Here is a 110,912-nt window from a genome sequence, read left to right as displayed (position 1 = left end):
GAGACCAAGCTGGTGGAGAACTACGCCGCGGCGCTCGAGGAGATCTCCCGCCTCAAGCCGTCCGCCGCCAAGGGCCGCTACATCAAGAAGGCCACCATCACCACCACGATGGGCCCTGGCATCCCGCTGGACGCCAACCGCACCCGCAACCTCCTCGTCGAGGACGAGGCCGTCTGATCTCTGCGATCGGCGCCTCATAGCGTGTGACCACTGTCGTCAGGCCCCGCTCTCCCGCAAGGAGGGCGGGGCCTGACGCATGCTGTGCCGCCCTTCCGGGCCCGTGTTGCCCCGGAGGCGCGGCCGGCCCGCAGGGCGCGCTCCAGCGGCCGGGAGCGCCGCCCGCGCCCCCTCTCGGCCGATTTGCCTGACGCAGGGCTCTCCCGTACCGTATGCGGAAGCCAAAGACCGCTGGTTGTCTCTGCGCGTCCGGTCCCGGACGTGTAGTGGCCGAAGGATCCGCTAGCTGCGGACGGCCTGCGCAGGTGTGTATGGATGAACTCCCGGACGGACTTCCGCTCTGGTTGAGTACGCCCCGTGCGCCTGCGCCGGGGCGTTTGTTTTGCCCAGCCCCTTCTGCGCGGTCCTCATCACCCGGAAGGAGGCCGAGGCTCATGGCGACGTCTGACAAGATCGCAGCCGTTGAGGAGATCACTGAGAAGCTCCGTGGTTCCAACGCAGCTGTTGTGACTTCTTACACCGGACTGACTGTGGCACAGCTCAAGGAGCTGCGTCGTTCTCTCGGCGAGAACGCTCAGTACCGTGTGGTGAAGAACACGCTGACCAAGATCGCGGCCAAGGAGGCCGGGATTCAGCTGGACGAGCACCTCAAGGGCTCGACCGCTGTTGCCTTCGTGACCGGTGACCCGGTCACGGCGGCGAAGGGTCTTCGTGACTTCGCCAAGGAAAACCCCTCTCTCGTCATCAAGGGCGGTGTCCTTGAAGGCAAGGCGCTGTCCGCCGACGAGATCAAGAAGCTTGCGGACCTCGAGTCCCGTGAGGTTCTGCTCGCCAAGCTGGCGGGTGGCATGAAGGCGTCCATGGCCAAGGCCGCGGCGACCTTCCAGGCCCCGCTCACGAAGTTCGCCCGCACCGCGGACGCGCTTCGCAGCAAGGTCGAGCAGGGCGGTGCCGGTACGCCGGCTCCCGCCGAGGCTGCCGAGTAATCACTCGGACGCTCAGCGGGCCCGTAGTACGCCCGCCAAACATGTACATCCGGCACCAGCCGAATTAGTGGAAGGACCGCCACCATGGCGAAGCTCAGCCAGGAAGACCTGCTCGCGCAGTTCGAGGAGATGACCCTCATCGAGCTCTCCGAGTTCGTGAAGCTCTTCGAGGAGAAGTTCGACGTCGAGGCTGCCGCCCCGGTCGCCGTTGCCGCCGCCGGTGCCCCGGGTGCCCCGGCCGCCGCCGAGGCCGAGGAGCAGGACGAGTTCGACGTCATCCTCACCGGTGCGGGCGACAAGAAGATCCAGGTCATCAAGGTCGTGCGTGAGCTGACCTCCCTGGGCCTGAAGGAGGCCAAGGACCTCGTCGACGGCACCCCGAAGCCCGTCCTCGAGAAGGTCGCCAAGGACGCCGCCGAGAAGGCCGCCGAGTCCCTCAAGGGCGCCGGCGCCTCCGTCGAGGTCAAGTGACTTCACCGGGTCTCCGGACTCGCGTCCTGAGCGCCTGAGGCGTCAGGGACACCAGCCAAGGGCGATCACCCATGCGGGTGGTCGCCCTTCGGCGTGCTCGCCACGGCTGCATTGTCTCGTGCCTGCGTGCGAGTATGGTGATCATCGTTGCCCGGACGTGCCCCCATGTGACGATCTTCCAGAGGTGGGGGGCCTTGACGAACCGGACGCGGCGCGCAATTCTCGGGACGCGACGCAGAAGCGATCCAGGGTTCGAGGCATGGATCGCGGACGAAGAGGGAAGCATCGGTGTGCGCCACTGGCGCAGGGCTTTCGGCAGGCGCATGGCATTGAGAAGAACAAACGAGGGCTTCCTCCGGTGCGGAGGGCGTGACCTCCCGGAGGGAGAAGATCGGTATCACGGTGCTGAACCGGTCTCCGGAAACTCGCTCTGGACATCAGTGTGCCAAGTGGCTACACTGACCCTTTGCGCTGCCTGTTAGCTGCTCCCTGCCCGTCACCAGGGGCATACCCGAGCCCGAGCAAAGCTGAATGATCTGCCCTGACCTGGGCTTTCCCTCAGTCTGCTCGATTCGGGACCGGTACGCGCGTAGTGAGTCCGAGCCCTCGGAAGGACCCCCTCTTGGCCGCCTCGCGCAACGCCTCGACTGCCAATACGAACAACGGCGACAGCACCGCCCCGCTGCGCATCTCTTTTGCGAAGATCAAGGAGCCCCTCGGGGTTCCGAACCTCCTTGCGCTGCAGACCGAAAGCTTCGACTGGCTGCTCGGCAATGCCGCATGGAAGGGTCGCGTCGAGGCTGCGCTGGAGAGTGGGCAGGAAGTCCCCACCAAGTCCGGTCTGGAAGAGATCTTCGAAGAGATCTCCCCGATCGAGGACTTCTCCGGGTCGATGTCGCTGACGTTCCGCGACCACCGCTTCGAGCCCCCGAAGAACTCCATCGACGAGTGCAAGGAGCGCGACTTCACGTACGCGGCTCCGCTCTTCGTCACCGCTGAGTTCACCAACAACGAGACCGGCGAGATCAAGTCCCAGACGGTCTTCATGGGCGACTTCCCGCTCATGACGAACAAGGGCACCTTCTGCATCAACGGCACCGAGCGTGTCGTCGTCTCGCAGCTGGTGCGCTCGCCGGGCGTGTACTTCGACAGCTCCATCGACAAGACGTCCGACAAGGACATCTTCTCCGCCAAGATCATCCCGTCCCGGGGTGCCTGGCTGGAGATGGAGATCGACAAGCGCGACATGGTCGGTGTCCGTATCGACCGTAAGCGCAAGCAGTCCGTGACCGTCCTGCTCAAGGCTCTCGGTTGGACGACCGAGCAGATCCTCGAGGAGTTCGGCGAGTACGAGTCCATGCGCGCCACCCTGGAGAAGGACCACACCCAGGGTCAGGACGACGCGCTGCTCGACATCTACCGCAAGCTGCGTCCGGGCGAGCCGCCGACCCGTGAGGCCGCGCAGACGCTGCTCGAGAACCTGTACTTCAACCCCAAGCGCTACGACCTCGCGAAGGTCGGCCGCTACAAGGTCAACAAGAAGCTCGGTGGCGACGAGCCGCTCGACGCCGGTGTGCTGACCACCGATGACGTCATCGCGACGATCAAGTACCTGGTCAAGCTGCACGCCGGCGAGACCGAGACGATCGGCGAGAACGGCAACTCCATCGTTGTCGAGACCGACGACATCGACCACTTCGGCAACCGTCGTCTGCGCAACGTCGGCGAGCTCATCCAGAACCAGGTCCGCACGGGTCTGGCTCGTATGGAGCGCGTCGTGCGTGAGCGCATGACCACCCAGGACGTCGAGGCGATCACGCCGCAGACCCTGATCAACATCCGGCCGGTCGTCGCCTCCATCAAGGAGTTCTTCGGCACCAGCCAGCTGTCCCAGTTCATGGACCAGACCAACCCGCTGTCGGGTCTGACCCACAAGCGTCGTCTGTCGGCGCTGGGCCCGGGTGGTCTCTCCCGTGAGCGGGCCGGCCTGGACGTCCGTGACGTGCACCCCTCGCACTACGGCCGTATGTGCCCGATTGAGACCCCTGAAGGTCCCAACATCGGTCTGATCGGCTCGCTGGCCTCCTACGGCCGGGTCAACGTCTTCGGCTTCATCGAGACGCCGTACCGCAAGGTCGTCGACGGCCAGGTCACGGAGGAGGTGGACTACCTCACCGCTGATGAGGAGGACCGCTTCCTGATCGCCCAGGCGAACGCGAAGCTCTCCGACGACATGCGCTTCTCCGAGCAGCGTGTCCTGGTCCGCCGCCGCGGCGGCGAGGTCGACCTCGTCCCCGCCGACGAGGTGGACTTCATGGACGTCTCGCCGCGCCAGATGGTGTCGGCCGCGACCGCCATGATCCCGTTCCTCGAGCACGACGACGCCAACCGTGCGCTCATGGGATCGAACATGATGCGCCAGGCCGTTCCGCTGATCAAGGCGGAGTCGCCGCTGGTCGGCACCGGCATGGAGTACCGCTGTGCGGTCGACGCCGGTGACGTCATCAAGGCGGAGAAGGACGGTGTGGTCCAGGAGGTCTCCGCGGACTACATCACCGTCGCCAACGACGACGGCACGTACACCACGTACCGCGTCGCCAAGTTCACCCGCTCCAACCAGGGCACCTCCTTCAACCAGAAGGTCGTCGTGGACGAGGGCGCGCGGGTCATCGAGGGCCAGGTCCTCGCCGACGGTCCGTCCACGGACGAAGGCGAGATGGCGCTCGGCAAGAACCTGCTCGTGGCGTTCATGCCGTGGGAGGGCCACAACTACGAGGACGCGATCATCCTGTCGCAGCGCCTCGTGCAGGACGACGTCCTCTCCTCGATCCACATCGAGGAGCACGAGGTCGACGCCCGTGACACCAAGCTGGGCCCCGAGGAGATCACCCGGGACATCCCGAACGTCTCCGAAGAGGTCCTCTCCGACCTCGACGAGCGCGGCATCATCCGTATCGGTGCCGAGGTCGTCGCCGGCGACATCCTCGTCGGCAAGGTCACGCCCAAGGGTGAGACCGAGCTGACCCCCGAGGAGCGCCTGCTCCGCGCGATCTTCGGTGAGAAGGCGCGCGAGGTGCGCGACACCTCGCTGAAGGTGCCGCACGGTGAGATCGGCAAGGTCATCGGCGTCCGCGTCTTCGACCGCGAAGAGGGCGACGAGCTGCCCCCGGGCGTGAACCAGCTGGTCCGCGTCTACGTCGCCCAGAAGCGCAAGATCACCGACGGTGACAAGCTCGCCGGCCGTCACGGCAACAAGGGCGTCATCTCGAAGATCCTGCCGGTCGAGGACATGCCGTTCCTGGAGGACGGCACCCCGGTCGACATCATCCTCAACCCCCTGGGTGTCCCGTCCCGAATGAACCCGGGACAGGTCCTGGAGATCCACCTCGGCTGGCTCGCCAGCCAGGGCTGGAAGGTCGAGGGCTCCGAGGACTGGCAGCAGCGTCTGCAGGCGATCGGCGCCGACGACGTCGCTCCCCGCACCAACGTCGCGACCCCGGTCTTCGACGGTGCGCGCGAGGACGAGCTGGCGGGTCTCTTCGACTCCACGCTCCCCAACCGCGACGGCGAGCGGATGGTCAAGGGCTCCGGCAAGGCGCAGCTGTTCGACGGCCGCTCCGGTGAGCCGTTCCCGGACCCGATCTCGGTCGGGTACATGTACATCCTCAAGCTGCACCACCTGGTCGACGACAAGCTCCACGCGCGTTCGACCGGTCCGTACTCGATGATCACCCAGCAGCCGCTGGGTGGTAAGGCTCAGTTCGGTGGCCAGCGGTTCGGTGAGATGGAGGTGTGGGCGCTGGAGGCTTACGGCGCCGCATACGCCCTCCAGGAACTGTTGACGATCAAGTCCGACGACGTGACCGGCCGCGTGAAGGTCTACGAGGCCATCGTCAAGGGCGAGAACATCCCCGAGCCCGGCATTCCCGAGTCCTTCAAGGTGCTCATCAAGGAAATGCAGTCCCTGTGCCTCAACGTGGAGGTGCTGTCCTCGGACGGCATGTCCATCGAGATGCGCGACACCGACGAGGACGTCTTCCGCGCTGCGGAGGAGCTCGGCATCGACCTGTCCCGGCGCGAGCCGAGCAGCGTCGAAGAGGTCTGACGGGAGTCCGGCCGGGGAGTCAGCGATGGCTCCCCCGGCCGGCCCCAGGACCCCCGTTTCAGACCCCAAGACTTACAACCCTGAGAGGGATTGACGCATAGTGCTCGACGTCAACTTCTTCGATGAGCTCCGGATCGGTCTGGCCACCGCTGACGACATCCGTCAGTGGAGCCACGGCGAGGTCAAGAAGCCCGAGACCATCAACTACCGCACCCTCAAGCCCGAAAAGGACGGACTCTTCTGCGAGAAGATCTTCGGTCCTACCCGGGACTGGGAGTGCTACTGCGGTAAGTACAAGCGCGTCCGCTTCAAGGGCATCATCTGCGAGCGCTGCGGCGTCGAGGTCACTCGCGCCAAGGTGCGCCGTGAGCGGATGGGCCACATCGAGCTTGCCGCTCCCGTGACCCACATCTGGTACTTCAAGGGCGTGCCGAGCCGGCTGGGCTACCTGCTGGACCTCGCGCCCAAGGACCTTGAGAAGGTCATCTACTTCGCCGCCTACATGATCACGTGGGTGGACGAGGAGCGCCGTACGCGCGACCTGCCCTCGCTGGAGGCGCATGTCTCCGTCGAGCGTCAGCAGATCGAGCAGCGCCGCGACTCCGACCTGGAGGCCCGCGCCAAGAAGCTCGAGACCGACCTGGCCGAGCTGGAGGCCGAGGGCGCCAAGGCGGACGTCCGCCGCAAGGTGCGCGAGGGGGCCGAGCGTGAGATGAAGCAGCTGCGTGACCGTGCGCAGCGCGAGATCGACCGTCTCGACGAGGTGTGGAACCGCTTCAAGAACCTCAAGGTCCAGGACCTGGAGGGCGACGAGCTGCTCTACCGTGAGCTGCGTGACCGCTTCGGCACGTACTTCGACGGCTCCATGGGTGCCGCTGCCCTGCAGAAGCGCCTGGAGACCTTCGATCTCGACGAGGAGGCCGAGCGCCTCCGCGAGATCATCCGTACCGGCAAGGGCCAGAAGAAGACCCGTGCGCTCAAGCGCCTCAAGGTCGTCTCCGCGTTCCTGCAGACCCGCAACAGCCCCAAGGGCATGGTGCTGGACTGCATCCCGGTGATCCCGCCGGACCTGCGTCCGATGGTGCAGCTGGACGGTGGCCGCTTCGCGACCTCCGACCTGAACGACCTGTACCGCCGTGTGATCAACCGCAACAACCGCCTCAAGCGTCTCCTTGACCTCGGTGCCCCCGAGATCATCGTGAACAACGAGAAGCGGATGCTGCAGGAGGCCGTCGACGCGCTGTTCGACAACGGCCGCCGCGGTCGCCCGGTCACCGGTCCCGGTAACCGCCCGCTGAAGTCCCTCAGCGACATGCTGAAGGGCAAGCAGGGCCGCTTCCGTCAGAACCTGCTCGGTAAGCGAGTCGACTACTCGGCGCGTTCCGTCATCGTCGTCGGCCCGCAGCTCAAGCTGCACCAGTGCGGTCTGCCCAAGGCCATGGCGCTGGAGCTCTTCAAGCCGTTCGTGATGAAGCGCCTGGTGGACCTCAACCACGCGCAGAACATCAAGAGCGCGAAGCGCATGGTCGAGCGCGGCCGCACGGTCGTCTACGACGTGCTCGAAGAGGTCATCGCCGAGCACCCGGTGCTGCTGAACCGTGCACCCACGCTGCACCGTCTGGGCATCCAGGCCTTCGAGCCGCAGCTGGTCGAGGGCAAGGCCATTCAGATTCACCCGCTCGTCTGCACCGCGTTCAACGCGGACTTCGACGGTGACCAGATGGCCGTCCACCTCCCGCTGTCCGCGGAGGCCCAGGCCGAGGCCCGCATCCTGATGCTGTCCTCGAACAACATCCTCAAGCCGGCCGACGGCCGTCCGGTCACCATGCCGACCCAGGACATGGTGCTCGGCCTCTTCTTCCTCACCACGGATGAGGAGGAGCGCAAGGTCATCGGTGAGGGCCGGGCGTTCGGTTCCGCCGCCGAGGCGATCATGGCGTTCGACGCCAAGGAGCTCTCGCTCCAGGCGAAGGTCGACATCCGCTTCCCGATCGGCACCGTCCCGCCCCGCGGCTGGACCCCGCCGGTTCCGGAGGAGGGCGAGCCCGAGTGGCAGCAGGGTGACAGCTTCCGGCTGCGGACGACCCTGGGCCGCGCGCTCTTCAACGAGCTGCTGCCCGAGGACTACCCGTTCGTCGACTACTCGGTGGGCAAGAAGCAGCTCTCCGCGATCGTCAACGACCTGGCCGAGCGCTACCCGAAGGTCATCGTCGCGGCGACCCTGGACAACCTGAAGGCGGCCGGTTTCCACTGGGCCACCCGCTCGGGTGTCACCGTCGCCGTCTCCGACATCGTCGTGCCGGAGGCCAAGAAGGCCATCGTCGCGGGCTACGAGGCCCAGGACGAGAAGGTCCAGAAGCAGTACGAGCGCGGTCTGATCACCAAGGACGAGCGCACTCAGGAACTGATCAACATCTGGACCAAGGCGACCAATGAGGTCGCCGAGGCGATGAACGAGAACTTCCCCAAGACGAACCCCATCTTCATGATGGTTGACTCGGGTGCCCGAGGAAACATGATGCAGATGCGGCAGATCGCCGGTATGCGTGGTCTGGTGTCGAACGCGAAGAACGAGACCATCCCGCGTCCGATCAAGGCGTCGTTCCGCGAGGGCCTGTCCGTGCTGGAGTACTTCATCTCCACGCACGGTGCCCGTAAGGGTCTGGCGGACACCGCCCTTCGTACCGCCGACTCCGGTTACCTCACCCGTCGTCTGGTCGACGTCTCCCAGGACGTCATCATTCGCGAGGAGGACTGCGGCACGGAGCGTGGCCTCAAGCTGCGGATCGCCTCGAAGGACGCCGCCGGTGTCCTGCGCAAGGCGGACGACGTCGAGTCCAGCGTCTACGCACGCATGCTGGCCGAGGACGTCGTCGTCGACGGCAAGGTCGTCGCCCCGGCGAACGTCGACCTCGGTGACGTGCTCATCGACGCGCTGGTCAACGCGGGCGTCGAGGAGGTCAAGACCCGCTCGGTCCTGACCTGTGAGTCCGCGGTCGGCACCTGTGCCTTCTGCTACGGCCGTTCGCTGGCCACCGGCAAGCTGGTCGACATCGGTGAGGCGGTCGGCATCATCGCCGCCCAGTCCATCGGTGAGCCCGGCACCCAGCTGACGATGCGTACCTTCCACACCGGTGGTGTGGCCGGTGACGACATCACCCTGGGTCTGCCGCGTGTCGTCGAGCTCTTCGAGGCCCGTACGCCCAAGGGTGTCGCCCCGATCTCGGAGGCGGCCGGCCGCGTCCGGATCGAGGAGACCGAGAAGACCAAGAAGGTCGTCGTCACCCCGGACGACGGCAGCGACGAGATGGCCTACGGCGTCTCCAAGCGTGCCCGTCTCCTGGTGGGCGAGGGCGACCACGTCACGGTCGGCCAGCCGATGACCGTGGGTGCCGTGAACCCGCACGACGTGCTGCGGATCCTCGGCCAGCGTGCCGTCCAGGTCCACCTGGTCGGCGAGGTCCAGAAGGTCTACAACAGCCAGGGCGTGGCGATCCACGACAAGCACATCGAGATCATCATCCGGCAGATGCTGCGCCGCGTGACGATCATCGAGTCCGGCGACGCGGAGCTGCTGCCGGGCGAGCTGGTGGAGCGCACGAAGTTCGAGGGCGAGAACCGTCGGGTCGTGGCGGAAGGCGGCCACCCGGCCTCCGGCCGTCCGCAGCTGATGGGTATCACCAAGGCTTCGCTGGCCACCGAGTCGTGGCTGTCGGCGGCCTCCTTCCAGGAGACGACCAGGGTCCTGACCGACGCGGCGATCAACGCCAAGTCGGACTCCCTGATCGGCCTCAAGGAGAACGTCATCATCGGTAAGCTCATCCCGGCCGGTACGGGCCTGTCCCGCTACCGCAACATCCGGGTCGAGCCCACCGAGGAAGCCAAGGCCGCGATGTACTCGGCCGTCGGTTACGACGACATCGACTACTCGCCCTTCGGCACCGGCTCCGGCCAGGCGGTCCCGCTGGAGGACTACGACTACGGTCCGTACAACCAGTAAGACCGGCCCGTACGACAGCAACAGGGCGGCCATCCCTTCGGGGGTGGCCGCCTTGCGGCGTTGGTGCGGCACTCGCGCCGGGCGGTCCCGCCGAGTTGGGGGCCGCGCAGGGGAACTTGTCCTCCCATCCCTGCGTCTGTGATGAGAAGATGGGGACAACTGTCGAGCGGGGGGAGGTTCGCGAAGTGGCATTCCAACCGTGGCAGGGCGGTCAGCCGGCGCAGCCGTCGAATCAGGTGCCTGCCATGCGCGCCTCGCACGCCGATCGTGAGCGGACGGTCGATGTGCTCAAGGCGGGGTTCGCCGAGGGGCGGCTGCAGCAGCCGGAGTACGAACAGCGGCTCACACGGGCCTACAAGGCGCAGACGCACGCCGAACTGCAGATGCTGGTGGCGGATCTGCCGCAGGGGCCGGTGCCGCAGGCACAGTTCGTGCCGCAGCGGCCGATGGTGCCGGCGACCTTCATGCCGATGCAGATGCCGGTGCCGGTGACGACGAACAGCTCGGCGACGGGTGCACTGGTCTGCGGGATCATGACGCCGGTGACGTGGGGCCTGACGGCGATTCCGGCGGTGATCCTGGGGCACAAGGCGCGGGCCGAGATCCGCCGGTCCGGCGAGCGCGGGGACGGCCAGGCCCTCACGGGTCTCATTCTGGGCTGGCTGGCGATCGGTGGCTGGGCGCTGTTCCTGCTGGTGTTCATACTCTCCGCGGCGGTCAACCTCTAGGGGGCGGCCGGCGGCGGTTCGCGCTGCCGCCGGGGGAGGGCCGGCGCGGGGGCGTGGCGCCTTCTTCCGTACGGCCGTGGATCGCACTACGGTGACCGCAACGCCGTGAGGAGTCCGGCGTGTCCTTCGCGTGTGCATTTGTTTTGACCGCAGCCAATGCGGTAGGTACGCTCTGACCTTGTGCCTGGGGTGTCCCTGGGCTGCCGTGCGCCAAATCTCCGCTGGGCGGACCTGCCGGGCCGAAAGGCTTCGGAGGGACTCCGGTCGGAGAGCCACCAGCACGGAAGCCGGGTTTTGACACCGCAATCTGCCGCCTCACTCGTTCCAGCGAGGGACCGGACTGCAGTATTCGACACACCCGACCGCGTGGGTCGGGGAATGTTCCAGGTTAGCTTTACCGAGACTGGCACACAGAAACCGGAGAAACGGTGCCTACGATCCAGCAGCTGGTCCGCAAGGGCCGGCAGGACAAGGTCGAGAAGAACAAGACGCCCGCGCTCGAGGGTTCCCCCCAGCGCCGTGGCGTCTGCACGCGTGTTTTCACGACCACCCCGAAGAAGCCGAACTCGGCCCTGCGTAAGGTCGCGCGTGTGCGTCTGACCAGCGGGATCGAGGTCACCGCTTACATTCCGGGTGAGGGCCACAACCTGCAGGAGCACTCGATCGTGCTCGTGCGTGGTGGTCGTGTGAAGGACCTGCCGGGTGTTCGGTACAAGATCATCCGCGGCTCCCTCGACACGCAGGGCGTCAAGAACCGCAAGCAGGCTCGCAGCCGCTACGGCGCCAAGAAGGAGAAGTAAGAATGCCTCGTAAGGGCCCCGCCCCGAAGCGCCCGGTCATCATCGACCCGGTCTACGGTTCTCCTCTGGTGACCTCCCTCATCAACAAGGTTCTGCTGAACGGCAAGCGCTCCACCGCTGAGCGCATCGTTTACGGCGCCATGGAGGGTCTGCGCGAGAAGACCGGTAACGACCCGGTCATCACGCTCAAGCGCGCGCTCGAGAACATCAAGCCGACCCTTGAGGTCAAGTCCCGCCGTGTCGGTGGCGCGACCTACCAGGTCCCGGTCGAGGTCAAGCCCGGCCGCGCCGCCACCCTCTCGCTGCGCTGGCTCGTGGGCTACTCCCGCGCCCGCCGCGAGAAGACCATGACCGAGCGCCTCATGAACGAACTGCTCGACGCCTCCAACGGCCTCGGCGCTTCGGTCAAGAAGCGTGAGGACACGCACAAGATGGCCGAGTCCAACAAGGCCTTCGCGCACTACCGCTGGTAGTCGCAACCCACATCGAGACCGAGAGAAGATTGAGCCACTATGGCCACCACTTCGCTTGACCTGGCCAAGGTCCGCAACATCGGGATCATGGCCCACATCGACGCGGGCAAGACGACCACCACCGAGCGGATCCTGTTCTACACCGGTGTTTCGTACAAGATCGGTGAGGTCCACGACGGCGCTGCCACGATGGACTGGATGGAGCAGGAGCAGGAGCGCGGCATCACCATCACGTCTGCCGCGACGACCTGCCACTGGCCGCTGGAAGACGTCGACAACACCATCAACATCATCGACACCCCGGGCCACGTCGACTTCACGGTCGAGGTGGAGCGCTCGCTGCGCGTCCTGGACGGTGCGGTGACGGTGTTCGACGGCGTTGCCGGTGTCGAGCCCCAGTCCGAGACCGTCTGGCGTCAGGCGGACCGCTACGGCGTTCCGCGTATCTGCTTCGTCAACAAGCTCGACCGTACGGGCGCCGAGTTCCACCGCTGCGTCGACATGATCGTGGACCGCCTGGGCGCGACCCCGATCGTGATGCAGCTGCCGATCGGCACCGAGGCGGACTTCAAGGGCGTCGTCGACCTCGTCAGCATGAAGGCCCTGGTCTGGTCGGCCGAGGCCGCCAAGGGCGAGATGTACGACACCGTCGACATCCCGGACACGCACATCGAGGCTGCCGACGAGTGGCGCGGCAAGCTGCTCGAGGCCGTTGCCGAGAACGATGAAGAGATCATGGAGCTGTACCTGGAGGGCCAGGAGCCCACCGTGGAGCAGCTCTACGCGGCGATCCGCCGGATCACCATCGCCTCCGGCAAGGCCGAGAACACCACCGTCACCCCGGTGTTCTGCGGTACCGCGTTCAAGAACAAGGGTGTGCAGCCCCTGCTCGACGCGGTCGTGCGCTACCTCCCTTCCCCGCTGGACGTCGAGGCCATTGAGGGCCACGCGGTCAGCGACCCGGAAGAGGTCATCAAGCGCAAGCCGTCCGAGGACGAGCCGCTGTCCGCTCTTGCGTTCAAGATTGCGAGCGACCCCCACCTGGGCAAGCTCACCTTCATCCGGGTGTACTCGGGCCGCCTCGAGGCCGGCTCGCAGGTGCAGAACTCGGTGAAGGGCAAGAAGGAGCGCATCGGCAAGATCTACCGGATGCACGCGAACAAGCGTGAGGAGATCGAGTCGGTGGGTGCCGGTGACATCGTCGCCGTCATGGGTCTGAAGCAGACCACCACCGGTGAGACCCTCTGCGACGCGTCGAACCCGGTCATCCTGGAGTCGATGGAGTTCCCGGCCCCGGTCATCCAGGTCGCCATTGAGCCCAAGTCCAAGGGCGACCAGGAGAAGCTGGGTGTCGCCATCCAGCGACTCGCCGAAGAGGACCCCTCGTTCCAGGTTCACACCGACGAGGAGACCGGCCAGACCATCATCGCGGGTATGGGCGAGCTCCACCTCGACGTGCTGGTCGACCGTATGAAGCGTGAGTTCCGGGTCGAGGCCAACGTCGGCAAGCCGCAGGTCGCCTACCGCGAGACCCTGCGCAAGCCGGTCGAGCGTCTCGACTACACGCACAAGAAGCAGACTGGTGGTTCCGGCCAGTTCGCGAAGGTGCAGATCGCGATCGCTCCGCTCGAGGGCGACGGGTACGAGTTCGAGAACAAGGTCACCGGTGGCCGTATCCCGCGGGAGTACATCCCGTCCGTGGACGCGGGCTGCCAGGAGGCCATGGAGTTCGGTGTTCTCGCCGGCTACCCGCTGACCGGCGTCAAGGTCACGCTCCTCGACGGTGCCTTCCACGAGGTCGACTCCTCGGAGATGGCCTTCAAGATCGCTGGTTCGATGGCCTTCAAGGAGGCCGCGCGCAAGGCCTCCCCGGCCCTGCTCGAGCCGATGATGAAGGTCGAGGTCACCACGCCCGAGGACTACATGGGCGATGTGATCGGCGACATCAACTCCCGCCGTGGACAGATCCAGTCCATGGAGGAGCGCAGTGGCGCCAAGCTCGTCACGGGCCTGGTCCCCCTGTCGGAGATGTTCGGCTACGTCGGCGACCTCCGCAGCAAGACCTCGGGTCGCGCAAGCTACTCGATGCAGTTCGACTCCTACGCCGAGGTTCCCCGGAACGTCGCCGAGGAGATCATCGCGAAGGCCAAGGGCGAATAGTTCCGTCTCCCGAGAGTCGGAACACGCTTTAGGCTTGACACCGTCTGCCGGGGTAATCCCCGCAATCCGTGAGGAATGCCCCGGCAGCCGGCATCCCAGCAAAGATCACCTGGCGCCGATGAGTAAGGCGTACAGAACCACTTCAGGAGGAACCAGTGGCGAAGGCGAAGTTCGAGCGGACTAAGCCGCACGTCAACATCGGCACCATCGGTCACATTGACCACGGTAAGACGACCCTCACGGCCGCCATTACCAAGGTGCTGCACGACGCGTACCCGGACCTGAACGAGGCCTCGGCCTTCGACCAGATCGACAAGGCTCCTGAGGAGCGCCAGCGCGGTATCACGATCTCGATCGCGCACGTCGAGTACCAGACGGAGAACCGTCACTACGCCCACGTCGACTGCCCCGGTCACGCGGACTACATCAAGAACATGATCACGGGTGCGGCGCAGATGGACGGCGCCATCCTCGTGGTCGCCGCGACCGACGGCCCGATGCCGCAGACCAAGGAGCACGTGCTCCTGGCCCGCCAGGTCGGCGTTCCGTACATCGTTGTCGCCCTGAACAAGGCCGACATGGTGGACGACGAGGAGATCCTGGAGCTCGTCGAGCTCGAGGTCCGTGAGCTCCTCTCCGAGTACGAGTTCCCCGGCGACGACGTTCCGGTCGTCAAGGTCTCGGCGCTCAAGGCGCTCGAGGGCGACAAGGAGTGGGGCGACTCCGTCCTCAAGCTCATGAACGCCGTCGACGAGTCGATCCCGCAGCCCGAGCGCGACGTCGACAAGCCGTTCCTGATGCCGATCGAGGACGTCTTCACGATCACCGGCCGTGGCACCGTTGTCACCGGTCGTATCGAGCGTGGTGTCCTCAAGGTCAACGAGACCGTCGACATCATCGGCATCAAGACCGAGAAGACCACCACCACGGTCACCGGTATCGAGATGTTCCGGAAGCTCCTCGACGAGGGCCAGGCCGGTGAGAACGTCGGTCTGCTCCTCCGCGGCATCAAGCGCGAGGACGTCGAGCGCGGCCAGGTCATCATCAAGCCGGGCTCGGTCACGCCGCACACCTCCTTCGAGGCCCAGGCGTACATCCTGTCGAAGGACGAGGGTGGCCGTCACACCCCGTTCTTCAACAACTACCGCCCGCAGTTCTACTTCCGTACCACGGACGTGACCGGCGTCGTGACCCTCCCCGAGGGCACCGAGATGGTCATGCCGGGCGACAACACCGAGATGTCGGTCGAGCTGATCCAGCCGGTCGCCATGGAGGAGGGCCTGAAGTTCGCCATCCGTGAGGGTGGCCGGACCGTCGGCGCCGGCCAGGTCACCAAGATCACGAAGTAATTTCGCTGATCCGGTCGATCCGGTCGTAGCTCCCCGGAGCTCACAAGGAGCCCCGTCCACCGTCAGGTGGGCGGGGCTCCTTGACAGTTGGGCCCCGATTGGCCTTACGCGTCCCAGGTGTGGCACACTGTCCAGGTTGCTCGGTTGAGTGCCGATGCTGCGCGCCTCCCGCCGGGAGGACCGGAAGCGAGTCCCAGGTATTCGTCGTCCCTTCTCAGGGCCGGAAATACGGGAATCTTCCGGGAAGCGTCAGCGGGGTGCCTCGGCCAGGCACCCGGTGGGTGTTCTTCCCCTGCCTTCTCCTTCTTGAAGGATCCCCTTTACGGGGATTTACGAGAAGGGGTGCGACACGCCCGACCGCGTGGGTCGGAGAAGAACGGCGCTTCTGCTGAGGCGCAGCGCACCGGGTCCCAGAGCGTTACGAGAGACAGGACTACGAAGTAGCCATGGCGGGACAGAAGATCCGCATCCGGCTCAAGGCCTACGACCACGAGGTCATCGACTCCTCGGCGAAGAAGATCGTCGAGACGGTGACCCGCACTGGTGCGTCGGTCGCGGGCCCGGTGCCGCTGCCCACTGAAAAGAACGTGTACTGCGTCATCAAGTCGCCGCACAAGTACAAGGACTCGCGCGAGCACTTCGAGATGCGCACGCACAAGCGCCTGATCGACATCCTCGACCCGACGCCCAAGACCGTTGACTCGCTGATGCGCCTGGACCTTCCGGCCGGCGTTGACATCGAGATCAAGCTCTGAGAGGCGCGGAAGAGATGGCTAAGCAGATCAAGGGCATCCTGGGCGAGAAGCTCGGCATGACCCAGGTCTGGGACGAGAACAACCGTGTCGTCCCGGTCACTGTGGTCAAGGCCGGCCCCTGTGTCGTTACCCAGGTGCGCACCAATGACCAGGACGGCTACGACTCCGTCCAGATCGCCTTCGGCGAGATCGACCCGCGCAAGGTGAACAAGCCCCTCAAGGGCCACTTCGCGAAGGCCGACGTCACCCCCCGTCGTCACCTCGTCGAGGTCCGTACCACCGACGCCGGTGAGTACACCCTCGGCCAGGAGCTGACCGCTGAGACCTTCGAGTCCGGCGTCAAGGTGGATGTGACCGGCAAGAGCAAGGGCAAGGGCTTCGCCGGTGTCATGAAGCGTCACGGCTTCCATGGCGGCAAGGCCTCCCACGGTGCCCACCGTGTGCACCGTAAGCCTGGCTCCATCGGTGGCTGTGCCACCCCGGGCCGCGTGTTCAAGGGCATGCGGATGGCCGGCCGTATGGGCAATGAGCGGGTCACCACCCAGAACCTGACCGTCCACGCCGTTGACGCGGAGAAGGGTCTGCTGCTCATCAAGGGCGCAGTTCCTGGTCCGAACGGCGGCCTCGTCCTGGTCCGTACCGCGGCCAAGGGGGCCTGAGGTAACCGATGAGCACCATTGACATCCTTTCGCCGGCAGGCGACAAGGCCGGTACCGTCGAGCTCCCCACGGAGATCTTCGACGCCAAGGTCAGCGTTCCGCTGATCCACCAGGTCGTTGTCGCACAGCTGGCCGCGGCCCGTCAGGGCACGCACAAGACCAAGACTCGCGGCGAGGTCCGCGGCGGTGGCAAGAAGCCGTACCGCCAGAAGGGCACCGGCCGGGCGCGTCAGGGTTCGACCCGTGCGCCGCAGTTCGCCGGCGGTGGCATCGTCCACGGCCCCGTGCCGCGTGACTACAGCCAGCGGACCCCGAAGAAGATGAAGGTCGCCGCCCTGCGCGGTGCCCTCACCGACCGGGCCCGCAACAGCCGCATCCACGTCGTTTCCGGCGTGGTCGAGGGCGACATCTCCACCAAGGCCGCCAAGACTCTCCTCGGCAAGGTCAGCGAGCGCAAGAACGTGCTCCTGGTCGCCGAGCGCAGCGACGAGGCCGCGTGGCTGTCCGCCCGCAACCTGCCCCAGGTTCACATCCTGGAGCCGGGCCAGCTGAACACGTACGACGTGCTCGTCTCCGACGACGTGGTCTTCACCAAGGCCGCTTTCGAGTCCTTCGTGTCTGGCCCCAAGGCCGCTGAGACCGAAGGGAGCGACGCCTGATGAGTGAGGCCGTCGTCACCAGCAAGACCTTCTCGGACCCGCGTGACGTTCTCGTCAAGCCGGTTGTCTCGGAGAAGAGCTACGCGCTGCTGGACGAGAACAAGTACACGTTCATCGTCGCGCCCGGCGCGAACAAGACCCAGATCAAGCAGGCCGTCGAGGCGGTCTTCTCGGTCAAGGTCACCGGGGTCAACACGATCAACCGGCAGGGCAAGCGCAAGCGCACCCGCACCGGTTACGGCAAGCGCGCGAACACCAAGCGCGCCATCGTGACCCTCGCCGAGGGCGACCGTATCGACATCTTCGGCGGCCCGGTCTCCTAACGGAGTCCGAGTCGTCCGGAATCGGACGAGGACTGAGAAATGGGTATCCGCAAGTACAAGCCGACGACCCCGGGCCGTCGTGGCTCCAGCGTCGCCGACTTTGTCGAGATCACGCGGTCCACGCCGGAGAAGTCGCTGGTCCGCCCGCTGCACAGCAAGGGCGGCCGTAACAACGCCGGTCGTGTGACCGTTCGCCACCAGGGCGGTGGCCACAAGCGCGCCTACCGAGTGATCGACTTCCGTCGTCACGACAAGGACGGCGTGCCGGCCAAGGTCGCGCACATCGAGTACGACCCGAACCGCACCGCGCGCATCGCGCTGCTGCACTACGCAGACGGCGAGAAGCGCTACATCATCGCGCCCCGTGGCCTGGCCCAGGGTGCTCGGATTGAGAACGGCCCTGGCGCCGACATCAAGCCGGGCAACAACCTGCCGCTGCGTCACATCCCCGTGGGTACGACGATCCACGCGATCGAGCTCCGTCCGGGCGGCGGTGCGAAGTTCGCCCGCTCTGCCGGTGCCTCCGTGCAGCTGCTGGCGAAGGAGGGCCGCATGGCTCACCTTCGTATGCCGTCCGGTGAGATCCGCCTGGTCGACGTGCGCTGCCGCGCCACTGTCGGCGAGGTCGGCAACGCCGAGCAGTCGAACATCAACTGGGGTAAGGCCGGCCGTATGCGCTGGAAGGGCGTCCGCCCGACCGTGCGTGGTGTCGTGATGAACCCCGTCGACCACCCGCACGGTGGTGGTGAGGGCAAGACCTCCGGTGGTCGCCACCCGGTCTCGCCGTGGGGTCAGAAGGAGGGTCGTACTCGTTCGCCGAAGAAGGCGAGCAACAAGTACATCGTCCGCCGCCGCAAGACGAACAAGAAGCGCTAGGAGCGGGTTTAGATGCCGCGCAGTCTCAAGAAGGGGCCCTTCGTCGACGACCACCTTTCCAAGAAGGTGGATGTTCAGAACGATGCCGGCACCAAGAACGTCATCAAGACCTGGTCCCGCCGCTCCATGATCGTCCCGGCCATGCTCGGCCACACGATCGCGGTGCACGACGGCCGCAAGCACGTCCCGGTGTTCGTCACCGAGTCGATGGTCGGCCACAAGCTCGGCGAGTTTGCGCCGACCCGCACCTTCCGCGGCCACGAGAAGGACGACCGCAAGTCGCGTCGTCGCTGATCGACCGGAGTGCGAAGACTATGACTGACACCGAAGGGACAACCATGGAAGCCAGGGCCCAGGCGCGGTACATCCGCGTCACGCCCATGAAGGCCCGCCGCGTGGTGGACCTTATCCGTGGCATGGATGCCACGGAGGCTCAGGCGGTCCTGCGTTTCGCCCCGCAGGCCGCGAGCGTGCCGGTTGGCAAGGTGCTGGACAGCGCCATTGCCAACGCTGCACACAACTACGACCACACCGACGCCGGCAGCCTCGTCATTTCCGAGGCCTATGTCGACGAGGGCCCGACCCTGAAGCGGTTCCGTCCGCGTGCTCAGGGCCGTGCCTACCGGATCCGCAAGCGGACCAGCCACATCACCGTGGTCGTCAGCAGCAAGGAAGGAACCCGGTAATGGGCCAGAAGGTAAACCCGCACGGGTTCCGCCTCGGCGTGACGACGGACTTCAAGTCCCGCTGGTACGCCGACAAGCTGTACAAGGACTACGTCAAGGAAGACGTCGCCATTCGTCGCATGATGACGAAGGGCATGGAGCGCGCCGGTATCTCCAAGGTGGAGATCGAGCGCACCCGTGAGCGCGTCCGCGTTGACATCCACACCGCTCGTCCGGGCATCGTCATCGGCCGCCGCGGCGCCGAGGCCGACCGCATCCGCGGCGAGCTGGAGAAGCTGACCGGCAAGCAGGTCCAGCTGAACATCCTCGAGGTCAAGAACCCCGAGACCGATGCTCAGCTCGTGGCCCAGGCCGTCGCCGAGCAGCTCTCGTCCCGCGTCTCCTTCCGTCGCGCCATGCGTAAGAGCATGCAGTCGACGATGAAGGCCGGCGCCAAGGGCATCAAGATCCAGTGCGGTGGCCGTCTCGGCGGCGCCGAGATGTCCCGCTCGGAGTTCTACCGCGAGGGCCGTGTGCCCCTGCACACGCTCCGCGCGAACGTCGACTACGGCTTCTTCGAGGCCAAGACCACCTTCGGCCGCATCGGCGTGAAGGTCTGGATCTACAAGGGCGACGTCAAGAACATCGCCGAGGTGCGTGCCGAGAACGCTGCCGCCCGTGCGGGTAACCGCCCGGCCCGCGGTGGCGGCAACGACCGCCCGCGCCGCGGTGGCGAGCGTGGCGGCCGCGGTGGCCGCAAGCCGCAGCAGCAGACCGCCGCTGCCGAGGCCCCCAAGGCCGAGGCCGCTGCCGCTGCTCCGGCGGAGACCCCCGGAACGGAGGCCTGACCGACATGCTGATCCCTCGCAGGGTCAAGCACCGCAAGCAGCACCACCCGAAGCGCAGTGGTATGGCCAAGGGTGGCACCGAGCTGGCCTTCGGTGAGTACGGAATCCAGGCCGTGACCCCGGCCTACGTGACGAACCGGCAGATCGAGTCCGCTCGTATTGCCATGACCCGTCACATCAAGCGTGGCGGCAAGGTGTGGATCAACATCTACCCCGACCGTCCGCTGACGAAGAAGCCGGCCGAAACCCGCATGGGTTCCGGTAAGGGTTCTCCGGAGTGGTGGGTCGCGAACGTCAAGCCCGGTCGGGTGATGTTCGAGCTGTCCTTCCCGAACGAAAAGGTTGCCAAGGAGGCGCTGACCCGCGCCGCCCACAAGCTTCCGATGAAGTGCCGCATCGTGCGGCGCGAGGCAGGTGAGTCGTGATGGCGGCCGGTACCAAGGCGACCGAGCTGCGCGAGCTGAATGACGAGGACCTCGTCGGCAAGCTTCGTGAGGCCAAGGAGGAGCTGTTCAACCTCCGCTTCCAGGCGGCGACCGGACAGCTTGAGAACCACGGTCGGCTCAAGTCCGTCCGTAAGGACATCGCCCGGATCTACACCCTGATGCGTGAGCGCGAGCTGGGCATCGAGACGGTGGAGAGCGCCTGATGAGCGAGAAGAATGTGACTGAGACGAACGAGCGCGGTTTCCGCAAGACCCGTGAGGGCCTCGTCGTCAGCGACAAGATGGACAAGACCGTCGTCGTCGCTGTCGAGGACCGCGTCAAGCACGCGCTGTACGGCAAGGTCATCCGCCGTACGAACAAGCTCAAGGCGCACGACGAGCAGAACGCTGCCGGCGTCGGCGACCGCGTCCTCCTGATGGAGACCCGGCCGCTGTCCGCCACCAAGCGCTGGCGCATCGTCGAGATCCTCGAGAAGGCCAAGTAATCCCTCCTAGGGGGACCCCCTAGGAACAGTTCCGCCAGGCTCGGCAGGGGCTTCGTCTCGTACGAGGCGGCCCCTGCCGGGAACCGGCAGACACACAGGAGATAGACGTGATCCAGCAGGAGTCGCGACTTCGGGTCGCCGACAACACTGGTGCGAAGGAAATCCTTTGCATCCGTGTTCTCGGTGGTTCCGGTCGCCGCTACGCGGGCATCGGTGACGTCATCGTCGCCACCGTGAAGGATGCGATCCCCGGTGGCAACGTGAAGAAGGGTGACGTCATCAAGGCGGTCATCGTTCGGACCGTCAAGGAGCGCCGCCGTCCGGACGGCTCGTACATCCGCTTCGACGAGAACGCGGCCGTCATCCTCAAGAACGATGGCGACCCCCGCGGCACCCGCATCTTCGGCCCCGTGGGCCGGGAGCTGCGCGAGAAGAAGTTCATGAAGATCATCTCGCTCGCGCCGGAGGTGCTGTAACCGATGAAGATCAAGAAGGGCGACCTGGTCCAGGTCATCACCGGTAAGGACAAGGGCAAGCAGGGCAAGGTCATCCAGGCCTTCCCCCGCGAGGACCGTGTCCTGGTCGAGGGTGTCAACCGGGTCAAGAAGCACACCAAGGCCGGACAGACCGCTCGTGGTTCGAAGACCGGCGGCATCGTGACGACCGAGGCCCCTGTCCACGTCAGCAATGTTCAGCTGGTCGTGGAGAAGGACGGTAACAAGGTCGTCACCCGCGTCGGATACCGCTTCGACGACGAGGGCAACAAGATCCGCGTTGCCAAGCGGACCGGTGAGGACATCTGATGACTGCCACCACCAACGCGCCGCGTCTGAAGACGCGCTACCGCGAAGAGATCGCCGGGAAGCTGAAGGACGAGTTCTCCTACGAGAACGTCATGCAGATCCCCGGTCTGACCAAGATCGTGGTCAACATGGGTGTGGGCGACGCCGCCCGCGACTCCAAGCTGATCGAGGGTGCCATCAAGGACCTCACCACGATCACCGGCCAGAAGCCGGCCGTCACCAAGGCCCGTAAGTCCATCGCGCAGTTCAAGCTGCGTGAGGGCCAGCCGATCGGTGCCCACGTCACCCTCCGCGGTGACCGCATGTGGGAGTTCCTGGACCGCCTGCTGTCGCTCGCGCTGCCGCGCATCCGCGACTTCCGTGGTCTGTCCCCGAAGCAGTTCGACGGTCGGGGCAACTACACCTTCGGTCTCACCGAGCAGGTCATGTTCCACGAGATCGACCAGGACAAGATCGACCGTACCCGGGGTATGGACATCACCGTGGTCACCACGGCGACCAACGACGATGAGGGCCGCGCTCTCCTTCGTCACCTCGGCTTCCCGTTCAAGGAGGCGTGAGCGAGATGGCGAAGAAGGCTCTGATTGCCAAGGCTGCTCGCAAGCCGAAGTTCGGTGTGCGCGCGTACACCCGCTGCCAGCGCTGCGGCCGTCCGCACTCCGTCTACCGCAAGTTCGGCCTGTGCCGCGTGTGCCTTCGTGAGATGGCTCACCGTGGCGAGCTGCCGGGCGTGACCAAGAGCTCCTGGTAATCCCTTCATTGGGACGACCAGGGCTCTCGGTAAGCATTCGGTCGGCGGGCGTCCACTCCTCCTTTCCCGTAGGGTAGAGGGGTTTGGGCGCACCGCCGCCCGAGACCGACCGCGGGCCGTGCCCGCATAAAGTCGCTTACTACGCCGTAGGTCCCCGCGCCGCACCCGTCCCGACTCTGATCGGGGAGAGGGATGGCGCACATAGGAAACCCCGGCGAGAGAGGCCGAAGGCCAATTCATGACCATGACTGATCCCATCGCAGACATGCTGACCCGTCTGCGTAACGCGAACTCGGCGTACCACGACACCGTCGTGATGCCGCACAGCAAGATCAAGTCGCACATCGCGGAAATCCTCCAGCAGGAGGGTTACATCACCGGCTGGCGCGTCGAGGACGCCGAGGTTGGCAAGAACCTCGTCCTCGAGCTGAAGTTCGGCCCGAACCGCGAGCGCTCGATCGCCGGCATCAAGCGGATTTCGAAGCCGGGCCTGCGGGTCTACGCAAAGTCCACCAACCTGCCGAAGGTCCTCGGCGGCCTGGGCGTGGCGATCATCTCCACGTCCCACGGTCTCCTGACCGGTCAGCAGGCCAGCAAGAAGGGCGTGGGTGGGGAAGTCCTCGCCTACGTCTGGTAACCAGGGAACGGAGGAATAGCTAATGTCGCGTATTGGCAAGCTGCCCATCCAGGTTCCCGCTGGTGTGGACGTCACCATCGATGGCCGTACGGTCGCGGTGAAGGGCCCCAAGGGTTCCCTCGCGCACACCGTCGCGGCTCCCATCGAGGTCGCCAAGGGTGAGGACGGCGTTATCACCGTCTCGCGCCCGAACGACGAGCGTCAGAACAAGGCCCTGCACGGCCTGTCCCGCACGCTGGTGGCGAACATGATCACCGGCGTGACCCAGGGCTACAGCAAGGCGCTCGAGATCAGCGGTGTCGGTTACCGCGTCCAGGCGAAGGGCTCCAACCTGGAGTTCTCGCTGGGCTACAGCCACCCGATCCTGGTCGAGGCCCCCGAGGGCATCTCCTTCAAGGTCGAGTCGCCCACGAAGCTCAGCGTCGAGGGCATCGACAAGCAGAAGGTCGGCGAGGTGGCGGCGAACATCCGCAAGCTGCGCAAGCCTGACCCGTACAAGGCCAAGGGCGTCAAGTACGCCGGCGAGGTCATCCGCCGCAAGGTCGGAAAGGCTGGTAAGTAAGCCATGGCATACGGTGTGAAGATCGCTAAGGGTGACGCCTACAAGCGCGCCGCCGCTAAGCGTCGCCACATCCGCATCCGTAAGCGGATTTCGGGTACGCCGGAGCGTCCGCGTCTGGTGGTGACGCGGACCAACCGTGGCATCACGGCGCAGGTCATCGACGACATCGCGGGCCACACGCTGGCCTCCGCGTCGACCCTGGACGCTTCGATTCGTGGTGGCGAGGGCGACAAGAGCGCTCAGGCCAAGCAGGTCGGCTCCCTGGTCGCTGAGCGTGCCAAGGCCGCCGGTGTCGAGGCCGTCGTGTTCGACCGTGGTGGCAAGCAGTACGCCGGGCGGATTGCCGCTCTGGCCGACGCCGCCCGCGAAGCCGGGCTGAAGTTCTAAGCCCCGGTTCCGGAGCTAGCGGACGTAACAGAGAGAGGTAAATCCAATGGCTGGACCCCAGCGCCGCGGGAGCGGTGCCGGTGGCGGCGAGCGGCGGGACCGGAAGGGTCGCGACGGTGGCGCTGCCGCCGAGAAGACCGCATACGTTGAGCGCGTTGTCGCGATCAACCGTGTCGCCAAGGTTGTCAAGGGTGGCCGTCGCTTCAGCTTCACCGCGCTGGTCGTGGTGGGCGACGGTGACGGCACCGTAGGTGTCGGTTACGGCAAGGCCAAGGAAGTTCCGGCTGCCATCGCCAAGGGCGTGGAAGAGGCCAAGAAGAACTTCTTCAAGGTCCCCCGTATCCAGGGCACCATCCCTCACCCCATCCAGGGCGAGAAGGCTGCGGGCGTCGTCCTGCTCAAGCCGGCTTCCCCCGGTACCGGTGTGATCGCCGGTGGCCCCGTGCGTGCCGTTCTGGAGTGCGCGGGCATCCACGACGTACTGAGCAAGTCGCTCGGTTCGTCGAACCCGATCAACATCGTGCACGCCACGGTGACCGCGCTTCAGGGCCTGCAGCGCCCCGAGGAGATCGCGGCCCGTCGTGGCCTGCCGCTGGAGGACGTTGCTCCCGCCGCTCTGCTGCGGGCGCGTGCCGGGGTGACCGCGTAATGGCGCACCTCAAGATCACGCAGACGAAGTCCTACATCGGTAGCAAGCAGAACCACCGCGACACCCTTCGTTCGCTGGGCCTCAAGCGGCTCAACGACGTGGTTGTCAAGGAGGACCGCCCCGAGTTCCGCGGCATGGTGCACACCGTCCGCCACCTCGTGACGGTTGAGGAGGTCGACTGACATGGCGGAGACCAACCCGCTGAAGGTCCACAACCTCCGGCCCGCCCCGGGCGCCAAGACCGCCAAGACCCGTGTGGGTCGTGGTGAGGCGTCCAAGGGTAAGACCGCTGGTCGTGGTACCAAGGGCACGAAGGCCCGTTACCAGGTTCCGGAGCGCTTCGAGGGCGGGCAGATGCCCCTCCACATGCGCCTCCCGAAGCTGAAGGGCTTCAAGAACCCCGCCCACAAGCAGTTCCAGGTCGTGAACCTGGCCAAGCTGGCCGAGCTCTACCCGCAGGGTGGCGAGGTCACGGTGGCCGATCTGGTCGCCAAGGGCGCGGTGCGCAAGAACGAGCTCGTCAAGGTCCTGGGCCAGGGCGAGGTCTCCGTGGCGCTGCAGGTTTCGGTTGACGCCGTTTCCGGCTCCGCCAAGGAGAAGATCGCCGCTGCCGGCGGCACCGTCACCGAGCTCATCTGAGTTCGTTGGTTCAACTGACCGGGGATGCCCAGCGATTGGGGCATCCCCGGTTGGTCGTTCCAAGGGGGTATGGTCGCCGGTAAGGTGGCGTGCAGTGTTGTTTTGTCCGGGACCAGAGCTCGGACGTTCGCCGCACAGGCCGTGCCTGTGCGGTTTTGGCCGCTAACTATTCGTCGATCCTCAAGACCGTCACCTCTCGCACAGGCGGGAGGCGCAGGAGGCACCGTGCTCACCGCGTTCGCCCGAGCGTTCAAGACGCCCGACCTGCGCAAGAAGCTGCTGTTCACATTGGGCATCATCGTGCTCTACCGGATCGGCGCGCATGTCCCGGTCCCCGGGGTGAATTACGCGAACGTCGAGACCTGCATGAAGCAGGCCGGCGGTAACAGCGGGTTGTTCGCCCTGGTGAACATGTTCAGCGGTGGTGCGCTGCTGCAGATCACGATCTTCGCGCTGGGGATCATGCCGTACATCACGGCGAGCATCATCCTCCAGCTGCTGACCGTGGTGATTCCCCGGCTGGAGTCCCTCAAGAAAGAGGGGCAGTCCGGTCAGGCGAAAATTACCCAGTACACGCGCTATCTGACCGTGGCGCTCGCCATCCTGCAGGGCACCGGCCTGGTGGCCACCGCCCGCAGCGGTGCGCTCTTCCAGAGCTGCCCGGTCGCCAGCGAGATCGTGCCCAGCGACTCGATCTTCACCACCATCACGATGGTCATCACGATGACCGCCGGCACCGCCCTGATCATGTGGCTCGGCGAGCTGGTCACCGACCGCGGTATCGGCAACGGCATGTCGATCCTGATGTTCATCTCGATCGCCGCCGGATTCCCGGGCGCGCTGTGGCAGATCAAGCTCACCGGCAAGCTGGCCGACGGCTGGATCGAGTTCTTCGCCGTGATCGCGGTGGGCCTGGCGATGGTCGCCCTGGTGGTCTTCGTCGAGCAGGCTCAGCGGCGGATCCCGGTGCAGTACGCGAAGCGGATGATCGGCCGCCGGTCCTACGGCGGTACGTCCACTTACATCCCGCTCAAGGTGAACCAGGCAGGTGTGATTCCTGTCATCTTCGCGTCATCGCTGCTCTACATTCCAGCCCTCCTTGCACAGTTCAGCGGGTCGAAGGCGGCATGGGCGACGTGGATCGCCACCAACTTCACCAAGGGAAATCACCCGGTTTACATCGTTACGTACTTCCTGCTGATCGTGTTCTTCGCCTTCTTCTACGTGGCCATCAGCTTCAACCCCGAAGAAGTTGCCGACAACATGAAGAAGTATGGTGGCTTCATCCCGGGTATCCGGGCTGGTCGCCCGACGGCCGAGTACCTCAGCTACGTGCTCAACCGGATCACGTGGCCGGGCTCGCTGTACCTGGGGCTGATCGCGCTCGTACCAACAGTGGCGTTGGTGCTCTTCAACGCGAACCAGAACTTCCCGTTCGGCGGGACAAGCATCCTCATCATCGTGGGTGTGGGCCTGGAGACCGTGAAGCAGATCGAGAGCCAGCTTCAGCAGCGCAACTACGAAGGGTTCCTCCGCTGATGCGAATCGTCCTCGTCGGACCCCCGGGGGCCGGCAAGGGTACGCAGGCTGCGTACCTTGCCAAGAACCTCGCGATCCCGCACATCTCCACGGGGGACCTGTTCCGCGCCAACATCAGCCAGGGGACGCCCCTCGGCCGCGAGGCGAAGTCATACATGGACGCCGGCAATCTGGTGCCCGACTCGGTCACCATCGCGATGGCCGAGGACCGTATGGAGCAGCCCGACGCAGCCAACGGCTTCCTGCTGGACGGCTTCCCCCGCAACCTGGGCCAGGCCAAGGCGCTGGACGAGTACCTCAAGGACAAGAACCTCAAGCTGGACGCCGTCCTGGACCTGGAGGTCCCCGAGGACGAGGTCGTCAAGCGGATCGCCGGCCGGCGCATCTGCCGCAACGACAGCAGCCACGTCTTCCACGCCGAGTACAACAAGCCGGAGGTCGAGGGCGTCTGTGACGTCTGCGGCGGCGAGCTGTACCAGCGGGACGACGACCGTGAGGAGACCGTCCGCAAGCGCCTGGAGGTCTACCACACGGAGACCGAGCCGATCATCGACTACTACAAGGCGCAGGACCTGGTGGTCACGCTCCTGGCGATGGGCAAGGTCGACGAGGTCACCAAGCGCGCGATGGCGGCCCTGCCGTCCCGGGACGCTTAGCAGCAAACGGCTTGCCTACGGCCGCGGTGCCCGCAACGGGTACCGCGGCCGTATCGTGTACGGGGCGGTTGTGACGACCGCCGGAGAAGCGTTGTAGTCGGTTCAGGAAGGCGCCAGCCCTCATGGTGGAGATCAAGACCCCCGAGCAGATCGCGAAGATGCGCGAGGCGGGGCTGGTGGTCGCCGCCATTCACGCGGCGACCCGGAAGGTCGCGGTGCCGGGCGCCACGACCAAGGACCTGGACGACGCGGCACGCAAGGTGCTCGCCGAACACGGTGCGAAGTCGAACTTCCTCGGATACGGCGGCTTCCCCGCGACGATCTGCACCTCGGTCAACGACGTCGTGGTCCACGGCATCCCCGACACCGAGACGGTGCTGCAGAACGGCGACATCATCTCCATCGACTGCGGCGCGATCATCGACGGCTGGCACGGCGACGCGGCGTACACCGCCTTCGTCGGGTCCGGTCACTCGGCGGAGCTGGTCGAGCTGAGCCGCGTCACCGAGGAGTCGATGTGGGCGGGCGTCGCGGCGGTCGCCAAGGGCAACCGCCTGGTGGACATCTCCAAGGCGATCGAGGGCTACATCCGCCGCCAGCCCCGCCCGGCGAGCGGTAAGTACGGCATCGTCGAGGACTACGGCGGCCACGGCATCGGCTCGCAGATGCACATGGACCCGCATCTGCTGAACTACGTCGACCGCAAGCGCGGCCGCGGCCCGAAGCTGGTGCCCGGTTTCTGCATCGCGATCGAGCCGATGGTGAACCTCGGCACGGCCAAGACCCATGTGCTCGACGACGACTGGACGGTCAAGTCGAACGACGGCAGCTGGTCCTCGCACTGGGAGCACTCGGTCGCGCTGACCGAGGAGGGCCCGCTGGTGCTGACCGCTCCGGACGGCGGCAAGGCCAAGCTGGCCGAGCTGGGGATCACGGCGGCGCCCGATCCGCTGGCGTGAGCCGGGCCGCCCGGGCGTAAGGATCACGCCTGATGGGCAATAATCCTGGATTCGTCTTTTCCTGGACGCTGGCGTAGACTGACGCGTCGGCTCTCGTGCATCCGTATGCCCTCTTGGTTGAGGGTGTGGTGCGGGATAGTCGATCAAGGTAGCCGATTCGAAGGGCGAAGCGTGGCCAAGAAGCAAGGTGCCATCGAGATCGAGGGCACCGTGATCGAGTCCCTCCCGAACGCCATGTTCAAGGTGGAGCTCCAGAACGGTCACAAGGTCCTCGCGCACATCAGCGGCAAGATGCGGATGCACTACATCCGTATCCTCCCGGATGACCGGGTCGTGGTGGAGCTTTCTCCGTACGACCTGACGCGTGGCCGGATCGTCTACCGCTACAAGTAGATCTTGTCGCCGCCCCGCTCCCGTGGGGTGACGGCACTGACCCGGAGAACCTCACATCCCATGAAGGTCAAGCCGAGCGTCAAGAAGATCTGCGACAAGTGCAAGGTGATCCGCCGCCACGGCCGGGTCATGGTCATCTGCGACAACCTGCGCCACAAGCAGCGCCAGGGCTGACGCACGCCGACCACCTGCATTTCGCAGTTTTCGCGCGACGCAAGCACATACGTACATACGCAGTCACCCGACCCCCGCATCACTCGCGTGGGGACGACACCCCCGGCTCGGAGGCCGGGGACCCGGCTCGTAATTCTTCAGAGTCTTACGGGAACGGTGCTGCGGAAGACCTCCGAATAGCCATCAGGAGCCACATCAATGGCACGCCTCGCAGGCGTTGATCTCCCGCGCGAAAAGCGTGTGGAGGTCGCCCTCACCTACGTCTTCGGTATCGGGCGGACGCTGTCGCAGCAGACTCTCGCCGCCACCGGCGTGAACCCGAACACCCGTGTTCGCGACCTGGCCGAGGAAGACCTCGTCAAGATCCGCGAGTACGTGGACAACAACCTCAAGACCGAGGGTGACCTCCGTCGCGAGATCCAGGCCGACATCCGCCGCAAGGTCGAGATCGGCTGCTACCAGGGTCTGCGTCACCGTCGCGGTCTGCCGGTGCACGGTCAGCGCACCAGCACGAACGCCCGTACCCGCAAGGGCCCGCGTCGCGCGATCGCCGGCAAGAAGAAGCCGGGCAAGAAGTAGTCCTCAGCAGGACGCTTACCAGCGGTCTTCGCTTGTAGGACCGACCACCTCCACGGGAGTAATGAATGCCTCCGAAGGGCCGTACGGCCGGCGCCAAGAAGGTGCGCCGCAAGGAGAAGAAGAACGTTGCCCACGGGCACGCTCACATCAAGAGCACGTTCAACAACACGATCGTTTCGATCACGGACCCCACGGGCAACGTGATCTCTTGGGCCTCTGCCGGCCACGTCGGCTTCAAGGGCTCGCGCAAGTCCACCCCCTTCGCCGCGCAGATGGCCGCCGAGTCGGCCGCCCGCCGCGCGCAGGAGCACGGCATGCGCAAGGTCGACGTCTTCGTCAAGGGTCCCGGCTCCGGCCGTGAGACCGCGATCCGCTCCCTCCAGGCCACCGGCCTCGAGGTGGGTTCGATCCAGGACGTCACCCCCACTCCTCACAACGGATGCCGCCCGCCCAAGCGTCGCCGCGTCTGACCACCTGAAGTAGGAGACAACTAGACAATGGCGCGTTACACCGGGGCCGACTGCAAGCGTTGCCGTCGGGAGAAGCAGAAGCTCTTCCTCAAGGGGAGCAAGTGCGAGAGCGCGAAGTGCCCGATCGAGATCCGTCCTTACCCCCCGGGTGAGCACGGTCGCGGGCGCACCAAGGACAGCGAGTACCTGCTCCAGCTTCGTGAGAAGCAGAAGTGCAGCCGTATCTACGGTGTCCTTGAGAAGCAGTTCGTGAACTACTACAAGGAAGCGAACCAGAAGACCGGCAAGACCGGTGAGAACCTTCTGCGCATCCTTGAGACCCGCCTCGACAACGTGGTCTACCGGGCCGGCTTTGCCAAGTCCCGCGACCACGCCCGTCAGCTGGTCCGTCACGGACACATCAACGTGAACGGCCGCAAGACCGACATCCCGTCGGCTCGTGTGTCCGTGAACGACATCGTCGAGGTCCGCGAGGGCTCTCGGAACCTGACCCCCTTCGAGGTGGCCAAGGCCGAGGCCGGCGAGAAGACGGTTCCGGCCTGGCTGGAAGCGATTCCGTCGAACCTGCGGATTCTCGTGCACAGCATGCCCGAGCGCCAGGTGATCGACACCCAGGTGCAGGAGCAGCTGATCGTTGAGCTCTACTCCAAGTAAGAGCTGACCGGTGGGGGCGGTACGGAGCCGATGGCGCCGTGCCGCCCGTACCCTTGTCAGTACAGCGGGCGTCAAATAGCGGGCGTCCACGACTGAAGGATCGAACACCATGCTGATTGCTCAGCGTCCCTCGTTGACCGAAGAGGTCGTCGACGAATACCGCTCCCGGTTCGTGATCGAGCCGCTGGAGCCGGGCTTCGGCTACACCCTCGGCAACTCCCTGCGTCGGACCCTCCTGTCCTCGATCCCGGGTGCGGCGGTCACGTCCATCCGCATCGACGGTGTCCTGCACGAGTTCACCACCGTGCCGGGCGTCAAGGAGGACGTCACCGACCTCATCCTCAACATCAAGCAGCTGGTCGTCTCCTCCGAGCACGACGAGCCGGTCGTGATGTACCTGCGCAAGCAGGGTCCCGGCCTGGTCACCGCGGCGGACATCGCCCCGCCGGCCGGTGTCGAGGTGCACAACCCGGACCTGGTCCTCGCCACCCTCAACGGCAAGGGCAAGCTGGAGATGGAGCTGACCGTCGAGCGCGGTCGCGGCTATGTCTCCGCCGTGCAGAACAAGCAGGTGGGCCAGGAGATCGGCCGTATCCCGGTCGACTCCATCTACTCGCCGGTGCTCAAGGTCACCTACAAGGTCGAGGCGACCCGTGTCGAGCAGCGCACCGACTTCGACAAGCTGATCGTCGACGTCGAGACCAAGCAGGCCATGCGCCCGCGTGACGCCATGGCGTCCGCCGGTAAGACCCTGGTCGAGCTGTTCGGTCTGGCGCGCGAGCTCAACATCGACGCCGAGGGCATCGACATGGGCCCGTCCCCGACGGACGCCGCCCTGGCCGCCGACCTGGCGCTGCCGATCGAGGAGCTGGAGCTCACGGTCCGCTCGTACAACTGCCTCAAGCGTGAGGGCATCCACTCCGTGGGTGAGCTCGTGGCGCGCTCCGAGGCCGACCTGCTCGACATCCGCAACTTCGGTGCGAAGTCGATCGACGAGGTCAAGGCGAAGCTGGCCGGCATGGGCCTGGCGCTGAAGGACTCGCCTCCCGGGTTCGACCCGACCGCCGCCGCCGACGCCTTCGGCGCGGACGACGACGCGGACGCCGGGTTCGTCGAGACCGAGCAGTACTAAGAGCTCGGGCCGGACGGCCTGATTTCGGCTGCGGGCCGGCTGTGGCCGGTCGCGCAGTTCCCCGCGCCCTTTATACAGGGCGCGGGGGTCCCGTCCCTCTCCTCGCGGGAGGGGCTGGTTGTTGCCGGTGAGCAACCGCTCACCGGGTCCTGACCTCGGTACCTGATACGGCCGGGGCAGATACCAAGGAGAAAGAAAATGCCGAAGCCCGCCAAGGGTGCCCGTCTGGGCGGCAGCGCTGCGCACGAGCGCCTCATGCTGCGCAACCTGGCCACCGCGCTCTTCGAGCACGGCCGCATCACGACGACCGAGGCCAAGGCCCGTCGTCTGCGTCCGTACGCGGAGCGTCTGGTGACCAAGGCGAAGAAGGGCGACCTTCACAACCGCCGTCAGGTCATGCAGCTGATCTCGGACAAGAGCGTCGTGCACACGCTCTTCACGGAGATCGCCCCGCGGTTCGAGAACCGCCCGGGTGGCTACACCCGTATCACCAAGATCGGTAACCGTCGTGGCGACAACGCTCCCATGGCCGTCATCGAGCTGGTGGAGGCGCTGACCGTGGCCCAGCAGGCCACCGGTGAGGCCGAGGCCGCGACCAAGCGTGCGGCCAAGGACGCGGAGGCGGCCCCGGCTGCCGAGGCGACCGAGGAGTCGAAGGACGCCTGAGTCCTGACTGACGCGTGAGCGGGTTCGCCCTTCGGGGCGGGCCCGCTTTCGCGTTCGGGTGCGGGCGGCACCGCGCGGGGTTGAGAGGATTGCTGGTGTGAGTGACGAAGTGAAGCCGGGCCTGGTCCGGGTGCGGATGGACCTTTCCTACGACGGAAAGGACTTCTCCGGGTGGGCGAAGCAGGCCGGCGGGCGGCGGACCGTCCAGGGGGAGATCGAGGACGCGCTGCGGACGGTGACGCGCTCCGGGGAGACGTATGAGCTCACCGTGGCGGGCCGTACGGACGCGGGCGTGCATGCGCGGGGGCAGGTGGCGCATGTGGATCTGCCCGCGGAGCTGTGGGCCGAGCACCAGGACAAGCTGCTGCGGCGGCTGGCCGGGCGGCTGCCGAAGGACGTGCGGGTGTGGCGGCTCACCGAGGCGCCGTACGGGTTCAATGCGCGGTTCTCGGCGATCTGGCGGCGCTATGCGTACCGGGTGACCGATCACCACGGCGGGGTGGATCCGCTGCTGCGCGGCCATGTGCTGTGGCACGACTGGGAGCTGGACGTCGAGGCGATGAACGAGGCCTCCCGGCCGCTGCTGGGTGAGCACGACTTCGCGGCGTACTGCAAGCGTCGGGAGGGCGCGACGACGATCCGTACGCTCCAGGAGCTGAGCTGGGTGCGGGGCGCGGACGGGATCATCACGGCGACCGTGCGGGCGGATGCCTTCTGCCACAACATGGTGCGGTCGCTGGTCGGGGCGATGCTGTTCGTCGGGGACGGGCACCGGCCGGTGGAGTGGCCCGGCAAGGTGCTGGCCGCCGGGGTACGGGACTCCGCCGTGCATGTCGTCCGGCCCCACGGTCTGACGCTGGAGGAGGTCGGCTATCCGGCCGACGATCTGCTGATGGCGCGTAACCAGGAGGCGCGGAACAAGCGGACGCTGCCGGCGGCCGGCTGCTGCTGAGCGGCGGCCCGGGCCGCCCGGTGGTGGCGCCGTCGGAAAGGCGGCGCCACCGGGGGCGTCAGGACTGGCCGGCCTTCTTCTGCGCGTCCTTGAGCTGCTGCTCGGCGGCCTTCGCGGCCTGGTCCTTGCCGCGCTGGGTGATCTGGCTGAACGCGTAGGCGCCGCCGTCCCGGGCGATCTGCTGGGCCTTGGTCTCGGTGCCGGTGACGTCCTTGCCGTTGAGGTAGCCGGCGATCGTGAAGTAGGCGTAGCGGCCGGTGGCGTTGGTCGCCATCCGGCACTTGGTTCCCTGGCAGAAGTCCGAGGGGACCCCGCCGCCGGGCAGCGGCATGAGGTTGGCCTTGTTCTCGTTCATGACCTTGGCGGCCTTGGCGGGCGAGTCGAAGACCGCGACGCCGATGGTGACCGCGACGCCGCCCTTGGAGTACGTGGCACGCAGCAGCTGCCGGCAGCCGTTGTGGGACAGCGAGGAGACCAGCGGGCCCTGGGCGCCGGCGGTGCAGTCCTTGGTGGTGGCGGTCTTGGTGCGCGGGTAGCTGTGCTCGCCGACGACCATGCTCTTCTGCGCGAAGAGGGTGGCGGGGGTCAGCGGCGCCTTGTCCTTCTTGGGGTCGGAGATGTAGTCCCGCGGGTTGGGCGGGGGCGGGACGGAGACGTCCGGGAAGGACGGCTTGTCGTCCGGCACCGCGGCCTCGTCGGAGGCGGTGGGCGCCGCCGTCGGCTTGCCGCCCTTCGAGCCACCGCTCGACATGACGGCGGCGGTGACGATGCCGGCCACCGCGAGGGCGGCCAGCGCGCCGCCGCCGATCCACAGCCGGCGTTTGCGGCGGGTCTGTGCCTCACTCTCCTCGGCGAGTGCGCCCCAGTCCGGCGTCGACGACGAAGAACCCCCGGGGCCGTCGAACGGCCCGCCTTGCCCAAAGCTCATGCCGCGCATCCTAATGGGGTTGGTAGAAGGCTTGGAGGCCGGTCACAATCCCGCTCATGGGACATCTTGAGGCCGGACATCTGGAGTACTACCTCCCGGACGGGAGGGTCCTGCTGGGGGATGTGTCCTTCCGGGTGGGGGAGGGCGCGTCGGTCGCGCTGGTGGGAGCCAACGGCGCCGGCAAGACGACGCTGCTGCGGCTGATCGCGGGGGAGCTGCAGCCGCACGGCGGGGCGGTGACGGTCAGCGGCGGGCTGGGGGTGATGCCGCAGTTCGTGGGCTCCGTACGGGATGAGCGCACGGTGCGTGACCTGCTGGTTTCCGTGGCGCAGCCGCGGATCAGGGAGGCGGCCGCCGCGGTGGACGCCGCCGAGCTGGCGATCATGACCGCCGAGGACGACGACGAGGCCGCGCAGATGGCCTACGCCCAGGCACTCAGCGACTGGGCCGAGGCGCGCGGCTACGAGGCCGAGACCGCATGGGACATCTGCACGACGGCGGCGCTGGGGATGCCGTACGAGAAGGCGCAGTGGCGGCAGGTGCGGACGCTCTCGGGCGGTGAGCAGAAGCGGCTCGTGCTGGAGGCACTGCTGCGCGGGCCCGACGAGGTGCTGCTGCTCGACGAGCCGGACAACTACCTCGACGTCCCCGGGAAGCGGTGGCTGGAGCAGCAGCTGCGGGAGACGCGGAAGACGGTGCTGTTCGTCTCGCACGACCGGGAGCTGCTGGCCCGCGCCGCGGAGAAGATCGTCAGCGTGGAGCCGGGGCCGGCGGGCTCCGACGTCTGGGTGCACGGTGGCGGGTTCGGCACGTACCACGAGGCCCGGCGCGAGCGCTTCGCCCGCTTCGAGGAGCTGCGGCGGCGCTGGGACGAGAAGCATGTGCAGCTCAAGCAGCTCGTGAACATGCTCAAGAACAAGGCCGCCTTCAACGACGGCCTCGCCTCCCGCTATCAGGCCGCGCAGACCCGGCTGCGGAAGTTCGAGGAGGCCGGGCCGCCGCAGGAGCCGCCGCGGGAGCAGGAGATCACGATGCGGCTGCGCGGCGGCCGCACCGGTGTCCGCGCCCTCACGGCGAAGGACCTGGAGCTGACCGGCCTGATGAAGCCGTTCTCGCTGGAGGTCTTCTACGGCGAGCGGGTCGCGGTCCTGGGGTCCAACGGCTCGGGCAAGTCGCACTTCCTGCGGCTGCTCGCCGGGGACGACGTACGGCACACGGGGGAGTGGAAGCTCGGCGCGCGCGTCGTGCCCGGTCACTTCGCGCAGACCCATGCGCACCCCGAGCTGGAGGGCCGCACCCTGTTGGACATCCTCTGGAAGGAACATGCCAAGGACCGGGGCGGCGCCATGTCCGTCCTGCGCCGCTACGAGCTGGAGAAGCAGGCCGAGCAGCGCTTCGACCGGCTCTCCGGCGGCCAGCAGGCACGCTTCCAGATCCTGCTGCTGGAGCTGTCCGGTACGACCGCCCTGCTGCTCGACGAGCCGACCGACAACCTGGACCTGGAGTCGGCGGAGGCGCTGCAGGAGGGGCTGGAGGCGTACGAGGGGACGGTGGTCGCGGTCACCCACGACCGGTGGTTTGCCCGGTCCTTCGACCGGTTCCTGGTGTTCGGGTCGGACGGGCTGGTGCGGGAGACGGCGGAGCCGGTGTGGGACGAGCGGCGGGTGGAGCGGTCGCGGTAGGCGCGGCGGGCCGGGCGGTGCGCCGGCGGTGCGGGTGAGTACCGTGAGACGGGTGATACTCACGGTCACCGTGACAGCGTCGGCGGACCGGGACCGCACGCCGGTTCGGGGGGCGTTTTGACCCCACCGGGGCCGGGCCGGTATTCTGCCTGTTCGTTATGCGTATTGGCTTGCTCTATCTCACGTGAGGGGGCCCTTACGCGGTCCACCGGGCCGATGACCAGCGACGGACGATCGGGTTGCGTCACCCGTAGTGCCGCTCCTGCTGGTGTGATCGGCAGCGGTGACCAGTACAGGACCCGTCCCCGCGGCCTCAGGCCCTGGGGATACCCCACCTCTGAAGAAGCGAAGGCTAACCGTGCGTACGTTCAGCCCCAAGCCCGGCGATGTCCAGCGCCAGTGGCACATCATTGACGCGCAGGACGTTGTCCTGGGCCGTCTGGCCACCCAGGCCGCGTCCCTCCTGCGGGGTAAGCACAAGCCCGTCTACGCGCCGCACGTTGACATGGGTGACTTCGTCATCATCGTCAACGCCGACAAGGTGCACCTGTCCGGCAACAAGCGGACCCAGAAGATGGCCTACCGCCACTCGGGCTTCCCGGGCGGTCTGCGCTCCGTCCGCTACGACGAGCTGCTCGACAAGAACCCCGAGAAGGCCGTCGAGAAGGCCATCAAGGGCATGCTCCCCAAGAACACCCTCGGCCGTCAGATGCTCTCGAAGCTGAAGGTCTACGCGGGCGCTGAGCACCCGCACGCTGCGCAGCAGCCGGTCCCGTTCGAGATCACCCAGGTCGCGCAGTAAGTCCGGCCACCCCCTAAGACGACAGAGAATTCTGAGGAGCATCGTGGCCGAGACCACTCCCGAGACCGTCATCGAGAACGACGACGCCGTCGAGGAATACACCACTGAGACCGAGGTCGTGGAGTCGGAGTACACCTCCGAGTCCCTCGCCTCCCGCTTCGGCGACCCGCAGCCGGCCGCCGGCCTGGGCCGTCGCAAGAACGCCATCGCCCGCGTCCGGATCGTCCCGGGCACCGGCCAGTGGAAGATCAACGGTCGCACCCTTGAGGGTTACTTCCCCAACAAGGTGCACCAGCAGGAAGTCAACGAGCCCTTCAAGGTGCTCGAGCTCGACAACCGCTACGACGTTGTCGCCCGCATCTCCGGCGGCGGCATCTCCGGCCAGGCCGGTGCGCTGCGCCTGGGCGTGGCCCGTGCGCTGAACGAGGCGGACGTGGACAACAACCGCGGCGCGCTGAAGAAGGCCGGATTCCTCAAGCGTGACGACCGTGCGGTCGAGCGCAAGAAGGCCGGTCTGAAGAAGGCCCGCAAGGCGCCGCAGTACAGCAAGCGCTAATCGCGCGCGCTGCACCATGCAGCATCTTGGCGAACGCCCCGGTGGCACCTCCGTGCTGCCGGGGCGTTCGGCTATCCGGGACCAGGGGCGTATACCTGGACTTAATGCTCTGGTCCAAGCTCATCTACTCGGAGGACACCAGTGGGACGACTCTTCGGCACGGACGGTGTGCGCGGCGTCGCCAATGCGGATCTGACGGCGGAGCTGGCGCTCGGTCTGTCGGTCGCTGCGGCGCATGTGCTCGCGGAAGCCGGCACATTCGAAGGTCACCGGCCGGTGGCGGTGGTCGGACGCGATCCACGCGCGTCCGGTGAGTTCCTGGAGGCCGCGGTCGTCGCGGGCCTGGCCAGCGCCGGCGTGGACGTGCTGCGGGTGGGGGTGCTCCCGACCCCGGCGGTCGCGTATCTGACCGGCTCGCTCGGCGCGGACCTCGGCGTGATGCTCTCCGCCAGCCACAACCCGATGCCCGACAACGGCATCAAGTTCTTCGCCCGCGGCGGCCACAAGCTCGCCGACGAGCTGGAGGACCGTATCGAGCAGACCTACCGCGCCCACAGCTCCGGCGAGCCCTGGGAGCGGCCGACCGGTGCCGGCGTGGGCCGGGTCACGGTCTATGACGAGGGCTTCGACAACTATGTCGCGCACCTCGTCGGCGTGCTGCCCAACCGTCTGGACGGGCTGAAGATCGTCATCGATGGCGCACACGGCGCGGCGGCGCGGGTCTCGCCCGAGGCGTTCGCGCGGGCCGGCGCCGATGTCATCACGATCGGCACCGACCCCGACGGCCTGAACATCAACGACGGCTGCGGCTCCACCCACCTGCAGCTGCTGCGTGCCGCCGTCGTCGAGCACGGCGCCGACCTGGGTGTCGCCCACGACGGCGACGCGGACCGCTGCCTGGCCGTGGACCGCGACGGCAACGAGGTCGACGGCGACCAGATCCTGGCCGTCCTGGCGCTCGGCATGCGCGAGGCGGGCACGCTGCGCAAGAACACCGTCGTCGCCACCGTCATGTCCAACCTGGGCTTCAAGCTGGCCATGGAGCGCGAGGGCATCGACCTCGTCCAGTCCGCGGTCGGCGACCGGTACGTCCTGGAGGAGATGAAGGCGCACGGCTTCGCGCTGGGCGGCGAGCAGTCCGGGCACGTCATCGTGCTGGACCACGCCACCACCGGCGACGGCACGCTGACCGGTCTGATGCTGGCCGCGCGGCTCGCCGCGACCGGCCGGCCGCTGGCCGAGCTGGTGGGCGTCATGGAGCGGCTGCCGCAGATCCTGATCAACGTCCCCGACGTCGACAAGTCCCGGGTGGCCACCTCGCCCGAGGTGACCGCGGCGGTCGCCGAGGCGGAGCGGGAGCTGGGCGCCACCGGGCGGGTGCTGCTGCGGCCGTCCGGTACGGAGCCGCTGGTGCGCGTGATGGTGGAGGCGGCGGACATCGAGCAGGCCCGTGCGGTGGCCGAGCGGCTGGCGGACGCGGTCAAGTCGGCGCTGGGATGAGTGCCGTACGCGGTGGCCGCGGCCGCCGTTGACGCACCGCGGGTTCCGCGGAGTTCTCCGGCCTCGCCCCGGGGTGGCAGCTGCCGCTCCGGGGCGAGGCCGTTCCGTACCGCTAGCGGGCCACCGGCTGGGCGCCGTGCCGGGCCCACAGGAGCTTCTGGGTGACCAGGGTGAGGGTGCCGGCGATCACGATGCCCGCCAGGTTCAGGACGAGCTGGGTGGAGGAGCCCCAGGTCTGCGGGTAGTCGCCGTAGGCGAAGGCGACCGCGGCGTTGGCGGCGGCGGGGACGGTCGTGACGGAGATGGCCACGCCCACCAGGGCGCCGGACTTCGCCGAGGTCAGCGAGAGGGTGCCGGCGACACCGGCGAGGAAGGCCACCACGAACGACATCCAGTCCGGCTGCCAGATGAACGACGTATTGGGGCGCGGGCCCCCGGCCTTCTGCTCGGTGAACAGCCCCACCGCGTCCATGAAGTAACTGAAGCCGCAGGTCAGCACCATGGCCAGGGCGAAGCCGCCGATCAGCGCCACCAGCGAGCGCCAGGCCAGTCGCGGAGCGCGCCGGACCAGGGCCGTGGAGATCCCCGCCAGCGGGCCGAACTCGGGGCCGACCGCCATCGCGCCGACGATCAGGATGGCGTTGTCCAGGACCACACCGCAGGCCGCGATCATCGTGGCGAGGGTCAGGAAGGCGAGGTAGGTGGCCGAGAGCGTGGACTCCTCGTGGGTGGCGTCGGTCAGCGACTCCCACAGGACGGCGTCCGCGCCCTCGCCGGGTGCCTCGTCCGCCGCCCGGTCGGCCCGCCGGGACAGCGACAGATCGATGTGCTCCAGGGCGATCGAACCGGTCCTGTCGAGGCCCGTCTCCCGCAGCCGGGCCAGCAGTCCGTCACCGGCCTCCCGCGCGACATCGCACATCACCACATCGCCCCGCGGATCACGGGCCGCCCCGCTCAGCACGACGAGATGGGCCGTCCCGACGGTCTCCTCCAGCAGCTGGAGCACCTCGTCCGTACGGTCAGCAGGGACGATCAGGCGCAGATGCAGCACGGCGTTCGCCTTCCCTAGAGCTTGCGCAACGACAGCCGTTGCACCTTGTGGTCCGGCCCCTTGCGCAGCACCAGGTTGGCGCGGCCGCGGGTCGGGGCGACGTTCTGCTGCAGATTGGGCTTGTTGACGGTGCGCCAGATCATGCGCGCATAGTCGAGGGCCTCGTCCTCGGAGACCTGGGTGTACTTGCGGAAGTACGAGAACGGGTTCTGGAAGGCGGTCTCGCGCAGCTTGCGGAAGCGGCCCAGGTACCACTTCTCGATGTCCTCGGTGCGGGCGTCGACGTAGACGGAGAAATCGAAGAAGTCCGCGAGCCCGAGGCGGGTGCGGCCGTCCTTGCCGGGCAGCGCCGGCTGGAGGACGTTGAGGCCCTCGACGATGAGGATGTCCGGGCGCTGCACGGTCAGCTGCTCGCCCGGCACGATGTCGTAGATCAGGTGGGAGTAGACCGGTGCGGTGACCTCGGCCCTGCCGGACTTCACATCCGCGACGAAGCGGGTCAGCGCCCGCCGGTCGTAGGACTCCGGGAAGCCCTTGCGGGACATCAGACCGCGCCGGTGCAGCTCGGCGTTGGGGAAGAGGAACCCGTCGGTGGTGACCAGCTCGACGCGCGGATGCTCGGGCCATCGGGCCAGCAGCGCCTGCAGCAGCCGGGCGGTGGTGGACTTCCCCACCGCCACGCTGCCCGCGACCCCGATGACGAACGGGGTGCCGGGCTGGGGGCCGCTGCCCACGTCGCCGAGGAAGGTGTTCAGCGCACCGCGCAGATTGCTGCTGGCGCCGACATAGAGGTTGAGGAGCCGGGACAGCGGGAGATAGACATCGCGCACCTCGTCGAGGTCGATGACATCGCCCAGGCCACGCAGCTGTTCGACCTCGTCGGCCGTCAGGGGCAGCGGGGTCTTCTCCCGCAGGGCGCTCCACTGTGCGCGCGTCAGATCGACGTACGGGGAGCTGTCGGCGCGGCGTCGTTGCTGCGGATCGGTCGTCAGGGGCACGCGCCCATTGTGCGCAGCCGCCACACACCGTTCATCTCGGGGTGCCGGCCGGCGCGGTCTTGTGGACGTCGGGCCCGGCTCGGGTGCTTCTCAGCCTGGTCGTCTGTACCCGGCGGATATTGCCCGGTACCGTCGGTGACGGGGAGAGGCCCGGCTCCGGGCCTCTGGACGAATCAGGGGGTGCGTGTGCGCGCGCGTAAGGCCGGTCTGCTGGGACAGCGGCCGTGGGGGAGGACCGCCGGAGCGAACGGCGGCCGGGGAACGGACACCGCGTCGGACTGCTTCGCAGCCAGGGTCCACGCCGAGCTGGCGGAGGACCTCCCGGACGAGGATCTGGGCGAGGACCTCGCCGACGTCCTGGAACGCTACGAGCCGGGCACCGGCCCCGGCGCGGACGCGGAGGCGGACGAGGAGTTCCTGGAGACGGTGCGGGAGGCGCAGGAGCGGATACAGCGGGGGTATTGAGGGGGCGGTGGATTCCGGCCCGAACTCCGTTTCTGATGAGCCATGTTGGCGACAGCGCTTTGTCGTGCCATCGCCGGGTTCGGCGGTGGTCGGATCCCGGTATGTTCCGGGAAATGACGTGCGGGGAGCTGGCGGATTTTGTCCATCGGGCATCTGGCCGGGGGCGCCTTTCACTAGCCTGGCCTGCTCAGATGCCCGGGAGCTGTGCCGTGCCGCGCCGTGCTGCGTGTGTGTCGGAACCCGAGGCCACGTCGGTTCCTCGGTGCGCAGTGTGAAGGACAGTTTCGGATGACTCGGGCCCGTGCCATCAGCTTCTTCCTGACGACCGCCGGTGTGGGGGTGCTGGCGGCGGTGGTGCGGGTGTTGCTGCGGCCCTCCGCGGCGCTGCCGCGGTGGGATCTGCTGGCTTGTCTCGCGCTGACGGTGGTCGGGCTGGTGGGTGCGCTCGTGTGCCTGCGGCGGGGGCCTTTCCCGCAAGGGGGGCGGGCTGAGACGCGTGGCCACTGGTGGCCCGATCGGATCGGTGGGTGGATTGCCACCGGTATGTGTGCCGGGATCGTGCCCGTGGGGCTGTTCTTCTATGCAGCCCTTTCGTTCTCCCCGGAGGCCGATCGGATCACCGAGGCCAAAGGCCGCATCCAGGCGATTGCTGTCCAGAAAGTGCTCTCCTCGGAGTATGTCCGGAAAAAGCATTCTGGTCACTACAAGGTGGTCGCCCGGCTCTCCGTACCGTTCGATGCTGGAACCAGGTCCGAAAAGGCTGAGTTCACCTCGAAACACTGGTTGGAGAGCGGCGACAAGGTCTGGGCTCTCTATGCTCCATCGTCTGCCAACCTTGGCTTTGTTGTGGATACCGACCGGGAAGCCTTGGAGGAGAAGCTGGGCGGTACCGGGCATCCGCTCATGTTGATGGGCGTGGGTGTCCTCACGGTCTGCTGTTCACTCTTCGGTCTCCTCGGAGAGTTCTTCAGCAGGACCTCACGCAGCCTTAGGGGTCCGCTCAAGAAGGGCCTTTGTCGATCGCTGCCCGTCACAGTGAAGAGCGTCGGTGTGGTGGTGGACGAAACCACTGACAGCAAGGGGGGCACGACCAAGCAGCCCAAACCCCGGCTGAAACTCGAAGGGCGCGAGGGGGGGCACCTGCACGTTCTGCTCGACCCGGTGGTCGATCCCTCGCACCTTTCCCGGGAGATCAAGGGTCTTCAAGCGAAGCTCTACTGGGTCAGATTCGCTGCCGTCCGACCCGGGCCGAAGAGAGTGCGCGCGATGCTGGTGCTGGACGGGCAGCGGTGTGTTCAGGGTGTCCTCAGGGTTGCCGGAGAATCGGAGTGCCCCGAGGGTGACCCCGTACCGGCCGCCGAATCCCTCCCCGAGGGGGACGGTCTGCGGGCGATTCGTACGTATCCGGCCTGGGATCCGGAGCTGCACTCCGAGGGGCTGTGGTGGCTTGTGGCGGGGGTTGTCGCGCTCGGGGCCGTCGCCTTCGGTGTCGGACGCTGGGCGACATTCATTCTGTGCGTCGCCGCATACGGCTTCCTGTTCATCGCGCGCATGGTGATGAAGGACAGCCGTACGCGGTATCTGAAGGGCTTCCTTCCGGACCCCGGGTAGCGGCAAGCACGGTGGGTGGCCTGCTCGTTCGTGGAGGGTGGGCGGTGCGGGACGAGCTGGGTGCGTGGTCGTACGTGGTGCCGTTGGGCGTGGCGCGTACGCTGCCTGCATGTGCGGAATCGTGGGATATGTGGGCGGGCAGAGCGCCCTTGATGTCGTCCTGGCCGGGCTGAAGCGGCTGGAGTACCGCGGGTATGACTCCGCGGGGGTGGCCGTGCTGGCGGACGGTGGTCTGGCGGCGGCCAAGAAGGCCGGGAAGCTCGCCAACCTGGAGAAGGAGCTGGCGGACCGTCCGTTGCCGGCCGGTTCGACGGGTATCGGGCACACCCGGTGGGCCACTCACGGCGGGCCCACCGACGAGAACGCCCACCCGCATCTGGACAACGCCGGCCGGGTCTCGGTCGTGCACAACGGCATCATCGAGAACTTCGCCGGGCTGCGCGCCGAACTCACCGACCGCGGGCATGAGTTGGCGTCCGAGACGGACACCGAGGTCGTGGCGCATCTGCTCGCCGAGGCCTATTCGTCCTGCGGGGAGCTGGCCGAGTCGATGCGGCAGGTGTGCCGGCGGCTGGAGGGCGCGTTCACGCTGGTCGCGGTGCATGCCGATGAGCCGGACGTGGTCGTCGGAGCGCGCCGTAACTCGCCGCTGGTGGTCGGTGTCGGGGACGGCGAGGCCTTCCTGGCCTCGGATGTGGCGGCGTTCATCGCGCACACCCGCGAGGCGATCGAGCTGGGCCAGGACCAGGTCGTGGAGCTGCGCCGGGACGGTGTGACGGTCACCGACTTCGACGGGGTGCCCGCCGAGGTGCGGGAGTACCACGTCGACTGGGACGCCTCGGCCGCCGAGAAGGGCGGCTACGACTACTTCATGCTGAAGGAGATCGCCGAGCAGCCGAAGGCCGTCGCGGACACGCTGCTGGGGCGGATCGACGGGTCGGGCGTGCTGTCGCTGGACGAGGTGCGGATCCCGCCGGAGGTGCTGCGCGAGGTCGACAAGGTCGTCATCGTGGCGTGCGGGACGGCGTACCACGCGGGGATGATCGCCAAGTACGCGATCGAGCACTGGACCCGGATCCCGTGCGAGACGGAGCTGGCGAGTGAGTTCCGCTACCGCGATCCGATCCTGGACCGGCACACGCTGGTCATCGCGATCAGCCAGTCCGGCGAGACGATGGACACCCTGATGGCGCTGCGGCATGCGCGGGAGCAGGGCGCGAAGGTGCTCGCCATCTGCAACACGAACGGGTCGACCATCCCGCGGGAGTCGGACGCGGTGCTGTACACGCACGCCGGGCCCGAGGTGGCGGTCGCCTCCACGAAGGCGTTTCTGACCCAGCTGGTGGCCTGCTATCTGGTGGCGCTGTACGTCGCGCAGGTGCGGGGCACGAAGTGGGGCGACGAGATCCGGGACGTGGTGCGCGAACTGGCGGCCATCGGCACCCAGGTCGAGCAGGTGCTGGGCACGATGGAGCCGGTACGGGAGCTGGCGCGCTCCCTCGCCGACAAGAACACGGTGCTCTTCCTCGGGCGGCATGTGGGCTATCCGGTGGCGCTGGAGGGTGCGCTGAAGCTCAAGGAGCTCGCGTACATGCACGCGGAGGGCTTCGCGGCCGGGGAGCTCAAGCACGGGCCGATCGCGTTGATCGAGGACGATCTGCCGGTGGTGGTGGTCGTGCCGTCGCCGCGGGGGCGGTCCGTGCTGCACGACAAGATCGTGTCGAACATCCAGGAGATCCGGGCCCGGGGGGCGCGCACGATCGTGATCGCGGAGGAGGGGGACGAGACGGTGGTGCCGTACGCGGATCACCTCGTACGGATCCCGCGGACGCCGGTGCTGCTGCAGCCGCTGGTGTCCACGGTCCCGCTGCAGGTCTTCGCCTGCGAGCTGGCCACCGCTCGCGGCAACGAGGTCGACCAGCCGCGCAACCTCGCCAAGTCGGTGACGGTGGAATGATCATCGGGGTCGGGATCGATGTCGCCGAGATCGACCGCTTCGGCGAGGCGCTGAAGCGTACGCCGGAGCTGGCGCGGCGGCTGTTCATCGAGGAGGAGCTGATGCTGCCGAGTGGTGAACGGCGCGGTATCGCCTCCTTGGCGGCGCGGTTCGCCGCCAAGGAGGCGCTGGCCAAGGCGCTCGGGGCGCCGGGCGGGCTGCACTGGACCGATGCCGAGGTGTATGTCGAGGACAGCGGGCAGCCGCGGCTGCGGGTGCAGGGGACGGTCGAGGCGCGGGCGGTGGAGCTCGGGGTGCGGTCGTGGCATGTGTCGATGAGTCATGACGCGGGGGTGGCTTCTGCTGTGGTGATTGCGGAGGGGTGAGGGCGCCCCCTTGCGGCGCTCGCCGCCGTGGGGCGGGGGGCCTCGCCGTGCGGCGCGCCCCGGGTGTGTTCGTGGTGCGGCGCGCGCCTCGTGGTGCGGCGTGCGCCCCGAATCGTTGGGGTGCGGGGACGGGCCTCCGGAGGCGGTGTCAGGACTGCTTCGCTTTACGTCCTGACACCGCCTCCTCCGGCCCGTCCCCTTCCGTGTGTTCGGCGGTGTCGGGCCGTGGGGGGCCGGGGGAGGGAATGCGGGGGTGCTGCTTCGGGGGGCGGGGAGGTAGGTGGTCGCCGTCCCCTCCTCGGCTCGCCCCCCAACTCTCCCCCAGGGGCTGTGCCGGTCCCTCGGATCACGGACTGGCCTGCCCGGTGGGGGGAAATGCGGGTCGGCCGGTGGGTGAGGGGTGAGACTGGGCGGTATGAGGACTGCTTACAGCGTGGAGACCGTGCGGGGCGCGGAGCGGGAGCTCATGGGGCGGTTGCCCGAAGGGGCTCTGATGCAGCGAGCGGCGGCCGGACTGGCCGTGGCCTGTGGGGAGTTGCTGGGGCGGGTGTACGGCAGCCGGGTGGTGCTGCTGGTGGGCAGCGGTGACAACGGCGGGGACGCGCTGTACGCCGGTGCACGGCTGGCCCGGAGAGGGGCCGGGGTGGTGGCCGTGCTGCTGTCGCCCGAACGGGCCCATCAGGGCGGGCTGGCCGCGCTGCGGGCGGCCGGGGGGCGGGTTTCGGACGATGCGCTGCGGGACATCGGACGGGCCGATCTGGTCGTGGACGGCATCGTCGGGATCGGGGGGCGGGGCGGGCTGCGCCCGGAGGCCGCGCAACTCGCCCGGGCCGCATGGGAGTCGGCGCGGGTGGTGGCGGTCGATCTGCCCAGCGGTGTGGACGCGGACAGCGGTGAGGTGCACGGGGACGCCGTACGGGCCGATGCGACGGTGACGTTCGGCGCGTACAAGCCGGGGCTGCTGATCGATCCGGCGCGGGAGCGGGCGGGCGCGCTGCGGCTGGTGGACATCGGGCTCACGCTGCCGGAGGACGCCGAGATGGAGGCGCTGCAGCATGCGGACGTGGCGGATCTGCTGCCGCGTCCGGTGCCCGAGAGCGACAAGTACCGGCGGGGCGTGGTCGGGGTGGTCGCCGGCTCCGCGCGGTATCCGGGGGCGGCGGTGCTCGCGGTGGCGGGCGCGTTGCGGGGCGGCGCGGGGGCCGTGCGGTATGTCGGGCCGGCCGCCGAGGCGGTGCTGGCGCACTTCCCGGAGACGCTGGTGCATCCCGGGCCGCCGGACAAGGCGGGCCGGGTGCAGGCGTGGGTGATCGGGCCCGGCATCGGGGAGGAGGCGGACGCGCTGGAGGAGGTGCTGGCGGCGGAGGTGCCGGTGCTGGTGGACGCGGACGGTCTGCGGTTCCTGTCGCCGCAGCGAACCCGGGAGCGGACGGCCGAGACGTTGCTGACGCCGCATGCGGGGGAGGCCGCCGCGCTGCTCGGACGCGGGCGCGAGGAGGTCGAGGCGGCACGGCTGGCCTCCGTACGGGAGTTGGCGGCGCAATACGGTGCCACGGTGCTGCTCAAGGGCTCGACGACGCTGGTGGCGGAGGCGGACGGTCCGGTACGGGTCAACCCCACCGGGACCAGCTGGCTGGCGACGGCCGGGAGCGGGGACGTGCTGTCGGGGGTGACCGGGTCGCTGCTCGCCGCGGGACTCCCGGCGCGGGACGCGGGTTCCGTCGGCGCGTATCTGCACGGGCTGGCGGCCCGCCGCGCGGCCGGGCCGGCCGGCGCGCCGATCCTGGCCTCGGAGGTCGCCGCCCATCTGGACGCCGCCTGGCGTGATGTGACGGACTGACAGCTGCCGGTGCGGCCGTTACGCCCCGCGGGGGAACGGTGCGGGCACCAGGGCGAACCTGGTGCCCGGTGGGCTTGTACGACCGCGCGGTCACGGCATGCGTGAGGGCATGAAACGCACCTTTTCCGCGCTGCTGGTCTGCGCCTCGCTCCTCGTTGTCGCCGGGCCGCCCGCGGTGGCCGTGGCGCCGTCGCCCGCGGTGGCCGTGACGCCCCCGTCCGCCGCGTACCGACTGCCCGACCTGGTTCCCGGGATCCCGCGCGCGGGGCGGGAGGCAGCCGGGTCGCGGCACATCGAGTACGTGCCGCGGTCCGAGGCGGCGCACGCCGGCACCAGGGCGCTGCGGTGCAGCGCCTCCACCGGGCCCTACCAGCGGCAGGCGGAGCGCTATCTGGGGCGGCAGGTGGACGGGCGGCAGAGCACGGGGGACTGCCGGGCGATCCGGCGGTTCCAGCAGGCGCACCGCATCGCGCCGGCGACCGGATTCGCGGGACCGGTCACCGGGGCGACGGTGCGGCTGATGCGGGCCAAGAAGGACCCCAACCGGGCCGGTCACTGCCCGGACCTTCCCCAGCGGACCGCGTGTGTCGATCTGAACCGGCAGCTGATGTGGGTGCAGCAGAGCGGACGGGTGATCCTCGAACCGGTGGTGATCCGGTCGGGAGCGCCGACGATGGAGACCCGCACCGGTTCGTACCGGATCTATCTGCGGCACCGGCGCCACATCTCGAACCTGTACGGCACGCGGATGCCGTACGCCCAGTTCTTCGACCGCGGGGAGGCGCTGCACGGCGTCTACGAGGACATCTTCTCGGGGCCCGGCTCGCACGGCTGCGTCAACCTCACCATGACGGACGCGCGGAGGGCGTGGGAAGTGCTGCGGAAGGGCGACACCGTGTACGTCTGGGGGCGGAAGCCCGGCGTGTGAGCGCGGTTTCCCCGCCCGTCCCCCGGGGCCCCGCGGCGTCGCCTGCGACACTGAGGGGGATGAACGAGACAGCAAAGCGCGCCCGCGCCGCCATCGACCTCGCCGCCGTGCGGTCGAACGTGCGTGCACTGCGGGACCGCGCACCCCGGGCAGAGCTGATGGCCGTGGTCAAGTCCGACGGCTACGGACACGGGGCGGTGCGCTGTGCGCGCGCCGCTCGTGAGGCCGGTGCGGGCTGGCTGGGCACGGCGCTGCCCGAGGAGGCGTTCGCGCTGCGTGCGGCGGGCGACACCGGGCGGCTGCTGTGCTGGCTGTGGACGCCGGGCGGCCCCTGGCGCCGGGCCGTCGAGCAGGACATCGACGTCGCGGTGAGCGGGATGTGGGCGCTGCGCGAGGTGACCGGCGCGGCGCGGGAGTGCGGCCGGACCGCCCGGGTCCAGCTCAAGATCGACACCGGGCTCGGCCGCAACGGCTGCGCGCCCGCCGACTGGGCGGAACTGACCGCCGCGGCCCGTGCCGCCGAGGCCGAGGGCGCGGTGGCCGTCACCGGCGTCTGGTCGCACTTCGCCTGCGCCGACGAGCCCGGGCACCCCTCGATCGCCGCCCAGCTGGCCGTCTTCCAGGAGGCGTTGAAGACCGCCGGGGCGGCCGGGCTGCGCCCCGAGGTGCGGCACATCGCCAACACCCCGGCGCTGCTGACCCTCCCCGAGGCGCACTTCGACCTGGTCCGCACCGGAATCGGCATCTACGGCATCTCGCCCAGCCCCGAGGTCGGCACCTCCCAGGACTTCGGGCTGCGGCCCGCGATGACGCTGGAGGCCTCGCTCGCGTCGGTCAAGCGTGTCCCGGGCGGCCACGGCGTGTCGTACGGGCACCACTACACGACCCCCGGCGAGACCAGCCTGGCGCTGGTCCCCCTCGGCTATGCGGACGGCATCCCGCGGCACGCCTCCGGCACCGGCCCGGTGCTGGTCGCCGGCAAGTGGCGGACGGTCGCCGGGCGGATCGCGATGGACCAGTTCGTGGTCGACCTGGGCGGCGACAGCGCCGAGCCGGGCGATCCGGCGGTGCTGTTCGGCCCGGGGGACCGCGGTGAGCCGACCGCGGAGGACTGGGCCCGGGTGGCCGGAACCATCGGCTACGAGATCGTCACACGGATCGGAAGCCGGGTCCCGCGCGTCTATGTGGACAGCGGCATACGGAACGAAGCCGGAGGAGACAGCGCGCTCACGGGGGGTACGGCATGACCGAGGGACAGGAGGCCGCCGCGCAGGCGGTCGAGACGGCCGTCGAGGCGGCCGGCAACTGGGCACGGGCGGGCCGGCACGCCGGCGTGGCCGGTGCCGCGATCGGTGTGGTCGCGGCGGGCGCCGCGGCCGGGGTGGCGATAGAGCGGATGACGGTCGGCCGCGGGATGCGCCGCCGCGCCCGGCTCGCGCTGGACGCCGCCGGCCCGTACGGCACGCTGCGCGGCACACCGGGCGCGGCGATCGCCGAGGACGGCACCGAGCTGTACTACGAGGTCGACGAGCCGGGCGTGGAGTCGGCCAGGCCGGAGAAGGACGACCACCAGGGCAAGGCCAGGAACGGCAAGGGCGCCAAGGCCGACCGGTCCGCCAAGCCCGTCCGCGGGAAGGAGGCGCGGGCCGCGCAGGAGGCCCAGAGCGGTCTGCGCAAGCGGCTGACGGCGGCGCTGGGGCGGCGCTCCGCGGCTCCCACGGTCGTCTTCAGCCACGGCTACTGCCTCAGCCAGGACTCCTGGCACTTCCAGCGCTCCGCACTGCGCGGCACGGTGCGCACCGTCCACTGGGACCAGCGCAGCCACGGCCGCTCCTCGCGCGGCCACGGCCAGATCGACGGCACGGAACCGGTCACCATCGACCTGCTGGGCCGGGACCTGAAGGCGGTACTGGACGCCGCGGTCCCCGAGGGGCCGATCGTGCTGGTCGGGCACTCCATGGGCGGCATGACGGTGATGGCGCTGGCCGACCAGTTCCCCGAGTACGTCGCGGAGCGGGTGGTCGGGGTGGCCCTGATCGGCACGTCCGCGGGCCGGCTCAGCGAGGTCGCCTTCGGGCTGCCGTCCATGGGCGTCAAGGCCTTCCACTGGCTCGCGCCGGGCGTGCTGAAGGCGCTGGGCTGGCAGAGCGAGATCGTCGAGCGCGGACGGCGGGCCACCGCCGATCTGTTCGCGGGGCTGATCAAGCGGTACTCGTTCGGGACGCCGGAGAAGGTGGACCCGGGCATCGCGCGCTTCGGCGAGCGGCTGATCGAGGCGACCCCGATCGATGTGGTCGCCGAGTTCTTCCCGGCGTTCGCGGTGCATGACAAGACCGAGGCGCTGGTCGCGTACGACGCGGTGCCCGCGCTGGTGCTCGCCGGGGAGAGCGATCTGATCACCCCGGCCGACCACAGCCGGGCGATCGTCGAGGTGCTGCCCGACGCGGAGCTGGTGTGCGTCCCCGGCGCCGGGCATCTGGTGATGCTGGAGCGGCCCGAGCTGGTCAATGAGCACCTGGTGTCCCTGGTGGAACGGGCCGGCGCGGCGGCCCGCAGCTCCCGGCACGCCCGCGCCTGAGCCCCGGCCCGGTCTGCCGGGGCTTGGCCCGGCAGACCGAGGGGTGGCGGCGGGGCTACGGGCGGGACGTACCATTTGCGGCATGAGCACCACCGGCGCGATGGCGCACATTACCGTCAAGTCCCCCGAACAGATGCAGGAGTTGGGCCGCCGTCTGGCCCCGCTGCTGCGCCCCGGTGACCTGGTACTGCTCACCGGTGAGCTGGGAGCCGGCAAGACGACGCTGACCCGCGGCCTGGGCGAGGGCCTGGGCGTGCGCGGCGCCGTGACCTCTCCCACCTTTGTCATCGCCCGGGTGCACCCCTCGCTGGCCGGCGGCCCCCCGCTGGTGCACGTCGACGCGTACCGGCTCGGCGGCGGGCTGGACGAGATGGAGGACCTGGACCTCGATGTCTCGCTGCCGGAGTCGGTGGTGGTCGTGGAGTGGGGCGACGGCAAGGTCGAGGAGCTGTCCGAGGACCGGCTGCATGTGGTCATCGGGCGCGCCGTGGGGGCGGACGCGCCGGGCGGCCCGGAGGCGGCCCTGGAGGCCGGGGTGGACGATGTGCGCGAGGTGACGGTCACCGGTCTCGGCGCGCGCTGGGCCGACGCCGGTCTGCCCGCGCTGGAGACCTGCTGACGACGGGGCGGGCGGCCGCGGCGGCCGTTTCGCCCGGTCATGGATCCGGCCGGACGTCCGTAGTTTCCGACAAGCCGTCGGTAAGATGTTGCGTACCGGGTGCCGGGCGTGGTGACATGGGTGGAGACCCCAGTTAGGTGAGCCTAAGTAGCGAGCCTAGCTTCTGTCGCTTGCCCCAGGAGCCCCGGGAGGCGTCCATGTCGGCCCACCAGCCCGCCCCCACGCCCGACGGGCGTGAGAGCACCCCCTTCGCGGCGGCCGGGCGCGATGCGCGCGAGACGCCGACCATGAATGAGCTGCTGGCGGCGGGCGCCGCGGCCAGCGCGGTCTCCACGCCCCCCGACGCCGCCGAAGAAGCCCGTCAGGGCAGGCCGGCGGACGAGCCGGAGGCGGAGGAGGAGTCCGAGCCCGGGACGGCGTCCACCGGGGGCCGCGACGCGGCGTAGCCCGTAGGGGCGAAAGGCGGACGGTCCGGGAGCCGCGTGGTCAGGAGACCACGACGACCTTGGTGCCCTGCAGCGCGAAGTCCCACATCGCCTTGCCGTCGTCCCGCGACTCACGGATACCGCCGGTCTTCTTCGACGGGTCCGGTGTGGGCCGGGAGCCGTCGACGGCCGCGCTGAAGCCGATCGTGACGTTGCCGACGGTGGCGAACCGCACCACATGCTCGATCGCTATCCCGTCCGAGCCCGTGACGCTGACCGACCGCGAGCCGACCGCGTAGGTCCCCGGCGGCGGGCTGACCGTGCTCGGCGCGACCGTGAACGTACGCCGCACCTTCTCCTGCGCGCCGACCAGCCAGACCCGCTTGGCGTCGAGCGAGTAGACGATCCGCTGGCCCTTGCCGGACGCCGGGGGGACCGGGGCCGGAGCGGGGGCCTTCTCCTTCTTGCCGGACCGGTCCGGCTGCTTCTTGGGGGTGCTGTGGTGGCTGTCCTTACGGGCCTCGGTGAGGGTGTCCGGGGCGGACGCCGCGGCCTGGTAGCCGAGCACTCCGACCGCGACCACGGCCGCCGTGGTCAGCGCGGTGACGATCGTGCTGCTCTTAGCGGGCACCGCTGTGCCACCTTTCCTCCCTCTCCCTGCCACCGGCGGGGAGTCCCGGGCCAGGGCGCCGGGCTGCTTGCTGCTGGGCTACGGGGGCGACGGTAGCACCGGGAACCGGAACCACCCGCCGAGCCGTAGTCTTAAGGACGTGCTGCTGCTAGCTCTTGACACCGCCACCCCCGCCGTCACCGTCGCGCTCCATGACGGCACCCGCGTCCTCGCCGAGTCCCGCCAGGTGGATGCGCGCCGGCACGGCGAGCTGCTGCTGCCCGCCGTCGACCGGGTGCTGGCCGAGGCCGGCCACAAGCTCGACGAGGTCAGCGACATCGTGGTCGGCGTGGGCCCGGGACCGTACACGGGGCTGCGCGTCGGCCTGGTGACCGCCGCCACCTTCGGCGCCGCGCTCGGCGTACCCGTCCACGGTCTGTGCACCCTGGACGGCCTCGCCCACGCCTCCGGGCTGACCGAGCCCTTCATCGTGGCCACCGACGCCCGCCGCAAAGAGGTCTACTGGGCGCGCTACGGCGATGCCCGCACGAGGCTGACCGAACCCGCCGTCGACCGCCCCGCGGACCTCGCCGACCAGGTGGCCGGAGTCCCGGCCGTGGGCGCGGGCGCGCTGCTCTACGACACGGTCTTCACCGGCGTACGGCGCGAGGCGCCCGAGCACCAGTCCGCCGCCGCGCTGGCCGAGCTGGCCGCCGGGAAGCTCGCGGCGGGCGAGGAGCTGCTGCCGCCGCAGCCGCTGTATCTGCGGCGTCCGGACGCCCAGGTGCCCGCCAACTACAAGGTGGTCACTCCCCGGTGAGTTCCCGCCCGTCGCCCGACCAGCAGACCTCGGCGCCTCCCCCAGACGCTGTCCGGGGGGACCCCCGGCGCGGCGACGTCGCCCGGCCCGAGGCTGTGCTGCGCGAGATGCGCTGGTGGGACATACCGCCGGTGCTGGAGCTGGAGCGGGAGCTGTTCCCCGAGGACGCCTGGTCGCCGGGCATGTTCTGGTCCGAGCTGGCGCATGCGCGCGGGCCGTACGCCACCCGCCGCTACCTGGTCGCCGAGCAGGACGGCCGGCTGGTGGGCTACGGCGGGCTGGCCGCCGTCGACGGCACCGGCGACATCCAGACCATCGCCACCGCCCGCGACCAGTGGGGCACCGGCCTCGGCGCCCGGCTGCTGACCGAACTCCTCGGCGCCGCAACGGACTTCGAATGCCATGAGGTGCTGCTGGAGGTCCGGGTCGACAACCTCCGCGCCCAGCGCCTCTACGAGCGCTTCGGCTTCGAGCCGATCGGCTTCCGCCGCGGCTACTACCAGCCCGGCAATGTCGACGCCCTCGTGATGCGCCGCACCACCCAGACCTCCTCCGAAGCACCCTCCGTACAAGGAACTTGAGAACCATGGCTGACTCACGCGGCGGACCGCTCGTCCTCGGCATCGAGACCTCCTGCGACGAGACCGGTGTCGGCATCGTCCGCGGCCACACCCTCCTCGCCGACGCGGTCGCCTCCAGCGTCGACGAGCACGCCCGCTTCGGCGGCGTGGTGCCGGAGGTGGCCTCGCGCGCCCACCTGGAGGCGATGGTCCCCACCATCCAGCGCGCCCTGAAGGACGCCGGGGTCGCGGCCTCCGACCTGGACGGGATCGCGGTCACCGCGGGACCGGGCCTGGCCGGTGCGCTGCTGGTCGGCGTCTCGGCCGCCAAGGCGTACGCCTACGCCCTCGGCAAGCCGCTCTACGGCGTCAACCACCTCGCCTCGCACATCTGCGTCGACCAGCTGGAACACGGCGCGCTCCCGGAGCCGACCATGGCCCTGCTGGTGAGCGGCGGCCATTCGTCGCTCCTCCTGGCCCCGGACATCACCTCCGACGTACGGCCGCTGGGCTCGACCATCGACGACGCGGCCGGTGAGGCGTTCGACAAGATCGCGCGGGTGCTGAACCTCGGCTTCCCGGGCGGCCCGGTCATCGACCGCTACGCCCGCGAGGGCAACCCCGACGCGATCCGCTTCCCGCGCGGTCTGACCGGCCCGCGTGACCCGGTCTACGACTTCTCCTTCTCCGGTCTGAAGACCGCCGTGGCCCGCTGGATCGAGGCCAAGCGGGCGGCCGGTGAGGAGGTGCCGGTGGCGGACGTCTCGGCGTCCTTCCAGGAGGCCGTGGTGGATGTGCTGACCCGTAAGGCCGTCCGGGCCTGCAAGGACAACGGTGTGGACCACCTGATGATCGGCGGCGGGGTCGCGGCCAACTCCCGGCTGCGGGCGATGGCCGAGCGCCGCTGCGAGGACGCCGGCATCACCCTGCGGGTGCCGCGGCCCAAGCTGTGCACCGACAACGGTGCGATGGTCGCCGCCCTGGGCGCGGAAATGGTGGCCCGCAACCGGCCGGCCTCCGCCTGGGACCTCTCCGCGGACTCGTCGCTCCCGGTCACCGAGCCCCATGTGCCCGGCGAGTTCCCCGAGGACGCACCCGCGGGCCACACCCACCACCACGACCATGACCACGTCCACGAGATGAGCAAGCACAACCTCTACTCGTGAGGCCCGGCGAGGGCTCGTTTTGTACTTCTGCGAGTCCTCGCCGCCACCCCCGGCCCGACGCCCGGCCCGAGGTCTTACCCTGACGTGCAGTACCGAGCGCGTACGTGGGGAGGCGGCAGGCCGTGGACTGGTTCTGGTGGGTCTTCATCTTCTTCATGGCGGGCGGCTTCGCGAAGGTCGCCGACACCGCCCGCACCGCGCTGCGCACCCGGCACGAACGCAAGATGGAACGCCTGGAGACCGCCCGCCAGGAACGGCAGGAGCTGGCCGCCGCCCAGAAGCCGCCGGAACCGGTGTGCGGCTGCACCCACCACCTCGCCAAGCATGACAAAAAGGGCAAGTGTCATGAGCGGGTCGAGGTAGCGGTCGCCTGGGACGCCGACCACAAGCCGCTGGAGTACGAAGCGGGTCAGTGCACCTGCCAGCAGTACATCGGCCCGCAGCCGCTCTCCCAGATCTACGCCGAGGACCTCACCGACCTGGCGTGAGCGGGTCCGTGGCCGGGTGCCCCAGCAGCATGCTGGGGGCGCCGTCGACCCGGGTGAGGAAGATCGTGCAGGACTTGCGTCCGCCGCCGAGCTTCAGCTTCTTGCGCAGCTCCTCGGGCTCGACCGCGGAGCCCCGCTTCTTGATCACCGCGATACCGACCTCGCGCTCCCGCAGCAGCGCCTTGAGCCTCTTGACGTGGAACGGCAGCACATCGGTGATCGCGTAGGCGGTCGCGTACGGCGTCGCGGTCAGCCGGTCCGCGGTGATGTAGGCGATCGTCGGATCGATCAGCCGCCCGCCGACCTGCCGGGCGACATCCGCGACAAGATGGGCCCGGATCACCGCCCCGTCCGGCTCGTACAGCCAGTCACCGACCGGGCCGACCGGCGCGTGCGGCGCGTCGTCGTCGCCGGCGGACGGGTCCGGCAGCCCGGTGCCGAGCAGGGAGTCCCCGGCGGGAAGCAGGGTGGCGCGGCGGCCACCGGGCACCGGCCGGGGCGCGCCGCCCTCACCCGTACCGAACCACACCACGGCCTCCTTGACGTCGCCCCCGTCCGAGATCCACTCCGTCTCGGCATCCTCGGGCAGCGCCTCGTGCGGCACCCCCGGCGCGATCTTCAACGCCGCGACCGGTGCCTTGCGGGCCGCCTCGACGGCCCAGGACAACGGAGGCGCGTACGCCTCGGGGTCGAAAATCCGGCCGCCCCGAGCCTTGCTGCGCCGCGCCGGATCCACGAACACCGCGTCATACCCGGCGGTGTCCACCTCCGTCACATCCGCGCAGCGCACCTCGATCAGCTCCGCGAGCCCCAGCGCCTCGGCGTTGGCCCGGGCCGCCGCACACGCCAACGGGTCACGGTCGACGGCCAGTACCCGGATCCCGGCCCGCGCCAGGGCGAGCGCGTCACCGCCGATACCGCAGCACAGGTCGGCCAGCGTACGGACGCCCAGCGCGGCGAGGCGGGTGGCGCGGTGGGTGGCGACCGTGGCGCGGGTCGACTGCTCGACGCCGTTCGGCGTGAAGTACATCCGCCAGGCGTCCGCCCCGAACTTCGCCACCGCCCGCTGCCGGAGCCGCGCCTGCCCGAGCGCCGCGGAAACGAGCTCCGCGGGGTGCTCCCGCCGCAGCCGGGTGGCTGCCGCCAGCTCATCCGCCGGGTCGTGGTCCCGCAATTCGGCCAGCAGGGCCTGGCCCTCCGGGGTGAGGAGGCGGTGGAAGGTGTCGAGGTCGTTCACGACCTCATTGTCTCCCCACGTTTTCGGCTTTCCCGCCGTGGGGGCTTGGCCCCGTTTCGGGTCCGCTGCGCGGGGCGTGGGCGCGGGTGACACTTGCGGGTGCCCCGCCGTTGCGCCTGCGGCGGGCTGGGTGGGTGTCGGGTGCGGTGACGGACCTCCGGGGCCTGGTGTGTGGACTGCTTCGCTTTACGTCCACACACCAGGCCCCTCCGGCCCGTCCCCTCCCGTTGGGGGAGTGTGTACAGGTGGGTGGGGGTGGGCGTCCGTAGGCGGCACTTTCGCTCCTGCTTCGCGAGGAGCACATGACCAGCGGCGGGCACCCCCACCAAGGTTTTTCCCACCCCTCCACGGGAGGGGACGGGCCGGAGCGGGTGGGGTGCCGGACGTAAAGCGAAGCAGTCCGGCACCCCACCCGCGGAGGCCCGTCACCGCACCCCGACAGCCCCGCGCAGCGGACCCGCCCGCCGCCAGGCGCAACGGCGAGCAACACCCACGGCGGGAAAGCCAAAAACGTGGGAGGTCACCTGACGGGCTCACGCCGGCGCTGCGCATGGTCGCTGATCCGCAACAGCAGTGCCACCATCACCCAGTTCGCGACCAGCGAGGAGCCCCCCTTGGCGAGGAACGGGAGGGCCTTGCCGGTCAGGGGGATCAGGCCGGTGACGCCGCCGGAGACGACGAAGACCTGGAGCAGCAGCGCCCCGGACAGCCCGACGGCGAGCAGCTTGCCGAAGGGGTCGCGGGCGCTCAGCCCGACCCGCAGACCGCGCTGTGCCAGCAGCACGTACAGCATGATCACGGCCATCACGCCGGCCAGTCCGAGCTCCTCGCCGACGGTGGTGAGGATGAAGTCGCTGTTGCCGGCGAAGCCGATCAGCTCGGGGTGGCCCTGGCCCAGGCCGCTGCCGCTGATGCCGCCGCTGCCGAAGCTGAGCAGCGCCTGGCCGAGCTGGTTGGACATGTGCTCCGCCTGGCCGGCCTTGGTGAAGGCCCGCATGGGGTCCAGCCAGGCGGTGACCCGGCCGTGGACATGCGGTTCGAGGGAGCCGACCACGGCCGCGCCGACAGTGGCCATCAGCAGACCGCACACCACCCAACTGGTGCGGTCGGTGGCCATGTAGAGCATGATCACGAAGACGCCGAAGAAGATCAGCGAGGTGCCGAGGTCCCGTTCGAAGATCAGCACCAGCAGGCTGATCGCCCAGATCGTGAAGATCGGGGCGAGCTGCCGCCCCGGGGGCAGCTGGATGCCCAGGGCGCGGCGGCCGGCCAGTGCCAGCGCATCGCGGTTGACGGTGAGATAGCCCGCGAAGAACACCGAGATCATGATCTTCACGAACTCACCGGGCTGCAGCGACAGGGGCCCCAGCAGGATCCAGCGCTTGGCGCCGTACATATCGGCGCCGAAGAAGGCCGGTGCCATCAGCAGCACCAGCGCGATCACCATCGTCAGATAGATGTAGCGCTGCAGGATGCGGTGGTCGCGCAGTATCAGGAGGATGGCGATGCAGACCGCCACACCGATCGCCGTCCACACCAGCTGGCCGTTGGCCGCCGCGGCGGTCTTCAGCCGGGGCGTCTGCGCGTAGGTGATGTCCAGGCGGTGCAGCAGCACCAGCCCGATCCCGGTCAGCAGGGTCGCCACCGGCAGGATCAGCGGATCGGCCCGGGGCGCGAAGCGGCGCAGGACCAGATGCGGGAGCAGCGCCATGAGCAGCATGCTGACGGTGAAGACGGCCAGCCCGTCGGGCAGTCGGCCGCTCATCGACAGACCGGTGTAGGTGTAGCCGAAGACCGCGATCAGGACGACGAGGGCGAGCAGCCGTGCCTCGGTTCTCCGCCGGTCCGGTGCCTGGGCCAGGGCGGCAAACGTCATGGTGCGTTCGACGTCGCTCTCCGGGACCCTGGCCCTCCGGGGAACTCGGGTCGCTGCACACACGGGATTCCTCCGCCATCGGTCGTCGAGGCCGCCGGCCGGCCGGGAACGGGCCCGGTTCGTCGGCCCGGCAGTCGGGGAGGTAGACGAGGCAGCCGGTGGCGTGGTTGCGAGTTCAGGGGAAGGTGTGTCCGATTTGGCGGGAACCTGCCCGCTGGATGCCTCGTCACCCGCCCCGCCCCCGCGGTGGATGACCATGATCGCCGAATGCGGGCGGCCGCGGAACCCCGGCTCCGTGCGGCCTGCCGCCCCGGTTCCGTACGGCCGGTCAACCGCGGCGGGGGAAGAGCCCCCCGCCGCGCTGGCACTCCGCTTGACCGAGTGCTAACCGCGTCATAGTCTCAGCGTTGGCACTCTCCAGTGGGGAGTGCCAACACAGCGACGGGCAGGTCCGGCACCCGCGACGACGGATCCACCTGGTCGCCACCTCAGACAGTTAACCCCGTGAGATCTCCGAAGGGGGAGGTCGGATCGTGACGACCACCAGCTCCAAGGTTGCCATCAAGCCGCTTGAGGACCGCATTGTGGTCCAGCCGCTCGACGCCGAGCAGACCACGGCCTCGGGCCTGGTCATTCCGGACACCGCCAAGGAGAAGCCCCAGGAGGGCGTCGTCCTGGCCGTGGGCCCGGGCCGGGTCGAGGACGGCAAGCGCGTCGAGCTCGACGTGAAGGTCGGCGACGTCGTGCTCTACAGCAAGTACGGCGGCACCGAGGTGAAGTACAACAACGAGGACTACCTCGTTCTCTCGGCTCGCGACGTTCTCGCGATCGTCGAGAAGTAAGTCACCCAGTTTTGCCGTGATCTGCGCCCCTGGTTCCCGCGTCTAAACAACCCGGGGCAGGGGCGCAGTTCGTTTGAGCGACAGCGGTCCCCACGCCGTGGCCGAGGATCGCAATGAGAGGACTTGAAGCAACCGATGGCGAAGATCCTGAAGTTCGACGAGGACGCCCGTCGCGCCCTTGAGCGCGGCGTCAACAAGCTTGCCGACACCGTCAAGGTGACGATCGGCCCCAAGGGCCGCAACGTCGTCATCGACAAGAAGTTCGGCGCGCCGACGATCACCAACGACGGTGTCACCATCGCGCGTGAGGTCGAGGTCGACGACCCGTACGAGAACCTTGGCGCCCAGCTCGTCAAGGAGGTGGCGACCAAGACCAACGACATCGCGGGTGACGGCACCACCACCGCCACCGTGCTGGCCCAGGCGCTGGTCCGCGAGGGCCTGCGCAACGTCGCCGCCGGCGCCTCCCCCGCCGCCCTGAAGAAGGGCATCGACGCCGCCGTCAAGGCCGTGTCCGACGAGCTCCTCGCGACCGCCCGTCCGATCGATGACAAGTCCGACATCGCCGCCGTGGCCGGCCTGTCCGCGCAGGACAAGCAGGTCGGCGAGCTCATCGCCGAGGCGATGGACAAGGTCGGCAAGGACGGTGTCATCACCGTCGAGGAGTCCAACACCTTCGGTCTGGAGCTGGACTTCACCGAGGGCATGGCCTTCGACAAGGGCTACCTCTCGCCGTACATGGTCACCGACCAGGAGCGTATGGAGGCCGTCCTCGAGGACCCGTACATCCTGATCCACCAGGGCAAGATCGCCTCGATCCAGGACCTGCTGCCGCTGCTGGAGAAGGTCATCCAGGCCGGTGCCTCCAAGCCGCTGCTGATCATCGCCGAGGACGTCGAGGGCGAGGCCCTGTCGACCCTGGTCGTGAACAAGATCCGTGGCACCTTCAACGCCGTGGCCGTCAAGGCCCCCGGCTTCGGTGACCGCCGCAAGGCGATGCTCGGCGACATGGCCACCCTCACCGGTGCCACCGTCATCGCCGAGGAGGTCGGCCTCAAGCTCGACCAGGCCGGTCTGGACGTGCTCGGCACCGCCCGCCGCGTGACCGTCACCAAGGACGACACCACCATCGTCGACGGTGGCGGCAAGGCCGAGGACGTCACCGGCCGGGTGGCCCAGATCAAGGCCGAGATCGAGTCCACCGACTCGGACTGGGACCGCGAGAAGCTCCAGGAGCGCCTCGCCAAGCTCGCCGGTGGCGTCTGCGTCATCCGCGTGGGTGCGGCCACCGAGGTCGAGCTCAAGGAGAAGAAGCACCGTCTGGAGGACGCCATCTCCGCGACCCGCGCCGCGGTCGAGGAGGGCATCGTCTCCGGTGGTGGCTCCGCGCTGGTCCACGCCGGCAAGGTGCTGGAGGGCTCCCTCGGCAAGGAGGGTGACGAGGCCACCGGTGTCGCCGTCGTCCGCCGCGCCGTCGTCGAGCCGCTGCGCTGGATCGCGGAGAACGCCGGCCTCGAGGGCTACGTCATCACCGCGAAGGTCGCCGAGCAGGACAAGGGCAACGGCTTCAACGCCGCCACCGGCGAGTACGGCGACCTGGTCAAGGCCGGCGTCATCGACCCGGTCAAGGTCACCCGCTCCGCCCTGGAGAACGCCGCGTCGATCGCTTCGCTGCTCCTGACGACCGAGACCCTGGTCGTCGAGAAGCCCGCGGAGGAGGAGCCGGAGGCCGGTCACGGTCACGGCCACTCGCACTGACGTGAGCCGCCGCGCTCGCTGATGTGAGCCGTCGCCCCGGCTGACGCGCTTCATCGGCCTGCTTCACCTGAGACCCGGTTCCCGCTGCGGCGGGGGCCGGGTCTTCGGGTTTTCCGGCGGGGTGGCGAGTGCGGTACCCACCCGCGCGGGGTGCGGGCTCCCCGGCTCACGCCGAGTGGTGCAGATCCTCCGGCCGTACGGGGGTGAGGAACGGGCGGCCCCGGCCGTAGCGTTCGAGTTCGTCGAGGGCGTGGTCGGCCAGGCGGTGGAGTTCGGTGCCCAGTGACCCCGCCACGTGCGGGGTCAGCAGCACGTTCGGCAGGTCGTACAACGGCGAGCCGGGGGGCGGGAGTTCGGGCTCGGTGACGTCGAGGACGGCGTGCAGCCGGCCGGTCGTCAGCTCGGGGAGCAGGGCCGTCTCGTCGACCAGCGAGCCGCGGGCGGTGTTGATCAAGGTCGCGCCGTCGGGCATCAGGCCCAGTTCGCGGGCGCCGAGCAGATGGCGGGTGGCGGGCAGCTGTGGGGCGTGCACGGTGACGATGTCGCTCTCGGCGCAGAGGGCGTCGAGGGAGACCGGGGCCACGCCGAGCCGGGCGGCCTCGGCGGCGTCCACGTACGGGTCGTACAGCAGGACGCGCAGGTCGAACGGGCGCAGCAGCTCGATGACGCGACGGCCGATGCGGGAGGCGCCGATGACGCCGACGGTGCGGCGGTAGTTGCCGGCCCCGTCGAGTTCGCGCGGCCAGTCGTGGGGTGCCCGCAGGCCGCGGTAGCGGTGGGCGGAGTGCAGGACGCGCTTGTTGGCGAAGAGGACCGCGGCGAGGGTGTATTCGGCGACCGGGAGGGCGTTGGCGGCGGCGGCCGAGGTGACGGCGATACCGCGGTCCCAGCAGGCGTCCGTGAGGTGGTGCTTGACCGATCCGGCGGCGTGGACGACGGCCCGCAGCCGGGGGGCCGCGGCCAGGACCCGGTCGGTGAGGGGCGGTGCGCCCCAGCAGGTGAGCAGCACCTCGGCGTCGGCGAGGGCGGCGGCGACCCCGGGGGCGGGGTCGGCCAGATCGTGGGCGACGAGGCGGGGGTCGGTACGGGCGAGGGCCGCGAGGCGGGTGTGGTGGCGGCCGTCCAGGAGCCGCTCGGCGACGCCCGGGCCCATCGACAGCAGCAAGCGGGGCCGGACCGGCGGCACTTCCCCGGGCCCGGGGGGACGGTCAGAGGTGGGGTGCATCGTGCTGAACGGTCCTCCTTCGCGGGGGCGCGCCGGCGCTCGTCGCTTCCTGTCCCTTTCCGTCCCTTCCCGTCGCTCCCCGTCATGGGGCGTCGTTGCGTGTCGTGGCGCGCCCTGTGCCGGTCCGCCGGGGCGGGACTGTGGGTGCACCGCCCTTCCCCGCACCCCACAGCCCCGGCCCGCACGCCACGGCCATGGCACCACCACGGCACCGCACCCGGCAAGAGGCGAAGTGACCCGGCGTCAGCGGGGCCCGTACTTCCGGCCGGTACGGGACGTCAGACCGCTCAGCACGCCACGGGGCGCCAGCTTCACGGCGCCCATCAGCGCCTTGTACCGCGGATCGGGAATGGAGAGCGACTTCCCCCGCGTCAGGTCCTTCATCGCGGCGTCGACCAGCTTGTCCGCGTCCAGCCACATCCACCCGGGGATGTTGTCCGTCCCCATCCCGGCGCGCTGGTGGAACTCGGTCCGTACGAACCCCGGGCACAGCGCCATCAACCGCACGCCGCTCCCCGCCAGATCGCGCGCCGCGCCCTGGGTGAACTGCACGACCCACGCCTTGCTCGCGCCGTAGGTGCCGCGCGGCACGAACGCCGCCACCGACGCCACATTGACCACCGCGCCCCGGCGCCGGTCCCGCATCCCGCGCACCCCGGCCGTGGTCAGCCGCAGCACCGCCTCACAGTGCACCTTGAGCATCGTCAGCTCGTCGGCCATGGGGACTTCGAGGTACTCGCCCTTGTTGCCGAAGCCGGCGTTGTTCACCAGCATGTCCACCGGGTGCTTGGTGTCCGAGAGCCGGGCCTCGACGGCGGCGATGCCCTCCTCGGTGGCCAGATCGGCGCTCAGCACCTCCGCCTCGATGCCGTGCCGGTCGTGCAACTCGGTGGCCTGCTCGTGCAGTCGCTTCTCGTCGCGCGCCACCAGCACCACGCTGTGGCCGTCACTCGCGAGCCGCCGGGCGAACGCCGCCCCGATGCCCGCCGTCGCTCCCGTGATCAATGCAGTCGTCATACGGGCACGCTATCCGCCCGGGGCACGACGCCCGAGCCCCAACCCCCGGCGGCGCGGCCGCCCCACGGACCACCGGCGGCACACCCTGCCCCCACCGCCCCGGGAGCCCGACCCGCCCGTCCGGAAAGGCGGCTCAACCCCCCGCCCGCTCGGCATGCTTCAACGCCTTCCGCCGCGCCTCCTCCGGAAGCGCCGCGCCCGCCTCCAGCAGCCGCGGCAGCAGCTCCCGCCGGGTGGTCAGGGCCCGGAACATCAGCCCGATCGTCACCTCGTGGTCCGGGCGGTGCACCACCTCGACGGCGTCCCCGGCGCGGATCTCGCCCGGCTCGATCACCCGCAGATACGCACCGGGCACCCCGGCCTGGGTGAACCGCCTGATCCAGCCGCGCTCGCCGATCCACCCGTGGAACGTCCGGCAGGGGATCCGCGGTGAGCTCACTTCCAGCAGCAGCTGCGGGCCGACCCGCCAGCGCTCGCCGATATGGGCGCCGGTGACCTCCACACCCGACGTGGTGAGGTTCTCGCCGAAGGTCCCGTTGGCCAGCTCGCGGCCCAGCTCCCGCTGCCAGTCGTCCAGATCCTCCCGTGCGTAGGCGTAGACGGCCTGGTCGTCGCCGCCGTGATGGCGCAGGTCGACCACCGCGTCGCCGGTCAGTCCGCTGCCTCCGACGCCCTTGGGCCCCGGGGCGGTGACCGTCACCGGGCCGTCCACGGGCCGTTTGTCGATGCCGGTACCGCCCTCGGCATCGGTGTGCCGGGACGGGGCGGGCCGGCCGAGATTCACGCTCAGCAGCTTCATGTGGTGCTCCGTTGCTCGATCGGGCGCGGTCCGGGCCCGCTACGTCGGCGTCTACCCAGCTCATGCGTCCCATTGATCTACGCCGGCCATGCGTCCCAAAAGCAACGTCTCCATTTTTCACGATCGACCCAAGAACCGCTTATGCTCGAAACATGATCGAGGCCCGTCATCTCCGTGTGCTGCGCGCCGTGGCCAGGACCGGCTCGTTCTCCGCCGCCGCGCGCGAACTGGGCTGCACCCAGCCGGCCGTCAGCCAGCAGATGAAGGCGCTGGAACAGTCCGCCGGCACCCCGTTGCTGGTCCGCGCGGGCCGCGAGATGCGGCTGACCCAGGCGGGCGAGGCGCTCGTACGGCACGCCGTCGGCATCCTGGCCGGGCTCACCGCCGCCGAGGAGGAGATCGCCGCCATCGCGGGCCTGCGCGCGGGACGGGTGCGGCTGGTCTCCTTCCCTTCCGGCAGCTCGACGCTGGTGCCGACCGCCCTGGCGACGATGCGCGCCGCGCATCCGGGCACCCGGGTCTCGCTGGTCGAGGCCGAGCCGCCGCGCTCGATCGAGATGCTGCGCAACGGTGACTGCGAGATCGCGCTGGCCTTCCGCTATCCGGAGGTGCGCGGTGCGGACCCGGAGGCCGGGGCGGAGTGGGACGACCTGGTGGTGCGCCCGATCCTCGCGGACCGGCTGGTCGGGCTGGTGCCGGACGGTCACCGGCTGGCGAAGGCGGGTGCCGCGCGCTTCGCCGAACTGGCCGACGAACCGTGGATCGCGGGCTGTCCCCGCTGCCGCCGGCATCTCGTGGAGGTCTGTGAGAGCGCGGGCTTCACCCCGCGTATCGACTTCGCGACGGACGACTATCCGGCGGTCATCGGCCTGGTCGGCGCCGGCCTGGGGGTCGCCGCGCTGCCCGAGCTCACGCTGGCGTCGGTGCGCCCCAAGGGAGCCACGGCCGTACGTCTGGAGCCTGCCGTGCACCGCGAGATCGTCGCGCTCACACTGCCGGACCTGGCGCGGGTCCCCGCCGTCGAGGCGACGCTCAACCAGCTGGTGGACGCGGCCAGGCGCTGAGCCGCACCGAAGCGGCCGGGAACTACGGCCGCACCGAGGCGGCCGGGGGCAACGGCCGCACCGAACCCCTCGCTCACGGCGGCAACGACCCGCCGGAGCCCTGCAGGCGGGCAGCCGTGCCGCCATGCAGGAACGTTTCTTCAGGAGCGATCCGCCCCCGAAGGTCAGGCGCCGGAGATCCCCGCGTGACCGGTCATGGAGGAGGCGGGGACCAGCCGGTGCCGGGCCCGGCCCATGAGTTCCTCGCGCTCGTCCTCCGTCAGGCCGCCCCACACCCCGTAGGGCTCACGGACGGCCAGCGCATGCGCCGCGCACTCGGCCCGTACAGGGCAGCGCATGCAGACCTCCTTCGCCGATGTCTCACGCGCGCTGCGGGCCGCTCCGCGCTCGCCTTCGGGATGGAAGAACAGCGAGCTGTCCACGCCGCGGCAGGCGGCCAGCAGCTGCCAGTCCCAGAGGTCTGCGTTCGGGCCCGGGAGGCGGGAGAAATCTGCCATTGCTTGTCCCCTCGAAGCGATGCTGATTCGGGCTCGGTGCTCACGACGGTACATCTACTGTCGAAGTAGATGTAAATATGACTCATTGCGAATCTAGTCATAGTCACCACGAAAATGGAAGAAAGAGAGCCAAATAGGGCATAGGGTGCACGCGCGGATGCCGGTCGCCCGATGAGTCGTCTGCGTATCCGGCTCCTCACGGAGCGTGCTGAACTCGGTCGCCGAAGCCGTAACTCTTTCGAGTGACCGTCGTTGAGAGTGCGGAGGCGGTTGGCAGAGGTAGGCCACGGGCAAATGTCCGAGGCCGTCAATCGCTCAGGTGACGATACGTACCAGCCTGGAGGCTCAAGGTGACGCGCATCAGCTGCGGAGGGCGGTCATGACATCCGTCCTCGTCTGCGACGACTCCCCGCTTGCCCGAGAGGCGCTCCGTCGGGCGGTTGCGACCGTGCCCGGCGTCGAGCGTGTGACGACCGCGGCCAACGGCGAGGAAGTCCTCCGCCGCTGGGGTGCCGATCGTTCGGATCTGATTTTGATGGACGTACGGATGCCCGGTCTCGGCGGTGTCGAGACCGTGCGCCGGCTGCTGTCCGCAGACCCGGGCGCCCGGATCATCATGCTCACGGTGGCCGAGGACCTGGACGGTGTCGCGCTCGCGGTCGCCGCCGGTGCCCGCGGCTATCTGCACAAGGACGCCTCGCGCGCCGAGCTGCGGGCGACGGTGACCCAGGCGCTCGCCGATCCGACGTGGCGGCTCGCCCCGCGCCGGCTGCGGTCCGCCGAGATGGGTGCCGCGCCGACGCTGACCGCGCGCGAGATCCAGGTGCTGGAGGGCATGAGCCACGGCCGTTCGAACGCCGAGATCGGCCGTGAGCTTTTTCTCTCCGAGGACACGGTCAAGACGCATGCCCGGCGCCTTTTCAAGAAACTCGGCGCCTCGGACCGGGCGCATGCGGTGGCCCTGGGCTTCCGCTGGGGACTGGTCCGCTAAGGCGTTGTGACGTGCAGCGATGCGGGGGAGTGAAGATCCCCGCCCGCCCTGTGGCGGGCGGGGCGGCATGGCGCCCCGCAGCCGTCGGCGTACGACGGCGGTCCGATTCGCCGCGCGGTGCCGCATCCTTGGAGGTATGGAGTTCCTCGGGGACGGGCCGGTCGGGCACGAGGGGAGGGCGCAGGAGATGACAACAGCTGGCGCACCTACCGCTCATAACGCTTCGGTGCACAAGTGCGGACCTGATGCCGCGGATCGCGCGGCGCCAAGGCACCATGGTCCGATGCGCGATGACGGGAAGCAGGAAATCGGCGATCTCGTCGCACGCGCCGTCGAGGGGGACCAGCGGGCCACCCATGATCTTCTGGCCCATGTGCACCCCCTCGCCCTGCGCTACTGCCGTACCCGGCTGTCGCGGCTGCCGGGTGATGCCCGGCACTTCGTCGAGGATCTGGCGCAGGAAGTGTGTGTCGCGGTGCTCTGTGCGCTGCCGCGCTACCGCGACACCGGCAAGCCCTTCGAGGCGTTCGTCTTCGCCATCGCGGGGCACAAGGTCGCCGATCTGCAGCGGGCCGCGATGCGGCATCCGGGCAGCACGGCCGTGCCGTCCGACGAGATGCCCGAGCAGCCCGACGACTCCCTCGGCCCCGAGGAGCGGGCGCTGCTGAGCAGCGACGCCGAGTGGGCCAAGAAGCTGCTGGCGAACCTTCCGGAAAATCAGCGGGAACTCGTTCTGCTGCGGGTCGCCGTCGGGCTGACGGCCGAGGAGACCGGGCAGATGCTGGGGATGTCGCCCGGTGCGGTGCGGGTCGCCCAGCACCGTGCGCTGAGCAGGCTGCGGGCGCTGGCCGAGCAGTAGCGGTTGCCGGTGGGGAACGGCCGGATGTCGCCGTAGAAATACACAAGTGACGAGGCCCTCATCGCTCGTGGAATGGGACACCTCATTAGGCCGTTAGCATGGGAGTCCGCGCTGAGGCAAGAGCATTGGGGAAGGTGTCATGAGTGACAACGTCGACGGTATGCCCGCCAAATTCGCCATGCTCGGGCTGACATACGACGACGTGCTGCTGCTGCCCGGTGCGTCGGAGGTGCTGCCCAACGCGGTGAGCACCGCGTCCCGGGTCTCGCGCAACGTCACGGTGAACATCCCGCTGCTGTCCGCGGCCATGGACAAGGTCACCGAGGCGCGGATGGCCATCGCCATGGCGCGGCAGGGCGGTGCGGGCGTGCTCCACCGCAATCTGTCCATCGAGGACCAGGCCAACCAGGTCGACCTGGTCAAGCGCTCCGAGTCCGGCATGGTCACCGACCCGATCACGGTCCGCCCGGACGCCTCCCTCGCCGACGCCGATGCGCTGTGTGCCAAGTTCCGCATCAGCGGTGTGCCGGTGACGGACGCCGCGGGCAAGCTGCTGGGCATCGTGACCAACCGCGACATGGCCTTCGAGATGGACCGCAGCCGTCAGGTCCGCGAGGTCATGACCCCGATGCCGCTGGTCACCGGCAAGGTCGGCATCTCCGGCGAGGACGCCATCGAGCTGCTGCGCCGCCACAAGATCGAGAAGCTTCCGCTGGTCGACGACGCGGGCGTCCTCAAGGGCCTGATCACCGTCAAGGACTTCGTCAAGGCGGAGAAGTACCCCAACGCCGCCAAGGACGCCGAGGGCCGGCTGGTCGTCGGTGCCGCGGTGGGCGTCGGCGGCGAGGCCTACGAGCGGGCGCAGGCGCTGGTCGAGGCCGGTGCCGACTTCCTCGTCATCGACAGCGCGCACGGCCACAGCCGCGGCATCCTCGACATGATCGCCAAGGTCAAGTCCAACATCAGCGTCGATGTCGTCGGCGGCAATGTCGCCACCCGCGACGGCGCCCAGGCGCTGATCGACGCGGGCGCCGACGGCATCAAGGTCGGTGTCGGCCCCGGCTCCATCTGCACCACCCGTGTCGTCGCCGGTGTCGGCGTGCCGCAGGTCACCGCGATCTACGAGGCGGCGCGGGCCGCGAACGCCGCGGGCGTACCGCTGATCGGTGACGGCGGTCTGCAGTTCTCCGGTGACATCGCCAAGGCCATCGCGGCCGGTGCGGACACGGTCATGCTGGGCTCGCTGCTGGCCGGCTGCGAGGAGTCGCCCGGCGAGATGGTCTTCATCAACGGCAAGCAGTTCAAGTCGTACCGCGGTATGGGTTCGCTGGGCGCGATGCAGTCCCGCGGCCAGGCCCGGTCCTTCTCCAAGGACCGCTACTTCCAGGACAACGTGCTCTCCGAGGACAAGCTGGTCCCCGAGGGCATCGAGGGCCAGGTGCCCTACCGCGGCCCGCTCGCCTCGGTCGCCCACCAGCTCGTCGGCGGCCTGCGCGCCTCCATGGGCTACGTCGGCTCCGCCGACATCCCCGAGCTCAAGGAGAAGGGCCGCTTCGTCCGGATCACCGCGGCGGGTCTCAAGGAGAGCCACCCGCACGACGTCCAGATGGTCACCGAGGCGCCCAACTACTCTCGTCGCTGAGGAGGGGGCGCGGCGCGCCCCTCCCCACGGCGCTACCACGGCCCTACCGTGAAGCCCGCGGCCTCCCCGGCCGCGGGCTTCGGTGTGTCGGGGATACTGGAACGGCAGACGTAGAGGGAAAGGCCACACACGTGACTGAGATCGAGATCGGGCGCGGCAAGCGCGGCCGCCGGGCATATTCATTCGACGACATCGCCGTCGTACCCAGTCGCCGCACCCGCGACCCGAAGGAGGTCTCGATCGCCTGGCAGATCGACGCCTACCGCTTCGAGCTGCCGTTCCTGGCCGCTCCCATGGACTCGGTGGTCTCGCCGCAGACCGCGATCCGCATCGGTGAGCTGGGCGGCCTGGGCGTCCTCAACCTGGAGGGTCTCTGGACCCGGTACGAGGACCCGGAACCGCTGCTCGCCGAGATCGCCGAGCTGGACGGCGCCACGGCCACCAAGCGGCTGCAGGAGATCTACGCCGCGCCGATCAAGGAAGAGCTGATCGGCCAGCGCATCAAGGAGGTGCGCGACGCGGGCGTCGTCACCGCCGCCGCGCTGTCGCCGCAGCGTACGGCGCAGTTCTCCAAGGCCGTCGTCGACGCCGGCGTGGACATCTTCGTGATCCGCGGCACCACCGTCTCCGCCGAGCACGTCTCCTCCGCGGCCGAGCCGCTGAACCTCAAGCAGTTCATCTACGAGCTGGATGTCCCGGTCATCGTCGGCGGCTGCGCCACGTACACCGCGGCGCTCCACCTGATGCGTACCGGCGCCGCCGGTGTGCTGGTGGGCTTCGGCGGCGGCGCCGCGCACACCACGCGGAACGTCCTCGGCATCCAGGTCCCGATGGCGACCGCGGTCGCCGATGTCGCCGCCGCGCGCCGCGACTACATGGACGAGTCCGGCGGCCGCTACGTCCACGTCATCGCCGACGGCGCTGTGGGCTGGTCCGGTGACCTCCCGAAGGCGATCGCCTGCGGCGCCGACGCCGTGATGATCGGCTCCCCGCTGGCCCGCGCCACCGACGCGCCGGGCCGTGGCCACCACTGGGGCATGGAGGCGGTGCACGAGGACGTGCCGCGCGGCAAGCGGATGGACCTCGGGGCGGTCGGCACGACGGAGGAGGTGCTGTTGGGGCCGTCCACGACCCCCGACGGTTCGATGAACTTCTTCGGTGCGTTGCGCAGGGCGATGGCGACGACCGGGTACTCCGAGCTGAAGGAATTCCAGCGGGTTGAGGTGACGGTCGCCCCTCGGCGCTGACTCCCACGTTGTCGGGTGACCCCGCCGTGCGTGTCCCGCCTGTCGGCGGGGGGTGTGTGTTTGGGGTGGGGCCCCGGTTTGTGGTGGGTGCCGGTGGCGGGGCCTCCGGGGTGGGTGTTCGGACTGCTTCGCTTTACGTCCGAACACCCACCCCTCCGCCCCCACCCCCTCCCGTACGCGATGGGACCCCACCCCGGTGGGGGTGAAGAAAACAAAAGACCAGTAGCTCGGCCGCATCGTGGCGCGGCCGAGCTACTGGTCTTTAGAAACCCTTACCCCCACCGGACGGGGGCCGCCATCCGGACGGGAGGGGGCGGGCCGGAGGGGGGGTTCCGGACGTAAAGCGAAGCAGTCCGGAAACCCGCCCCCGGAGGACCGACCCCGGCACCCACCACCAGCAATAAGCGGCCCCCGCCCAAACATCCCCACCCCCGCCGGGAGGCGACACGGCGCCGCAGACGACAACGTGCGGCTACAAACGATGCGCGGAACCCGTCGGAGTGGCACCCCTGGTGTCCAGTAGCAGCTGCGCTTTTACGGCGAGCCCCTGGAGGTCGTACGTGCGATGCGGCTGCAGCAGGACCGTCAGGTCCGCGGCGGCCGCGGCCTCGTACAACGAGTCGGCCCTAGGCACGGGCCGACCTAGTACGTTCCACTGGGGGACGTACGGGTCGTGGTACGTGAGGTGCGCGCCCAGTTCCATCAGGCGGGAGGCGATCTCGCGGGCCGGTGAGCCCGCCTGGTCGCCGATGTCCGGCTTGTAGGTGACGCCGAGGAGCAGGATCCGCGCGCCACGGGCGGATTTGCCGTGCTCGTTGAGGAGGGTGGCGCAGCGCTGGATGACGTAGCGCGGCATCCGGCCGTTCACCTCCTGGGCCAGTTCCACCATGCGGAGCGGGTGGCCCAGTGAACGGCCTTTGTAGGAGAGGTAGTTGGGGTCGATGGGGGCGGCGTGGCCGCCCACTCCGGGGCCGGGGCGGAAGGCCTGGAAGCCGAACGGTTTGGTCTCGGCGCAGCGGATGACGTCCCACAGGTCGACGCCGATGTCATGGCAGAAGACCGCCATCTCGTTCATCAGGGCGATGTTGATGTGGCGGTAGTTGGTTTCCAGGAGCTTGGCGGTCTCGGCCTCGCGGGGCCCGCGGGCGCGGACGACCTTGTCGGTGAGGCGGCCGTAGAAGGCGGCGGCCGCCTCCGTGCAGGCGGGGGTGAGGCCGCCGATGACCTTGGGGGTGTTGGCGTAGCGGTGGGTGCGGTTGCCGGGGTCGTGGCGGCCGGGGGAGCAGGCGAGGTGGAAGTCCCGTCCGGCGGTGAGGCCCGAGCCCTCCTCCAGGAGGGGGCGCAGGAATTCCTCGGTGGTGCCCGGGTAGGCGGTGGATTCGAGGATCACCGTGGTGTGCGGGCGCAGTTGTGCCGCCAGTGTGCGGGCGGCGTCGGCGAGGGCGGTGAGGTCCAGGGCGCGGTCCTCGCCGAGGGGCGTGGGCGCGCAGAGGACGGCGGTACGGACCCGGCCGAGGGTGGTGGGGTCGGTGGTGGTGCGGAAGCCGGCGGAGAGCAGCCGGCGGAGTTCGGTGGCGGACAGCGGCCCGTCGGCGCCGGAGAGCCCGGCGGTGTGCGGGTCGGGGTCGTAGCCGATGGTGCCGATGCCGGCGGCGGTGGCGGCCTGGGCGAGAGGGAGGCCGAGGTGACCGAGTCCGATGACGGCGAGGTCTGCGGGCATGCTGCGGCCGTCCTTCCCGAGCGACTGCGATGGGCGTGTGCGCATGACGTGTGCGGAGGGCGCATAAATACACTAAGCGGATATTTGACCCAGAATAGGGATTGGTGGATCAAGGCGGCGGGGTGTTGCCGCCAGGAGCGAAGGGTGGATACCGGCACGCAGCGCGGACAGAATCGACGGACGGCGGGTGTGGCCCCGATCACAGCGGGAGGCAGCAGTGAAGACAGCGATACTGGGACCGGCGCAGCGGGCCGAGGCGCTCGCCCGAATGGCGGAGCGGGAGCTGGACATTCTCGTGGTCGGCGCCGGAGTCGTCGGCGCGGGCACGGCGCTGGACGCGGCGACGCGCGGTCTGTCCACCGGACTTGTCGAGGCGCGTGACTGGGCGTCGGGCACCTCCAGCCGGTCGAGCAAGCTCATCCACGGTGGTCTGCGGTATCTGGAAATGCTGGACTTCGCGCTGGTCAGAGAGGCGTTGAAGGAGCGCGGGCTGCTGCTGGAGCGGCTGGCGCCGCATCTGGTCAAGCCGGTGCCGTTCCTGTATCCGCTGCAGCACAAGGGCTGGGAGCGCTGGTACGCGGGCTCCGGTGTGGCGCTGTACGACGCGATGTCGGTCTCGTCGGGGCACGGCCGCGGACTGCCCGTGCACCGGCATTTGTCGCACAAGCGGGCGCTGCAGGTGGCGCCCTGTCTGAAGAAGGACGCGCTGGTCGGCGCGCTGCAGTACTACGACGCGCAGATGGACGACGCGCGCTATGTCACCACGATGGTGCGGACCGCGGCCGCCTACGGGGCGCAGGTCGCCAACCGGGCACGGGTGGTGGGCTTTCTGCGCGAGGGCGAGCGGGTGGTCGGCGTGCGGGTGGAGGACGTCGAGGGGGGCGGCGACTACGAGATCCGGGCGCAGCAGATCGTCAATGCCACCGGGGTGTGGACGGATGACACCCAGGCGCTGATCGGGGAGCGCGGCCAGTTCCATGTCCGCGCGTCGAAGGGCATTCACCTGGTCGTCCCCAAGGACCGGATCCACTCCACGACCGGACTGATCCTGCGGACGGAGAAGAGTGTCCTGTTCGTCATCCCCTGGGGGCGGCACTGGATCGTGGGGACGACGGATACGGACTGGGACCTGGACAAGGCGCATCCGGCGGCCTCCAGCGCGGATATCGACTATCTGCTGGAGCATGTGAACGAGGTGCTCGCGACCCCGCTGACCAGGGACGACGTGGAGGGGGTGTATGCGGGGCTGCGCCCGCTGCTGGCGGGCGAGTCGGATGCCACCAGCAAGCTGTCGCGGGAGCACACCGTCGCGCATCCGGTGCCGGGGCTGGTAGTGGTGGCCGGCGGCAAGTACACGACGTACCGGGTGATGGCGAAGGACGCGGTGGACGAGGCGGTGCACGGCCTCGACCAGCGGGTGGCGGACTGTGTGACCGAGGACGTGCCGCTGGTCGGGGCCGAGGGCTACCGGGCGCTGTGGAACGCGCGGGCCCGGATCGCGGCCCGCACCGGACTGCATGTGGCCCGCATAGAGCATCTGTTGAACCGCTACGGCTCGCTGACCGAGGAGCTGCTGGAGCTGGTGGTGGCCGATCCGTCGCTGGGCGAACCGCTGGCGCACGCGGACGACTATCTGCGGGCCGAGGCGGTCTACGCCTGCACCCACGAGGGCGCCCGCCACCTCGACGACGTACTGACCCGGCGCACCCGTATCTCCATCGAGACCTTCGACCGGGGCACCCGCAGCGCCCGCGAGGTGGCCGAGCTGATCGCGCCCGCGCTGGGCTGGGACGGCGACCAGATCGAGAAGGAGATCGCGCACTACCAGAAGCGCGTCGAGGCGGAGCGCGAATCGCAGCGGCAGCCGGACGATCTGACGGCGGATGCGGCGCGGCTGGGGGCGCCGGACATCGTGCCCTTGTAGAGCGCCCTGCTACCGGGCCGCGGGCCGGAGCGGGAAGCCGTCAGCCGTGCAGGGCGACGGGGAGGGCGGTCAGCCGGCTTCCCTGCAGGCCGCCGATGCCGGTCAGCCGGAGCTCGGTGAAGGGGACGGTGAGGCGGGCGTCGGGAAAGTCGGTGCGCAGCACCGCGGCCACCGCGCGCAGTTCGAGTTGGGCGAGCTGCGCGCCGATGCAGAAATGTGGGCCGGCGCCGAAGGTGAGGTCCGGTCCGGCGGAGCGGGCCGGGTCGGTGTTGATTCCCTGGATGTCGACGAGCACGGGCGCCCGGGCGGGCAGTCGTGTCCCGGCGAGTTCGGTCTCGGTGGTGGTGAACCGCCAGAGCGTGAACGGGGCGGGCGGGTGCTGCCGTAGCGTGTCGCGGACCAGTGCGTCGAGGTCCGTCCGGTCCGCCGGGCCGCGGTGCGGGCCGGTGGCGAGTGCGCGGGCGATCAGGACGCCGAGGGATGCGTCGGTGGTGAGCTGTCCGGCGAAGATCAGCCCGAACAGGTGGTACTGCAGCTGGTCCCGGGTGGTGTGTGCGGGGACCCGGTCGCGCAGCTCCGCGGCGAGTCCCCGGCCGCCCTCGTCGAGCCCACAAGCGGCGAGTTCGCTGAGGGCGGCGATCGCCCTGCCCTGCGCGCCGGGCTCGTCGCCGAACATCTGCCGGCAGCCGTCGGCGGCCCGGTCGACGTGGTCGAGGGGTATGCCGAGCAGATCGAGCAGGACGGTGAGCGGATAGCGGGTGGTGAAGCCCGCCATCAGGTCGACCACCGTGCGGCGGGCGCCGAGTTCGGTAAGCAGCTCCCGGGCGATCGCGTGGACCCGTTCGAACTGTGCGCGGATCCGCTGGGCGTTGAGGAGCGGAGCGTGGGCGCGTCGCAGAGCGGTGTGCTCGGGGCCGTCGAGGGTGGTGAGGGAGGGCTGTTCGGCGGCGGTCTGCTCCAGTCCGGCGGTGTGCCGGTCCCAGCCGGGTGGCGCGAACGCGGGGTCCTTGACGATCCGGGGATCGGTGAGCACCTCGCGGGCCAGGGCGTCATCGGTCACGATCCATGCCGGTCCGCCGGCCGGGGCGTCCACTTCCACGAGGGGGCCGGCGGCCCGCAGCGCGGCGCGGACCGGATCGGGCTCGGTGAGGCCGCGGACGGTTGCGGCGAACGGGTCGATGCCGTCGAGGCGGGGGGCGTTCAGCATCAGCGCTCCAGGGAGTCGGGAGGGGAGTGGGGAGGTGTACCTCTGCCGTGAAGTGGCTCGTTGGTGAAGAAACTTTATGGTGAAGTAATTCCAGCGGGAAGCTAAGGTGAGCCGCGGCGGGTTGTCAACATGTGCCGCCGCCTGCGGTGCCGGTGGCGACGGGAAGGCGGAGGGGCCTCGTGGAGGAACCGGTGTCCGGCGGTGTCGGGGCGCAGCGTGAGCGGCTGGCGGAAGGGCTCAGGGACTACGGGGCGACCTTCACCGAACTGGGCCGTCGCTTCGCCGCCCGTATCGGCGTGCACTCCACCGACGCGTTCGCCCTGCTGGAGATCGCCTCGGCCGAGGAGCGGGGCGCCCCGCTGTCACCGGCCTCGCTCAGCAGGCGTATCCCGCTGTCCTCGGGGGCCATGACCGCGCTGCTGAACCGCCTCGAAGAGGCCGGGTATGTCACCCGTACCCGCGGACACGCAGACCGGCGGATCGTCACCCTGCACAGCAGCCCCCGGGTCAGGGAGCTGGCGGACGAGTTCTTCGGTCCCGCCAACGCGCGCCAGGACGCGGTCCTGTCCCGCTACCCGGCCGAGCTGCTGGAGCAGTTCGAGACCCTGCTGTCCGAGCTGAGCTCCGCCATGGAGGACGGGCCTGACAGCCCTTAGCTGGCGGAGTGTCACCCTGCGCAGGTCCGCCACACCGGCCGTGGGGAAACGCGCGGCGGGGAAGCCGTCGCGGGTGCGGAGGGCGCGGGCCGCGGCCGGGCGGCGCGGGCGCCTCGTCACCGGGACTGCCGTACGCCGGGGCCATCATGACGGGTACGAGGTGTCGTCCCGCACCGACCCGGGCCTTCCGCACGGCCGCGGATGAGGGAGAATGAAGGCTCTGCCAGGGTGGGTTGTCCGAGTTGGGCCAGTTTGGTGATCGATGGGACGTCGAAGCTGCCAACTCGGCTGGATTGCAGAGGGGATTCAGTGGGCGACGAGGTCGAGATGAACGGCAAGGAGGGCAGGCTGCTCGCCGGCCGGTACCGGCTCGCCGATGTTCTCGGCCGGGGCGGCATGGGTACCGTCTGGCGGGCACGCGACGAGGTCCTGGGCCGTACGGTCGCAGTCAAGGAACTGCGCTTCCCGGGCGGGGTCGAGGAGGACGAGAAGCGTCGTCTGATCACCCGCACGCTGCGCGAGGCCAAGGCGATCGCCCGGATCAGGAACAACGGCGCGGTGACGGTCTATGACGTGGTCGACGAGGACGACCGCCCATGGATCGTGATGGAGCTGGTCGAGGGCCGCTCGCTCGCCGAGGTCGTCCGTGACGACGGCCCGCTCACCCCGCGCCGGGCCGCCGAGGTCGGCCTGGCGGTGCTCGATGTGCTGCGTGCCGCCCACGCCGAGGGCATCCTGCACCGCGATGTGAAGCCGTCCAACGTCCTGATGTCCGACGACGGCCGGGTCGTGCTGACCGACTTCGGTATCGCCCAGGTCGAGGGCGACCCCTCCGTGACCTCGACCGGCATGCTCGTCGGCGCCCCCTCCTACATCTCCCCGGAGCGCGCCCGCGGCCACAAGCCGGGCCCGCCGGCCGACATGTGGTCGCTGGGCGGGCTGCTGTACGCCTGTGTCGAGGGCGTGCCGCCGTACGACAAGGGCTCGGCGATCGCCACGCTGACGGCGGTGATGACCGAACCGGTCGAGCCGCCGAAGAGCGCCGGTGCGCTGGAAGAGGTCATTTTCGGCCTGCTGGTGAAGGACCCGGCGGCCCGGCTGGACGACGCCGGTGCGCGGACGCTGCTGCTCGATGTGGTGCACGCCCCCGAGGCGCAGAAGCCGGAGCCCCCGCTGGACGAGACCCGGGCGATGGTGCTGCCGACGGTGCCCAAGGAGCGGGCGAAGGCGAAGCCCGAGAGCGCGCCGAAGCCGAAGCCCGCCCCCAAGCCGCGGGTGCCGCGCAAGCCGAAGCCGAAGCCGGCCGCCGCCCCGGTGGCGGAGCCGGCGGCCGGGAGCGGGTCCGCGTCCGACGGTACGAAGGCGGGCAAGAGCAAGACCGGCGCCGCCAAGCCCGCGGCCGCCAAGGCCGCCGCGACGAGCACCCCGGAGCGGACCGAGCGCCCGCAGCAGTCGGCCACCCCGGCCGCCGAGGAAACGACCGCTGCGGACCGGGCGGGCTCGGGCGTGTCCCGTCCGACGCTCACCCGCCCCGGGTTCGACACCGATGCCGCCAAGGAGCGGCTGCGCGCCGCCCTGCAGACGGTCCGTACGGCCGCCACTGCCGCTGCCGACGCCGCACGAGCCCGTGCGGACTCCAGACCCGGTGACGGGAACCGTCCGTCGACGCGTGCTTCGGTGACCGATGTCGTCCCGCGCCGCACGCTGATCATCGTGGCCGTGATCGTCGCCCTGGCGGTGCTGGGCACGGTCCTGGCCGTCGCGCTGAGCGGCGGTGACACCACGAAGAACAGCGGCAAGCCGGCCGGCAAGCACGACAAGGCGTCGTCCGCGGCGAAGGCGAAGCCCTCCACGGAATCGGCCGGGACGGGCGAGGACGCGAAGGACGGGCCCGCCTCGCCGGCCCCGCAGACGCCGGGCGGGGTCAGCCCGGCCGAGGACAAGGGCGACACCGGCGGGAAGGACGGCAAGGGCGGCAAGGCGGTGCCGGACGGCTTCGCCCAGGTCTCCAACGGCCGGTTCCACTTCGGTATGGCGATGCCCAAGGGCTTCAAGCAGACGGCCACCGCGGGGCAGGGCTCCGGCGTCATCTACAGCGCCTCGGGCGGCTTCCCCCGCGTCCAGGTGGACTACAACGCCGAGCCCGGCACCGACGCGGCGGCTTCCTGGCGCAGCCTGGAGCCGGCCGTGCGCGGCTCCAGCGAGGACTACCACCTCATCAGCATCAAGTCGGTGAAGTGGCGCGACTATCCGACCGTCGCCGACTGGTCCTTCACACGCCGGCAGAGCGGCCAGAAGGTCCGGGTCCTCGACCGCGGTTTCAAGGCCGACGACAAGCACGGCTACGCCATCATGATCACCTGCAAGGCGGACGCCTGGTCGGAGAAGGAGTGTCAGAACGTGGTCAGGACCGCGTTCAAGACCTTCGCGATCAAGGACTGAGCGCGGGACCGGGGCAGCGGCCGGGCGATGAGCGGACAGAGCGCGCGTCGTTGCGCAGACCGGGCCGCAAGCTCCGGTGCGGGCACGTATCGTGAGACCGCGAAGACCGTACGCATCCGCAATCGGCGGGAATACGACCGGAAGTGACCGGAGGCGCCAGCGCCGAGGGCGTTCCGGCGCGACGGTAGACACAGCGCGCGCTGCGGGGAGGCGTCGTGGACGAGTACGCGGGAAGGGTGCTCGCCGAGCGTTACCGCCTGCCGTTGCGGCCCCTCGGCGACGATGACTTCACCGAGTCCCGGGCGTTCGACACGTTCAGCGGACAGGAGGTCCTGGTCCGCCAGGTGCCGCTGCCGGAGGTCGTCGAAGCGGAGGTCGTGGGCGCGGAGCCGGCCGGGCCCGCCGAGGGCGGTGCCGGCGGCCGCTACGGTGCCCCGCGGCTGACCGGCGGGGCGGGGGTGGCCGACCGCAGCCCCCGGGACCCCGCCGTACGACGCGCGCTGGACGCCGCGACGACCACCGCCCAGCTGGCCGACCACCCCCGGCTGGAGCAGGTCTTCGACGTCTTCGCGCAGGACGGCAGCCTGTGGATCGTCGCCGAACTCCTCTTCGCCCGCCCGCTGTCCGCGCTGCTCGCCGAGCGGACGCTGTCCCCGCACCGCGCCGCGGAGATCGCCGCGGATCTGCTCACCGCGCTGCGGGTGCTGCACGCGGAGGGCCGGCTGCACCGCAACATCACCGCCCGTACGGTCCTGGTCTGCGACGACGGCCGGGCCATCCTGACCGGTCTGGCGGCGGGCGCGGCCCAGGAAGCGCTGTGCGGAGCCGAGCCGCCCACCACGGCCGGAGCCCTGCCGGACGAGCCCGCCCCGGACGCCCCCGCCCCGGGCGAGCCCGCACCGGCCGGACCCGACGCCAAGACCTCGCTGACCAAGCCCGCCCCGGACGGCGACACCGCGCCCGCGTACGGCCGGCCCACCGCCGGGCTCGCCGCCGAACGGGCCCGCCAGGCGCGGCTGACCGTCATCGGCCCGGTCACCGAGCGCTGGGCGCCGGAGCAGGCCGGACCGGTGCACGAGAACTGGCAGCTGGCGCCGCCGGTCGGCCCGGCCACCGATCTGTGGGCGGTCGGCGCGCTGCTCTACCGGAGTGTGCAGGGGCAGCCGCCGTTCCCCGAGGACAACGCCGTCGAACTGGCGCAGCTGGTCTGTTCGCAGCCGCCCGCGGACGCCGAGGAGTGCGGGGCGCTGCGGCCGGTCGTCGAGTCCCTGCTGCGCCAGGACCCGGCCGACCGCCCGGATGCCGAGGAGCTGAGCGGCTGGCTGCGCTCCTTGATCCGTACCGCACCGGAGCCGGAGGTCGGCAGCCGGCTGGTGACGATGCCGGCGGAGGGGGCCGACCCGCGGCGGCTGCCGATCGTGCGGCGCCGCGGCGAACTCGTCCGCAAGGGGCGGCACAAGAAGACCCGGACGCCCCGCCGCGCACGGCCGCAGCCGGCACCGGCCGCCGTGAGCGCCGCCGCGGCCGCACCGCCCGTGCCGCCGGCGCCGGCCCCGGAGCAGTCCACCCCGCTGGTCTCCACCGCCCGCCCGCCCCGCCCCCCGAAGCAGCCGAAGCCGCTCCGGCAGTCCAGACCGGCCCGCACGGCCAGGTCCGGCAACCCGGCGCCGCCGCCCGGACGGGGCGGGCCCGCGGACCGGGACCCGTACGAGCAGCAGATGAGCGGGCAGGCCGGCCCGGCCACCGCATCCCGCCCGTCGCGTGCACCGCGCCACCTCGGCCGGGTGCTGCTCACCGCGATCCTGCTGCTGCTCGTCGGCGCGGTCGTCTATGCGATGGCGTTCCTGCCGAAGTCCGGTTCGGACTCCAAGGCGGGTGAGCGCGGCGCGGACCGTACGGGCACCTCGGGTGCGGCGCCCGGCGGCAGTCCCGCACCGCCCGGGGACGAGGAGAGCGACCGCGACCACGCCTCCGCCGGCACCGGCGCCCCGCAGTCCACCGCGCCCGCCGAGCTCGCCAAGGGCTTCGAGGTGCGCAGCGACCCGAAGGGATTCCAGGTCGCGGTCCGCAAGGAATGGCAGCGGCGCGGTGCGAACGACCGGGGCCAGGTGCGGTACGTCGGCGGGGACTATGAGCTGGTGGTGGTGCCCGGCCGCGACACGACGGCGCGCTTCGGCACCGACCCGATGGCGTATCTGCAGAACGAGGAGCCCGAGCTGGCGCCGTACCGCTCCTCCGGCTGGGCCTCGGCCTCCGGCCTCCAGCGGATCGACGTCGGGAAGACGGCGATGGCCGAGGGCACCTTCTCCTGGCGCGACAGCAGCGGCCGCGAGGTGTACGTACGGAACCTCGCGATGATCCACAAGGGCCGCTACCACCTCGTCCTCGTCATCGGCCCGGACCGCGGCCGGCACGAGGTGGACCAGCTCTACGGGCAGGCGACGAGCGCCTACCGGCCGCGCTGAGGCGGCCCGGCACCGGCCCGCCGCCGGTCGCTACCGGCTCAACTCCCGCTCCAGCGGCGTCCGGAAGCGCGGGGTGACGCGGACCCCACCGACCCAGGCCGCCAGCCGGGCCGCCGCGTCCGCCACCGCCGCTTCGGCCTCGCTGCCTCCGTCGTCGGTCAGCAGCCGCCAGACGATCTCACCGTTCGCCCGCTGGGCCCAGCCGCCGATGATCCGGCCGTCCCACCACACCGTCGGACCGATGTTGCCGCTGCGGTCGACGAGTTGCGGCACCTGGTCCGGGGCGAGGTACCAGTCGCGGGCCTTCCAGCCCATCGTGGTGGGGTCGAGGCCGGGCAGCAGAGCGGCCCAGGGTTCGGGTGCGGCGACCGGGCCGAGGTCGTCGGGCAGTGCGACGCCCGTGGTGCCGCCGTCCAGGGTCACTTCGACGGCGCCGGTGGCGGCCAGCGCCTGCCGGGTGGCGGTGAGCGTCCAGCCCGTCCACCACCTGAGGTCCTCGACGGTCGCCGGGCCGTACGAGGCGAGCCAGCGGCGGGCGAGTGCGGCGCGCGCCTCGGGTGCCGGTGGCGCGGGCACTTCGGCGAACGCGGTGCCGGGCGTCCAGCGGAAGGAACTGCTGGTCCAGCCGCCGCGCGGCCGTCCGCGCCGGATACGGCCCTCGGCGGCGAGCACTCGCAGGATGCGGCTGGAGACGGCGACCGTGGCCTCGTAGGGCTTGCCGGGGGAGACCACGATGGCCTCGCGCAGCTCGGGCACCTCCGCGGTGAGCTCGGCCGCGGTCGCCGCACCCCGCCCGCCGAGCACGGCCAGCACCTTCGCCTCGGCCTCGGCCAGCCGCCGCTCGTCCCACCCCGGCGCGCCCTCGGTCAGCCACCGGACCAGCCCCGCCCGCTCCTTGGCGGCGACCGCCCGTGCGGTGGACGAGGCGACGACCGGTACGAGCCCGGCGCCGACCGCGAAGAGGGTGCGGCGCATCCCCAGCATCCGGACCAGCGAGCCGTCGTCGTACAGCGCCCGCTCCACCTCCGCCGGATCCGGCTCGGCCAGCCGCGCACAGGCCGCCAGATGAACGGTCGCCGGATCGCTGGCATGCAGCCCCACGACCGCCTCGGCGACCTCCTCCACGCGGTCCGCCCGGTGCCCGCCCGCCAGCAACTGCCGCCGCCCGAGCCGGGCCTGCCGCCCGGCGGTGTCGATATGGGGTCGTGAGTGGCTCATGGGGGGGGAGCGTAGGAGGGGTGGAGGACAGCGAGTGTCCGCATGGGCGGTCATTGGGGCGGCGGGTCGGGTGCCTCACCCCGCCCCCGGCCCGCCGCCCCCGAACCGCTCCCGCAGCTGCTGTTTGCGGACCTTGCGCAGGGTCGTGTCGCGGGGCAGGGCGGGCAGCAGCTCCAGCTGTTCGGGGAGCTTGTGCGGGGCGAGGCCGTGGGAGAGGAGGTGCGCGGAGAGGGTGGCGAGGGTCAATTCCCGTGCTCCCGGGGGTTGTTCGACGACCGCGCAGACGCGTTCGCCGCGGGTGGTGTCCGGCAGGCCGACCACGGCGGCGTCGGCGATGTCGGGATGGCGGGAGAGGAGTTCCTCGATCTCCTGGGCGGAGATGTTCTCGCCCTTGCGGATGATGATGTCCTTGAGGCGGCCGGTGACGACGAGGTGCCCGCTGGGGGTGAGGTGGCCGAGGTCGCCGGTGGGGAGGAAGCCGTCGGCGTCGAAGGGGGCGGGCTCGTCGAGGTAGCCGCGGCAGACGGCGGGGCCACGCAGCCGGATCTCGCCGCTTCCGGGGGCGATACGGATCTCCATGCCCGCGGGGGGCCGGCCGTCGGTGCCGGCCAGGTGCCCGGGGCTGTCGTACGGGTCGCCCATGGTGACCATGGGGGCCTCCGTCATGGCGTAGCCGTGGGTGAGTTGGCAGCCGAGCCCGGCGACGACCTCGTGGTACAGCGCGGGGGGCTTGGGCGCGCCGCCGCCGGCCAGCAGCCGCAGCGACGGCAGCAGCCGGCGACCGGGCGGCAGCTTGCGGGCCTCGGCGAGGAAGAGGGCGTAGAAGGCGGTGGAGCCGCCGGCGAGGGTGACGCGGTGGCGGCGGTAGGCGGCGAGCGCGCCCGGTAGCGCGAAGTGCTCCAGCAGGACGGCCGGGATGCCGTGCTCCAGCAGCATGACGGTGTAGTCGGGCCCGGCGACATGGGCGTACGGGAAGGCCATCGAGCCAATGTCCGACGGGCCGAGGCGCAGCGCCGCGCCCAGCCACCGGCCGGCCGTCCGCAGGCTGCGGTCGGTGTGCAGCACGCCCTTGGGGGCCGCGGTGGTGCCGGAGGTCCAGTAGATCCAGCGGACCTCGTCGTCGTCGGCCGGCGGCGGGGGCAGGACGGCCGGGTCGGCGTCGGGCAGCGTGTCGTACGCCTCGATGACGGTGAGCGGACCGGGCAGACCGGCGGCCAGGCGGTCCGCCATGGCGCGGTGGTCGAAGCCGCGCCACACGCCGGGGACGGCGAAGAAGGCCGCGCGGGTGCGGCGCAGTACCTGGCCGACCTCATGCGCGCGGTAGAGCGGCACGACCGGACTCTGGACGGCGCCGATCCGTGCCAGGGCGAGGCTGAACAGGACGGTTTCGATCCGGGGCGGCAGCTGCCAGACGACCCGGCTGCCGGGCCGTACGCCCGTCTCGTACAGGCCGGCCGCGACCCGTTCCGCGCGCCGGTGCAGGGCGCCGAAGGTGATCCGCCGCTCCTGCCGGGCGGATTCGGCCCCCTGGATGAGGGCGGGCGCGTCAGGGGTACGGGCGGCGCGCCGGGCGACCAGGTCCCAGAAGGTGGTGCCGGTCATCTGGCCCTCCCCTTCGCTGACGATGCGTCAGATCGCCCGCCGAGATTAGAGGCCGGCGCCTTGTCGGTCCAGAGGGGCCGGGCTAGCCTCGTTCTGACGGTGCATCAGATACGGGTGAGGGGACAGCGATGGCGAACCCGAGGGAGCTGCCGCGCAGCATCGGCGTCGACGGCCGTGCGACCGGGCCCGCGCACTTCTCCGGCCACGGGCCGGTGCGCGGCAATGCGGTCCGCGGGCCCGGCCCGGACCTCGGCAAGTAGCCGCCATGGACCTCACCTGCACACCCGAGGAGGAAGAGTTCCGGGCCCGGCTGCGCCGGTGGCTCGGCGAGGTGCTGCCCCGGCTCCCCGCACCGCCCGCCGCGACCGACTGGCCGGGCCGCCGGGCGTACGACACGGCCTGGCAGCGGATGCTGTACGACGCCGGATACGCGGGCCTGCACTGGCCGCGGGACGCCGGCGGGCAGGGCGCCACCCCCGCCCAGCACCTGATCTTCCTGGAGGAGACGGAGCGCGCCGGGGCGCCCTACGTCGGCGCGAACTTCGTCGGGCTGCTGCACGCGGGGCCCACCCTCGCCGCCGAGGGCACCGCCGAGCAGCGCGCCCGCTGGCTGCCGCCGATCCTGCGCGGCGAGGAGATCTGGTGCCAGGGCTTCAGCGAACCGGACGCCGGCTCCGACCTCGCCGCGCTGCGCACCAGGGCCGTCCGCGACGGGGACACCTACGTCATCAACGGCGCCAAGATCTGGACCTCGCACGCCGAGGTCGCCGACTGGTGCGAACTCCTGGTCCGCACCGACCCGGCCGCGCCCAAGCACCGCGGCATCAGCTGGCTGGCGATGCCCATGGACGCGCCGGGCGTGACGGTCCGGCCGCTGCGCACCCTCGCGGGCTCGACGGAGTTCGCCGAGGTCTTCCTCGACGACGTACGGGTCCCGGCCGGGAACCGCGTCGGTGCGGAGAACGACGGCTGGCGGGTGACGATGGTGACGCTGTCCTTCGAGCGCGGCACCGCCTTCGTCGGCGAGGTGGTGGCCTGCCGCCGGGTGCTCGGCGCGCTGGCCCGCGCCGCCCGGGCCAACGGCCGCTGGGACGATGCCGTGCTGCGCCGCAGGCTGGGCAGGCTGCACGCGGAGTTCACGGCCCTGTGGCGGCTGACCCAGTGGAATGTGAGCGAGGCGATGCGGGCCCCCGCGCGCGGGGGGCAGCGGGGGAGCGGCGGCGTCCCGGGAGCCGGTGGCTCGGTCTTCAAGCTGCGCTATTCGCACGCCCGGCAGGAGCTGTACGACACGGCGGCCGAGGTGCTGGGCGCCGGTGCGCTGGACGCGGACCACGAGTGGGTCGCGGACCGGCTGTCGTCCCTCTCGTACACCATCGCGGCCGGCACCTCGCAGATCCAGCAGAACATCGTCGCCGAGCGGATCCTCGGCCTGCCGAAGGGGCGATGACCGGCGATGGACTTCCAACTCACCGATGAGCAGCGGGCGTTGAAGGACGGCACCCGGGAGCTGCTGGCCGGGCGGTTCGGCCGGGACCGGCTGCGGGCGGCCGTCGAGGACCCCGGACCGGACCGTGCGCTGTGGCGCGAGCTGGGCGCGGCCGGGTTCTTCGCGCTGCGGCTGCCGGAGAAGGACGGCGGGGTGGGGCTGGGGCTGCCGGAGGCGGTGCTGGTCCTGGAGGAGGCCGGGCGCGCGCTGCTGCCGGGGCCGCTGGTGGCGTGCCAGCTGCTGGCCGGAGTGGTGGACGGCGTCGCGACCGGGGAGAAGACCGTCGGGCTGTGCGAGGGGGCGCGGGAGCCGGTGCTGTGGGAACACCCGGCCGGATGCGATGAGTTGATCTTGGTGGAGGGTGACGAGGAGGGGGGTGACGAGGTGGAGGGTGACGAGGAGGAGGGCGCACGGGAGCGCACGGGCGGTGCGTACCGGAGCGCGTCGGACCGAGTTTCCTGCGCCCCTTTTGCTTCCGTCGACCCCCTCACCCCGCTCGCCCGCGTCCTGGACCTGCCGCGCACCGAGCCCGTTGCCCTGGACGTCCCCCGGCTCCGTCGCGAGGCGGCGTTGCTCACCGCGGCCCAGCAGCTGGGCAGCGCCGTCCGCACGGTCGAGATGGCGGCCGGCCACGCCCGTGAGCGCGAGCAGTTCGGCGCCCCCATCGGCTCGTTCCAGGCGGTCAAGCAGCTGTGCGCACAGATGCTGGTACGGGCGGAAATGGCCCGAAGCGCGGTGTATGCGGCGTCGATCACGGAGAGTGTTCTCGACATCACGGGCGCGAAGTTGCTCGCCGACGAGGCCGCGGTGCGTAACGCACGGGACTGTCTGCAGGTCCACGGCGGAATGGGCTTCACGTGGGAGGCCGATGTCCATCTGCATCTCAAGCGGGCCTGGTTGCGCGCCGAGTGCTGGGGGGCGGCGGGCGAGGCGGAGGAGCTGCTGGCCGCGGGCTTGATCGCCTGACGGCGCGGGCGCGAAGGCCGTTCCGGAGGTGCGCGGTGGCCGGTGATGTCAGACTCTCGCACCCCGTATGCGGAATGTCGGACTCACCATGCAGAAGTGGTCACGGAGTGTCGATATCGGGTTGTGTCCTAGGCGTGACTCGTCACAGGGGGGAGTCGGCGCTCCGCTCGGGTACTCTCCGTTGGGTGCGAGTGGTTCTGTGGCGCAACGAACCCGGTGCCGTCGGAATGACGGCTCCGGGGTACGGACTGCGCGCCGCCCGCCTAAGGCAGGGGCCCGGTCGCCCCCCTTGTTCGACTCCCCGCAAAGTGCGTCGCACAGTATGCAGGACGCATACTCCCTTGCGCTGGAATATGCCCGAAGCGCTTGTTGGGGTGACTCAACGTCAACCATGCTGTGCATCGCCGGGGTCACGCACCGTGACTCCGTGGAGGCGCGAGGCGATGTTTCCGCCGGTTCGGATGGTGTGAGCGGTGCAGGTGCTTCAGGTGCAGTTGGACGTACGGCCCGACCCCGCGGAGGTGGGGCGGGCCCGGCGGTGGGCCCGGTCGCGGCTCGTGGGTTCCGGTATAGGGGTCGATGAACCGCTCGCGGAGACGCTGATCCTGTTGATCTCCGAGCTCGTCACCAACGCCGTGGTGCACACCGGCGCGGCGGCCGAGCTGCGGATGTGTTTCTCCGGCTCGGGTGCCGTGGTGGGCACGGTTCGGGTCGAAGTGGCGGACGCCAGCGCCCGCCCGCCGCGCCAGCGGCACGCCGACGGCGACGACACCAACGGCCGCGGCCTGGAGCTGGTCGACGGCCTGGCCGACCGCTGGGGCTGGCAGCAGGAGGGCGCCGGCAAGCGGATCTGGTGCGAGGTGGACCGCGGCCGGCCACTGCTGTTGGCAGCCGGGTCCGATCTGGGTGCTTATGAGCCCCATTGCACGGCCTCACGCGCTGTGACACACCAGGCGTAATCGAGCCGATCGGCGCACCGGCGGCGCACTGCCGTCAGGTAGGGCGAATCGGGCGTAACGAAATTAGTCCATACCAGGTGTTGACGTGGCGTGCTCAGTTGATCACCCTTGGGTGAAGCGATGCGCCGCGAGGGGACGCCGAGGTCGTGGGGAGGGCCGGGATTCCGGTCCGGGGCCTTGACGAGTGCGGATCGTGGCCTGGTCGGGGGCCCTGGCGGGAGCCGGGGGAGGGTGGCGGTCCGCGGTGCCGTGCTCGGGGCGCGCACGAGCGCACCGCCACCTGGACGGCCGGGCGCCGTCGAGTCGCCGGCCGGTGCGGTCGGCGACTCGACGCGGCCGCCTCGGTGGACCGCCTCGGTGGACCGCCTCGGTGGACCGCCTCGGAGGGCCGCCTCGGAGGGGCGCCTCAGAGGATCGCTACGGGGGCGACGGGTGCGCCGGACGCTCCGACGAACGGTTCGGCCATGGCGGACAGGAAGAATGCGTAGCGGCCCTCTTCCGCGCAGGCCGTCGACAGCTCCTCCAGATTCCAGTTCTGGCCCTGCAGCATGCCCATCTCCACGAGATGGAGGGCGTGCACCGGCATCCACAGGTTCTCGATCTCCGGCGGGAAGATCTCGAAGGTCAGGGTGTCGTTGGCGACCGCCGCGACATCGCGTGCATGGAACCACTCCGGAGTGCGCAGCGACAGGCCGGGTGACGGGAAGGCGTAGGCCTGCCGGTCGCCGGCGAGATAGTGCCGCAGCTGTCCGGTCCGGACGAGGACGATATCGCCGGACCGGACCGTCGTCCCGGCCAGTTCCTCGGCGGCGTCCAGGTCCTCCGGTGTGACGGCGTGCCCGCCGGGCAGCACGTCGGTCCCGCGCGCCCGGGCCACGTCCAGGAGGACCCCGCGGGAGACGAGCGGGGTGGCCTTCTCGATGCCGAGGCAGGTGGCGCCGTCGTGCGCGGTGACCGAGTCGGCGGGCCGGTTGTTGTAGAGCCGCCCGGAGTGGGAGACATGGGTGAGGCCGTCCCAGTGGGTGGCGGACTGCAGGCCCATGGTGACCGCGTCGTCCGAGGTCGCGACCGTACCGGGGCCGAAGATCTCCTGGTTGATGGCCGTCATGGTGTGCAGCGGATTGACCCGGCCCGGTATCAGGCCGGTCTGCACGCCGTCGTGCTGGAGGGGGAGGGCGAGCGGGATGCGGCGGCCGCTGTGGATGCCGGCGGCGGCCTCCCGGACGACCTGACCGGTGATCAGGTTGAGCGTGCCGATCTCGTCGTCCGCGCCCCAACGCCCCCAGTTGTTCACGCGTTTGGCGATCTCGTGGAACTCCTGTGGCAGGGGCATGGGCCCTCCTCGGGGCGGCCGGGCCGGGTTCGGCCCGGGGTCTTGTGTTCGTACCGGGTCTGCTCAAAAATCTAACGGTCCGTCAGAAACTGCGGGAAGGGTCACGGCATGGGGAACTTCTTGGCCGGCAAAGTGATCGCCGTCACGGGGGCGGGCCGCGGCATCGGCCGGGCGGTCGCCCTCGCCTGCGCGGAACAGGGCGCGAAAGTGGTCGTCAACGACTACGGGGTCTCCATCGAGGGCGGCGCACCCAGCAGCGAGGTCGCCGAGTCCGTGGTGAAGGAGATCGAGGCGGCGGGAGGAGTCGCGGCCGCGGTCGCCGACGATGTGTCGACCATGGCCGGCGGCCAGCGGATCGTGGACACCGCGCTGGCGCAGTACGGACGGATCGACGGCGTGGTGTGCGTGGCCGGGATCCTGCGCGAGCGGATGCTCTTCAACATGACCGAGGAGGAGTGGGACCCGGTGGTCGCCACTCATCTGAAGGGGACGTTCACGGTGTTCCGGGCGGCGGCGGCGGTGATGCGGCGCCAAGGGTCCGGGACGCTGGTGGGCTTCACCAGCGGGAATCACCAGGGGTCGGTTTCCCAGGCCAACTACGCCTCCGCGAAGGGCGGGATCATCTCGCTGGTGCGGAGCGCCGCGCTCGGGCTGCACAAGTACGGGGTGACGGCCAATGCGGTGGCGCCCGTCGCGCGCACGCGGATGTCGGCGAAGGTGCCGATGGAACTGACGGAGATCGGTGAGCCGGAGGACGTGGCGGCGCTGGTCGTCTATCTGCTGAGCGAGCGGGCCCGGGAGATCACCGGGCAGGTCTATACGGTCGCCGGGCCGAAGATCGCCGTCTGGGCCCAGCCGGTGGAGCTGCGCTCCGTATATGCCGAGGGGGGCGGGTGGACGCCGGAGCGGGTGGCGGAGGTGTTGCCGGGGTCCGTGGGGACGGATCCGATGCCGATGTTGGGGCGGGTGGCGTCTATGGCTGCGGCGGCGGAGGCGAAGGCGCGGCCGAATCGGTAGGTGGCGGGCCCGCGTTTTCGGCTTTCCCGCCATGGTTGTTGCTCGCCGTTGCGCCGGCCGCTGCGCGGGGCTTGGGCGCGGGTGATGCTTGCGGGTTCCCCGCCGTCGCGCCTGCGGCGGGCGGGTGGGTGTTGGGTGCGGTGACGGGCCTCCGGGGCAGGGGTGTGGGACTGCTTCGCTTTACGTCCCACACCCCTGCCCCTCCGGCCCGTCCCCTCCCGTGGGGGGAGTTCTGGAGGTTGGTGGGGGTTGGTGTGGGAGGGCGTTGTGGACTTTGAGTTCGGGAGTGCGGATGAGGCGTTCCGGAGTGAGGCCCGGGAGTGGCTTTCGGGGCATCTCGTGGGGGAGTACGCCGCGTTGGCGGGGGTGGGGGGTCCCGGGAGTGAGCACGAGGGGGTTGGGGGGCGGCGGGCGTGGGAGCGGGAGTTGGGGAGTGGGGGGTGGATCGGGCTCGGGTGGGAGGGGGCGTACGGAAATCGGGTGGGGAGTCTGAGCCAGCAGGTCGTGTGGGCCGAGGAGTATGCGCGGGCCGGGGCGCCGGGGCGGGTGGGGCACATCGGGGAGAACCTGCTGGCGCCGACGCTGATCGCGGAGGGGGACGAGGCGCAGCGGCGGCGGTTTCTGCCGGCCATCGCCCGGGGGGAGGAGCTGTGGTGCCAGGGTTACAGCGAGCCCGAGGCGGGGTCGGATCTGGCGGGGCTGCGCACGGTGGCGGTCCGGGACGGGGCCGGGTATCGCGTCAGCGGGCAGAAGATCTGGACGTCGCTGGCACGGGAGGCCGACTGGTGCTTCGTGCTGGCGCGGACGGACCCGGGGGAGCGGCGGCACCGGGGGCTGTCGTTCCTGCTGGTGCCGATGGACCAGCCGGGGCGGATCGAGGTGCGGCCGATCCGGCAGATGTCGGGGACGGCGGAGTTCAACGAGGTGTTCTTCGACGGGGCGCTGGCCCCGCACATGGTGGGCGGGGAGGGCGCGGGCTGGCGGGTGGCGATGGGGCTGCTGGCGCGGGAGCGGGGGGTGTCCACGCTCGTGCAGCAGATCGGGTTCGCCGCGGAGCTGGCCGCCGTGATCGCCGCCGCGGTGCGCTGCGGGTCGCTGCGGGATCCGGTGCTGCGTGATCAACTCGTGGGACAGTGGGCCGAGTTGAAGGTCATGCGGTGGAACGCGCTGCGGACCCTGGGTACCGCCGGGGACGCGGGGGCGCCGAGTGTGGCGAAGCTGCTGTGGGGCGGCTGGCACCAGCGGCTCGGGGAGCTGGCGATGCGGGTGCGGGGCGCCGCGGCGGCGCTCGGGCCCGTCGACTGGACCGCGCGGGCGCCGTACGAACTCGACGCGCTCCAGCGGCTGTTCCTTTTCACCCGGGCCGACACCCTCTACGGGGGCTCGGACGAGATCCAGCGCAACATCATCGCCGAGCGCGTGCTCGGCCTGCCCAGACTGGAGCGGTGATGAGAGGCGTCATATTCGACGGTGAGCAGCCCCGGGTCGTGGACGATCTGGAGGTGCGGGACCCGGGCCCGGGTGAGGTGCTGGTCGGGATCCGGGCCGCGGGGCTGTGTCACAGCGATCTGTCGGTGGTCGACGGGACCATTCCGTTTCCGGTGCCGGTGGTGCTGGGGCACGAGGGCGCGGGGGTGGTCGAGGCCGTGGGTGCGGGCGTCGGCCATGTGGCGCCCGGTGATCATGTCGCGCTGTCGACGCTGGCCAACTGCGGGGCGTGCGCGGAGTGCGACCGGGGGCGGCCGACGATGTGCCGGAAGGCGATCGGGATGCCCCAGAAGCCGTTCCGGCGGGGCGAGCGCGAGCTGTTCAGCTTCGCGTCGAACTCGGCGTTCGCGGAGCGTACGGTCGTCAAGGCGGTGCAGGCCGTGAAGATCGCCGAGGACATTCCGCTGACCTCGGCCGCGCTGATCGGGTGCGGGGTGCTGACCGGCGTCGGGGCGGTGCTCAACCGGGCGAAGGTGGACCGCGGGGACTCGGTCGTGGTGATCGGGGCCGGCGGGATCGGCCTCAATGTGCTCCAGGGCGCGCGGATCGCCGGGGCGTCGGTGATCGTGGCGGTGGACGCCAACCCCGCGAAGGAGGTGGTGGCGCGGCAGTTCGGGGCGACGCACTTCATCGATGCGTCGGCGGTGGCCGACAGCGTCAAGGCGGTGAAGGAGATCCTGCCGACCGGCGCCGACCATGCCTTCGAGTGTGTGGGCAGCACCCGGCTGATCCGGCAGGCCGTCGATCTGCTGGACCGGCACGGCCAGGCGGTGCTGCTCGGTGTGCCGCCGGCCACCGCGGAGGCCTCGTTCCTGGTGTCGTCGATGTATCTCGACAAGTCGATACTGGGCTGCCGTTACGGGTCGGCGCGGCCCCAGCGGGACATCGCGCTCTACGCCCGCCTGTACCGCGAAGGGCGGCTTCTGCTGGACGAGTTGGTGACCCGGACGTATCCGGTGGAGGACTTCGCGGAGGCGGCGGACGACGCCCATCATGGGCGGGTGGCCCGGGGGGTGCTGACGTTCGGATAGGGCCCTGGCCCGATCCTGATGAACCCTGGCCTTCCGGCCACTCGTTCCGCCCGGGGGTGACGGACGAAGCTGCTCCGGTGACCCAGACACCCGAACTGCCCCTGCGCACGGCGGACCCCGCCCCTGCCCCGGCGCCCCGTCGGCGGCGCCCGCACCGGGCCTGGTCCGTCGCCGCCGTCACCTTCCTCACCATCATCGGCGCGGCCGGTTTCGCCTCCCTCCCCGGCCTGCTCATCGAGCCGCTGCACGCCGAGTTCCACTGGTCGCGCGGCACCATCGGTTTTGCGGTGTCGGTGAACCTCGCGCTCTACGGGCTGACGGCGCCGTTCGCCGCCGCGCTGATGGACCGGTTCGGCATCCGGCGGGTGGTGGCGGTCGCCCTGACGGTGATCGCGGCCGGCGCCGGGCTGACCGTCTTCATGACCGCGAGCTGGCAACTCGTCCTGTCCTGGGGTGTGCTGGTGGGCCTGGGCAGCGGCTCGATGGCGCTGGCCTTCGCGGCGACGGTCACCGGCCGCTGGTTCACCGCCCGGCGCGGGCTGGTCACCGGCATCCTCACCGCGGCCGGCGCCTCCGGTCAGCTGGTCTTCCTCCCGCTCCTCTCCTGGATCATCGACCGGCACGACTGGCGGCCGGCCGCGGTGACCGTCGCGCTCGCCGCGCTCGCCGTCGTCCCGCTGGTGTGGCTGCTGCTGCGCGACCACCCGGCGGATGTGGGCGTCGCGCCGTACGGGGCGACGGAGTTCGTCCCCAAGCCGCCGCCTCAGAGGGGCGCGGCCCGGCGTGCCGTACGGGCGCTGGTCTCGGCGGCGAGTACGGGTCCGTTCTGGCTGCTGGCGGGCACCTTCGCGATCTGCGGTGCCACGACGAACGGCCTGGTCAAGACGCACTTCGTGCCCGCGGCGCACGACCATGGCATGCCGATGACGGCGGCCGCCTCGCTGCTCGCGGTGATCGGGATCTTCGATATCGCCGGAACCATCGCGTCCGGCTGGTTCACCGACCGCTTCAACACCCGCCGGCTGCTGGCCACCTACTACGGGCTGCGCGGCCTGTCCCTGATGTTCCTGCCGCTGCTGCTGTCCGACACCGTCCACCCGCCGATGGTCTTCTTCATCGTCTTCTACGGCCTCGACTGGGTGGCGACCGTCCCGCCGACCATCGCCCTGTGCCGCGAGCACTACGGCGACGACGGCGCGATCGTCTTCGGCTGGGTGCTGGCCGCCCACCAGGTGGGCGCCGCGCTGATCGCCTTCCTGGGCGGCCTGGCGCGCGATGCGTTCGGTACGTACAACCCGGTCTGGTACGCGTCCGGCGCACTGTGCGCCGTCGCGGCGCTGATGGCCCTGGTCATCCGGCAGCGGAGGGAGGGCCCAGGGGACGGGCGGGTGGTCGCGGCCCAGGGCTGATTCCCCACGAAGGCCCGAGAGCGCCCCGGTGGCGGGGCGGACTCTTGCGCGGGGCATCATCCCGGTGAGAGGGGTGATGGGGGATGGGGACGACGGGGGGCGGGGCCGGTGCGGCCGGTGCGGCCGACGGGGCTGGTGAGGCTGACGGGGCCGGGGTAGCCGGCGGGGCGGTCGGTACGCCCGGGCGGGCCGGTGAGACCGGCGCCCTCGGTCCGGTCTGGAGCGGCCGGACCCTGCTGGTCTCGATGGCGGCGCTGCTGGCCGAGGCCGTCATCGTGGCGGTCGGGCTCACCCTGTACTCCTTCACCCAGGAGGGCCCGGCCGGCAATGGGTTCATGGCGGCTTTCGTGCTGCCGTTCGCACTGGTCCTCGGTGCCCTCCCCGGCTTTGTGCTGACGGCCACCCTGGTGCTGCCCACGCTGTCGCTGGCGCGCCGGGCGGCCCGGTGGGGAGGGTGGCACGGGCGGCCGAAGTGGTGGTGGACGGCGGCCGCCGCCCCGTTCACCGCGGCCGGTGCGACCCTGGCATACGGGACGGTGCTCGCGCTCCTCACCCGCTCGGCGGGGCCGCCCCGGGTCTACCTCGTGTGCTGGCCGGCGCTCACCGCGGCCGCCGTTCCCGCGGCGCTGCTCGCCGCGGTCGCCGGACGGGGCACCGGGGCCCGGCGGACCGTCCGGCTGATGCTCACCGTCGTGGGCACCGGCTTCCTGGCCGCGTTCGTACTGGGTGTGTGCGCTCTCGGGGCGGGCCTGTTGTCCGCGGTATGAACCTCGCAGGCCGGGCCGGTCGGTACGCGTCGGCGTACCGCCGCCCTCATGGCCGGAACTGCCCGAAGGCTCCCCGGTGGAAGAGGAGCGGGCCGTCCCCGGCGGCTGCCGGGTCGGTGCCGAGGGCCTCGACCCGGCCGACCACGATGAGATGGTCGCCGCCGGTGTGGACGGCCTGCACCGTGCAGTCGATCCAGGCGGGGACGTCCGCCAGTCGTGGGGAGCCGGTCGCCGGCGCGGCCTTGTAGGGGACGCCGGCGAACTTGTCGCCGCCGCTGACCGCGAACCCGCGGCACAGGTCGCCCTGTCCGGCGCCGAGGATGTTGACGCAGAACACCCCGGCGCGGGCGATCCGCGGCCAGGTGGTCGACATGCGCGCCACCATGAACGTCACCAGCGGCGGGTCGAGCGAGAGCGAGGCGAAGGACTGGCAGGCGAATCCGGCCGGGCCCGGCTCCCCGGGGGCCGTGATGACCGTGACACCGCTGGCGAAGTGTCCCAGGACGGAGCGGAATTCGGCCGGGTCCAGAGGGGCGCGCTCGTCCTCGCGTACGGCGCGCAGTGTGGGCCGCGGCAGTGCGGTGGCGGGGGACGGTGCGGCGGCCGTGGTGGGCGCGCCGACGGAGCGTAGGTATCGCACGACCGTGGCCGCCATTCCCGCGTGTCCCATCATGTCTTTATTGAATCTGATGCTGCGTCAGATGTGAAGGTGTGCGGGGCGGGCGCCACCCGCAGGTGTGGTTTCCCGGTCACTCGGGGTGATCTGCGGCGGATTCGGGGGAAATTGGGGGCTGGATTCCTGATTGCGTGTCATCCGCGCGGGTAGCTCCACTCCGGCCGCGTCCGTAGCCGAGCACGGGGGAGAGTTCCGGTACATGGCCGATGCGACATCATCGTCAGCTTCGTCTGCCGCGTCACCTACCTTCGACGAGGTCTTCTGTGGGCTGCTGCCCCGCTTGTACCGGAGGGCGGTGATGCTGGCCGGATCGAGACAGTCCGCGGAGGATGTGGTGCACGAGGCGTATCTCAAACTCGCGGCCCGGCCACAGCGTTTCCTCGCACATCCCGAGCCGTACGCCTACGCCTTCACCGCCGTGCTCAACGTGGCCCGCGACGCCTACCGCAAGGACCGGCGCCAGGTGCTGGTCGACGGTCTGGAGGGCGTCGAGGAGGCCGGTGCGGGAGGGGGCGCCGGTGGGGGCCTCGGTGGGGCGCCCGGCGGCTGGGACGGCGGCGTGGAGCGGCGGCAGGCCGAGATCGAAGCGGTGCGCCTGTTAGGGCAGTTGTCGCACCGGCAGGCCGGCATCGTTATCCTCGTCGACCTCGACGGCTACACCATCGACCAGGCCGCCAAGATAATGAAGGTGCATCGTGGCACCGCCGCCCGCCATCGCGCCCGTGCGCTGGACAGGCTGCGCGCCTACCTCGTTGAATCGGAGCACGGGCAGGCCGGGAGGTGAACGGCACGGTGGGCGTGGGGCCACGCTACGACGGCGGTGCGGGCGGTGCGGGCGGCGACGGCCTGGACCTCGGCGGTGGCCGGGGCGACGGAGCCGGGGACGATGCCGAGGCGCTGCTGCGCGCACGGCTACGGCTCGCGGACGAACAGATCGAGACACCGCCCGGCCTGTGGGACCGCATCAGGGACCCGGGCACGGAGCAGGTACCCGCCGTGGTGCCGCTGTCCCAGAGGCGGCCGCGCATGGTCATGCTCGTGGTGGCGGCGGCGGTGGCCGCGGTGGCGCTGGGGGTGTGGTGGCTGGTGCGTCCCGGGCCCGTCACCCTGCAGCCCGCGGGGCCGCCCCCGACGGTGAAGATAACGGTCCACAACAGCGAGCGGGCCTGCCGCACGGGCCGCTCCCTGGAGTGCGCGCTGCGGCTGGCCAATGACCCGCACGCCAAGTACGCCGAGCGCGGCAATTCCGCCGGCCGGGTCTGGCACGGCGATGCGCTGGCGGCGCGCTGTGTGGTGACGGACGGCCGGATGGTCCGCGACGAAGCGGGCATCACCTCCACCCGCTGGTATCTGGTCACCAGCGGGCAGGGGGTGCGGGGCTGGCTGCCGGGGGTGCGCACGCGGAACACCCGTGAGGTGCCGGAGTGCCCTGCCGGGGTGAAGTAGGCCCGCGGGGGCTCCGGGAACGCGGCCTGGGGAGGGTCACCGTCCCCGGAACGTCGGGTGGCGTCGTGCCACGAAGGAGGCGACCCCCTCCTGTGCGTCGGCCGTCGTCATATTGATCTCCTGCGCGGTGGCCTCGGCGGCGAAGGCCGTGGCCCGGTCGGTGTCGAGCGAGGCGTTGACCAGCTGTTTGGTCAGGGCCAGTGCGCGGGTCGGGCCGGCCGCCAGCCGCTCGGCCCACTCCCGGGCCGTCTTCGCCAGCTCGCCGTCCGGCACGACCCGGTTGACCAGACCCAGCCGCTCCGCTTCGGCGGCCGGTACGGCGTCCCCGAAGAACAGCAGCTCCTTGGCGCGCTGCGGGCCGACCAGCCGTGGCAGGAGGTAGGCGCCGCCGCCGTCCGGGGCCAGGCCGCGGCGGACGAACACCTCGATGAAGCGGGCCGATTCGGCGGCCAGCACCAGATCGCAGGCGAGTGCGAGATGGGCGCCGAGCCCGGCCGCGGTGCCGTTGACGGCGGCGATGACCGGCTTTTCGCAGTCCAGCACCGCCGTGATGAGCCGCTGGGCGCCGTCCCGGATCAGCCGGGCGACATCACCGGCGACCCGTTCACCGGCCGACGGCGAGCCGCGCAGATCGGCGCCGGCACAGAATCCCTTGCCGGTCGCGGTGAGGACGACGGCCCGCACGTCCGGGTCGGCCGAGGCGTCGGCGAGCCGGCCGATGAGGCGTTCGCGCTGGTCAGGGGTGAGGGCGTTCATCGCGTCCGGCCGGTTGAGGGTGAGCCACGAGACGCCGTTGTCAGTGGTGTGCAGTACCAATGAATCGACGGGTTCCGCGCGGGCGGCGGGCTCGCCGGGCTCGGCAGGGGGAACGGAACCGGGGGACGGTGAGGGTGTCATGGGGGAGCGGCTCCAGAGGGTGCGGTCGGGGTGGTCACGGCGGCCGGTGGCGTGGTGGCCGGGACTGCGGAGGCGGGCGCGGGCGCGGGTGTGGCTGTGGCTGTGGTCAAGGGCAGACGGCGAGCGCGTCGAGGGCCACGGCGCCCTGTCCGCGCGGCAGCACCACCAGCGGGTTGATGTCCAGCTCGGCCAGTTCGTCACCGAGTTCGAGCGCCATCCGCTGCACTCTCAGGACGACCTCGACCAGTGCGTCGATATCCGCGGGCGGCGCTCCGCGCACACCGTCCAGGAGGGCGCGGCCGCGGAGTTCGTCGAGCATCGCGCGCGCCTGGTCCTCACCGAAGGGCGGTACGCCCACCGCGACGTCCTGCAGGACCTCCACGAGCACCCCGCCGAGGCCGACGGTCACGGTCGGCCCGAAGAGGCTGTCCCGGGTGACGCCGACGACCATCTCGACACCCCGCTCGATCATCTGGCAGACCAGCACCCCGTCCAGCGGGATGTCCTCGTAGCGGGCGATGTCGGTGAGCTCGCGGTAGGCGTCCCTGACCTGGCTGGCCGAGGTCAGATGGACCTTGACCAGGCCGAGTTCGGTCTTGTGCGCGAGCTGCGGCCCGGAGGCCTTCATGACCACGGGATAGCCGACCAGGCTCGCGGCCCGTACGGCCGCCGCCGCGCTGGTCACCAGCTGTTCGCGCGGGACCCGGATGCCGTAGGCGCGCAGCAGCTGCTTCGCCGCGTGCTCGCTGAGCTGCTGGCCCGGCCGCATCAGGGCGTGCGCCTTGCGTGCCGACGGGGACAGGACGCGGGGGGCGTCGTCGAAGGGGGAGCGGTAGCCGTCGACGAAGCGGTGGTGGTCGAGATAGGCCCGGACCGCGGTGATGCAGTTGGCGAAGGTGCGGAAGGTCGCCACCCGCGTGGAGCCGAGGAGGGTGCGGCGGTAGGCGTCCTCCGTCCCGACCGGCGAGCCCCACACCACACACACCAGCTTGTCCGTCTGCTCCGCCGCGTCCACCAGGTCCTGTGCGAGCTTGTCACTCATCGGCGGGAAGGGGCCGGTGATCGGGCAGATCAGTATGCCGATGGAGGGGTCGGCCAGGATCGCGTCGAGGATCTTGCGGCCGCGCCAGTCACCGACCGGGTGACCGCCGTTGTCGACAGGATTGGCGACGTGGAGGTAGTCCGGTATCCACTGGTGGAGTTCGGCCTGCTTGGCGGCGCCGAGGGTGGGCAGCCGCAGGCCGGCCGCGGTCGCCAGATCGGCGAAGTGGGCGCCGGTGCCACCGGAGATCGAATAGACGGCGACGCCCTCGGCGGTGGGCTTCCTGGCGCGGGCCAGCAGCGCCGCGGTGTCCTGCAGCTCGTCGAGCCCGTCCACCCGGATCACCCCGAACTGCCGCATCGCGGCGTCCACGACCTCGTCCGCGCCGGTGAGCTTGCCGGTGTGCGAGGCGGCCGTCCGGGCGCCGGTCTCGGTGCGGCCGACCTTGACGGCGACGACGGGCACCTTGTTGCGGGCGGCGCGGTCGGCGGCCAGCAGAAAGCTGCGGCCGTCCTTGAGGCCTTCCACATACGCGGCGATGGCACCGACCTCGGGCCGGGTGGCGAAGTAGGAGAGGAAGTCGGCGGTCTCCAGGTCGGCCTCGTTGCCGGTGGGGGCCCAGTGCGAAAGGCGGATGCCCAGTTCCTGGAGGCTGAAGACCGGGCGGCCCTGGTGGCCTGACTGGGTGATGAGGGCGATCGCCGGTCCGTCCAGGTCCGTACGGAATTTCTCGAAGGCGTTGAGGTTGGTGTTCGGGCCGAGCAGCCGCAGGCCGGAGCGGGTGACGGCCTCGGCCAGCCGGGCCTGGGCGGCCGCACCGCGCTCGCCGGTCTCGGCGAACCCGGAGGCGAAGGCCACCGCGAACTTCACCTTGGCCTCGGCGAGTTGCTCGATGACCGGCAGCGGGTCGCCGACCAGGAGGACCGCGAGATCGATGGGTTCCGGCAGGTCGGCGACGCCGGCATGGCAGGGCCGCCCGAAGACCTCGGTGCGTCCCGGGTTGACGGGGTGGAGCCGGGCACCGACCCGTTCCGCCCAGGCGATCAGCTGACGGGTGATGCCGGTGTTGGGGCGGCCCTCGCGGTCCGAGGCGCCGATCACCGCCACGGACTCGGGCCGGAAGAACCGGTCCAGGTCGGGCACCGGAGCGTGCAGTGGGCGGCCGCTGACATCCCGGTCGACGGGGCAGGCGCCCTGTCCCCCGCCGTCGCGGTGCGGTTCACTCATACCGTGGACGGTGTGTGGTGGTTGCTCCCCACAGGCCACGACGCGGGCCGGCCGGGAGTGAGTGGTGAGGGTGCCGTGAGTCGATCCAAGCATCGCAGACGCCCGCTCCTGTGTGACGGCTCTCCAATAGCTGACGCATAGTCAGATTCTTAGATTACTGAACTGACGTCATGTCAGGAATGGTTCTGCAAGGGAAAGGTTGCGCGCCTCCGGCTGCCGTGGAACGCGGGTGAGCCGCGCCGGGCCCCTTGCGCACCCGGTCCGCTTCGGCTGAACTGACGTACCGTCAGGGGTGAGTGGGGTGACTGTCCGGCGCGTGTACGGCGCCGGGACCCGACGCCCGGTACGGCAGCGGGAGGGTGTGCGGGATGCAGACGAGCTGGCTCGGTGGGGCTCCGGTGCTGATGAGCCATGACGGGGCGGAGCAGGGGCGGAATGCCATGACGGCGCCGATCTCCCTCGTCGCCCTGTTCGCGATGAGCCGGCAGGCAGGGGCGTTCGGCGAGGTGCTGGGGGTGTTCCGGTGACGGCTGGGGTTGGGGCCGGGGCCGGGGCCGGGGCCGTGGGGAGGGGTGCGGCTGCGGGGGCGGCGGGGGCGCGGAGCGCCGTGCGGTTCGATCTGCCGGAGGTGGATGCCTTCACCCGGCCGTACTGGGACGCGGCGGCCGAGGGGCGGCTGCTGCTGCGCCGCTGCCGGGCCGAGGGCTGCGGTGCTGCCCACCACTATCCGCGCGAGTTCTGCCCGTACTGCTGGAGCGAGGACGTCGGCTGGGAGCCGGCCACCGGCCGCGCCACCCTCTATACCTGGTCCGTCGTGCACCGTAACGATCTCCCGCCGTTCGGCGACCGGGTCCCGTACGTCGCGGCCGTGGTCGACCTCGCCGAGGGCCCCCGGATGATGACCGAGATCATCGACTGCCCGGAGCGGGAGCTGCGGATCGGGATGCCGCTCGTGGTCCACTTCCGGGGGGCGGACGAGGGCAACGCCGGGGGAGAGGGCACCGCGGTCGCCATCCCCGTCTTCCGTCCGGCGTGAACAACCACCGGCGCACCCGGCGCCCCGGCACCCTCGGCGCCCCGGCACCCTCGGCGCCCCGGCGCCCCGGAGCTCCAGCCCCCGCCCCCGGCGAATTCCGGTGGCGGGCCGGCCGGGCCCGAGGCATGCTGTGGCCGTGCTGATCCGTGAGGCGACCGCGGCCGACTGGCCCGCCATCTGGCCCTTCTTCCACACCATCGTGGCGGCCGGGGAGACCTACACCTATCCGCGGGACCTCGATGAGGCCACGGGCCGCGAGATGTGGCTGCTGACACCGCCCGGCCGCACGGTCGTCGCCGTCGACGACTCCGGCGCCGTCCTCGGTACGGCCAAGATGAACCCCAACCACATGGGCGGCGCCTCGCATATCGCCAGCGCCAGCTTCATGGTCGATCCGCAGCACGCCGGACGCGGCGTCGGCCGGGCCCTGGGGAAGCACGTGCTGGCCTGGGCCCGCGCCGAGGGCTATCGCGCGATGCAGTTCAACGCCGTGGTGGAGACCAACACCGGTGCCGTCGCGCTGTGGGAGTCCCTGGGGTTCCAGATCATGACGACCCTCCCCGAGGGCTTCCTGCACCCCACCAAGGGCTATGTGGGGCTGCACATCATGTATCAGCAGCTGTGAAGGCGGAGCGGGCGGCGCTCGCTCCGCCCAGTGCGCTCGGTGCACTCTGTGCACTCGGTCCACTCTGCGCACTCGCTCCGCCGGTCCGCCCGGTCCGCCCAAGCCAGCCGAGCCGCCCGGTCCGCCCGAGCCGCCCGGTCCGCCCGAGCCGCCCGGTTCGCCCGGTCCGCCACCGCCTCACGGCCAGAGCAGCTCCTGCGCCCAACGCCCTTTCTCGTAGCGGTAGTTGAGCCGTACGTGACGGCGCTGCGCATCGCCCTGGAAGAACTCGACCTCCTCGGGGTGCAGCACATACAGCGTCCAGCTCGGCACCGGCGCCTCCGGCTCGCGCCGGGCGCGCTCCCAGGCCGCCTCCGAGGCGCGCGCCAGCTCCTGTGCCGAGCCGAGTACCTCGCTCTGCCGGCCGACCAGTGCCGCGGCCAGCGCGCCCGTGGAGCGGCGGTGCAGATCGGCGGCGCTCTCCTCGGGGCCCGCCGCGGTCACCGGCCCGTGGACCCGCACCTGACGGCCGACCGCCGGCCAGTAGAAGCCGAGCGCCGCCCGCGGACGTTCGGCCAGTTCGCGGCCCTTGCGGCTGCCGCGGTGCGAGGCGAAGTGCCAGCCGCGCTCATCGGCGTCGTGCAGCATCAGGGTCCGTACGGAGGGGACGCCGGCCGCGTCCGCCGTGGCGAGCGTCATGGTGTGCGGCTCGGGGACACCGGCCTCGGCGGCCTCCCGCAGCCACTGCCGGAACAGTGGGAGCGGTTCGGCCGGGGCCGTCGCCGGGTCGAACGACGGCAGTTCGACGTCCCAGACCCGCAGCCCGCGCAGCAGCTCGCGGAACGCCTGCGATTCCGCGTCGTCGGAGTGGTGCGCCGGGGCGTCGGCGGGTGCGGCGTCCGGGGAGTCCTGGTGCGCGGGGTGATCGGTCATGTCAGGCAGCGTACGTCGGGCATCCGGCGGCCGGAGCGCGACCGGTGGCCGTGGCCGGTGCCGGATGGTCCTGGAGGGTGATCGCGTGGGCGCCGCGCTGGACGTCCTCGGCGATCTTCTTCGCGACCAGGTTCTTCCACGGCATGTGCGGCAGGATCCGCATCATCAGATGCCGGAACCGGATCTGCCGCCGGGAGTCCGCTGTCATTTCCTTGGCGAACTTCGCCGCCAGCGCATGATTGACCGCGACATAGCCGCGCATCTCCTTCTCGTAGCGGTCGAACGCCTCCTCGGGGCCGCAGCCTGCCTGCGCAAGCGCTCCGGCCAGCACGTACGCGCCGACCAGCGCCATCCCCGTGCCCTGCCCGGACGCCGGTGAGGCGCAGTGCGCGGCGTCCCCGAGCAGCACCACCCGGCCGCGCGACCAGCGGTCCATCTCGATCAACTGCAGCCCGTCGAAGTAGAAGTCGTCCGCCTCGCGCGCCGCTTCGAGCAGCCGTGGGACCTCCGTCCACCCTTCGGACGGGGAGACGCCCACACCCTTGAACGCGGCCTCCAGCAACGCCAGTTGCTCTGCCGGTTTGCGGTGGTCGTAGGCCAGCCGCGGTGAGCGGAAGGTGAGCATGCCCTTGGCCGCCGGGTCGCCGGCCGAGCTGTAGACGCTGATCAGCTTGCCGGGTACGGCGTGGTACAACTCCTCGCGTTCCAGGCCGAGTTCGTTCGGCAGGGAGAACGCGGAGATATACGCCCCGAGGTGCCGTACGAACTGCTCCTCCGGGCCGAAGGCCAGCCGCCGGACGTTCGAGTGCAGCCCGTCCGCGCCGACGACGAGGTCGAAACGGCGGGACGCACCGCGCTCGAAGCTGACCTCGATGCCGCCGGTGTCGTGGCCTGCGTGGCCCGCGCGTCCCTGGCGGCCGTCGCGGTGATCGTCGTGGTGCCCGTCCGGCCGCTCGGTGAGGGATGTGATCGAGTCGCCGAAGACGTACTCGACATCGGAGCGGGTGCGTTCGTGGAGGATGCGCGCCAGATCGCCCCGCATGATCTCGTCGTCCCGGCCGAGTCGGGCGCCGAAGATGCCGGCGGGGAGGGTGGCGATCCGCTTGCCGACGTCGTTCACATACGCGCCGGTCCGCATGTCCGTACTGGCGCGCTGGATGTCCTCCAGGATTCCCATCCGTTCGGCGACCTCGACGGCCGCACCCCGGATGTCGACCTTGTAGCCGCCGGTCCGCAGCTCGGGGGCGCGCTCGACGACGGTCACCGCGAAGCCGTAGCGGTGCAGCCAGTGGGCGAGCGCCGGGCCGGCGATGCTCGCGCCGGAGATCAGCACGGTCCGGGGCCTGGTGCGGGGGGACGGCGAAACGGTGCCGGACATGGCGGGGGTTCCTTTCGGGGTCGTGGTGCTCCTGCCTGCGCTGCGCCACGCGGCCGTGGCGCTCGGTCGTGGTGCACTCGCCGACCGGTGCCTCGACTATACGAGCGTCTTAAACACTTGTCTATGACATTTGTTCATGACGCCCGCTCCTGCAGGGCGCCCGCCTGCGGTCGCGCTGCCCATTGCCGTCCTGCCTGTTGTCCGCTGCCGCTCTAGGACACGTCCTGTCCTAGAGGCGCACTAACGTCGGTTGCGGGCAATGTCACCGCGAAGGAGCAGACGTTGAGCGAGATCAGCATCAATCAGCCGCTCGGAACGCCGACTTGGATCGATCTCGGGGTCCCCGACCTCGACCGGGCGAAGGAGTTCTACGGCGCGCTGTTCGGCTGGGAGTACGAGGAGCGGTCGGCGGCGACCGGCCCCTTCACCCTGTGCCTGCTGCGCGGCCGGCGGGTGGCGGCGCTGCGGTCCGTCTCCGCCGCGGACGTCGAGGGGGAGTCCTGGTGGCTGCCCTATCTGGCCACGGACGACTGTGACGCGGTGGCCGAGCGGATCGTCGAGTGCGGCGGTGCGGTGGCGGTGCCGCCCTCGGATGTGGCGGGCCTGGCCCGTACGGCCGTCATGACGGATCCGGTCGGCGCCCGCTTCGGCCTCTGGCAGGGACGTAAGCTGCCGGGCTGTGAGCTGGTGAACGAGCCCGACACCCTGATCCGCAACGACCTCGCGTCCCCGGACCCCGAGCCCGCCCGCCGCTTCTACAGCACCGTCTTCGACTTCACACTCGACGGCAACGACGACCTCCCGGACTTCGACTTCACCTTCCTGCGCCGGCCCGACGGCCATGAGATCGGCGGTGTCTTCGGCGACCCCACGGCCCGCGCCTCCCGCTGGCAGACCGTGTTCGAGGTGGCGGACACGGACGAAGTGGCGGCCCGCGCCGTCGCCGCCGGCGGAACGGCCGGCACCCCCGAGGACGCCCCGTACGCCCGCATGGCCGCGCTCACCGACCCCTTCGGCACGGCCTTCAGTATCGGCACCCGACCGGCCACCGACTGATCAACGGCCGGTCTCCCGGGCACCCTTGAGGCCCCGGCGCCGGGCCCGCTCGCGAGTCTCCGCCGGGGCTCCCGCCGGGCCCGGCCTCCCGAGGCCGTCGCGGGCCCCGCCTCACCCCCGCCCCAACACCACCGTCCCCGACGAACAGAACCAGCCGCCCGTGCCGGAGGCGACCGCGAGGTGGGGCAGCCGGCCGTCGGGTTTGCGTACCTGGCGGTCCGGGCCGGCCTCGCCGCGGAGCTGGCGTACCGCCTCGACCAGCAGGAAGAGTCCCCGCATGCCGGGGTGGCAGGCGGCCAGTCCGCCGCCGTCGGTGTTGACCGGCAACTCGCCGTCCCGCAGCAGCCGCCCCTCCCCGACGAACGCGCCGCCCTCGCCCTTGGCGCAGAAGCCCAGGTCCTCCAGCGTCACCAAGGTCATGTAGGTGAAGGCGTCATAGAGCTCGGCGAGGTCGATCTCGGCGGGGCGGACCCCGGCGCGGGCGAAGGCCAGCCGGCCGGAGACCGCCGCCGGGGAGACGGTGAAGTCGTCCCACTCCGACATGGTGGTGTGCGACACCGCGGTGCCCGAACCGAGCACCCATACCGGGGGTTTGGCCAGGTCCGGGACGTAGTCCTCGGCGACGAGCAGGACCGCGCAGCCGCCGTCGGAGCGGATGCAGCAGTGCAGTTTGGTGAACGGGTCGGCGATCACCGGCCCGCCCAGGACATCGTCGACGGTGATCGGGTCGCGGTACATGGCGTCCGGGTTGGCCGCCGCGTTGGCGCGTGCCTGGACCGCGACCTGGGCCAACTGTTCCAGGGTGGTGCCGTATTGGTGCATATGGCGGCGGGCGGCCATGGCGTATTTGGCGATCAGGGTGTGCCCGTAGGGGACCTCGAACTGGAGTGGGCCCCGGGTGCCGAAGGAGAGGTTCGAGGTGCGGCGCTTGGCCTTGATGTCGGCGCGGGCGGTGGAGCCGTAGACGAGGAGTACGGCGTTGGCATGGCCGGCGGCGATCGCGTCGGCGGCGTGCGCGGCGAGCACTTCCCAGGTGGCGCCGCCGACCGAGGTCGAGTCGACCCAGGTGGGGTGCAGGCCCAGATATTCGGCGACCTCGACGGGTGCGAGGGTGCCCAGACCGGCCGAGGCGAAGCCGTCGATCACCGAACGGTCCAGCCCGCTGTCGGCGAGTGCCCGGCGGGCGGCCTGTGCGTGCAGGGCGTACGGGGTGGCCTGGTCCACGCGTCCGCAATCGGACAGGGCGACTCCGGCGACGGCGACCTTGCGATTCCCGTAAGCGGTCCCTGAAGACATGAATCTGACGGTACATCAGATATGGCATGACGGGCAGGGCGCGGAGTGCGACTCCGGGCGGCCGGCCCCGACGCGCGGTGGCCGGAATGCGTCCCCCGCCGCGCAGCGCCCGTACCGTCCGAGGGAGCCGGACTTAAAGCGATTATCGGAGAATCGGAGATATGTGGTGGCCTTTAAAAGGTTTCCTGGGGAGGGTATTCTCACATCGCTTTGTGCATTTCGCCGGCCGCTCCAGGCCGGTTGACTGCTCGCTGTTTGCCCATACGGCGGAGCAGACATTTCCGTGTGCGGGACAAGATCGTCCCGCCTGCCTCAGGGAGTGTCATGTTCGCCTTTACGTCAGACATTCCGGCGCCTGCTCAGGTGCGGGATTCAGAATTACGCGCCGCTTTTGCGGCAGGCGCCGTCATTCCTGTGGGTGTGCTGCCCCAGGGAATTACCCTTTCGCCCGGCGGGGCCCGCGCCTATGTCGCCAACCGCGGCTCGGACACGGTCAGTGTGATCGATACCGCCACTGACACCGTTACGGCCACCATCCCCACAGGAGCCGGTCCCGACTACGTGGCGATCAGCCCGGACGGCACCCGCGGCTATGTGACCGTCTCCGGTGCCGGTCTCGTCAGCGTGCTCGACACCGCCACGAACGCCCTCGTCGCGGACATCCCCGTAGGTGACGGGCCAACGGTGGCGGCGGTCACCCCGGACGGCACCCGCGTCTACGTGACACAGCAGGCCGGCACCACGGTGAGTGTGATCGACGCGGCCACCAACACGGTCACCGACACGGTTCCCGTCGGGGCCGGGGGGACCGGCGTGGTCATCACGCCGGACGGGACCCGCGCCTACGTGGCGTGCTTCTCGGGCAGCGTCAGCGTGATCGATACCGCCACGAACACCGTCACCACGACGATTACCGCCGGCGATGTCCCCATCCTGCTGGCGCTCAACCCCGACGGGTCCCGCCTCTATGTGACCAATGCCGGCAGTTCCACGGTGAGTGTGGTCGACACCGCCACCAACGCCGTCATCGCCACCGTCGGCGTCAGCGCCCAGCCGCGCTTCCTGGCGGTGAGCCCGGACGGCGCCCATGTGTTCGTGGCGAATGCCTTCCCGGACACGGTGAGTGTGATCGAAACCGCCACCCACACCGTCGTCGAGAACATCGGGGTGGGGGCCGGCCCCACCGGCCTCGCGGTCTTTCCCGACGGGACGCACGCCTATGTGGTCAACGCCGAGGCCAACACCGTCGGCGTGATCGCGACGACCGTGATTCCCGACCAGGGGTCCACGGCGGGCGGCGCCACCGTGACGGTGACCGGTCACCACCTGGCCAACGCCACCGCCGTGCGCTTCGGCACCGCCCAGGCCGCCGTCACCGCCAATACGGATACCTCGCTGACCGTCACCAGCCCCGCCGGGGGCGGTGTCGTCCCCGTGACGGTCACCACCCCGGGTGGGACCGGCTTCCTCGGAACGTTCTACTACGTGCCGTTGCCCGCCCTCACCGGCATCAGCCCCGCCGCGGGGCCCGTCGGTGGCAGTGACGACGAGATCGTCATCACCGGCCGCAACCTCTCCGGGGCGATCAATGTGTACTTCGGCTCCACCCGTGCCGTGATCCAGAGCGTCTCCGACACCCAGGTCACCGTCCGGGCCGCCGGTGCACCGGGGCCGGGCGGCGTCGCCGTCACCGTGATCACCGCCGGCGGGAGCGCCGTTGGGCTGACCTACACCTACGTCAGCCAGCCCACCGTCACCGATATCAGTCCCAACACGGGACCGACCTCCGGCGGCACCATCGTGACGATCACCGGCACCGGCCTGGCCTACACCGAGCAGGTCACCTTCAACGGCGTCCTGGCGCCCTTCGAGGTCGTCTCGGACACCAGCGTGGTCGCCACGTCCCCGCCCAGCGGCGCCGCAGGCCCCGTCACCGTCATGGTCACCGGCCCCGACGGCAGCACCCCCTCCGGCGGATTCACCTACGTCGCCGACCCCGACATCTGATCCACCCGGGCACGCCGAACGGCCGGCCGGGCGGACCCGGCCGGCCGGTGCGGCACCGGCACACCGAGTTTCCGGCCGACCGGAATCCCGGCCGACGGGCCGGGCGGGAGTCGCGGGGTCATGCCGTCCACGCGCCATCGGTCCGGGAAGCAAGGCACCTCACGGCACAGCGTCAGTGAAATTCCCTTCCAGTCCCAGAGGAGAAAACTGTGCGTCACTTCAAGCAGGTTCTGCTGAGCGCGGCCACCGGACTGTCGGCCATCCTTTTCTGCGCACCCGCGGCATCGGCCGCCGGCGCCGATTCCTTTCCCCCGGGAGAGACCGTATTCCAGCTGGTCGCCAAGCAGACTCAGGGAACCTTCGTCGATGTGGACGGCTCGTCCGGGCCCAGCCAGGGCGACGAATTCGTCATCAGCGGGAATCTCTTCCGCGGCGCCCTCCAGGTCGGCACCTACGGTGAGATCTGCACGCTGACCCGGACCGCCCCGGCCGACGAGTTCGACCTCCAGTGCGCGGCCGACCTCACGCTTCCCCTGGGGCAGCTCACCGCGCAGGGCCGGTTCACCGTCACAGCCGCCGGCCCCGGCAACATCGACCTCGCGATCACCGGAGGCACCGGGCGCTACCGCACCGCCCACGGCTCCGTCCACGCCGTCAACGTCAGTGACACGGAGACGAACCTCACCGTCCACCTCATCCGCTGACCGGGCAGCGGCCCGAGGGAGCCGGGTCACGGCGACGTGACCCGGCTCCGCCCTGCCTGCGGCGTGTCCTGAGCCTTCGTTCCCCGGCGGCGGCCGATGACTTGCGAACCCGCCCTAGGAAAGTGCACCCCCCGTCCCTACTATGACGGCCCGTCAGATCGGAAGCGGGGGCCCGTCGACCGGACGGGCGTTGTCGCACGGCCGGGAGGAGCCCGCCGATGGATGCCGCGTTCACCGAGGAGCAGCACGAAATCCGCCGTACGCTGCGCGAACTGCTGCTCAAACGCTGCGGTCCGGACGAGGTCAAGGCGGCGGTACGCACCCCGGCGGGGTATGACACACAGCTGTGGCAGCAGCTCGCCGGCCGGCTCGGCCTGCCCGGTCTGGCGCTGCCCACGGCATACGGAGGAGTGGGCTGCGGGCCCACCGAACTCGCCCTGGCCTGCGAGGAAACCGGCCGCGCCGTCCTTCCCTCTCCCCTGATGGCGACCGCGGCGCTGGCCGCCCCGCTGATCCTCGCGCTGGGCAGCGAGCGCCAGCGCACCGCACTGCTGCCGGCCCTCGCCGCCGGGGAGCTGACCGCGACGCTGGCCGTGCCGGGCGGCCGGCTCGCCACCGCACTGGCGCTGACCGGGCCGAACGACGGCGGCTGGGCGGGCGGCGGCCGGGCCGGCGGAATCCAGGCGAGGAGGGCGCCGCAGGAGGGCGAGGCCGTCCCGTCGAAGAACGGCGGGCGGCCGGCGGGCGGTGGCTGGCGGCTGTACGGGGAGGCCGGGCAGGTGCTCAACGGGCACACCGCGGAGGTGCTGGTGGTGGCCGCGCACACCGGTGGGTTCGCGAAGGGCCGCACCCTGCTCTTTCTCGTACGGGCGGCGGCGGGCGGGGGCGAGGCCCAGTCCGGCGCGGAGCGCGGTGTGCCCGGTCTGCTGCGGACCCGGCAGACCGCACTGGACGAGACCCGGCCGCAGGCGCGCCTCGAACTGCGCGACGTACCGGCCGAGTTGCTGGGGGAGGGGGACGGCGACGAGGCGGCGGTGGCCGGTGCGCTCGCCGCGACGGGGGTGACGGCGGCCGCGGCACTGGCCGCCGAGGCGGTCGGCGCGGCCGATACGGCGCTGGCCCGTACCGTCGCCCATGTCCAGCAGCGGGAGCAGTTCGGCCGGCCCATCGGTTCCTTCCAGGCGGTCCAGCACCGGCTCGCCGATCTGTATGTGCGGCTGCAGGCGGCCCGCTCGGCGGCGTACTACGCGGCCTGGTCGGCGGGCCGCGGGCCGTCCGCGCCCGGGGGCGCCGCCGGCCCGTACGGGGCGGCCGAGCCCGGGGTGGGGGCGCTGGCGCTCGCGCAGGCACTGGAGAGCCTGCGGGCGGTGGCGGCCGAGGCGGTGCAGCTGCACGGCGGTATCGGCTTCACCTGGGAACACGAGGCGCATCTGTACTTCAAGCGCGCGGCCTGCGACGAGCTGCTGCTGGGGCCCGTGCACCGGCTGCGCGCACGGGCCGCCGAGGAGGCGGGGCTGTTCCCGGACGGGGCGGAGGAGCCGAGCGGGGCGGGGAAGCCGGGCGGGAGTGGGGAGCCGGCCGGTGCGCCGGGCCGTACGGCGGCGGTGGAGGTCTGATGCCGCCGGGTGAGCGGTTGCTCATGAAGATCTCCGCGACCCGTGCGTTCGCCCGGACCGCGCCGTATGTCATCCCCGCCCTGGACCGTGCGGTACACCGGCTGACCCGCGGAAAGGTGCTGCTCAGCGCCCGGATGCTGCCCGGTGTGGTGCTGACCGCGACCGGCGCCAGGAGCGGGCTGCCGCGGCGTACTCCGCTGGCGTGCGTACCGGAGGACGGCGGCAGCTGGCTGCTGGTCGGCAGCAATTTCGGGCGGCCGGGGCATCCGGCCTGGACCGGGAATCTGCTCAGGAATCCGGAGGCCGAGGTGAGTTGGCGGGGCCGGGACATTCCGGTGCGGGCCCGGCTGCTGACCGGTGAGGAGCGGGCGCGGGCATGGCGGGCGGCGCTGGCGCTCTGGCCTCCGTACGCCGCGTATCAGGCACGGGTGACGCGGGAGATCCGGCTGTTCCGGCTGGAGCGGCGCTGAGCGGGCCGGTGCGCAAGGGGGCGTCGACCCTGCCCGGGCCGGTGCGCCGCATACGCGCAGCGGGCGCCGTGCCGAACCCCGGAGGGGCCGCGCGGCGCCCGCTGCGTGTGGTGTACAGCTATGGCAGGACGGACACAGGACCGACGGCGAACCGTCCCGGGAGCACCGGGACTTCGAGGCGCGGCAGCTTCTCCGGCCGCTTCCCCGACTGCTGTCGCGGTTACTTCGTTATTTGGTCGGCTTCTTTCCGGTGACGCCGAGGTGC

At 70.3% G+C, this 110,912-nt stretch carries 112 protein-coding genes (2 of these 112 only partly in view); 90 read left to right on the top strand and 22 right to left on the bottom strand.

Translation table 11 applies throughout. The features are described from left to right. The 42 genes from rplA to truA form a co-directional block, all read left to right on the top strand. Window positions 1–177: the end of a 50S ribosomal protein L1 gene (rplA, locus tag NUT86_RS18640; protein ID WP_018090917.1), read on the top strand. 540 nt of this gene lie to the left of the window's left edge; 177 of the gene's 717 nt are visible here — the last part of the coding sequence; its start codon lies beyond the left edge, outside the window; the stop codon is at window positions 175–177. A gap of 434 nt (window positions 178–611) precedes the next feature. Next, window positions 612–1,163: a 50S ribosomal protein L10 gene (gene rplJ / locus NUT86_RS18635; protein WP_026169847.1), complete on the top strand. Its 552-nt coding sequence runs from the start codon at window positions 612–614 to the stop codon at window positions 1,161–1,163. An 84-nt stretch (window positions 1,164–1,247) separates the two neighbouring features. Further along, window positions 1,248–1,634: a 50S ribosomal protein L7/L12 gene (gene rplL / locus NUT86_RS18630; protein ID WP_018090915.1), complete on the top strand. Its 387-nt coding sequence runs from the start codon at window positions 1,248–1,250 to the stop codon at window positions 1,632–1,634. Window positions 1,635–2,256: 622 nt separating this feature from the next. Next, window positions 2,257–5,739 (top strand): DNA-directed RNA polymerase subunit beta, encoded by a 3,483-nt coding sequence (rpoB, locus tag NUT86_RS18625; protein WP_018090914.1) that lies wholly within the window; start codon window positions 2,257–2,259, stop codon window positions 5,737–5,739. A gap of 100 nt (window positions 5,740–5,839) precedes the next feature. After that, complete coding sequence (locus NUT86_RS18620) at window positions 5,840–9,739, top strand: DNA-directed RNA polymerase subunit beta' (protein WP_018090913.1); 3,900 nt, start codon at window positions 5,840–5,842, stop codon at window positions 9,737–9,739. 245 nt (window positions 9,740–9,984) lie between these two features. Next, window positions 9,985–10,467 (top strand): DUF1707 and DUF4190 domain-containing protein, encoded by a 483-nt coding sequence (locus NUT86_RS18615; RefSeq protein ID WP_018090906.1) that lies wholly within the window; start codon window positions 9,985–9,987, stop codon window positions 10,465–10,467. 428 nt (window positions 10,468–10,895) lie between these two features. Then, entirely contained in the window at window positions 10,896–11,267 is a 372-nt protein-coding gene (gene rpsL / locus NUT86_RS18610) for a 30S ribosomal protein S12 (RefSeq protein ID WP_003948652.1), read from the top strand. 2 nt (window positions 11,268–11,269) lie between these two features. Beyond that, window positions 11,270–11,740 (top strand): 30S ribosomal protein S7, encoded by a 471-nt coding sequence (gene rpsG, locus NUT86_RS18605; protein ID WP_004571813.1) that lies wholly within the window; start codon window positions 11,270–11,272, stop codon window positions 11,738–11,740. A gap of 39 nt (window positions 11,741–11,779) precedes the next feature. Next, the gene (fusA, locus tag NUT86_RS18600) at window positions 11,780–13,900 is read left to right on the top strand and encodes an elongation factor G (protein WP_018090905.1); all 2,121 of its coding nucleotides are present in this window, start codon (window positions 11,780–11,782) and stop codon (window positions 13,898–13,900) included. A 155-nt stretch (window positions 13,901–14,055) separates the two neighbouring features. Then, the gene (gene tuf, locus NUT86_RS18595; RefSeq protein WP_018090904.1) at window positions 14,056–15,249 is read left to right on the top strand and encodes an elongation factor Tu; all 1,194 of its coding nucleotides are present in this window, start codon (window positions 14,056–14,058) and stop codon (window positions 15,247–15,249) included. A 446-nt stretch (window positions 15,250–15,695) separates the two neighbouring features. Then, window positions 15,696–16,004 (top strand): 30S ribosomal protein S10, encoded by a 309-nt coding sequence (rpsJ, locus tag NUT86_RS18590; protein ID WP_003948644.1) that lies wholly within the window; start codon window positions 15,696–15,698, stop codon window positions 16,002–16,004. A 14-nt stretch (window positions 16,005–16,018) separates the two neighbouring features. After that, the gene (gene rplC, locus NUT86_RS18585) at window positions 16,019–16,663 is read left to right on the top strand and encodes a 50S ribosomal protein L3 (RefSeq protein ID WP_018090903.1); all 645 of its coding nucleotides are present in this window, start codon (window positions 16,019–16,021) and stop codon (window positions 16,661–16,663) included. An 8-nt stretch (window positions 16,664–16,671) separates the two neighbouring features. After that, entirely contained in the window at window positions 16,672–17,322 is a 651-nt protein-coding gene (rplD, locus tag NUT86_RS18580; protein ID WP_018090902.1) for a 50S ribosomal protein L4, read from the top strand. After that, complete coding sequence (gene rplW / locus NUT86_RS18575; protein WP_018090901.1) at window positions 17,322–17,645, top strand: 50S ribosomal protein L23; 324 nt, start codon at window positions 17,322–17,324, stop codon at window positions 17,643–17,645. Before rplD ends, rplW begins: the two co-directional genes overlap by 1 nt. A 39-nt stretch (window positions 17,646–17,684) precedes the next feature. Continuing rightward, complete coding sequence (gene rplB, locus NUT86_RS18570) at window positions 17,685–18,521, top strand: 50S ribosomal protein L2 (protein ID WP_018090900.1); 837 nt, start codon at window positions 17,685–17,687, stop codon at window positions 18,519–18,521. A gap of 12 nt (window positions 18,522–18,533) precedes the next feature. Next, a complete protein-coding gene (gene rpsS / locus NUT86_RS18565) occupies window positions 18,534–18,815 on the top strand; it encodes a 30S ribosomal protein S19 (protein ID WP_018090899.1) in 282 nt (93 codons plus the stop codon). A gap of 44 nt (window positions 18,816–18,859) precedes the next feature. Further along, complete coding sequence (rplV, locus tag NUT86_RS18560) at window positions 18,860–19,207, top strand: 50S ribosomal protein L22 (protein WP_006604878.1); 348 nt, start codon at window positions 18,860–18,862, stop codon at window positions 19,205–19,207. Next, entirely contained in the window at window positions 19,207–20,034 is an 828-nt protein-coding gene (gene rpsC, locus NUT86_RS18555; RefSeq protein ID WP_018090897.1) for a 30S ribosomal protein S3, read from the top strand. The genes rplV and rpsC overlap by 1 nt, the downstream gene beginning before the upstream one ends. A gap of 5 nt (window positions 20,035–20,039) precedes the next feature. Further along, entirely contained in the window at window positions 20,040–20,459 is a 420-nt protein-coding gene (rplP, locus tag NUT86_RS18550; protein ID WP_006604880.1) for a 50S ribosomal protein L16, read from the top strand. After that, entirely contained in the window at window positions 20,459–20,683 is a 225-nt protein-coding gene (gene rpmC, locus NUT86_RS18545) for a 50S ribosomal protein L29 (protein WP_018090896.1), read from the top strand. Before rplP ends, rpmC begins: the two co-directional genes overlap by 1 nt. Next, window positions 20,683–20,964 (top strand): 30S ribosomal protein S17, encoded by a 282-nt coding sequence (gene rpsQ, locus NUT86_RS18540; protein ID WP_006604882.1) that lies wholly within the window; start codon window positions 20,683–20,685, stop codon window positions 20,962–20,964. Before rpmC ends, rpsQ begins: the two co-directional genes overlap by 1 nt. A gap of 107 nt (window positions 20,965–21,071) precedes the next feature. Continuing rightward, on the top strand, window positions 21,072–21,440 hold the full coding sequence (gene rplN / locus NUT86_RS18535) for a 50S ribosomal protein L14 (RefSeq protein ID WP_003992364.1): 369 nt from the start codon (window positions 21,072–21,074) through the stop codon (window positions 21,438–21,440). A 3-nt stretch (window positions 21,441–21,443) separates the two neighbouring features. Then, on the top strand, window positions 21,444–21,767 hold the full coding sequence (rplX, locus tag NUT86_RS18530; RefSeq protein WP_006604883.1) for a 50S ribosomal protein L24: 324 nt from the start codon (window positions 21,444–21,446) through the stop codon (window positions 21,765–21,767). Then, the gene (rplE, locus tag NUT86_RS18525; RefSeq protein ID WP_018090895.1) at window positions 21,767–22,327 is read left to right on the top strand and encodes a 50S ribosomal protein L5; all 561 of its coding nucleotides are present in this window, start codon (window positions 21,767–21,769) and stop codon (window positions 22,325–22,327) included. Before rplX ends, rplE begins: the two co-directional genes overlap by 1 nt. A 5-nt stretch (window positions 22,328–22,332) precedes the next feature. After that, window positions 22,333–22,518, top strand: coding sequence for a type Z 30S ribosomal protein S14 (locus NUT86_RS18520; RefSeq protein WP_003956452.1), 186 nt, complete (start codon window positions 22,333–22,335; stop codon window positions 22,516–22,518). A 238-nt stretch (window positions 22,519–22,756) separates the two neighbouring features. Next, a complete protein-coding gene (gene rpsH / locus NUT86_RS18515) occupies window positions 22,757–23,155 on the top strand; it encodes a 30S ribosomal protein S8 (protein WP_006604885.1) in 399 nt (132 codons plus the stop codon). Between the two features lie 22 nt (window positions 23,156–23,177). Continuing rightward, on the top strand, window positions 23,178–23,717 hold the full coding sequence (gene rplF, locus NUT86_RS18510) for a 50S ribosomal protein L6 (protein WP_018090894.1): 540 nt from the start codon (window positions 23,178–23,180) through the stop codon (window positions 23,715–23,717). Between the two features lie 3 nt (window positions 23,718–23,720). After that, complete coding sequence (gene rplR / locus NUT86_RS18505; protein WP_018090893.1) at window positions 23,721–24,104, top strand: 50S ribosomal protein L18; 384 nt, start codon at window positions 23,721–23,723, stop codon at window positions 24,102–24,104. Between the two features lie 46 nt (window positions 24,105–24,150). After that, window positions 24,151–24,753, top strand: coding sequence for a 30S ribosomal protein S5 (rpsE, locus tag NUT86_RS18500; RefSeq protein ID WP_006604888.1), 603 nt, complete (start codon window positions 24,151–24,153; stop codon window positions 24,751–24,753). Then, window positions 24,753–24,935, top strand: coding sequence for a 50S ribosomal protein L30 (rpmD, locus tag NUT86_RS18495; protein ID WP_006604889.1), 183 nt, complete (start codon window positions 24,753–24,755; stop codon window positions 24,933–24,935). Before rpsE ends, rpmD begins: the two co-directional genes overlap by 1 nt. 1 nt (window position 24,936) lies before the next feature. Further along, window positions 24,937–25,392 (top strand): 50S ribosomal protein L15, encoded by a 456-nt coding sequence (gene rplO / locus NUT86_RS18490; protein WP_018090892.1) that lies wholly within the window; start codon window positions 24,937–24,939, stop codon window positions 25,390–25,392. A 225-nt stretch (window positions 25,393–25,617) separates the two neighbouring features. After that, entirely contained in the window at window positions 25,618–26,931 is a 1,314-nt protein-coding gene (gene secY, locus NUT86_RS18485; RefSeq protein ID WP_018090891.1) for a preprotein translocase subunit SecY, read from the top strand. After that, window positions 26,931–27,587 carry an adenylate kinase gene (locus NUT86_RS18480; protein WP_018090890.1) on the top strand — a complete coding sequence of 219 codons (657 nt, stop codon included), beginning with the start codon at window positions 26,931–26,933 and terminating at the stop codon, window positions 27,585–27,587. The genes secY and NUT86_RS18480 overlap by 1 nt, the downstream gene beginning before the upstream one ends. 122 nt (window positions 27,588–27,709) lie before the next feature. After that, complete coding sequence (map, locus tag NUT86_RS18475) at window positions 27,710–28,546, top strand: type I methionyl aminopeptidase (protein WP_018090889.1); 837 nt, start codon at window positions 27,710–27,712, stop codon at window positions 28,544–28,546. A 171-nt stretch (window positions 28,547–28,717) separates the two neighbouring features. Continuing rightward, entirely contained in the window at window positions 28,718–28,939 is a 222-nt protein-coding gene (infA, locus tag NUT86_RS18470) for a translation initiation factor IF-1 (RefSeq protein WP_003956442.1), read from the top strand. Between the two features lie 60 nt (window positions 28,940–28,999). Then, window positions 29,000–29,113: a 50S ribosomal protein L36 gene (rpmJ, locus tag NUT86_RS18465; protein ID WP_003956441.1), complete on the top strand. Its 114-nt coding sequence runs from the start codon at window positions 29,000–29,002 to the stop codon at window positions 29,111–29,113. Between the two features lie 198 nt (window positions 29,114–29,311). Next, window positions 29,312–29,692: a 30S ribosomal protein S13 gene (rpsM, locus tag NUT86_RS18460; RefSeq protein ID WP_018090888.1), complete on the top strand. Its 381-nt coding sequence runs from the start codon at window positions 29,312–29,314 to the stop codon at window positions 29,690–29,692. Window positions 29,693–29,757: 65 nt separating this feature from the next. Then, window positions 29,758–30,162, top strand: coding sequence for a 30S ribosomal protein S11 (rpsK, locus tag NUT86_RS18455; protein ID WP_004571845.1), 405 nt, complete (start codon window positions 29,758–29,760; stop codon window positions 30,160–30,162). Window positions 30,163–30,189: 27 nt separating this feature from the next. Beyond that, entirely contained in the window at window positions 30,190–30,816 is a 627-nt protein-coding gene (rpsD, locus tag NUT86_RS18450) for a 30S ribosomal protein S4 (protein WP_006604895.1), read from the top strand. A 109-nt stretch (window positions 30,817–30,925) separates the two neighbouring features. Next, window positions 30,926–31,948: a DNA-directed RNA polymerase subunit alpha gene (locus tag NUT86_RS18445; RefSeq protein WP_003956430.1), complete on the top strand. Its 1,023-nt coding sequence runs from the start codon at window positions 30,926–30,928 to the stop codon at window positions 31,946–31,948. A gap of 198 nt (window positions 31,949–32,146) precedes the next feature. Next, window positions 32,147–32,614, top strand: coding sequence for a 50S ribosomal protein L17 (rplQ, locus tag NUT86_RS18440; RefSeq protein WP_085925694.1), 468 nt, complete (start codon window positions 32,147–32,149; stop codon window positions 32,612–32,614). Between the two features lie 97 nt (window positions 32,615–32,711). After that, window positions 32,712–33,566 (top strand): tRNA pseudouridine(38-40) synthase TruA, encoded by an 855-nt coding sequence (truA, locus tag NUT86_RS18435; RefSeq protein ID WP_093640399.1) that lies wholly within the window; start codon window positions 32,712–32,714, stop codon window positions 33,564–33,566. A 58-nt stretch (window positions 33,567–33,624) separates the two neighbouring features. On the opposite strand, the gene NUT86_RS18430 is transcribed toward truA, so the two are convergent. After that, window positions 33,625–34,494 (bottom strand): hypothetical protein, encoded by an 870-nt coding sequence (locus tag NUT86_RS18430; RefSeq protein ID WP_018090884.1) that lies wholly within the window; start codon window positions 34,492–34,494, stop codon window positions 33,625–33,627. A gap of 56 nt (window positions 34,495–34,550) precedes the next feature. Here NUT86_RS18430 and NUT86_RS18425 point away from each other — a divergent pair, with 56 nt between their 5' ends. From NUT86_RS18425 to glmM, 4 genes are all read left to right on the top strand, one after another. After that, the gene (locus NUT86_RS18425) at window positions 34,551–36,176 is read left to right on the top strand and encodes an ABC-F family ATP-binding cassette domain-containing protein (protein ID WP_018090883.1); all 1,626 of its coding nucleotides are present in this window, start codon (window positions 34,551–34,553) and stop codon (window positions 36,174–36,176) included. Between the two features lie 358 nt (window positions 36,177–36,534). After that, complete coding sequence (rplM, locus tag NUT86_RS18420) at window positions 36,535–36,978, top strand: 50S ribosomal protein L13 (protein WP_006604900.1); 444 nt, start codon at window positions 36,535–36,537, stop codon at window positions 36,976–36,978. A 43-nt stretch (window positions 36,979–37,021) separates the two neighbouring features. After that, window positions 37,022–37,534 (top strand): 30S ribosomal protein S9, encoded by a 513-nt coding sequence (gene rpsI / locus NUT86_RS18415; protein WP_018090882.1) that lies wholly within the window; start codon window positions 37,022–37,024, stop codon window positions 37,532–37,534. A 141-nt stretch (window positions 37,535–37,675) separates the two neighbouring features. Beyond that, window positions 37,676–39,034, top strand: coding sequence for a phosphoglucosamine mutase (gene glmM, locus NUT86_RS18410; RefSeq protein WP_109890590.1), 1,359 nt, complete (start codon window positions 37,676–37,678; stop codon window positions 39,032–39,034). Window positions 39,035–39,146: 112 nt separating this feature from the next. On the opposite strand, the gene NUT86_RS18405 is transcribed toward glmM, so the two are convergent. Beyond that, window positions 39,147–40,085 (bottom strand): DUF389 domain-containing protein, encoded by a 939-nt coding sequence (locus NUT86_RS18405; protein ID WP_274736447.1) that lies wholly within the window; start codon window positions 40,083–40,085, stop codon window positions 39,147–39,149. A 14-nt stretch (window positions 40,086–40,099) separates the two neighbouring features. Beyond that, complete coding sequence (gene coaA, locus NUT86_RS18400; RefSeq protein WP_159487752.1) at window positions 40,100–41,083, bottom strand: type I pantothenate kinase; 984 nt, start codon at window positions 41,081–41,083, stop codon at window positions 40,100–40,102. Between the two features lie 186 nt (window positions 41,084–41,269). Here coaA and NUT86_RS18395 point away from each other — a divergent pair, with 186 nt between their 5' ends. From NUT86_RS18395 to NUT86_RS18350, 10 genes are all read left to right on the top strand, one after another. Beyond that, window positions 41,270–41,548: a hypothetical protein gene (locus NUT86_RS18395; protein ID WP_229838327.1), complete on the top strand. Its 279-nt coding sequence runs from the start codon at window positions 41,270–41,272 to the stop codon at window positions 41,546–41,548. A 288-nt stretch (window positions 41,549–41,836) separates the two neighbouring features. Further along, complete coding sequence (locus tag NUT86_RS18390) at window positions 41,837–43,159, top strand: hypothetical protein (protein ID WP_274736446.1); 1,323 nt, start codon at window positions 41,837–41,839, stop codon at window positions 43,157–43,159. A gap of 109 nt (window positions 43,160–43,268) precedes the next feature. Further along, window positions 43,269–45,116: a glutamine--fructose-6-phosphate transaminase (isomerizing) gene (gene glmS, locus NUT86_RS18385; protein ID WP_026169842.1), complete on the top strand. Its 1,848-nt coding sequence runs from the start codon at window positions 43,269–43,271 to the stop codon at window positions 45,114–45,116. Continuing rightward, entirely contained in the window at window positions 45,113–45,481 is a 369-nt protein-coding gene (locus tag NUT86_RS18380) for a holo-ACP synthase (protein ID WP_274736445.1), read from the top strand. The genes glmS and NUT86_RS18380 overlap by 4 nt, the downstream gene beginning before the upstream one ends. A gap of 415 nt (window positions 45,482–45,896) precedes the next feature. Beyond that, complete coding sequence (locus NUT86_RS18375) at window positions 45,897–47,321, top strand: NAD(P)H-hydrate dehydratase (protein WP_159487756.1); 1,425 nt, start codon at window positions 45,897–45,899, stop codon at window positions 47,319–47,321. A gap of 109 nt (window positions 47,322–47,430) precedes the next feature. Further along, on the top strand, window positions 47,431–48,249 hold the full coding sequence (locus NUT86_RS18370) for a L,D-transpeptidase family protein (protein WP_093640414.1): 819 nt from the start codon (window positions 47,431–47,433) through the stop codon (window positions 48,247–48,249). 59 nt (window positions 48,250–48,308) lie between these two features. After that, window positions 48,309–49,496, top strand: a complete 1,188-nt coding sequence (gene alr / locus NUT86_RS18365) for an alanine racemase (protein ID WP_274736444.1) — start codon at window positions 48,309–48,311, stop codon at window positions 49,494–49,496. Beyond that, window positions 49,493–50,827 (top strand): alpha/beta fold hydrolase, encoded by a 1,335-nt coding sequence (locus NUT86_RS18360; protein ID WP_018090866.1) that lies wholly within the window; start codon window positions 49,493–49,495, stop codon window positions 50,825–50,827. Before alr ends, NUT86_RS18360 begins: the two co-directional genes overlap by 4 nt. 82 nt (window positions 50,828–50,909) lie before the next feature. Then, on the top strand, window positions 50,910–51,446 hold the full coding sequence (gene tsaE / locus NUT86_RS18355) for a tRNA (adenosine(37)-N6)-threonylcarbamoyltransferase complex ATPase subunit type 1 TsaE (protein ID WP_266446381.1): 537 nt from the start codon (window positions 50,910–50,912) through the stop codon (window positions 51,444–51,446). 197 nt (window positions 51,447–51,643) lie between these two features. Continuing rightward, a complete protein-coding gene (locus tag NUT86_RS18350; RefSeq protein WP_018090864.1) occupies window positions 51,644–51,892 on the top strand; it encodes a hypothetical protein in 249 nt (82 codons plus the stop codon). A 40-nt stretch (window positions 51,893–51,932) separates the two neighbouring features. Here the strand turns inward: NUT86_RS18350 and NUT86_RS18345 are convergent, their stop codons facing one another. After that, window positions 51,933–52,502 carry a L,D-transpeptidase gene (locus NUT86_RS18345; protein ID WP_018090863.1) on the bottom strand — a complete coding sequence of 190 codons (570 nt, stop codon included), beginning with the start codon at window positions 52,500–52,502 and terminating at the stop codon, window positions 51,933–51,935. A gap of 139 nt (window positions 52,503–52,641) precedes the next feature. Between NUT86_RS18345 and tsaB the strand changes: the two genes are divergently transcribed. The 4 genes from tsaB (at window position 52,642) to NUT86_RS18325 (ending at window position 55,515) form a co-directional block, all read left to right on the top strand. Beyond that, window positions 52,642–53,301, top strand: a complete 660-nt coding sequence (gene tsaB, locus NUT86_RS18340; RefSeq protein ID WP_018090862.1) for a tRNA (adenosine(37)-N6)-threonylcarbamoyltransferase complex dimerization subunit type 1 TsaB — start codon at window positions 52,642–52,644, stop codon at window positions 53,299–53,301. Next, on the top strand, window positions 53,298–53,882 hold the full coding sequence (rimI, locus tag NUT86_RS18335; protein ID WP_274736443.1) for a ribosomal protein S18-alanine N-acetyltransferase: 585 nt from the start codon (window positions 53,298–53,300) through the stop codon (window positions 53,880–53,882). The genes tsaB and rimI overlap by 4 nt, the downstream gene beginning before the upstream one ends. 5 nt (window positions 53,883–53,887) lie before the next feature. After that, window positions 53,888–55,027, top strand: a complete 1,140-nt coding sequence (gene tsaD / locus NUT86_RS18330; protein WP_018090860.1) for a tRNA (adenosine(37)-N6)-threonylcarbamoyltransferase complex transferase subunit TsaD — start codon at window positions 53,888–53,890, stop codon at window positions 55,025–55,027. A 122-nt stretch (window positions 55,028–55,149) separates the two neighbouring features. Then, window positions 55,150–55,515 carry a hypothetical protein gene (locus NUT86_RS18325; RefSeq protein ID WP_018090859.1) on the top strand — a complete coding sequence of 122 codons (366 nt, stop codon included), beginning with the start codon at window positions 55,150–55,152 and terminating at the stop codon, window positions 55,513–55,515. Here NUT86_RS18325 and NUT86_RS18320 read toward each other — a convergent pair. Then, window positions 55,499–56,752, bottom strand: a complete 1,254-nt coding sequence (locus tag NUT86_RS18320; RefSeq protein ID WP_159487763.1) for a class I SAM-dependent methyltransferase — start codon at window positions 56,750–56,752, stop codon at window positions 55,499–55,501. The two genes, NUT86_RS18325 and NUT86_RS18320, sit on opposite strands and share 17 nt — an antisense overlap. A 520-nt stretch (window positions 56,753–57,272) precedes the next feature. Beyond that, a complete protein-coding gene (locus NUT86_RS18315) occupies window positions 57,273–58,628 on the bottom strand; it encodes an FtsW/RodA/SpoVE family cell cycle protein (protein ID WP_274736442.1) in 1,356 nt (451 codons plus the stop codon). Window positions 58,629–59,161: 533 nt separating this feature from the next. Between NUT86_RS18315 and groES the strand changes: the two genes are divergently transcribed. Beyond that, window positions 59,162–59,470 (top strand): co-chaperone GroES, encoded by a 309-nt coding sequence (groES, locus tag NUT86_RS18310; protein WP_018090856.1) that lies wholly within the window; start codon window positions 59,162–59,164, stop codon window positions 59,468–59,470. Between the two features lie 135 nt (window positions 59,471–59,605). Then, window positions 59,606–61,228, top strand: coding sequence for a chaperonin GroEL (gene groL / locus NUT86_RS18305; protein WP_018090855.1), 1,623 nt, complete (start codon window positions 59,606–59,608; stop codon window positions 61,226–61,228). 166 nt (window positions 61,229–61,394) lie between these two features. Here groL and NUT86_RS18300 read toward each other — a convergent pair whose 3' ends face one another. The 3 genes from NUT86_RS18300 to NUT86_RS18290 all read right to left on the bottom strand — a co-directional run bounded on the left by NUT86_RS18300 (window position 61,395) and on the right by NUT86_RS18290 (window position 64,269). Next, window positions 61,395–62,453, bottom strand: coding sequence for a hydroxyacid dehydrogenase (locus tag NUT86_RS18300; protein ID WP_274736441.1), 1,059 nt, complete (start codon window positions 62,451–62,453; stop codon window positions 61,395–61,397). A gap of 243 nt (window positions 62,454–62,696) precedes the next feature. Then, the gene (locus NUT86_RS18295) at window positions 62,697–63,470 is read right to left on the bottom strand and encodes an SDR family NAD(P)-dependent oxidoreductase (RefSeq protein ID WP_093639824.1); all 774 of its coding nucleotides are present in this window, start codon (window positions 63,468–63,470) and stop codon (window positions 62,697–62,699) included. A gap of 133 nt (window positions 63,471–63,603) precedes the next feature. Beyond that, a complete protein-coding gene (locus NUT86_RS18290; protein ID WP_274736440.1) occupies window positions 63,604–64,269 on the bottom strand; it encodes an MOSC domain-containing protein in 666 nt (221 codons plus the stop codon). 152 nt (window positions 64,270–64,421) lie between these two features. Between NUT86_RS18290 and NUT86_RS18285 the strand changes: the two genes are divergently transcribed. Beyond that, window positions 64,422–65,333 carry a LysR family transcriptional regulator gene (locus NUT86_RS18285; RefSeq protein ID WP_018090851.1) on the top strand — a complete coding sequence of 304 codons (912 nt, stop codon included), beginning with the start codon at window positions 64,422–64,424 and terminating at the stop codon, window positions 65,331–65,333. 164 nt (window positions 65,334–65,497) lie between these two features. Here NUT86_RS18285 and NUT86_RS18280 read toward each other — a convergent pair whose 3' ends face one another. Continuing rightward, window positions 65,498–65,830 (bottom strand): WhiB family transcriptional regulator, encoded by a 333-nt coding sequence (locus tag NUT86_RS18280; protein ID WP_018090850.1) that lies wholly within the window; start codon window positions 65,828–65,830, stop codon window positions 65,498–65,500. Window positions 65,831–66,209: 379 nt separating this feature from the next. On the opposite strand from NUT86_RS18280, the gene NUT86_RS18275 reads away from it, so the two are divergent. The 4 genes from NUT86_RS18275 to NUT86_RS18260 all read left to right on the top strand — a co-directional run bounded on the left by NUT86_RS18275 (window position 66,210) and on the right by NUT86_RS18260 (window position 70,569). Then, the gene (locus tag NUT86_RS18275) at window positions 66,210–66,821 is read left to right on the top strand and encodes a response regulator transcription factor (protein WP_003948568.1); all 612 of its coding nucleotides are present in this window, start codon (window positions 66,210–66,212) and stop codon (window positions 66,819–66,821) included. A 283-nt stretch (window positions 66,822–67,104) separates the two neighbouring features. Then, a complete protein-coding gene (locus NUT86_RS18270) occupies window positions 67,105–67,680 on the top strand; it encodes a sigma-70 family RNA polymerase sigma factor (RefSeq protein WP_018090849.1) in 576 nt (191 codons plus the stop codon). A 139-nt stretch (window positions 67,681–67,819) separates the two neighbouring features. Continuing rightward, on the top strand, window positions 67,820–69,322 hold the full coding sequence (guaB, locus tag NUT86_RS18265) for an IMP dehydrogenase (protein ID WP_266446359.1): 1,503 nt from the start codon (window positions 67,820–67,822) through the stop codon (window positions 69,320–69,322). A 131-nt stretch (window positions 69,323–69,453) separates the two neighbouring features. Next, a complete protein-coding gene (locus tag NUT86_RS18260; RefSeq protein ID WP_018090847.1) occupies window positions 69,454–70,569 on the top strand; it encodes a GuaB3 family IMP dehydrogenase-related protein in 1,116 nt (371 codons plus the stop codon). A gap of 472 nt (window positions 70,570–71,041) precedes the next feature. Here NUT86_RS18260 and NUT86_RS18255 read toward each other — a convergent pair whose 3' ends face one another. Then, window positions 71,042–72,289 (bottom strand): nucleotide sugar dehydrogenase, encoded by a 1,248-nt coding sequence (locus tag NUT86_RS18255; RefSeq protein ID WP_018092306.1) that lies wholly within the window; start codon window positions 72,287–72,289, stop codon window positions 71,042–71,044. Window positions 72,290–72,506: 217 nt separating this feature from the next. On the opposite strand from NUT86_RS18255, the gene NUT86_RS18250 reads away from it, so the two are divergent. Further along, window positions 72,507–74,213 (top strand): glycerol-3-phosphate dehydrogenase/oxidase, encoded by a 1,707-nt coding sequence (locus NUT86_RS18250; protein ID WP_159487769.1) that lies wholly within the window; start codon window positions 72,507–72,509, stop codon window positions 74,211–74,213. Between the two features lie 40 nt (window positions 74,214–74,253). Here NUT86_RS18250 and NUT86_RS18245 read toward each other — a convergent pair whose 3' ends face one another. After that, on the bottom strand, window positions 74,254–75,420 hold the full coding sequence (locus NUT86_RS18245; protein ID WP_274736435.1) for a cytochrome P450: 1,167 nt from the start codon (window positions 75,418–75,420) through the stop codon (window positions 74,254–74,256). Window positions 75,421–75,599: 179 nt separating this feature from the next. Here NUT86_RS18245 and NUT86_RS18240 point away from each other — a divergent pair, with 179 nt between their 5' ends. From NUT86_RS18240 to NUT86_RS18230, 3 genes are all read left to right on the top strand, one after another. Beyond that, window positions 75,600–76,076 (top strand): MarR family winged helix-turn-helix transcriptional regulator, encoded by a 477-nt coding sequence (locus NUT86_RS18240; protein WP_274736433.1) that lies wholly within the window; start codon window positions 75,600–75,602, stop codon window positions 76,074–76,076. Window positions 76,077–76,385: 309 nt separating this feature from the next. Further along, entirely contained in the window at window positions 76,386–78,518 is a 2,133-nt protein-coding gene (locus NUT86_RS18235; protein ID WP_274736432.1) for a serine/threonine-protein kinase, read from the top strand. A 215-nt stretch (window positions 78,519–78,733) separates the two neighbouring features. Continuing rightward, window positions 78,734–80,983: a protein kinase gene (locus NUT86_RS18230; RefSeq protein WP_274736430.1), complete on the top strand. Its 2,250-nt coding sequence runs from the start codon at window positions 78,734–78,736 to the stop codon at window positions 80,981–80,983. A gap of 30 nt (window positions 80,984–81,013) precedes the next feature. On the opposite strand, the gene NUT86_RS18225 is transcribed toward NUT86_RS18230, so the two are convergent. Then, window positions 81,014–82,201 (bottom strand): winged helix DNA-binding domain-containing protein, encoded by a 1,188-nt coding sequence (locus tag NUT86_RS18225; RefSeq protein WP_274736428.1) that lies wholly within the window; start codon window positions 82,199–82,201, stop codon window positions 81,014–81,016. 75 nt (window positions 82,202–82,276) lie between these two features. Further along, a complete protein-coding gene (locus NUT86_RS18220; RefSeq protein ID WP_274736426.1) occupies window positions 82,277–83,803 on the bottom strand; it encodes a class I adenylate-forming enzyme family protein in 1,527 nt (508 codons plus the stop codon). Between the two features lie 128 nt (window positions 83,804–83,931). Between NUT86_RS18220 and NUT86_RS18215 the strand changes: the two genes are divergently transcribed. The 4 genes from NUT86_RS18215 to NUT86_RS18200 all read left to right on the top strand — a co-directional run bounded on the left by NUT86_RS18215 (window position 83,932) and on the right by NUT86_RS18200 (window position 87,214). After that, the gene (locus NUT86_RS18215; RefSeq protein WP_268251386.1) at window positions 83,932–84,063 is read left to right on the top strand and encodes a hypothetical protein; all 132 of its coding nucleotides are present in this window, start codon (window positions 83,932–83,934) and stop codon (window positions 84,061–84,063) included. 5 nt (window positions 84,064–84,068) lie between these two features. Further along, window positions 84,069–85,250, top strand: a complete 1,182-nt coding sequence (locus NUT86_RS18210) for an acyl-CoA dehydrogenase family protein (RefSeq protein ID WP_266450671.1) — start codon at window positions 84,069–84,071, stop codon at window positions 85,248–85,250. Window positions 85,251–85,256: 6 nt separating this feature from the next. Beyond that, on the top strand, window positions 85,257–86,255 hold the full coding sequence (locus NUT86_RS18205) for an acyl-CoA dehydrogenase family protein (RefSeq protein ID WP_274736422.1): 999 nt from the start codon (window positions 85,257–85,259) through the stop codon (window positions 86,253–86,255). Window positions 86,256–86,728: 473 nt separating this feature from the next. Then, a complete protein-coding gene (locus NUT86_RS18200) occupies window positions 86,729–87,214 on the top strand; it encodes an ATP-binding protein (protein WP_018092295.1) in 486 nt (161 codons plus the stop codon). A gap of 406 nt (window positions 87,215–87,620) precedes the next feature. On the opposite strand, the gene NUT86_RS18195 is transcribed toward NUT86_RS18200, so the two are convergent. Beyond that, window positions 87,621–88,547 (bottom strand): cyclase family protein, encoded by a 927-nt coding sequence (locus NUT86_RS18195; protein ID WP_274736420.1) that lies wholly within the window; start codon window positions 88,545–88,547, stop codon window positions 87,621–87,623. A 108-nt stretch (window positions 88,548–88,655) separates the two neighbouring features. Here NUT86_RS18195 and NUT86_RS18190 point away from each other — a divergent pair, with 108 nt between their 5' ends. From NUT86_RS18190 to NUT86_RS18170, 5 genes are all read left to right on the top strand, one after another. Then, window positions 88,656–89,564 (top strand): SDR family oxidoreductase, encoded by a 909-nt coding sequence (locus NUT86_RS18190; RefSeq protein WP_018092293.1) that lies wholly within the window; start codon window positions 88,656–88,658, stop codon window positions 89,562–89,564. A gap of 267 nt (window positions 89,565–89,831) precedes the next feature. Continuing rightward, window positions 89,832–91,013 carry an acyl-CoA dehydrogenase family protein gene (locus tag NUT86_RS18185; protein WP_274736416.1) on the top strand — a complete coding sequence of 394 codons (1,182 nt, stop codon included), beginning with the start codon at window positions 89,832–89,834 and terminating at the stop codon, window positions 91,011–91,013. Then, entirely contained in the window at window positions 91,013–92,083 is a 1,071-nt protein-coding gene (locus NUT86_RS18180) for a Zn-dependent alcohol dehydrogenase (RefSeq protein WP_274736414.1), read from the top strand. The genes NUT86_RS18185 and NUT86_RS18180 overlap by 1 nt, the downstream gene beginning before the upstream one ends. Window positions 92,084–92,160: 77 nt before the next feature. Then, window positions 92,161–93,492, top strand: coding sequence for an MFS transporter (locus NUT86_RS18175; RefSeq protein WP_274736413.1), 1,332 nt, complete (start codon window positions 92,161–92,163; stop codon window positions 93,490–93,492). Window positions 93,493–93,575: 83 nt separating this feature from the next. After that, complete coding sequence (locus NUT86_RS18170; protein WP_274736411.1) at window positions 93,576–94,259, top strand: hypothetical protein; 684 nt, start codon at window positions 93,576–93,578, stop codon at window positions 94,257–94,259. 46 nt (window positions 94,260–94,305) lie between these two features. Here NUT86_RS18170 and NUT86_RS18165 read toward each other — a convergent pair whose 3' ends face one another. After that, complete coding sequence (locus NUT86_RS18165; RefSeq protein WP_159489310.1) at window positions 94,306–94,914, bottom strand: flavin reductase family protein; 609 nt, start codon at window positions 94,912–94,914, stop codon at window positions 94,306–94,308. Between the two features lie 220 nt (window positions 94,915–95,134). Between NUT86_RS18165 and NUT86_RS18160 the strand changes: the two genes are divergently transcribed. Both NUT86_RS18160 and NUT86_RS18155 read left to right on the top strand, forming a co-directional pair. Then, entirely contained in the window at window positions 95,135–95,719 is a 585-nt protein-coding gene (locus tag NUT86_RS18160; protein ID WP_078518772.1) for an RNA polymerase sigma factor, read from the top strand. Window positions 95,720–95,727: 8 nt separating this feature from the next. Then, window positions 95,728–96,381, top strand: coding sequence for a hypothetical protein (locus tag NUT86_RS18155; protein ID WP_229838329.1), 654 nt, complete (start codon window positions 95,728–95,730; stop codon window positions 96,379–96,381). Between the two features lie 36 nt (window positions 96,382–96,417). On the opposite strand, the gene NUT86_RS18150 is transcribed toward NUT86_RS18155, so the two are convergent. Both NUT86_RS18150 and NUT86_RS18145 read right to left on the bottom strand, forming a co-directional pair. Next, window positions 96,418–97,278 carry an enoyl-CoA hydratase/isomerase family protein gene (locus tag NUT86_RS18150; protein WP_274736409.1) on the bottom strand — a complete coding sequence of 287 codons (861 nt, stop codon included), beginning with the start codon at window positions 97,276–97,278 and terminating at the stop codon, window positions 96,418–96,420. Window positions 97,279–97,384: 106 nt separating this feature from the next. After that, entirely contained in the window at window positions 97,385–99,640 is a 2,256-nt protein-coding gene (locus tag NUT86_RS18145) for an acetate--CoA ligase family protein (RefSeq protein WP_274736407.1), read from the bottom strand. A 275-nt stretch (window positions 99,641–99,915) separates the two neighbouring features. On the opposite strand from NUT86_RS18145, the gene NUT86_RS18140 reads away from it, so the two are divergent. The 3 genes from NUT86_RS18140 (at window position 99,916) to NUT86_RS18130 (ending at window position 101,208) form a co-directional block, all read left to right on the top strand. Further along, on the top strand, window positions 99,916–100,074 hold the full coding sequence (locus tag NUT86_RS18140) for a hypothetical protein (RefSeq protein WP_018092284.1): 159 nt from the start codon (window positions 99,916–99,918) through the stop codon (window positions 100,072–100,074). A gap of 80 nt (window positions 100,075–100,154) precedes the next feature. Further along, window positions 100,155–100,583, top strand: a complete 429-nt coding sequence (locus NUT86_RS18135; RefSeq protein ID WP_266450692.1) for a Zn-ribbon domain-containing OB-fold protein — start codon at window positions 100,155–100,157, stop codon at window positions 100,581–100,583. Window positions 100,584–100,719: 136 nt separating this feature from the next. Beyond that, window positions 100,720–101,208: a GNAT family N-acetyltransferase gene (locus tag NUT86_RS18130; protein WP_159487799.1), complete on the top strand. Its 489-nt coding sequence runs from the start codon at window positions 100,720–100,722 to the stop codon at window positions 101,206–101,208. Window positions 101,209–101,385: 177 nt separating this feature from the next. Here NUT86_RS18130 and NUT86_RS18125 read toward each other — a convergent pair whose 3' ends face one another. Together NUT86_RS18125 and NUT86_RS18120 are read right to left on the bottom strand one after the other, a co-directional pair. Then, the gene (locus tag NUT86_RS18125; protein WP_274736401.1) at window positions 101,386–102,120 is read right to left on the bottom strand and encodes a pyridoxine/pyridoxamine 5'-phosphate oxidase; all 735 of its coding nucleotides are present in this window, start codon (window positions 102,118–102,120) and stop codon (window positions 101,386–101,388) included. Between the two features lies 1 nt (window position 102,121). Then, on the bottom strand, window positions 102,122–103,498 hold the full coding sequence (locus NUT86_RS18120; RefSeq protein ID WP_274736399.1) for an FAD-dependent monooxygenase: 1,377 nt from the start codon (window positions 103,496–103,498) through the stop codon (window positions 102,122–102,124). 282 nt (window positions 103,499–103,780) lie between these two features. Here NUT86_RS18120 and NUT86_RS18115 point away from each other — a divergent pair, with 282 nt between their 5' ends. Beyond that, window positions 103,781–104,554, top strand: coding sequence for a VOC family protein (locus NUT86_RS18115; RefSeq protein WP_018092279.1), 774 nt, complete (start codon window positions 103,781–103,783; stop codon window positions 104,552–104,554). 111 nt (window positions 104,555–104,665) lie between these two features. On the opposite strand, the gene NUT86_RS18110 is transcribed toward NUT86_RS18115, so the two are convergent. Next, window positions 104,666–105,850, bottom strand: coding sequence for a thiolase C-terminal domain-containing protein (locus tag NUT86_RS18110; protein ID WP_274736396.1), 1,185 nt, complete (start codon window positions 105,848–105,850; stop codon window positions 104,666–104,668). 420 nt (window positions 105,851–106,270) lie between these two features. On the opposite strand from NUT86_RS18110, the gene NUT86_RS18105 reads away from it, so the two are divergent. The 4 genes from NUT86_RS18105 (at window position 106,271) to NUT86_RS18090 (ending at window position 110,647) form a co-directional block, all read left to right on the top strand. Beyond that, entirely contained in the window at window positions 106,271–107,857 is a 1,587-nt protein-coding gene (locus NUT86_RS18105) for an IPT/TIG domain-containing protein (RefSeq protein ID WP_269777507.1), read from the top strand. Window positions 107,858–108,066: 209 nt separating this feature from the next. Beyond that, on the top strand, window positions 108,067–108,561 hold the full coding sequence (locus tag NUT86_RS18100) for an allene oxide cyclase barrel-like domain-containing protein (protein ID WP_266445430.1): 495 nt from the start codon (window positions 108,067–108,069) through the stop codon (window positions 108,559–108,561). A gap of 218 nt (window positions 108,562–108,779) precedes the next feature. Beyond that, window positions 108,780–110,177, top strand: coding sequence for an acyl-CoA dehydrogenase family protein (locus NUT86_RS18095; RefSeq protein WP_274736393.1), 1,398 nt, complete (start codon window positions 108,780–108,782; stop codon window positions 110,175–110,177). Next, on the top strand, window positions 110,177–110,647 hold the full coding sequence (locus NUT86_RS18090) for a nitroreductase/quinone reductase family protein (protein ID WP_093639760.1): 471 nt from the start codon (window positions 110,177–110,179) through the stop codon (window positions 110,645–110,647). Before NUT86_RS18095 ends, NUT86_RS18090 begins: the two co-directional genes overlap by 1 nt. 228 nt (window positions 110,648–110,875) lie before the next feature. On the opposite strand, the gene NUT86_RS18085 is transcribed toward NUT86_RS18090, so the two are convergent. Beyond that, window positions 110,876–110,912, bottom strand: partial view of a TetR family transcriptional regulator gene (locus NUT86_RS18085; RefSeq protein WP_026170093.1) — the 3' portion only. The gene runs 611 nt beyond the window's last position; 37 of the gene's 648 nt are visible here — the last part of the coding sequence; the start codon falls outside the window, past its right edge — the gene reads right to left on this strand; the stop codon is at window positions 110,876–110,878.

Source organism: Streptomyces sp. G7(2002) (genome assembly GCF_028870195.1).
In the GTDB taxonomy this organism is placed as follows: Bacteria; Actinomycetota; Actinomycetes; order Streptomycetales; family Streptomycetaceae; genus Streptomyces; species Streptomyces nigrescens.
The sequence above is the reverse complement of the archived record's forward strand: the minus strand, read 5'-3'. Positions and strand labels throughout refer to the sequence as shown.

What these genes read in the sequence shown, in the direction of transcription:
- rplJ (WP_026169847.1), top strand. Translation starts at nt 612, where the DNA reads ATGGCGACGTCTGACAAGATCGCAGCCGTTGAGGAGATCACTGAGAAG.
- rplL (WP_018090915.1), top strand. Translation starts at nt 1,248, where the DNA reads ATGGCGAAGCTCAGCCAGGAAGACCTGCTCGCGCAGTTCGAGGAGATG.
- NUT86_RS18615 (WP_018090906.1), top strand. Translation starts at nt 9,985, where the DNA reads ATGCGCGCCTCGCACGCCGATCGTGAGCGGACGGTCGATGTGCTCAAG.
- rpsG (WP_004571813.1), top strand. Translation starts at nt 11,270, where the DNA reads ATGCCTCGTAAGGGCCCCGCCCCGAAGCGCCCGGTCATCATCGACCCG.
- fusA (WP_018090905.1), top strand. Translation starts at nt 11,780, where the DNA reads ATGGCCACCACTTCGCTTGACCTGGCCAAGGTCCGCAACATCGGGATC.
- rpsJ (WP_003948644.1), top strand. Translation starts at nt 15,696, where the DNA reads ATGGCGGGACAGAAGATCCGCATCCGGCTCAAGGCCTACGACCACGAG.
- rplC (WP_018090903.1), top strand. Translation starts at nt 16,019, where the DNA reads ATGGCTAAGCAGATCAAGGGCATCCTGGGCGAGAAGCTCGGCATGACC.
- rplD (WP_018090902.1), top strand. Translation starts at nt 16,672, where the DNA reads ATGAGCACCATTGACATCCTTTCGCCGGCAGGCGACAAGGCCGGTACC.
- rplW (WP_018090901.1), top strand. Translation starts at nt 17,322, where the DNA reads ATGAGTGAGGCCGTCGTCACCAGCAAGACCTTCTCGGACCCGCGTGAC.
- rplB (WP_018090900.1), top strand. Translation starts at nt 17,685, where the DNA reads ATGGGTATCCGCAAGTACAAGCCGACGACCCCGGGCCGTCGTGGCTCC.
- rpsS (WP_018090899.1), top strand. Translation starts at nt 18,534, where the DNA reads ATGCCGCGCAGTCTCAAGAAGGGGCCCTTCGTCGACGACCACCTTTCC.
- rplV (WP_006604878.1), top strand. Translation starts at nt 18,860, where the DNA reads ATGGAAGCCAGGGCCCAGGCGCGGTACATCCGCGTCACGCCCATGAAG.
- rpsC (WP_018090897.1), top strand. Translation starts at nt 19,207, where the DNA reads ATGGGCCAGAAGGTAAACCCGCACGGGTTCCGCCTCGGCGTGACGACG.
- rplP (WP_006604880.1), top strand. Translation starts at nt 20,040, where the DNA reads ATGCTGATCCCTCGCAGGGTCAAGCACCGCAAGCAGCACCACCCGAAG.
- rpmC (WP_018090896.1), top strand. Translation starts at nt 20,459, where the DNA reads ATGGCGGCCGGTACCAAGGCGACCGAGCTGCGCGAGCTGAATGACGAG.
- rpsQ (WP_006604882.1), top strand. Translation starts at nt 20,683, where the DNA reads ATGAGCGAGAAGAATGTGACTGAGACGAACGAGCGCGGTTTCCGCAAG.
- rplX (WP_006604883.1), top strand. Translation starts at nt 21,444, where the DNA reads ATGAAGATCAAGAAGGGCGACCTGGTCCAGGTCATCACCGGTAAGGAC.
- rplE (WP_018090895.1), top strand. Translation starts at nt 21,767, where the DNA reads ATGACTGCCACCACCAACGCGCCGCGTCTGAAGACGCGCTACCGCGAA.
- NUT86_RS18520 (WP_003956452.1), top strand. Translation starts at nt 22,333, where the DNA reads ATGGCGAAGAAGGCTCTGATTGCCAAGGCTGCTCGCAAGCCGAAGTTC.
- rpsH (WP_006604885.1), top strand. Translation starts at nt 22,757, where the DNA reads ATGACCATGACTGATCCCATCGCAGACATGCTGACCCGTCTGCGTAAC.
- rplF (WP_018090894.1), top strand. Translation starts at nt 23,178, where the DNA reads ATGTCGCGTATTGGCAAGCTGCCCATCCAGGTTCCCGCTGGTGTGGAC.
- rplR (WP_018090893.1), top strand. Translation starts at nt 23,721, where the DNA reads ATGGCATACGGTGTGAAGATCGCTAAGGGTGACGCCTACAAGCGCGCC.
- rpsE (WP_006604888.1), top strand. Translation starts at nt 24,151, where the DNA reads ATGGCTGGACCCCAGCGCCGCGGGAGCGGTGCCGGTGGCGGCGAGCGG.
- rpmD (WP_006604889.1), top strand. Translation starts at nt 24,753, where the DNA reads ATGGCGCACCTCAAGATCACGCAGACGAAGTCCTACATCGGTAGCAAG.
- rplO (WP_018090892.1), top strand. Translation starts at nt 24,937, where the DNA reads ATGGCGGAGACCAACCCGCTGAAGGTCCACAACCTCCGGCCCGCCCCG.
- NUT86_RS18480 (WP_018090890.1), top strand. Translation starts at nt 26,931, where the DNA reads ATGCGAATCGTCCTCGTCGGACCCCCGGGGGCCGGCAAGGGTACGCAG.
- map (WP_018090889.1), top strand. Translation starts at nt 27,710, where the DNA reads ATGGTGGAGATCAAGACCCCCGAGCAGATCGCGAAGATGCGCGAGGCG.
- rpmJ (WP_003956441.1), top strand. Translation starts at nt 29,000, where the DNA reads ATGAAGGTCAAGCCGAGCGTCAAGAAGATCTGCGACAAGTGCAAGGTG.
- rpsM (WP_018090888.1), top strand. Translation starts at nt 29,312, where the DNA reads ATGGCACGCCTCGCAGGCGTTGATCTCCCGCGCGAAAAGCGTGTGGAG.
- rpsK (WP_004571845.1), top strand. Translation starts at nt 29,758, where the DNA reads ATGCCTCCGAAGGGCCGTACGGCCGGCGCCAAGAAGGTGCGCCGCAAG.
- rpsD (WP_006604895.1), top strand. Translation starts at nt 30,190, where the DNA reads ATGGCGCGTTACACCGGGGCCGACTGCAAGCGTTGCCGTCGGGAGAAG.
- NUT86_RS18445 (WP_003956430.1), top strand. Translation starts at nt 30,926, where the DNA reads ATGCTGATTGCTCAGCGTCCCTCGTTGACCGAAGAGGTCGTCGACGAA.
- rplQ (WP_085925694.1), top strand. Translation starts at nt 32,147, where the DNA reads ATGCCGAAGCCCGCCAAGGGTGCCCGTCTGGGCGGCAGCGCTGCGCAC.
- NUT86_RS18430 (WP_018090884.1), bottom strand. Translation starts at nt 34,494, where the DNA reads ATGAGCTTTGGGCAAGGCGGGCCGTTCGACGGCCCCGGGGGTTCTTCG.
- NUT86_RS18425 (WP_018090883.1), top strand. Translation starts at nt 34,551, where the DNA reads ATGGGACATCTTGAGGCCGGACATCTGGAGTACTACCTCCCGGACGGG.
- NUT86_RS18390 (WP_274736446.1), top strand. Translation starts at nt 41,837, where the DNA reads ATGACTCGGGCCCGTGCCATCAGCTTCTTCCTGACGACCGCCGGTGTG.
- glmS (WP_026169842.1), top strand. Translation starts at nt 43,269, where the DNA reads ATGTGCGGAATCGTGGGATATGTGGGCGGGCAGAGCGCCCTTGATGTC.
- NUT86_RS18380 (WP_274736445.1), top strand. Translation starts at nt 45,113, where the DNA reads ATGATCATCGGGGTCGGGATCGATGTCGCCGAGATCGACCGCTTCGGC.
- NUT86_RS18375 (WP_159487756.1), top strand. Translation starts at nt 45,897, where the DNA reads ATGAGGACTGCTTACAGCGTGGAGACCGTGCGGGGCGCGGAGCGGGAG.
- NUT86_RS18370 (WP_093640414.1), top strand. Translation starts at nt 47,431, where the DNA reads ATGAAACGCACCTTTTCCGCGCTGCTGGTCTGCGCCTCGCTCCTCGTT.
- alr (WP_274736444.1), top strand. Translation starts at nt 48,309, where the DNA reads ATGAACGAGACAGCAAAGCGCGCCCGCGCCGCCATCGACCTCGCCGCC.
- NUT86_RS18360 (WP_018090866.1), top strand. Translation starts at nt 49,493, where the DNA reads ATGACCGAGGGACAGGAGGCCGCCGCGCAGGCGGTCGAGACGGCCGTC.
- tsaE (WP_266446381.1), top strand. Translation starts at nt 50,910, where the DNA reads ATGAGCACCACCGGCGCGATGGCGCACATTACCGTCAAGTCCCCCGAA.
- NUT86_RS18350 (WP_018090864.1), top strand. Translation starts at nt 51,644, where the DNA reads ATGTCGGCCCACCAGCCCGCCCCCACGCCCGACGGGCGTGAGAGCACC.
- tsaD (WP_018090860.1), top strand. Translation starts at nt 53,888, where the DNA reads ATGGCTGACTCACGCGGCGGACCGCTCGTCCTCGGCATCGAGACCTCC.
- NUT86_RS18315 (WP_274736442.1), bottom strand. Translation starts at nt 58,628, where the DNA reads ATGACGTTTGCCGCCCTGGCCCAGGCACCGGACCGGCGGAGAACCGAG.
- groL (WP_018090855.1), top strand. Translation starts at nt 59,606, where the DNA reads ATGGCGAAGATCCTGAAGTTCGACGAGGACGCCCGTCGCGCCCTTGAG.
- NUT86_RS18300 (WP_274736441.1), bottom strand. Translation starts at nt 62,453, where the DNA reads ATGCACCCCACCTCTGACCGTCCCCCCGGGCCCGGGGAAGTGCCGCCG.
- NUT86_RS18295 (WP_093639824.1), bottom strand. Translation starts at nt 63,470, where the DNA reads ATGACGACTGCATTGATCACGGGAGCGACGGCGGGCATCGGGGCGGCG.
- NUT86_RS18290 (WP_274736440.1), bottom strand. Translation starts at nt 64,269, where the DNA reads ATGAAGCTGCTGAGCGTGAATCTCGGCCGGCCCGCCCCGTCCCGGCAC.
- NUT86_RS18285 (WP_018090851.1), top strand. Translation starts at nt 64,422, where the DNA reads ATGATCGAGGCCCGTCATCTCCGTGTGCTGCGCGCCGTGGCCAGGACC.
- NUT86_RS18280 (WP_018090850.1), bottom strand. Translation starts at nt 65,830, where the DNA reads ATGGCAGATTTCTCCCGCCTCCCGGGCCCGAACGCAGACCTCTGGGAC.
- NUT86_RS18275 (WP_003948568.1), top strand. Translation starts at nt 66,210, where the DNA reads ATGACATCCGTCCTCGTCTGCGACGACTCCCCGCTTGCCCGAGAGGCG.
- NUT86_RS18270 (WP_018090849.1), top strand. Translation starts at nt 67,105, where the DNA reads ATGCGCGATGACGGGAAGCAGGAAATCGGCGATCTCGTCGCACGCGCC.
- guaB (WP_266446359.1), top strand. Translation starts at nt 67,820, where the DNA reads ATGAGTGACAACGTCGACGGTATGCCCGCCAAATTCGCCATGCTCGGG.
- NUT86_RS18255 (WP_018092306.1), bottom strand. Translation starts at nt 72,289, where the DNA reads ATGCCCGCAGACCTCGCCGTCATCGGACTCGGTCACCTCGGCCTCCCT.
- NUT86_RS18245 (WP_274736435.1), bottom strand. Translation starts at nt 75,420, where the DNA reads ATGCTGAACGCCCCCCGCCTCGACGGCATCGACCCGTTCGCCGCAACC.
- NUT86_RS18225 (WP_274736428.1), bottom strand. Translation starts at nt 82,201, where the DNA reads ATGAGCCACTCACGACCCCATATCGACACCGCCGGGCGGCAGGCCCGG.
- NUT86_RS18220 (WP_274736426.1), bottom strand. Translation starts at nt 83,803, where the DNA reads ATGACCGGCACCACCTTCTGGGACCTGGTCGCCCGGCGCGCCGCCCGT.
- NUT86_RS18215 (WP_268251386.1), top strand. Translation starts at nt 83,932, where the DNA reads ATGGCGAACCCGAGGGAGCTGCCGCGCAGCATCGGCGTCGACGGCCGT.
- NUT86_RS18210 (WP_266450671.1), top strand. Translation starts at nt 84,069, where the DNA reads ATGGACCTCACCTGCACACCCGAGGAGGAAGAGTTCCGGGCCCGGCTG.
- NUT86_RS18205 (WP_274736422.1), top strand. Translation starts at nt 85,257, where the DNA reads ATGGACTTCCAACTCACCGATGAGCAGCGGGCGTTGAAGGACGGCACC.
- NUT86_RS18195 (WP_274736420.1), bottom strand. Translation starts at nt 88,547, where the DNA reads ATGCCCCTGCCACAGGAGTTCCACGAGATCGCCAAACGCGTGAACAAC.
- NUT86_RS18190 (WP_018092293.1), top strand. Translation starts at nt 88,656, where the DNA reads ATGGGGAACTTCTTGGCCGGCAAAGTGATCGCCGTCACGGGGGCGGGC.
- NUT86_RS18180 (WP_274736414.1), top strand. Translation starts at nt 91,013, where the DNA reads ATGAGAGGCGTCATATTCGACGGTGAGCAGCCCCGGGTCGTGGACGAT.
- NUT86_RS18170 (WP_274736411.1), top strand. Translation starts at nt 93,576, where the DNA reads ATGGGGACGACGGGGGGCGGGGCCGGTGCGGCCGGTGCGGCCGACGGG.
- NUT86_RS18165 (WP_159489310.1), bottom strand. Translation starts at nt 94,914, where the DNA reads ATGGCGGCCACGGTCGTGCGATACCTACGCTCCGTCGGCGCGCCCACC.
- NUT86_RS18160 (WP_078518772.1), top strand. Translation starts at nt 95,135, where the DNA reads ATGGCCGATGCGACATCATCGTCAGCTTCGTCTGCCGCGTCACCTACC.
- NUT86_RS18150 (WP_274736409.1), bottom strand. Translation starts at nt 97,278, where the DNA reads ATGACACCCTCACCGTCCCCCGGTTCCGTTCCCCCTGCCGAGCCCGGC.
- NUT86_RS18145 (WP_274736407.1), bottom strand. Translation starts at nt 99,640, where the DNA reads ATGCTTGGATCGACTCACGGCACCCTCACCACTCACTCCCGGCCGGCC.
- NUT86_RS18140 (WP_018092284.1), top strand. Translation starts at nt 99,916, where the DNA reads ATGCAGACGAGCTGGCTCGGTGGGGCTCCGGTGCTGATGAGCCATGAC.
- NUT86_RS18125 (WP_274736401.1), bottom strand. Translation starts at nt 102,120, where the DNA reads ATGACCGATCACCCCGCGCACCAGGACTCCCCGGACGCCGCACCCGCC.
- NUT86_RS18120 (WP_274736399.1), bottom strand. Translation starts at nt 103,498, where the DNA reads ATGTCCGGCACCGTTTCGCCGTCCCCCCGCACCAGGCCCCGGACCGTG.
- NUT86_RS18110 (WP_274736396.1), bottom strand. Translation starts at nt 105,850, where the DNA reads ATGTCTTCAGGGACCGCTTACGGGAATCGCAAGGTCGCCGTCGCCGGA.
- NUT86_RS18095 (WP_274736393.1), top strand. Translation starts at nt 108,780, where the DNA reads ATGGATGCCGCGTTCACCGAGGAGCAGCACGAAATCCGCCGTACGCTG.
- NUT86_RS18090 (WP_093639760.1), top strand. Translation starts at nt 110,177, where the DNA reads ATGCCGCCGGGTGAGCGGTTGCTCATGAAGATCTCCGCGACCCGTGCG.